The sequence below is a fragment of the Sodalis sp. RH24 genome, assembly GCF_047324145.1.
In the GTDB taxonomy this organism is placed as follows: Bacteria; Pseudomonadota; Gammaproteobacteria; order Enterobacterales; family Enterobacteriaceae; genus Acerihabitans.
In genome coordinates this window covers 286010-400840 of the sequence record NZ_CP178729.1, presented here as the reverse complement: position 1 = coordinate 400840, position 114831 = coordinate 286010, and the positions used below count along the sequence as shown (strand labels likewise).

Here is a 114831-nt window from a genome sequence, read left to right as displayed (position 1 = left end):
CTGGGGTCCCCATTTCATGGACGCGCCCCTGGTGCATAAACACGATGCGATCGGCGACCTTGCGCGCAAAGCCCATTTCGTGGGTGACCATGATGATGGTCATGCCGTCGGCGGCGAGCCCCTCGATCACCTGCAGCACTTCGCCCACCAGTTCGGGGTCGAGGGCGGAGGTGATTTCGTCGCACAGCAGCACTTCGGGGTTCATCGCCAGCGAGCGCGCAATCGCCACCCGCTGCTGCTGGCCGCCGGAAAGATTGCCGGGCCAGGTGGCGAATTTCTCTTCCAGGCCGACGCGTTTTAGCAAAACGCGCGCCGTGCGCTCCGCCTGTTCGCGCGGCATTTTTTTCACCAGCGTCGGCGCCAGCATGACGTTTTTACCCACCGTCAGGTGCGGAAACAGGTTAAAGCTCTGGAAAATCATGCCGACGTTTTGGCGCAGCTCGCGCATGGCGGCCGGGTCATGCTGCCGGATGGCCTGTCCATCCACCGTCAGCTCGCCCTCCTCAAAACTTTCCAGGCCGTTGATGCAGCGCAGCAGCGTGCTTTTACCCGAGCCGCTCTTGCCCAGGATGCAGACCACTTCCTGGCGTTTAATCTGTAAATCGATGCCCTTGAGCACCTCATTGTCGCCAAAGCGCTTGTGCAGGCCGCGAATATCGACCACCGCGAAGGCGGTGTCCGCAGGAGTACTATCAGTCATGTCCGTCGGCTCCCTGGATGAGTTGTTTTTCTAAATGCCGGCTCCACCAAGACAGCGGAAAGCACAGGATAAAATAAAGCGCCGCGACGCTGCCGTAGACCAGGAACGGGGCAAAGGTGGCGTTGGAAATAATTTGTCCCGAGCGGGTCAGCTCGACGAAGCCTATCACCGACGCCAGGGCGGTGGCCTTCACCGCCTGGACCAAAAACCCCACCGTCGGCGCCACCGCTACCCGCAGCGCCTGGGGCAGGATGACGTAGCGCAGCTGTTCGCCAAAGGTTAACGCCAGGCTGGCGGATGCCTCCCATTGCTGGCGGGGAATACTCTCCACGCTGCCGCGCCAGATTTCGGTAAGATAGGCGCTGGCATACAAGGTCAGGCACAGACTGGCGGCGAACAGCGGCGAGGTGTCGACGCCCAGCAGCGCCAGGCCGAAATAAGTCAAAAACAGTTGCAGCAGCAAAGGCGTGCCCTGGAACAGATTGACATAGAGGATCACCAGCACCTGCAGCCAGCGCCGGTGCGACAGCCTGAGCACCAACAGGATGGCGCCGACGATGCCGCCGCCGGCAAAGGCGATGGCCGACAGGCCGACGGTCCAGCGCAGCGCCAGCAGCAGGTTGCGGTATATGTCCCATAAAGAGAAATCACTCATGATTTTTTCCCAAGCGACGGTCCGAAGATAAACCGCGGCCCCAGCCAGCCGAGGAACTGGCGCACCATCACCGCCAGCGCCAGGTAAATCACCGCGGCGACGATAAAGGCTTCGAAATTGCGGAAAGAGCGACTGGCGATCAGGTTGGCGCTGAACGACAGTTCCTCGGTGGATATCTGGCTGCAAACCGCCGATCCCAGCATGATGATAATCACCTGGCTTATCAGTGACGGCCAGACGCGCGACAGCGCGGGCGGCAGCACCACGCGGGTAAAAATCTGCCAGCGGTCCAGCGCCAGGCTCTGGGCGGCTTCGACCTGGCTGCGCGCCGTGGCCTCAATGCCGGCGCGGGTGATCTCGGCCGCGTAGGCGCCGAGGTTCAGCACCAGCGACAGTACGCTTGCGGTCACGGCCGACATATGCAATCCCAGGGCGGGCAGGCCGAAAAAGATAAAAAACAGCTGCACGATATACGGCGTATTGCGCACCAGTTCGACATAGCACCCCACCGCGAAACGCAGCCAAACGCCGCCGTGGGCCCGCGCCCAGCCGCAGGCGATGCCAAGCAGCAGTCCAAGCAGCGTGGACACAAGCGTCATGGCCAGGGTGACCAGCGTACCGCCAAGCAATAGCGGCCATTGCTGCAGAATCGGGGAAAAATCAAAAACCATTACCCATGCTCCTTTGGTGTCGGTTCCGCCAGGGCCAGCGTCGCCACGTCAGTCATAACGGGCAGCCGCCACAGGCTCGCCAGCAGTTGTCCGGCCGCCTGCGGCGCCAGGCAGCGGGCGGCGCAGCGCAGAAATTTATCGCCCAGGGCCCGGTCTTCCAGCGGGCGGGCGGCGCTGCCGGCGGCCTTGGCGACAAAACACTGCAATTTAGCGCCGTCGCGCAGGGTTATCGTCACGTCCGCGCCTTCCGGGGCGTCGGTGAACAGCGCAGGGTCGGCCCAGCGCGCGCCGCTGGTCATGCTCACCCGGCTCATCAGGTCAATGAGGGTCTTATCCGTCATCAGTCCGTCGTCCAGATGGTCCAGGGTCAGTTCGCCGAACAGTAACGACGCCGCGATGGCGAAGGGCAGGCTAAACTGCGCTTGCTGGGCGGTGCGCGGCTGCGGGTAGATCAGGTTCGCCATGACTACCGGCGGCACATCGCAGGCGATGCCGGCTATCTGGTCCGGTTCCAGCCGGTGGCGCCTCGCCAGATCCAGCACGCCGTCCACCGCCGCGTGTGAGGAGAGGCAGACCGGGATGCGTTTAACATCCACTCCCGGCGCCAGCAGGCACCAGCGTCCGTCCCCCGGCGCCAGCCATCCGGCGTCAAGTTCGCCGTTGTTGCACAGGGCCGCCAGTCCGTAGCCATGGGACAGCGCGCCGGCGGGACCGTTCGCGCCCTGTTGCGCCAGCAGCGCCGCCGTCACGCCGCCCTCGGCGGCGCGCCCCGCCAACAGTGGTTTGGCGTCGCTGCCAAACGCGCATTTCATGCCGCCGGCGCCGGCAATCGCCAATCCTAACGCATGCGCGGTGGCGTCCACATCCAGCGCCAGCAGTTTGGCGGCCGCCGCGCACGCGCCGATGCCCCCAAGCAGGCCGGTGGTCCACCAGCCGCGATCGTAAAGGGTGCGGCCAAGGGCCATGCCGACGCGGTACTGGCACTCCGCCCCGGCCACCAGCGCGGTCAGCAACGCCGCGCCGTCGGCATGGCGCGCCTGCGCCACCGCCAGCGCCGCCGGCGCGATCACCGCCGAGCCATGGACAAATCCGGCATAACAGTTATCGTCAAAATCGAGGGCGTGGGCGGCGACGCCATTGGCAAACGCCGCCGCCGGCGCCGCAAGACGCCGGGAGGCGCCCGCCACCGCCGCGTGGCCGTCGGCCGAGGTCTGCGCCGTTAACCGCCGGGCGCGGCCGGCGACGGGGGTAACCGAACCCGCCAGCATCACGCCCAGGGTGTCTACCAGGCAGCGCAGCGCCACCCGGCTCACCGCTTGCGGAATCTCCCCGGGAACCAGGGCCGCCACCCACTGCGCCAGCGGCCGGGTGTCGCCCGGCGCGGCAACTTCTACGGCCGCCCCGCCGGGTTTATCACCCCGCTCTGGCCAAACCGGATTACCTGTCGTTGTCATAATGTCCGCTCCTGCCGTGGCCTGTTGGCGTCGTCAACCAGCCGGGCCCGCCAGGGTCCGCTGGTGTTCATCAGACCCTGCGCCGGTGCGCGCTCCGTGGTCATCGTCATGCCGCGCGCCGGCATCCCGGTTTATTCCGGCAGGTCGCCCGCCGGGGCGCCCAGCCATTTTTGCGAAATCTTATCCAGGGTGCCGTCGGCCTTGGCGGCGCGCAGGATTTCGTTGACCTTGGCCAGCAGGGCGGGTTGGTCTTTTGGCAACCCGACGTAACAAGGCGAATTGGATAAAATTACCTTCAGGTGCAGGTCCAACTGCGGATGCTTTTGCTTCATCGCGGCGGCAACCGTGGTGCCGATGGCCACCAGCTGCGTCTGGCCCGACAGGAAAGCGGAGATGGTGCTGTTATTATCCTCAAAGCGTTTTACCTGCGCGTCCGGCGCCAGCCGGCTTAGCTCTTCGTCCTGCATTGAACCGCGGGTCACGGCGACGGTTTTGCCGGCCAGTTCGCCGAAATTGGCCGCCTGGGTCTTGTCGGCGCCGAAGACCGCGTCAAAAAACGGCGCGTAGGCGATGCTGTAGTCGATAACCTTGGCCCGCTCGGCGGTTTTGCCCAGCGACGAGATGGTCATGTCCGCTTTACCGGTTTGCAGGTAGGGCACCCGGTTCGGTCCGGTAACCGGCACCAGGATCACCTTGGCGCCCAGCTTTTGCCCGAGCAGATTGGCCACGTCGATATCCAGCCCCTGCGGCGCCATATCGCCGCCTACGTACCCATAGGGCGGGTAATCCACCGGCACCGCCACGCGCAGCGTTTTCTGGCTCATGATGTTATCGAGCACATCAGCGGCGTTGGCCGCCGTCAGTGTAAAAGCGGCCAGCGCGCCCATCAGCAGCGCTATCACGAAGTGTCTTTTCATAACGATTATCCTGTGTAGACGAAAAAAGGAACCAGGTCCGGCGCCGCACCCGCGCCGGCGCCGGCAGTAATGGCTTAGATGTTATTTCCTGAAATACCCCGCTCTCACCGCCATGCCGATCAGGTTGACAAAAAAACGGCAGGCGGTAATGGCGGTAATGCCGTTCAGGTCTTTTTTCGGCGTGATCTCAACGATATCCATGCCCACCACCCGGCCCTTTTTCACCAGGCCGTGGATGATTTTCCGCGCCTCGCAATAGGTGACGCCGCCCAGGGCCGGGCCGTTGACGGCAGGCATAATAGTAGGATCGATACCGTCCGCATCGAGGGTAATGTAGTAGTTTCCGCCGTCGGGTATACGATCGAGCACCGACTGCGCGCCCTCATCGTGCAGTTCGTGGGCGGTAATAAGATGCGCGCCATACGCCAGCGCGGCGTCCACTTCCTCCTGGCGGGCCGAGCCGTTGGCGCGCAGGCCGATCTGGAAAATTTCGCCGATATGCGCCATTTCCGAGGCGCGGCGTATCGGGCTGGAGTAACCGTCGGTCACGCCGTTAACCTCCTGGCGCCAGTCCAGATGCGCATCAATATGGACCAGGGTAATGGGGCCCAGGGTGTCAAGCGCGCGCAATACCGGAATGGGTATGCCATGGTCGCCGCCTATCACCAGCGGCATGCCGCCCAGGGAAATGATTTTGCGCACCACCGCTTCGGCGGCGTCATAATGGCCGCCCAGTTCACGCGCGTCGCCGGCGATATCGCCGCAGTCCACCATCCGGATTGGCTGGTTGTCCATCAGCGGGCCGCCGATGTCGAAATCATAGCGCTCGATGCTGCGCACGGCGCGATCGGTGGCCTGGCGCACGGCGGTGGGCGCATTGGTCTGGTCGTTGGTCACCTCATCGATGGAGTAAGGCGAACCGTAGGGGATACCCAGCACGGCGATATCCACCGACTCCAGGGTATTGAGGTCGGTAACCACTTCCGAATACAGCAGGCTTTTATGGCCGTGTTTCGGCGCGGTGGTCAGTTCCGGTTTATAGCGGGTCATAGTCATGTCCTGTACTGGTTGTCTAAAAACGTGGGTAGCGGCGGCGGGTCAATCCACGCTCCACCACTCCCCCATTGCCCATAGCGTTTCCTCGGTCTCGCTGACCAGGGCGCGTACATCCACTTTCGAGGTGGCGGCCATCAGCGCCACCAGTAATTCGCTCACCATAAAGGCAGGCGTTATGGTGTCGAAAAAAGAGGCGGTCTTTTTTTTCACCAGGATGGTCTCACCGGCCAGACGCGCCACCGGCGAGCTGGCGTTATCGCTGATGGCGACGATTTTCACCTTTTGCTGGGACAGGTAGCGGGTCAGGGCCACCGTGCGCCGCGAATAAGGCGACAGGCAGGAGACCAGCAGGGCGTCTTTTGGTCCGAGAGTGCGCATCAGCGCCATGACGCCGCTCTCCCCGGCCCCTTCCACCAAATGGACGTTATCCTTGAAATAGGACGCCACATGGCAAAAATGAAACGCCACCGGGAAAGACGAGCGCAGGCCAAGACAATAAATATCCCGCGCCTGCGCTAGGATGGCGGCGGCGCGCACCATGGCGGCAAGGTTGTCGTCCCGGCAGGATGCCTGGATATGCCCGGCAGTGGTGTTGGCCAGCTCCAGCAGCAGGGAAGACTCGCCCACCTTCTGTTTCATTTCCACCAGCGCCGGCACCCTTGAGCCGTATTCATAGCCTTTCGCGCGCACCGCGTTGACAAAAACAGCGCGGATATCGTCATACCCTTTGAGTCCAAGGCGCTTGGCCAGCCGTGTCATGGTGGAGGGCGGGATCCCCGCCAGCCGCGCCTGTTCACGCATGGACATCACCGCCACTTCCTGCGGGTGATCCAGGACAAATCTGGCCGCCAGCCGCACCTGTTTCGGCAGGGACTCGTACTGGGCATTAATGGCCTGAGTGAGCGTGAGCTGATCCATAAAAGGGGTCCCTAATGCATATCGTCATAAGCATGATTGCAACAGGTATGCCAAAAATGATTACTAATGATTCAATTGATTCATTTTCGCGGCGGCAGGTACGGCTGGCGAAGGGCGCCGTCGGGAAGACGATGCGACAAAATGATTCCTTTGATTCATTTCCGCGCCAAATTAATTTTTGCCGCGGATGGCGCGACGGCGGCATCGCTTGGGCACGCCGCATCGATGCCCGGCTTAGCGGGGAGCCGGCGCCTCATCATGGTGCAAAAGCACTCATTTAGTGCGCACCCTTTTACATGGGATATCGCCAAGAAGCAGGCTTCTAAAAAATATCCAACATTTATCAATTAGATATAATTACAACGCTACTGGCACGTCCTTTGCTTATCTTATATAACGGGACCGAGTTCCATTTTATGAGATAAGCATGAGCATACTGAACAGTACCGCCGCGATTTTGCGCCTGATGAGCACCCTGAAACGCGGCGTGACGGTGACCGATTTGGTCGAACATTTGCAATTTCCCAAAAGCACCGCCTCCCGCGTGCTCAAGCAACTGGCCGAAGCGGGCTTTTTGGACCGGGACGCCAGCTCGCTCGCCTACCAGCCCGGACTGATGCTGCTGGAAGTGACCCATCTGGTGCGGCGCAATTCCTCATTAACGGATCTTATCGAACAGGCGCTGCGCGAACTGTGCGGATTAACCGGGCATACCGGTTACCTGTCGGTGCTTGACGGCAACGATGTGCTGGTACTGCGCGTTATCCCAGGCGTGCACGCGCTGCGGGTGATCCGCAACGCGGGATCCCGCTCGCCGGCCTGGGGCACCTCCACCGGCCGCGCGCTGCTGGCCCGGCTGCCGGATACCCAGTTGAACGCCCAGTTCCGCGCCGTGCTGTCGCCCGCCAACGACCTGCCGATGCATTTCACCCAGCTGATGGATCGGCTGGCCGTCGTGCGCCGCTGCCATTGGGCGTCGGCGGTTAACGAAGCGGTGGCCGGCGCGGCGTCGGTCAGCTGCGCGGTGGGCGACCCCCACAGCGGCGAAACCGTGGCGTTTTGCCTGACCTTTCCGGCCTCGATGGCGGATGACACGGAAATCCAGCGTCTTTCCCGGCTGTTGTGCGCGGCGGCGATGCAAATCGGCAAAAAGGTCGGCGACCCCTACTGGTTTCGCTAACCGCCGGACGCAGGATCCCGTGGCCGCATTTCGCCGTTATTTTGCTTTATTTTTCAGGAGTGGTTTATGTCACATCGTCAGCATCCCAGCAGCTTTAACCCGGGCACCTTGCTGTTTCTCACGGTGCTCAGCATCTTTGGCGCGGTCATCGGCATCCAGCTGCTGACTACGCTTGGCGTCACGCCCAATACCTCGATTATCGGCGCGCTGGTGGCGATGATCATCGCCCGGGTGCCGCTCCAGCTGTTCAAACGTTTCCGCTCCATACATATCCAGAACCTGGCGCAAAGCGCCATTTCATCCGCCACGTTCGGCGCGGCCAACAGCTTGCTGCTGCCCATCGGCATTCCTTATATTTTCGGCCGGCCGGATCTCGTGCTGCCGATGTTTATCGGCGTTTCGCTGGCCATGCTGCTGGACGGTTATCTGCTCTACCGCATGTTCAACACCACGGTATTTCCGGCCGCCGGCGCCTGGCCGCCGGGCGTCGCCGCGGCGGAATCCATCAAGGCCGGCGATCAGGGTGGGCAACAGGCGGGCATTCTCGGCGCCGGCTTGCTGATAGGCGCCGTCGGTTCCTGGTTTAAGTTCCCCATGGCGGCGCTGGGCACGGCGTTTATCGGTAATATCTGGGCGTTGTCGATGTTCGGCGTCGGCCTGCTGATCCGCGGCTACAGCCTGCCGTTAACCGGGTTCGATATTAATAAAAACTATATTCCCCACGGCATGATGATCGGCGCCGGATTGGTGGCGCTGTGCCAGGTGATCGCCATGATCCGCGGTAAGAAACTCGATCGCGCCACCGCCACCGCCGATGCGCTGAGCGCGGCGGACGCCGACCGCCGCCATATTCTCGGCTCCCTCGGGCTTGGCGCGGCAGGGTATATCCTTATTGCCGCGCTGATTGCGCTGGGCGGCGGGCTGTATACCGCAATGCCGATGGGCATGTTATTGGCCTTTATCGTCTATGCCGCTTTCGCCGCGTTTATCCATGAACTGATCGTCGGCCTGGCGGCCATGCATTCCGGCTGGTTCCCGGCTTTTGCCGTGGCGCTTATTACCCTGATTATCGGCATCATGATTGGGTTTCCGCCGGTGGCGCTGGTCATGCTGTGCGGTTTCTCGGTGGCCACCGGGCCGGCGTTCGCCGATATGGGATACGATCTGAAAGCCGGGTTTATCCTGCGCGGCAATAACGCCGATATCGCTTTTGAGCTGGAAGGACGCCGCCAGCAGCTGTTCGCCGCCCTGATCGCCTTTGTTATCGCCATGCCGGTGGTCTACCTCAGCTACCAGGGCTACTTCGCCAAGGGGCTGGTGCCGCCGGTGGCTAAAGTGTATGCCGCCACCATCCAGGCCGGCGTGTCCACGGACATTGCCAAATCACTGCTGATCTGGGCGGTGCCGGGCGCCCTGATCCAATGGATAGGCGGGTCTTCGCGCCAGTTGGGCGTACTGCTGGCCACCGGCCTGCTGATTGCCAATCCGCTGGCCGGGTGGGCGGTATTGATCGGTATCGCCATACGCCTGGTGGTGCTGCGCCTTGGCGGTGAGCAGCGCCGTCATCAGCTGGAGGTCTTTGCCGCCGGACTGATTGCCGGCGATGCCCTGTTCAGCTTCTTTAATTCGGTTTTTGCCGGCAAGAGCGGTAAATAACGCGGTATCCGCGGGCCATGGCGTTTTTGCAACCCGGGCTATCCTGACCCTTCGTTGAGAGATATTTATGACTTTATTACAGACCCTGCACGTATTTGAAGCATTCGACTCCGCCTTTGCCAGCGGGCAGACAGTGGCGCAACTGCTGGCCGGCTATCCCGCGGCCCAGGTCAGCATTACCGAAATCAGCGGCCCCAAGGGCAAAACCGATTTCGTCAAAGTCGTTATCCCCGGCACCCAGGGGAAACGCGGCGGCGGCGCGGCTCCCACGCTGGGTATTGTCGGGCGTTTGGGCGGCATCGGCGCGCGCCCTACCCGCATCGGCCTGGTATCCGACGCCGACGGCGCCGTAGCCGCCATCGCCGCCGCCGTTAAGCTTGCGCATATGCAAACCCAGGGCGATAGCCTGCCCGGCGATGTGATCATCACCACCCATATTTGCCCCGACGCGCCGACCCGGCCGCATGAGCCGGTGGATTTTATGGATTCGCCGGTGGAAACCGAAGAGATGAACGCGCAGGAAGTGCTGCCGGAAATGGACGCGGTGCTGTCCATCGACACCACCAAGGGTAATCGTATCATCAACCATAATGGGTTTGCCCTGTCGCCCACGGTGAAACAGGGCTACATCCTGCGCGTGGCGGAAGATCTGCTGCGCATTATGGAAATGACCAGCGGACGGCTGCCGGTGACCTTTCCCATTACCACGCAGGATATTACTCCCTACGGCAACGGCGTTTTCCATCTCAACAGTATCCTGCAGCCGTCCATCGCTACGGCGGCGCCGGTGGTGGGCGTGGCCATTTGCGCGCAAAGCGCGGTACCCGGCTGCGGCACCGGCGCCAGCCAGGAAACCGATATCGCCGCCGCCGCCAAATTCGTGGTGGAAGTCGCCAAGGAGTTTACCCGCGGCACCTGCAGTTTTTACGATAGCGCCGAATACGCCCGCCTGTTGGAACTGTATGGTTCCCTGGCCCATTTACAGCAACGTCGATAAGCGAGGTCGTTATGTCCGCAACCTTACTGGGTACCCTGACCATCGGCCAGGCGCCGCGCGCCGATATTACCCCTATCCTGACCGAGCACCTGCCCGCGGGGGTGGAATGCATCCATCTGGGCGTGCTCGACGGCCTGGATCACGCCACTATCGCCCGGCGCTTTCCCGTCCGGCCCGGCGAGGCGGTGCTGACGACCCGGCTGCTGGACGGCAGCGCCGTGATCCTGGGTAAAAGCGCGGTTCGCGAGGCGGTCCAGGCAAAACTCAATGAACTTGAACATGTGGGCTGCCGCACCATCGCGCTGTTATGCACCGGTGAATTCCACGGTCTGGGCTGTGGGCAGGCCTGGCTGCTGGAACCCGATTTGCTGGTGCCGCCGGTGGTAACGGCGCTGACGAACGGGCGCCAGGCCGGCATCCTGGTGCCGTTGCCCGAGCAGATGGCGAGCGAAGGCGCAAAATGGCGCGCCCTGGCGCGTCCGCCGGTGTATGCCGCCGCGTCGCCGTACAACAGTACGCCGCAGCAGTTGACCGCCGCCGCCCTGGCGCTGAAGACCCAGGCCGCGGACGTGATTGTCATGGACTGCATGGGCTATACCGAACAGCATCGCCGGATAGTGCGTGAAGCCACCGGCCTGCCGGTGATATTATCGAACGCCCTGTTGGCCCGCCTGCTGGCCGCCCTGCTGTAGCCATGGAAGCCATGGCGCCGCGACCGGCAAAGCCGCCATGGTAATTCATTAAGGAGTGGATGTATGGAACTGCTGTTACTGAGTAATTCGGTGCTGCCCGGCCACGGCTATCTGGCCCATGCCGTCGATCCGATGCGCGCGCTGTTAAAGAACCGCCGCAAGGCGCTGTTTGTACCCTTTGCCGGCGTCACCGTCGCATGGGACGATTATACCGCCAAGGTACGCCAGGCCATGGCGCCGCTGGGCATCGAGCTGACAAGCGTACACACGCTGGATGACGCGGCGGCGGCGGTGGCCCGCGCCGAGGCGATTATCGTCGGCGGCGGCAATACCTTTCATCTGCTGAAATGCTGCCGCGAGCGCGGGCTGCTGGGGGCCATCACCGAGCGCGTGCGCCAGGGCGCGGCCTATATCGGCTGGAGCGCCGGGGCCAACCTGGCCTGCCCCACGCTGTGCACCACCAATGATATGCCGATCGTCGATCCGGGCGGTTTTGCGTCCCTGGGACTGGTGGACTACCAGATCAATCCCCACTATACCAATCAGTTGCCCGCCGGACATCAGGGGGAAACGCGCAACCAGCGCCTGGCCGAGCTGCTGCGTGCCCGGCCGGAGATGACCGTGATCGGCCTGCCGGAGGGCGACTGGCTGACGGTCGCCGACGGCGAGACGCGGCTGGCGGGGCCTTACGACGCGGTGTTGTTCCGGGCCGGCCGGGAACCGCAGACGCTGAAACCCGGCGCCGCCCCGCTTGACCTTGCCATAACGCGGTAGTCGCCGGTGCGGTTGTCCATTACCAGCCGGGCGGGCTGGAGCCGGGCAGGGTTGCCCCTGCCGGCTGGACACCCTCCGGACCGGCTTAACGCTTATCCTGTGGTCAGGGAATATTCGCCATGAATAGTGCGGAATTATCCGTTAAGACGTTAAGCGACTTATGACCTGCAAACGCTGAGAAATATTCATTATATATTTAATATTAATAAGAAATTATTTTCCAATAAATTACAATAACATGTTCGCAAAATAAATACTCTTATCATTATTATACCCGCGCCGCCGATCTGATGAAACATACGCAACAATAAGCGGATACCGCAGGAAAAAATAACTCAACGATAAAAGATATAGAGTGCTGGAAATAGAATTATCCCGCCAATACTTTGAACCAGCCCCCATTTTTGGTCAAATATCCCATCGCCGGCGTTAAATCCGGCTAAAATTGCTAAATCTTGTCTATTCAAAGGCATAACAATGCCCTCCCCGCGCCGCGGCCGGTTCAATGGCGGGCGGCGCCCTATCCAAAAGGAGATACCCATGCTGGCGCCTTATTCAGTTGGATTAAGGAACATACTGTTGGCGATAGTTCTGGCGGCCGGTGCCGGCCCCGCTGTTACCGCCATGGCCGCGCCCCAGCCGGTCGAGTCCGGTCCCCTGGCCCCCGCGGCGGCGGTGCTGCCGCCCGATATTCTTTTTGGGCCGTTGTTCGAGGCGGTGCAGCAGGCCAGAATTTTCCCCGATCAGAAAACCTTTGCCGACGCGGTGCCGCGGGAGAACCCCGCCGCCATCCTGGCGCAGTATCAGGATCAGCACGCCCAGGCCGGGTTCGATCTCAAGCGTTTTGTCGCGACCCATTTTATCCTGCCCGGCGAAGGCAAACCCTACCAGCCGCCTGCGGGACAGACCCTGCGGGCGCATATCGACGGGCTTTGGCCGGTGCTGACCCGTAAAACCGATAGCGTGCCGCCCTTTGATTCACTGCTGCCGCTGCCGGAAAGCTATGTGGTGCCCGGCGGCCGCTTTCGGGAAGTGTATTATTGGGACAGTTATTTTACCATGCTGGGCCTGGCCGAAAGCGGCAACTGGGAACGGGTCAAAAACATGACCGATAATTTCGCGCATGAAATCGATACCTACGGTCATATCCCCAACGGCAACCGCAGTTATTACCTGAGCCGCTCCCAGCCGCCGTTTTTCTCGTTTATGGTGGAACTGCTCGCCGCGCAGGAAGGCGACGCGGTGTATGCGCGCTACCTGCCGCAGCTGAAAAAAGAATACGACTACTGGATGCGCGGCGCCGACGGCCTCGCCAAGGGCGCCGCCGCCGAACGCGTGGTGCGCCTGGACGACGGCGGCCTGCTTAACCGGTATTGGGACGATCGCGACGTGCCGCGCACCGAGTCCTGGATGGAGGATATCGCCACCGCCGCCAGGGCGAAAAACCGGCCGGCGGCGGAAGTCTACCGCGACCTGCGCGCCGGCGCCGCCTCCGGCTGGGACTTCAGCTCGCGCTGGCTGACCGATCCCCATGATCTCGCCACTATCCATACCACCGACATTATCCCGGTGGATCTGAACGCCCTGCTGTTCCATCTGGAGCAGACGCTGTCCCGCGCCAGCAAGGCCGCCGGCGCGTCCGGGGACGAACTGCGCTATACCCGGCTGGCCGACGCGCGCAGCCACGCCATCAACCGCGTGCTGTGGAACCAGCAGGACGGTTATTACACCGATTATGACTGGCGGCAGAAAAAAATCACCCGCCCGATCACCGCCGCCACGGTATTCCCGCTGTTTGTGCGTATCGCGCCGCGCGAGCGTGCGGTCAGTACCGCGCAGGCGGTGCGCGACCAGTTGCTGAAAGAAGGCGGATTAACCACCACCACCGTCAATAACGGCCAGCAATGGGATGCGCCCAACGGCTGGGCGCCCTTGCAGTGGGTCGCGGTACAAGGGCTGCAAAATTACGGCCAGGACGCCCTGGCGCAGTCCATCGGCACCCGTTTTCTTAAAAATGTGCAAAATCTGTATGACGCGCAGCACAAGCTGGTGGAAAAATATGTGGTCGAAGGCAAAGGACTGGGCGGCGGCGGCGGCGGCGGCGAATATGCGCTGCAGGACGGCTTCGGCTGGACCAACGGCGTCACGCTGAAACTGCTGGATGCCTATTGCGGCGCGCTCACGGACTGCAAAAAACACGATCCGGCAGCGGCGGCGCAGCCGGCGCATTAACTGCCGGGAGCACGCCGGAAGGCGTGCTTCAACCACCAGCACCACGCTATCTCTGATGCAGGGCGAAGGGGTAAAAGGGAGGATTACCTTGCAGCCAACAGCGCGCCCAAATGGCCCGCCGGATGGTTTTTGGAAAAATCCTGCGCGGAAAATCCTCTCAATTCCATAAGCGCAATGGCCATGGCGTCCCCGATAGCAAGCGTGGCGCTCGCGCTCACCGTGGGCACGATATCATAGGAACAGGCCTCGCCCTTGATATCAAAGGCAATGGTAATATCCACACTTTCCGCCAGGGGTGAAAGTCTATTCCCCGTTATCGCTATTATCGGTACGCCGCGTTCATGTAAAATAGGGACAAGCTGCATGATTTCTTCGGTTCTGCCGCTATATGAAATTAAGAGAATAATGTCATCAGCGGTAATCATGCCCAAGTCACCATGTTTCGCTTCAACCGGATGGATAAAAAAACTTGGGGTGCCTATGGATGACAGGCTGGAACAAATTTTACGCCCGACATGCCCGCTCTTCCCCACGCCCAGGATAATGACATGGCCGGTGGACGCATGAATTAAATTAACCGCCTCATAAAAGCCGGAGTTGCCGAGTGACGAGGCTATCGCATATAACGCATCGGCTTCTTTAACCATAACCCTGCCGCCAATATGCAGTATCGCTTGCTTATCCATATATTTCTCCTCCTGATAACATGATGGCGCGGGCTCAGACCAGGAGACTGCGCGCTATATTAAGGTCATCCAGGGTGTCAACGCCCAGGGGATTGACATCCACAATGGAAATATCAATGCGCATGCCGTGCTCCAATGCCCGCAGTTGCTCCAGTTTTTCCCGCTGTTCCAGCGGACTGGGCGGCAGTTGGGAAAAGCGGGTCAAAGCATCGCGCCTGTACGCATACAGACCTATATGGTGATAATGCTCGCCGCCGCCCCAGGGAATAGTGTTGCGGCTAAAATAGATGGCCCGTCCGGCCTTGCTTCCCGGCGGCATAGAGACGGCCACCTTAACCACGCTATCGGAAAGCCGCTCGTTCGGGGCGGCGATAACCGATGCGAGCGTCGCCACTTCGGCGCCGGGGCGGCGCAGCGGCGCCACCAGGGTTGTCAGCATCGCGGGATTGGCCGTGGGCATATCTCCCTGCAGGTTCACGATCACCTCATATTTGCCTGCCGGGTCGACAGCTTCCAGTGCGGCAAATACCCGGTCAGACCCGCTGTTAAGCCGTGGATCGGTCATGACCGCCTCACCTCCCACGTCGCGGATGGCCCCGGCAATCGCTTTATCGCCGCAGGCGACAATGACCGGCCCAAGATCGGCTTCTATGCCGCGCCGCCAAACGTGAACAATCATAGGGAGGCCGTTAATATCGGCCAGCGCCTTGTTAGGTAGCCGGGTTGAGGCCAACCGGCTGGGAATAATCGTGACGATATTCATATTATCCTCGGTTGAATCGCGCTTTAAAGCTGCTCATGCGTGATGATTTTTTTATTGGATTTTATTTTCCCATAATTAGCAAAAACATTATTAATATCCTCAAACGAATGAAAACTCAGTAAATTATCATGCTGCGTACTCCAATTATCCGCCAGCAGCGCCGCGGCGTCGGCCATATGGATACTATCGCCATTCAGATGACACAATATGATTTCAGGCTGTTTCCAGGGTAATCGTTCTGGAATAAACGGCTCATCGGCATGGTATCTGCTGAGCACCACCAGCCTGGAACATTTATCCAGTAGATCACAAGCCTGGCGAAAGCCACGGGAAGCGCCGGTCGCTTCGAATATAAGTTGAAAGCGCTGCCCGGCCATGGGGGCCTTGATTCGGTCCGGATACAGGCTTCGTAATTGGTCGACTTTATAATCATTATGATCATGGATATAAACATCGGCCCCGGTGATTTCGAGCAGCGCGAAAATAAGCAAGCTCCCCAACCCGCCGCAGCCCAGCACCAATATTTCGCCTTTACGGCCCGATACATTGCTTAACGCCACGGCATGAAGCGCCACCGAGAGGGGCTCTACAAGCGCGCCGATATGATCTTTCCGGTAAGCGGGTAATTTATGGACGTACGAATAATGGATGTCTATGTACCCGGCATACCCACGGTTGGTATAATGTTGCTCACCGCCCCTGACGCAAAGATGGCCTTTTTTTTGCCGGCAATAATGGCATTGACCGCAGCGAAAGTTGGGGTCGATAACCACCTGGCTGCCTGGCTGCAAGTTGATTACGCCGGCGCCGGCGGCTTTGATCACACCGCAATGTTCATGCCCTAACGATACGGGATAGCCTTCGTTCCTGTGGCCCAGATAAAATGATTTATCCGTACCGCAAACGCCGCAATAATTTATTTTTATCCTGACATAACCAGGGGCGACCTCTTCCTCAAGCTGACGGCTGGCAAAAGAAAACCGCCCCGGCTCCAGTAGTATCGCTACGGTATTTACGCACGCTCCGCTCATGCGAGTCCCCCCGTCTGTTCCAGCGCCGCAACCGCGGCGGCGGCTTGCTCAAGGGTGTAGTCGATATCAGCGGCGCAATGGGCCGTGGAGACATACCATAGTCCCTCGGGGGTAATCCTGACGCCCCTCGCCTGCAATGCCGCATGCCACATGACGAGCAGCGGATGGCTGAGTTCACGCCGAGCTGTACGATAATCGCGGGCAACCGCCGGCGCTGCCCGAAAAGTGGTGGTCACCGCGCCGGGACTTGCCCTGACTTGCAGGGGCAACGCCGTGCCGGCGGCAATGTCTTGTAATCCCGCCCGCAGCGACTCACTCAGTAGATGAATTCTAGCCAGCTCCGCGCCGCCGTTATCGGCGAGTATTTCCAGGTTAGTTATTGCGCCGGCAAGGAAAGGCGGGAACGCATTATAGGTACCGGTATGCAAGGTTTGGGCGCCGGCAAGCAATCGCATATACTGTTCTTTACCGCCGACAGCCGCCAGGCAAACCGGACCGCCCAGCGCCTTGGCGAAGGTGGCGATATCGGGGATTACGCCATACCTGGCCTGGGCGCCGCCTATAGCTGTCCTGAAACCCGTTTGGATTTCGTCGAATATCAGCGGAATACGGTAGTGGTCGCACAGCTCCCGCATTCTGGCGAGATAGTTTTTTTCCGGCAGGATATTGCTCCAGAAGCTGTTAAACATGATGGGCTCGGTCACTACCGCGGCGATATCCCCGGCCTGACTGGCTAACACGCGCTCCAGCGCGTCGGTATCGTTCCAGCGTAACGCGAGGATATTACCGGCGTCGCCGGCGGGTTGCCCACGCGACATGGCTAACAGGGCGCCGGTATCTTGGGCGGTGTCTTCCGGGGTACTGAATCCCCAGGCGATATTGTCTAGCCAGCCGTGGTAATGCCCCTCGAAACGGATGATTTTTTCACGGCCGGTGGCGGATCTGGCCAGGCGCAGCGCGACATGCACCGCCTCCGAGCCGGAATTGCAAAAGCGGACCATCTCCGCGCCGGGCACCAGGGCTTTTATTTTTTCCGCCAGGACAATCTCCAGTTCGGTTTGCCCGGCGAAAAATTGGCCCGCCTGATATTGCTGCGCAATGGCGTCAAGGATACGGGGATGGGAATGACCGGTAATTAACGGCCCCCGGCCCAGGACATAATCTATGTATTTATTTTCATCGACATCCCATACATATGCCCCTCGCGCTTTTTGATAGAACAGGGGGTGCGGTTGCCAGTTGGCCCGATTATTACTGGACACGCCTCCGGGAATAACATTCGACGCTTTTTTATACAGTGCGTCGGAAATGGCATAATTCATGCTCATTCATCCTCCTTTTGCTAAATCACCAGTGACCGAAAGTCTTTGATAATGTGAAATGTGATTAGGTTGGTATATTGCCCATTTTTTGCAAAGCAATCGCCGGACCGCGCCACCAAAAATATGTCCTGTCCTGAAATGACAAAAGAGGGGTAATTCCTGGCGTGATATTCTGTTTCACCTTTGCTGATAACGCTCGCCTGCACCCAATCAATGCAATTGGATGAATAATAAAGCCCTAAAATATTTCTTTGGTTCGACGGTAAATTATACCTTCCCTGCGGCGTGGCGGATAATTTACACATTGAGTCTGTGATTATTGAAGATGCCATCCAATACAAGTGGGTGAGGGTGTCGTATGTGATAAAAAATTTCAGGCTGCCGCCGGGAAACGGGATAAACGATAATAACTTGCCCGACGGCGCGGTAACGACCTGCAGGGCGATACCGCCGTCCCGCTGCTCCACCGCTTTAAGCACCGCGGCATAACCGCTGCCGTTGGTATTGGTGCGCATGATGATGTAAAGCGTTGCATTCGCGGGATCGTGCCAGATATGTTTAGGATCCGTTATTCGGACCACATTCCCCTCAAGCCAGCCTGGCGGGGAGGCGTTGATGGCCGGCATCAGGGATCGTGGACCGGCGGTTTCGGAAGGATAAAAGGGAATACCAAAATTCTCCCCGAAGCTCGCCGCGCAATAGTTGAATTTTTCGTTAAAGGAAAAACCGGTGGAAAATGTCCAGGCCGACCTGTCCAGCAGATTATCACGCCCATTGCCCCGCAGTACGACCGGCGTCAGCCCCGCGACGTTCCAGCCGGATATGCCCAAATCGGTTCTTAAATCCATGCACATATAGATAGCGCCGTTTTCCTGCAATATATTCGTCGCAGAACCATGCCACAATTGATTGCGGGTCAGTGCCGCCGGCGCCGACCACGTCAAGCCGTCGTCCTGCGATCTGATGATATAGAGATCGCCAGCGTTGCCGATAATGTAAAGGCAGCCCTGGCATTCGAACAGCCGCGCGTGCCAGAAGGGAAAGGATCCCTGCTCAGCCCAGTGCCGGCCCTGATCGTTGGAAATAAATATTTTACCTATGCCGCGGCGTTTTGTACGGCTTCCATTGCTGGCTTCCTGGTTATCCAGGCCGGGGCCACCGAGATCCATGGTCACAACCAGCCTGCCGTTGGTCGTTTTTACTATTGAAGGGGTATAGCACCAAAGCCGGGTTGGATTGTTAGAGCGATAAATAATACGCCCATTAGAGTCAGTGTTATCCATAGGTCTGCCCCATGCCATAATCGCATCCTTTAGCGCACTTGTTATTACATTCTTATTGCATTATTTGATACATTCTTATTACGCTCGTTGCTGCGCATCAAAGAACGCTTAATAGTTTTATTTATTATTATTGGAAACTATGTTCAAATTAAACACATGTGGAATAATTCATGTGGAATATTTTAATGACGCATCTAAAAGCATTAAATAATATATCTATAACAGCCTACGCGGCGCGCTGATAAAAAATCATCAGCGTCAGCCACTCCACTCTGGTACATTTTCCTGGTTAATGTCAATATGTATTGATGAAATATATAAACAGTTACTCAACCCGATTAATTTGATAAGGACATAGCGCCCCGCTCATCCTCATTTTATGATATTGGCGCCATATCTCATTGCCAAAAAAGCGCTCGCGGTAAAGATGCGCAGCGGCTTCGCATACCTTAGCCGTAAAGCAAACGTTGGCACTTCCGTCGATAACGGCGCCCAGCACAGGCACCCATAATAAGCAGCATATTCCCCAACGGCCCGCAGATTGAGCAGAATAAGGGCGGGGAACGCAGTCAGCAGTCCGGTAACACCGGTGGCGCCGGCCCGTCTCAACCATGGCGATGCTTTTATCTTTAAGCGGCAGGCCGCCGACGGTGCTTCAGCGCGCTATTCCAAAATGATTCCAGGGAATGCAAGAGGCTGATATTCTTCAGAAGCAAGCCGCATAAATAGCCCCCGCCGCTGATACTCCCATGGCAATGTGTTACTCTTTTACCGGTAATGTCCAAGACGCCTTTTATTGCCCAATGATGGCATTGCCATGGCGGCATGCCGGATTCAGGGGTTGGGTAAAGACAGTATTTTGGCGGAAACTGCAGTTAAACAAGACGGTAATTATGGTAAAAAAATCCACTAAAAACGCCGCCAGCGCGTCGGCGCAAAGCCCTACGCTTATCGATGTCGCCAGGATAGCCGGCGTTTCCCCCATCACCGTGTCGCGCGCCCTGAACCGCCCGGAGCTGGTCTCTCCCGCGGCCCAGGAAAAAGTCTTCGCCGCGGTGCGCGCCACCGGCTATGTGCCGAATATGCTGGCGGGAGGGCTTGCCACCCGCAAAAGCCGGCTGATTGCCATTTTTGTCCCCACCATCGCCAACTCCATTTTCGCCGATACCGTGCAGGCGCTGATGGACAGCCTGACCGCCGAGGGTTATCAAACCCTGCTGGGCCTGACGGGCTATTCCAGCGAACGGGAGGAGCAACTGCTCGACGCCATTCTGGGCCGCCGCCCCGACGGTATCGTGCTGGCGGGCACGCTGCATACCGATGAAAGCCGCGAGAAGCTGCGCAAAGCGGGCATACCGGTGGTGGAGATTTGGGACTTAAGCGACGCGCCCATCGATATGCAGATCGGTTTTTCCCATGAGCAGGTGGGTATCGAGGTGGCGAATCATTTATTCCAGCGCGGCTACCGGCGCTTCTCGCTGCTCACTCTTGAGGACGCCCGCGGCTTGCGCCGCAGCCGCAGCGTGATAGCCGAACTGGCGTCCTGCGGCGTGCATGACGTTTCCATCGAGATTATGCCGGCGCCCGCCACGCTGGCCTCCGGGCGCGAAGGGTTAACGCGCATTCTGGCGCAGCACGGCTTACCCGAAGTTATCGTCTGCAGCTCGGACACCATCGCCGAGGGAGTGCTCGCCGAGGCGGCCAGCCGGGGGATCCGGGTGCCGGATGAGCTGGCGGTGATGGGTTTTGGCGATCTGTCCAGCGCCGCGCAGGTATTCCCCGCCCTTTCCACCGTCAGGGTGGACGGCGCCAGGATCGGCCTGCTGGTCGCCCAGGCGCTGCTGGTGCGTTTTAACGCTAAAAACCAGGAGCCCGCCCCGCTGCGCATCGACACCGGTTTTAGCCTGATCGAACGCGGCACCACAAAATTAATATGAATTGGCTCACAAATAACAGGTCTTTTTATTGAATGATTGCGCAATCATATTAGCATGATCGGTGTCAGTCATCGGACCTGGTGTTCCTGCGATCGTAAATGATTGCGCAATCATATCGAACCCCATCTCCTTTTTATCTACCCAGCGCCGCCTGGTACCCTACAAAAAGGAAATAACGTGAACAATAACACCGTCCCGGCGAAGACGAATGTTCGCTATTTGATACTCGCGATGATTTTTCTCGTGACCATCTTTAATTATGTTGATCGTGCCACCCTGTCCATCGCCGCGCCCATGTTGCGCAAAGATCTGGGGTTCGACGCCGTGTCGATGGGCATCGCCTTCTCCGCCTTTGGCTGGGCTTACACCGGCATGCAGATTCCAGGCGGCATCATCCTCGATCGTTTCGGCTCGCGCCTGGTGCTCGGCATCAGCCTGATCGCCTGGTCGGTGCTGACCTTTCTGCAGGGTTTTGTCGATATGTTCAGCTCCGCGCTGCTGGCGTTGTTTGTCCTGCGCTTTTTGATGGGCATTGCGGAATCACCGGCCTTCCCCGCCAACAACCGGCTGACGGTGATGTGGTTCCCCGGGCACGAGCGCGGCATGGCCACCGCGGTATTCCAGTCCGCGCAGTACGCCGCGCTGGCGATTTTTACCCCTGTCATGCTATGGCTGCTCAGTACCTGGGGCTGGCAGCATGTGTTTTTCTTTACCGGCGGTACCGGCATCCTGATCGGCCTGCTGTGGTTTTATGTGGTGCGGGACCCGGCCAGGCATAAACGGGTTAATCAGGCGGAGCTGGATTATATCGAAGCCGGCGGCGGCCTGGCGTCCATCGGCGAGGCGCCGACGCCGTTCAGCTGGCGCCAGATCAGGACCATCGGCGCTAATCGCATGATGCTCGGCATCTACCTGGGGCAGTTTTGCCTGACCTCCATCACCTGGTTCTTCCTGACCTGGTTTCCCACCTATCTTATCGAGGCCAAGGGCATGACCATCCTCAAGGTGGGGCTGGCGGCGGCCATCCCGGCGGTGGCCGGCTGTCTTGGCGGTATCGTCGGCGGCGCCTGGTCCGACTGGATGCTGCGCCGCGGTTTCAGCCTGACCGCGGCACGGAAAACCCCCATTATCTGCGGCCTGTTATTATCCAGCAGCATCGTTATCGCCAACTATGTGCAATCCGTTCCGCTGATCATCGCCGTGATGTCGCTGGCGTTTTTCGCCAAAGGCGTGGGCAACCTCGGCTGGTGCATCGTCGGCGATGTCTCCCCCCGGCACGCCCTGGGCATCAGCGGCGGCATGTTTAACCTGTGCGGCAACCTGGCCAGCATCGTTACCCCCATCGCCATCGGCGTGATAATCAAGCAATTCGGTTCATTTGATTGGGCGCTGGTGTATGTCGCCGCCATGGGCCTGCTCGGCGCCTTCGCCTATCTGGTTATCGTCGGCCGACTGCGCCGCCTCGACAGCGAGGACGCGGCGACGCCCGGCGCCGGACATTTCGCCGCCGGTGCAAAACAATCCTAACTTTTATCCCTTTCACAGGAGAATGTATGATGTCCATTACCCCATCCACTGCTCAATGCGCGGATAACGATACCATCAGCTGGGTACGCGTTTCCTCGGTATTCCTGCCTCTGGCCAATCCGATAAGCGATGCCAAGGTGCTTACCGGCCGGCAAAAACCCATGACCGAAATCGCCATTTTATTTGCCGAAATCGAAACCCGCGACGGCCATCAAGGACTGGGTTTCAGTTATTCAAAACGGGCCGGCGGACCCGGCCAGTTCGCCCACGCCGGCGAAATTGCGCCGGTGCTTATCGGCGAGAACCCCAGCGATATCGCCAAACTGTGGGACAAGCTGTGCTGGGCCGGCGCGTCGGTCGGGCGCAGCGGGCTGGCCACCCAGGCCATCGGCGCCTTTGACGTGGCGCTATGGGACCTGAAGGCCAAACGGGCCAACCTGTCGCTGGCGCGTCTGCTGGGCGCGCAGCGCGATTCGGTGCGCTGCTATAACACCTCGGGCGGCTTCTTGCACACGCCCCTCGATCAACTGATGAAAAACACCGATATTTCGCGGGAAAAGGGCATCGGCGGCATCAAGCTGAAAGTCGGCCAGCCCGATTGCGCGCTGGATATTCAGCGGGTCAGCGCCATCCGCAAGCATCTTGGCGACAGCTTCCCGCTGATGGTGGACGCCAACCAGCAGTGGGACCGCCCCACCGCGCAGCGTATGTGCCGCCATTTCGAAGCGCTGAACCTTATCTGGATCGAGGAGCCGCTTGATTGTTACGACGCGGAAGGCCACGCGGCCCTGGCGGCGCAGTTTGACACGCCCATCGCCACCGGCGAGATGCTGACCAGCGTCGCCGAGCATTGGGAATTTATCAAAAACCGCGCGGCGGATTACCTGATGCCTGATGCCCCGAGAGTCGGCGGCATCACGCCATACCTGAAGGTGGCCGCGCTGGCCGAGCATGCCGGCCTGATGATTGCCCCGCATTTCGCCATGGAGCTGCATGTGCACCTCGCGGCGGCTTATCCGACCGAACCCTGGGTGGAGCATTTTGAATGGCTGGAACCGCTGTTTAATGAACGCCTGGCGATCAAGGACGGCCGCATGCTGGTGCCCACCCGTCCCGGCCTTGGCCTGACGCTGAGTGAACAGGTGGCGGCCTGGACCGCGCAGACCCTGGAAGCCGGCCGGCGCGCCTGACGCACGCCATGATGGTCAACGCTCCCCGCCGGCCGCCGGCGGGGTAAAGCAAAAGCGCCGGCCAGGACCCGGGCAGGCTGAAAAACCTTGTTCAGGGATAACGGCATCGCGCGCGCCGCTGTTTAACCGGCGCGGTGATATTGCTTTCGCCGCCGGCGCTGCTGCATGATGGCGGGGCGGCGGGAACGCTGCGCATAATAAGGCATGCGCGGTACGGCACCCAAGGCGATACCGCGCTGGTCGCGACGGAGGCGGGATGATTTATTGCAAACGCGTTTATGAACCGGTTGAACCCGGCGACGGCTACCGGGTATTGGTTGATCGATTGTGGCCGCGCGGGGTGAAAAAAAACGCCCTGCCGATGGATTTATGGTGCAAAGAGGTCGCGCCGTCGCAGGCGTTGCGGCAGGCGTTTCATGCCTCTTTGCTGGACTATGACGGTTTCCGCGCCGCTTACCGCCAGGAGCTGCGGGACAATGAGGCGGCGTGGCGCCCCCTGGCTACGCGCGCCGCCACGGGGGATGTCACGTTACTTTATGCCTCGCGGGATACGCTGCGCAACCACGCCATGGTGCTGGCGGAATTTTTACTCACCGCCGGTTGACGGCGTCACGCGCTTAAAATATCGGGCACCGTTTTATTGATAAACGTACGGGTATCGGTATCGGCCCGGATGACGTTAATGGTTTTCAGTTCATCCACGTAGGCCGCCAGCTCGGCGCGCAGATGATGGCCGGTGGTGTGGTGGCCGTGGGTATGCTCGGCGAGGATGGCCTTGACCTGCGCCGCGCTGATGGTGCTGGGCAGAAAAGGCGCGAAGATCTCGGCGGTTTCTTCAGGATTATCCACCGCCCACTGCTGGGCGTCGACCACCGCCTGGGTTATCGCCCGGGCGGTCCCGGGGTCGTTGCGCACCAGCGCGCCGCTTAGCGCCAGTACACAGCAGGTGCGATCATGGTAAGCGCCGCTGAGGTTGGTGGCCACCTCGAACAGATCGTCGCGTTCACGGATCAGCCAGCCCTGCGGGTCGGTGGCGGCAATCGCCTGTACCTCGCCCTTGCGCAGCGCCTCGCCGGACAACTGTTCGGGATATTGTACCCAATTGACATCGCTGTCGGGATGGAATCCCTGTTTAGCCAGCTGGATGGCGAAAAAGTTTTTTACCGGGCTTGCCTGGTCGCTTACCGCCACCGCCTTCCCCACCAGATCCCGCACCTGGGTAATGCCGCTGTTTTTGGCGGTGATAAGCCGCATGCAGCCGCCGTGGGTACCCACGGTCAGGGCGACGTCAAACCCCTGCTCCAGGGGTTTTAGCCAGCGCAGCGCCATGCCGATGCCGGCCTCGGCCTGGCCGGTTGACAGCGCGACCAGCGGGGTATCGCCGTCGGTAAAGTTGACCGTTTCCACCTGCAAGCCGTACTTGGTGAAAAACCCCTTTTTATAGGCCACTGAAATCGGCGCCTGGCAAATGCCGGCCTGATGCCAGGCGATGCGCACGGTTTTCAGCGGCGCGGCGGCGGGTGCGCCCACGGCCCGGGCCAGGGGTAAGCCGGAGAATAGCCCTCCGCCCAGGGCCACGCCGCCCAATACGCCCGCCGATTGCAAAAAATGCCGTCTTGTAACCTTAATATTCGCCATCATGACTCCCGAAAGAAAATATAAAAAATACGATTTGCGGCGTTATTTATGGGTGCCGAAACCCGCAATAATTACCATTTCACCGCCCCGCTCTGCCAGGCCAGCAAACGATCGCGCACGGCGAACAGCACCGTTATCAAGGTGGAAAATAATAACGCCATCACAATCAGCGCGCCGTACATATTGGAATAAGCGGCCCAACCCTGCGCCCATTGCAAATACCAGCCCAGGCCTGATTTCACTCCCATCATTTCGGCGGCCACCAGTACCGAAAAAGAGGCGCCCAGCCCCATGAACAGGCCGACAAATACATGCGGCAGCGCCGCTGGAATAACCACCCGGGTAATCAGAAACAGGGGTTTGGCGCCCAGGGTGCGTGCCACGTCATAATAACTTTTATCGACGCTCGCCACGCCGGACCAGGTTAATACCGTCACCGGAAACCAGGTGGCCAGGGCAATCAGGAATATCGCCGCCGAAAAGCTGGAAGGAAAGAAATAAAGCGTCAGCGGTAATAATGCCGTTGACGGCACCGGCCCGAGAAACCGTAATATCGGGTGCAGCCAATATCCCAGACTTTTTGAACAGCCGATGGCGACGCCGGTTAAAAATCCGCTCAGGCTGCCGAATAAAAAACCGAAGAACAGCAGACGCAGGGAGTGCAGCAGACTGTCGCCCAGCCGGAGCCAGTCGGTGGCGTAGGCTTCCACCAGCGCATGCGGCGGCGCGAAAAACGGCGCCGCCAGCCACGCCAGCTTGGCGGTCGACACCTCCCAGGCCGCGACAAACAGCGCCAGGGCAAAAAACCATTTACCACCGGACCGGACATGGCGCGTTAGCGGGGCGATAATCAAGCGTAGCAGCGGCAGGCGTTCTCCCAGGGAAAACAATAATAATAACAGGGCGATGCCCGCCGCCAGGGCGTGCGTTTGCGCAATATAAAGCGGGCGGGCAAAACCGACCGGTTTATCCGGCCAGAGGATCATCAGCGCCGCCACCGCGCCCCAGGCGACGGCGGCGCAAAAGCCCATGGTCCAGAACCCCAAGTCCTGCCCTTGCCCTCGCGCAGAGACTGCCGCGGCGGACGAGGCCGCCGGCTCCCATGCCTCGGATGTCATATAACCTCCCGGTAATTTTTGGCGATATAGCCTGGCCGATAAAGAAGCCAAAAAATGACGGCGACATTATCCGCTGCGGGTATATGCGTTTTTATTCTTTATAAATGCGTTCCCAATGAATATACTCAAATGTGTGTAGCCATAAAGTATATTAATCAAACCCATTCTCATTTAAGCTGCCTGACAGGGGATAAATGTTATTATCAATTAACATTGTTTGGCGATATTTAGCATATTATTAACGTTTACCTTTGCCGGCTAAAACGTTTAATTCAGCAGATGAAGTGACAATATAACTACGCCGCAATTCTCAATAAGTAAATATCATTCTGGAATTAAATATAATTAATTAGACCATAGGTGCGCTTGTGATGGAATTTTTACTGCGTTACGTTAGGGGAAGAAAAAAGTGCCGGATATATATGCATAAAGTAATTATCGTTATGCGGCAATAAGCTTTCGCTATTTATTTAAGGAAACAGCATATGACCCTGATCATCAATAAGCCCGACGCTCCGTCCACCTTTACGCCGTCAGGCGCCGGCGCCGGTCTGCGACTGGATATAAACCGGGTCAGCCATGGTTTTGATCTTGGCGGCGGGCTATTGCCGGTATTGGAGCAGGTCTCAATCAGCGTGGCGCCCGGCGAGTTTATCGCGCTGCTGGGACCGTCGGGCTGCGGCAAATCCACCCTGCTCAGGCTGGTGGCCGGCCTGGAAAATCCGCTTTCCGGCCAACTGCTGGAAGACGGCGAGCCTATTCGGCGGCCCGATCCGGCGCGGGTGGTGGTATTCCAGGATCCCACGCTGTTTCCCTGGCGCACCGTCTGGCAAAACGTGGCGCTGGGCCTGCAGGCGCAGGGATTACTTAACGAACGGGGCCGGCGGCGGGTCGATGGGGTGCTGGAACGCGTGGGGCTGGCGCAGTTTGCCCAGGCCTATCCCCGGCAGCTTTCGGGCGGCATGGCGCAGCGCGCGGCGTTGGCCCGCGCGCTGGTCAACGACCCGCGTCTGTTGATCCTGGACGAACCGCTGGGCAAGCTGGACTCGCTGACGCGCATCCGTATGCAGGGGGAACTGGTCGGCCTGTGGCGGGAAAAGCGCTACAGCGTGCTGATGGTCACCCACGACGTGGAGGAAGCGCTGCTGATGGCCAACCGGGTCGTGGTGTTCGGACCGCGTCCCGCGCGTATCCTGGAAACCATCCCGGTCGCACTGCCCTATCCGCGCAGGCGTAATCATCCCACGCTTATCGCCTTGCGCACCCGGGCCTTGGCGCTGCTGGGGGCCGAAGCCGGCGCCTGACCCGGGCTGCGCGCGGGTTTATTCGAACGCTTTCGCAATGCCCAGCGTATGCGCGTATACCGCTCCGGCCCGGATCACCAACGCCACCGCATACCCCTCCTCCAGCGCCTGCGGCAGCGCCCCGGCCCGCAGCGCCGCCTGGTGAAACGCCAGCCGCAGCCCTTCCCGCTCTTTGGCCAGGGCCACCGCGGCGGCGGCCACATAACGCAGCGTCAACGGCAGCGTCGGTTCCCGCAGCAGGGTATTAACGAAAATAGTGCGGTCGTTCTCTACCGGCAGTCCACTCAACGGCGATGATCGCACAACTATCTCGCCGTCCGCGCTAATATCGATATCGACGCCCGGCAGTGTTTCCAGCGCCGCGGTGATATAGGCGGCGGCCAAGACGTCGTTCCTGACGGCGCCCAGCCGGCGCGCCAACCGCGCATGGTGTTCAATACAATAAGCACAGCGCGTCACCTGCGCGACCGCCACCGCCACCAGATGTTTATCCCGGCTGCTTAGCGCCCCATTGTTCCAATGGCTGCGGGACAGGTTTCTGAACGCCGCGGCATGCGGACTGGCGGCCTCAAGCGTCGCCAAAATATCGGCATCATGTTGATGACTCATGCGAGATCCTCGGCATCTAACGAGACGGCGCCGGCCGGCGCGGCGCGTGCCGCGTTACGGCCATCCCGCACCGGATCTTGCGCGGCAAAGGCGGCAACCAGGCTTAATAAAGCATAAAACGAGATATAGGCGCTGATAAGCCAGGGCGAGCCGTCACCCACCGAAAACAGATAGGTGGCGATAAATGGCGTCAGGCCGCCGGAGATCAGCGTCCCTACCTGATAACCGATGGAGACGCCGCTGTAGCGCACCTCGATGGGAAATTGCTCCGAAAACCAGGCCGCGCCCGGTCCATATATCGCGGCGTCGAACACCGCCAGCGCCACGGCCACCACCAGCGGCAGAAACGTCAGATTGCCGTGGTCCAAAAACCAAAAGAACGGCCAGACCAGAATGCCGATGCCCAGGATGCCGAAGACCGCCGGCGCGCGGCGGCCGATTTTGTCGGAGAGCAGCGCCCAGAAAGGCGTGGCGATAATCGCCGCCGCGGAACCGACCAGAACGGCGGTCAGCGCCATGGTGGCGTCGCCGCGTTTTAATACCAGGTAGCTCAGCGCGTACGTGGTTAGGATGGCATACATCGCCGGCTGCGCCAGGCGTAATCCGATGGTGACCAGCAACCCGCGCGGATGCCGGCGGATCGCCTGCGCCACGGGAAAGCGCTGTATTTTCCCGGCGGCCTTGGCGCGCAAAAAAGCCTCGGGTTCGTCAATACGCAGGCGGACGAAAATACCGATGCCGATAAGCACGATGCTGAACAAAAAAGGCAGCCGCCAACCCCAGGCGGCAAAGGCGTCCGCGCTGATCGACGCCCTGACGATAAGAAACGTGCCCGACGCCAGCAGCATGCCGGCCGCCGAGCCGATTTGCGTGAAAGAGCCTAAAAATCCCCGGTTTTTCGGCGTGGCGTGCTCGACCGACAGCAGCGAGGCGCCGCCCCATTCCGCCCCCGTCGCGATACCCTGCAGCAACCGCAGCAAGACCAGCAGGACGGTGGCCCACAGTCCGGCGACGGCATAAGTAGGCAATAACCCGGTCAGCAGCGTCGCGACGCCCATTAAAACCAGGGAGGAGACCAGCACCCGTTTGCGCCCGACCCGATCGCCGAAATGGCCGGCAATGATACCGCCCAGCGGGCGCGCAAAAAAGCCCACGCCATAAGCGGCGAACGATCCCAACAAACCGGACAGTGGATTGGATGAAGGCGGAAAAAAGGTATGGCTGAAAATCAGCGCCGCGGCGGTACTGTAAATATAAAAATCATACCATTCCACGGTGGTGCCGATAAACGCGGCAAACGCCACTTTACGGCTTCGGCTTCGGTTCCGGCCGGCGCCGGGCAGGTCAACATAATGCGTCATTTTAATACCCCTTTAGCTTGCGTCTTAATACTAAAGCGGCAGGCGGCCCGGGACGTCAAATAACATTCATCGCTGACGATAGCCGATATTTATCTTAAGTCCCGCCATGGGTCGGCGCGATATTGTGAGCTGCTCAGATTAGCTTATTTTCGGCATAAGATATCACTTTTTCATATTGGATCACCGCGCTTAACTCATCCTACACTGCGGTTTATTAAGCGCCCCAGAGTTAATCAGTGAGCAGCTCACAAGCAGAGGAAGAGACGGTCACATGCCATTATTAAGCAAGACAGCGGATTTACCCCTGGGTGATGTCGCCTATAACCGCATCAGGCACGACATTCTTTGCTGCCGCCTGCTGCCGGGCTCCATGATTACCGAACCGGAGCTGATGGAAAATTATGCCATCGGCAAAAGCAGTTGCCGCGTGGCGCTGGCGAGGCTGTGCCATGAGCATCTGGTTGAATCGCGTCCGCGCAAAGGGTACCGCATCGCGCCGATTACCGTGCAGGACGTCGAGGAGATTTTCACCCTGCGCGTCCAGCTGGAACCGCTGGCGGCGCGGCTGGCGGTAGGCCGTGTCGATATCCAGGAACTGCGCGAGCTGGAGGCGGCCTGCCGTGTGGAGCTGCATGCGCCGTTGCCGGAACAGATCGATGTTTTTATGAACGCCAACAAGCGCTTTCACCTGGCCATCGCCCGGGCGTCGGGCAATAACCACCTGATCCGCACCCTGTCGAGCCTTATGGACGAAATGTCGCGGCTGGTGGCGCTGGGCTTTAACGTGCAGAAAACCAAACCCGAGATCAAGCACGATCATAACGCCATGATTCAGGCGTTTATCGATGGCGATGCCCGGCGGGTGGAGACCATCGCACGCCGCCATATCGAGACCTTCCAGGTGATGACGATGGAAAAGGTCTACGCCACGCTCAGCAAAGGCGGCGCGATCCTGCCGATCCTCGAGCGGAGCATGTCCTTATGAACCCGCCATTGATGACGTTGGCGGCGCGGTCCCAGGATGCCGCGGCGGGGGAAATTATCCGCGCCGAAGGCATCGGCAAGCGTTTCGGCCAGCTGCGGGTATTGGACAATATTTCCCTGGCGGTACGCGAGGGGGAAATCCTCGCCCTGCTCGGCGCCTCGGGATGCGGCAAAAGCACCCTGCTCAATATCCTCTCCGGATTGCTGACCCCCGACGAGGGCGATGTTTTTATCCAGGGCCAGTCCGCCGCCCGCTTCGACCATTGGGAGAAAGTGGCCTATTTGTTCCAGGAGGACCGCTTGCTGCCCTGGCGCAGCGTGCAGCAAAACGTTAATTTCGGGCTGGAGAATACCCGGCTGACGCGCGCCGAGCGCGCGGCAAAGGTCGACGACGCGCTGCGGCTGGTGGGGCTGCATGATTTTCGCCACGCCTGGCCGCATCAGCTCTCCGGCGGCATGCGCAGCCGGGTGGCCCTGGCGCGCAGCCTGGTGGTGGAGCCGGAAATTTTATTGATGGACGAGCCCTTTTCCAAGCTCGATCCGCAAACCCGCGGCGTGATGCATAACGAACTGCTGCGTATCCAGCAGTTGAAAGGCGTTACCGTGGTGATGGTCACCCATGACGTGGAAGAGGCGGTGGTGCTGGCCGATCGGGTAGTGCTGCTCAAACCCAACCCCGGCCGTATTCATAAAATCATCGAGATGTCGCTGCCCCATCCCCGCGTGCCCACCGAGCGCGCGGTTGCGGAACAGTCGCGCCTGTTAAGGCTGGAGGTGTGAACATGAAATCATCCGCATCCTGGATTACGCTTATCGGCCAGCGCCTGGTGCTGCTTGCCCTGTTCCTGGTTATCTGGTGGCTGGCGTCCCAGCGCATGCCGTCGTTCGTGCTGCCGGGACCGCTGAAGACCTGGCAGGCGCTGGAAGCCTTGTGGCATGGCGATTCCCTGCTGCACGATATCGGCATCACCTTCTCCCGCGTCTTGTCCGGGTTTCTGCTGGCGACGCTAGTGGGCACGGTATTCGGCCTGGCGCTCGGCGCCAGCCGGCTGCTGGCGCAGTTCTTCGAACCCCTGCTGGCGGTGTTCAATACCGTCTCGTCGGCCATTTGGGCGATATTCGCCATTATCTGGTTCGGCATTTCCGGCGCCACCACCATCTTTGTGGTGTTCATGACCGCCATGCCGCTGATCCTGACCAACGTCTGGCAGGGCGCGCAAACCGTGGATGCGCAGTATGTGGAGCTGGCGCGCAGTTTTCGCATGGGCCGCTGGCAAACGCTCTTCAAGATCTACCTGCCGACCATCCTGCCCTATTTTTTCTCCGGCGCCCGGCTGGCCTTCGGCTTTGGCTGGCGGGTGTCGCTGGTGGCCGAAACCCTCGGCGCCTCGGACGGTATCGGCTACCGTCTGCGCCAGGCCGGGGATCTGGTGCAAACCGATCAGGTGTTCGCCTGGACCTTACTGCTGGTGGCCATGATGCTGTTGCTCGAAGGAGGGCTGCTCAAGCCGCTGGAACGTCATCTTTTCCGCTGGAAACAACGCACACAGGAATAATCGTTATGAAAAAGATATTGATGGCGGCTGCGCTGGCCGCCGGCACGCTGCTGGCCATGGGTTCCCAGGCGGCGGAAAAAGTCCGCATCGGCTACTGGACCAGCGGCGTCAGCCTGGGGTACGGCGCGGTGCTGGAAAGCCGGGATTTCCTGGCTAAACGCGGTATCGACGCCGAATTTATCCATTTTCCCGATGTCAACGCCCCCATCAAGGCGCTGGCCTCGGGATCGATAGACCTGGCCTTCGGCGCGCCGCTGGCGGGCGTGTTCAGTACCGCGTCAGAAGGCGTGCCGATCAAAATCTTCGCCGCCACCCAGCCGGCCGACGTGCAGTTTGTGGTGCCGGCCGGTTCGCCGATAACCAGCCTGGCGCAGCTACAGGGTAAAAAAGTCGGCATGTCGCCGGCCGGATCGTCGGTGGCGGTTATCGCCAGCACCATTTTGCAGCAGAACTACGCTATCAAGCCGGCGGATTTCTCGCTGATTGGCGGCAATGAATCGCGCCTGGCGCAGTTCCTGGCGCAAAAGCAGGTGGACGCCGCGGCCCTGCGCTCGCTGACCATCAGCCAGCTTGACGAACTGAAGGTGACCTCCATCGGCAGCTTTGCCGGCGAATGGAAAAAGCTGACCCATACCGATGCCCTGCCCTATATCGGCGTCGGCGCGGTGCGCGCCGATCTGATTAACCAGCATCCCGACACCGTGGCGCGGGTCATTGCCGCGCTGCGCGATACCCTGGCCTGGGGCAAGGCGAATCCCGACGCCGTGGTGGCCATTTTGCAAAAACAGGCCAACCTGCCGCAAAAAGACGCGCAGGTCTACATGAGCCGCTGGGACAGCATGAACCGTATCGAGTTCGAGCCGGCGGATATCGACACCCTGAAGCGCGAACATCAGGTCTTTGTCGCCAGCGGCGCCATCAAGGGCGACCTGGACGACAGCCTGTTCGATAACCGCCCTTACCTGGCCGCCAAATCCATCAAGTAATCAGGAGCAATCTGTGAGTAACGTTATGAAAGCCTTAATTCTGGAGCAGCACGGCGACCTCGACCAACTGCGGGTGGTGAACGACAAGCCGCGTCCCGTCGCCGCGGCCGGCCATGTGGTGGTGCGCGTCGGCGCGTCGTCCTTTAATTACCACGATGTGTTTACCGTCAAGGGCATGCCCGGCATCAAGGTGCCGCTGCCGGTGGTGATCGGCTTGGATCTGGCGGGCACCATTACCGAACTGGGCGCGGGCGTCGAGGGCTGGTCCGTTGGCGATCGGGTGCTGGTCAATCCGTTAAAGCCCGGCGTCGGCCTGATGGGTGAAATGACCGACGGCGGCATGGCCGAATATGCCGCGGTGGACGCGCTGCAGCTTATCAGGCTTCCGGCCGGCGTCGACTTTGCACAGGCCGCCGCGCTGCCGGTGGCCTACGGCACCGCCCACCGCATGCTGATAACCCATAATACCGTCAAAAAGGGCGACCGGGTGCTGATCCTGGGCGCCAGCGGCGGCGTGGGCACCGCCTGCGTGATCCTGGCCAAGCATCTGGGCGCCGAGGTCATCGCCTGTGCCGGCAGCGAGGAAAAAGCCCAGGCGCTGAAAGCCCTCGGCGCCGATCATGTGGTCAATTACCGTGAAACGGATTTTTCAAAATGGGCCATCGGCCAGTACGGCAAGCCACAGCGCCGCACCACGGAAGGCGGCGTCGATGTGGTGATCAACTTTACCGGCGGCGATACCTGGCGCCCCTCCCTGAAGTGTCTGAAACGCGGGGGCATCCTGCTGGTGTGCGGCGCCACCGCCGGCTACGACCCGCAGGAAGACCTGCGTTATGTCTGGAGCTTCGAGCTGACCATCAAGGGTTCCAACAGCTTCTATCGCGACAACCTCGAAGACCTGCTGTCGATGATCGCCGACGGCCGTATCGATCCGGTTATCGACCGGGTCTTGCCCCTGGAACAGGCGGCGGAAGGCCTGCGCCTGATTCGCGATCGCGAGGTGCTGGGCAAAGTGATTGTCGCGCCGTAACGCCGCGCGCGACCCGGCCGGCCGGCCGGGGTAAGTTTATGGCCCCGCGCCATCCGGCTGTTTTGTTTGCAGACTGCATGCTATTAAGGAACAGATTATGACCGATATTACCGTCCCCACCGCCGCCGAAGTCCAGGAGCGGTTGTTAAAAGGCCCGTATCATCAATGGCTCGGGCTGGAAGTCCTGACCGTCGGCGAGGGCGAAATTACCCTGAAGGCGCGCTGGCGCGAGGAGTGGGTGGTTAACCCCGCCGGCGGCTATACCCACGGCGGCATCCTGGCCGCCCTGGTGGATTTGACCGCCGACTGGGCGCTGGTGGCGTTTACCGGCAAAGGCGTGCCGACCCTGGATTTGCGTGTCGACTACCACCGTCCGGCAAAAGGGGATTTAACCGCCGTCGGCACCGTGATCAAAGTGGGCAAGCAGTTTTCCAGCGCCGAGGCGCGGGTGTTCGACAGCGAGGGCCGGCTGGTGGCCAGCGGGCGCGGACTGTACGCCACGGCAACCGCCTAGGAAACCATCATGACCCTCCCGTTGGACCATCTGGTTATCAATACCCACTTCGCCACCGAGCGGGCGGCGCAGTGGTTCCGGGCGCTGGGTTTTACCCTGACGCCGCGCGGCTACCATTCATTGGGGTCGATTAATTACCTGATGATGTTTGCCGATCGCTATCTTGAAATCGTCGGCCTGCCCACCGACGGCGGGCGCCTGCGCCAGGAGCTGCTGGACAGTCCGGCGGGTATCGACGGCCTGGTGTTCGCCACCCGGGATGCCGGGGGCACCGCGCGCGCGCTGGCGGACGCCGGTTTTGCCCTGCAGCCGATCCAGGATTTTTCCCGCGAGGTGGCCAGCGGCGATGAGCATGGGCTGGCCAGGTTCACCACGGTGCGCCTTGCCGCCGGAACCTTTCCCGCCGGGCGGGTGTACTTTTGCCAGCACCACACCCCCGAATGGGTCTGGCGTCCCGAATGGCTTAGCCATGAAAACCAGGTCCAAAGCATTACCGGCCTGACCGTGATCAGCGGCGATGTGGAGAACTGCGGGCGTCAATACCGGCGCCTGGGCGATACCGGGCGTGATTTTGCCTTGCATATCGCCGATTACGCGGCCTTTGCCCGCCGGTTCGATGGACTGCCGTTGCCCGCCGCGGGCCGGGAGATGTTTGCCGCCGTGCATTTTCTGGGCGGCGATCTGGCGCGCATCGCCCGGGGCGCCGAGGCGCAGGGACTGCCGCTATGCTGGCGCGCGGGACGGTTACAGGTGGCGCTGCCCGAATTATCCACCCTACTCGAGTTTTTACCATGATGCAGACAACCAACCTGGGCGCCATGATCGATACCCGGCAGCCGGGCGGGCAGATTGCTTTTATCGCCCCGCTGGCGGACGACACCGCGCAGGAAATCACCTTTGACGAACTCGGCGCGCGCGCCGACGGCATCGGACGCGCGCTGCTGGCCCGGGGCTACCGCGCCGGGGAACGCGTCGCCATCCTGGGGCGCAACTCCATAGATTATATTGCCAGCCTGTTGGGCATCCTGCGCGCCGGGCTGGTGGCCGTCCCGATTAATTTCAAATTTCCGGTCGAGACGCTGGAGAATATCCTGCGCGATAGCGGCGCCCGTGTGCTGCTGGGCGATGCCGATCAGCTGTCCCGGCCGGCGATCGACCTGCCGCGCGTGGTGTTTGACGGCGCGGGCGCGGACGGGCTGGCGGCCTTTATCGACCCCGGAGAGCTGACGCCCTTCCCCGCCGGGCCGGACGACCTGGCGCTGCTGCTGTATACCTCGGGTTCCACCGGCATGCCCAAAGGCGTGCGCTTAACCCATGCCAGCCATGCCTGGGTGGTGCGTACCCGCCTTGAGAACCATGAGCTGGAGGGCGAGCGGGTGCTGATCGCCGCCCCGCTTTACCATATGAACGCGCTGGCGCTGGCGCTGTTAACGCTTGCCAGCCATGTCACCACCGTGCTGCTGCCGCAGTTCAGCGCCCGCGACTATATCAACGCCATTAGCCGCTACCGCTGCAGCTGGCTGACGGCGGTGCCGCCGATGATCGCCATGATGCTGCAGGAAAAGGATTTACTGGCGCGCAGTGATTTAACCAGCGTCAGGGTGGTGCGCATGGGATCGGCGCCGGTAACCGACAGCCTGTTCCAGCAAATCGGCCAGCTGTTGCCGCAGGCGCGCATCATTAACGCCTACGGCACCACCGAAGGCGGACCGGTGGTATTCGGCCCGCATCCGCGGGGCATCCCCACACCGCGGCTGAGCGCCGGCGCCGCCCATCCCCAGGTTAGCCTGCGTTTGCGCGATCCCCAGGGCCGGGAGGCCGCGCGCGGCATTCTGGAGCTGAAAAGCCCGGGCCTGATGCAGGGCTATCACCAGCGTCCGGACCTGCGGCCGCCGTTTACCGATGACGGTTATTATATCACCGGCGATGTGTTCGCCCGCGACGACCAGGGGTTTTATACCTTTATCGGCCGGCTGGACGATATGTTCGTCAGCGGCGCCGAGAATATCTACCCGAGCGAAGTGGAGCACCTTATCGAACGGCATCCCGCGGTACAACAGGCCTGCGTGGTGCCGGTGGCGGACGAGATAAAAGGCACCAAGCCGGTGGCCTGGGTGATCCTGCGCCCCGGCCGGCAGGCCAGCGCCGGGGAACTGAAGGCGTTTACCCTGCGCCACGGCGCGGCCTACCTGCATCCGCGCCATATCTGGCTGGTGGACAGTTTTCCCCTGGCCGGCACCAATAAGATCGACCGCCGCGCGCTGCTGCTCGAGGCGGAGCGGCGCCTTCACCAGGATGACCCATCCCCCCAGGCCACGCCGGGAGCACAGCATGACATTTAATTGGCATAACCCCTATCCCACCGTACGCGCGCCGTTATTTGCCCGCAATGTGGTGGCGACGTCCCACCCCATCGCCGCCCAGGCCGGCAACAGCGTCCTGCTGGAAGGCGGCAACGCGGTGGATGCAGCCATTGCCGCCGCCGCGACGCTCACGGTGGTGGAACCCTGCTCCAACGGCCTGGGCAGCGACGCCTTCGCCATGGTCTGGGACGGCGCGCGGCTGCACGGCCTTAACGCTTCCGGTCCGGCGCCGGCCAGTTGGGATCTGGCCCACTTTCGCCGCCGTCATGGCGAGGACGGCAACGGCATGGCCAAACGCCCGGAACGGGGCTGGGACTCGGTCACCGTACCGGGCGCCGTCGCGGGCTGGACGGCGCTGCACCAGCGCTTCGGCCGGCTGCCGTTCGAACGGCTGATGCAGACCGCCATCGACGTGGCCGAGCGCGGCGTGACCATTGCGCCGATTGTCGCGGCGAAATGGCGGGCGGCGGTGACCATACTGGCCGGGCAGCCCGGTTTTGCCGACGCCTTTATGCCCGGGGGGCGCGCCCCCGAGATCGGCGAAAAGTTTGTCTTTCCAGCCGCCGCGCGCAGCTTGCGGCTGCTGGCGCGGCAGGGCGGCCGCGCTTTTTATGAAGGCGAAATCGCCGAAAAAATCGTCGCCTGGTCACAGACCAGCGGCGGCAGCCTGACGCGCGGCGATCTGGCCGCCTACCAGCCGGAATGGGTAACGCCCATCAGCCAGGACTACCGCGGTTATACCCTGCATGAAATGCCGCCCAACGGCCAGGGCATCGCCGCGCTTATCGCCCTCGGCATCCTGGAACACTTTGATCTGGCCGGGCTCGCCCTTGACGGCGCCGCGGCCCAGCATCTGCAAATCGAGGCCATGAAGCTGGCCTTCGCCGATGTCTACCGCTACGTTGCCGATCCGGCCAGCATGGATGTGACGCCGTCACAAATGCTGGATAAAAGCTATCTGGCCGGCCGGGCGCGCCTGATCGACCCGGCGCGGGCGGCGGATCCGCAGCCCGGCCTGCCCGCCAGCGGCGGCACCGTTTACCTGGCCACCGCCGATGAAAGCGGCATGATGGTGTCGTTTATCCAATCCAATTATATGGGCTTCGGTTCGGGGGTGGTGGTGCCGGATTACGGCATCAGCCTGCAAAACCGGGGCGCCGGGTTCTCCAGCGACCCGCGTTCGGTTAACGTGGTGGCGCCCGGCAAGCGCCCGTTCCAGACCATTATCCCGGCCTTTTTGACCAAAGACGGCCAGGCGCAGATGAGCTTTGGCGTCATGGGCGGCGATATGCAGCCGCAGGGCCATATGCAGACGCTGGTGCGCATGCTGGATTTCCACCAGCAGCCCCAAGCCGCCTGCGACGCGCCGCGCTGGAAGGTCAACCGTGATTTTACCCTGGACCTGGAGGCCACCGTCAATCCCCTGGTGGCGGAACAGCTGCGCGCCATGGGCCACCGGTTGAAATCGGTCAACGATCCTTATATGGATTTCGGCTCGGGCCAGTTTATCTGGCGGCTGTCGGCGGATCGCGACCACGGTTATGTCGCCGCCAGCGACAGCCGGCGCGACGGCCAGGCGGTCGGATTTTAGCATCAAAATGGCTTTATTTATGAACCGCATACTGATAAGAATGAGGCTTGTGCTTTTGGCGGACAGCCATTATTCGGGGATATGATATGAAGCCGGGATTAGATCACCTATCAGGTAAAGGAACAAAGACCAATACGGGACGTCCGTCGCCGGCAATAGTGACGCTGGCGGCATTGGCGCTGGCCGTCAGCGGCGCGGCGTCGGCCAAAACGCTGGTGTTCTGCTCGGAAGGCTCGCCGGAAAACTTTAACCCGCAGCTGTATACCTCGGGCACCAGCGTGGATGCCAGCGCGGTGCCGGTTTATAACCGGCTGGTGGATTTCAAGACCGGCACCACCGAGCTGCAGCCCAGCCTGGCCGAAAGCTGGGATATCAGCGCCGACGGCAAGATCTATACCTTCCATCTGCGCCAGGGCGTAAAATTCCAGGGTAACAAATACTTTAAGCCCACCCGTGATTTCAACGCCGACGACGTGATTTTTTCGTTTATGCGGCAAAAGGATAAGCAGCATCCTTACCACAATGTGTCCAACGGCACCTATGCCAATTTTGACAGCCTGGAGTTCGGCACGCTGCTGACCGCCATCGACAAGGTGGACGATCACACCGTGCGCTTTACCCTTGCCCATGCCGAGGCGCCGTTCCTGGCCGATCTGGCCTGGTATTTCGCTTCGATACTGTCAAGCGAATACGCCGACGCCATGTTAAAGGCCGGCACGCCGGAACGGGTGGATAGGGATCCCGTCGGCACGGGACCGTTCCAGCTGACCCAGTATCAAAAGGATTCGCGCATTCTGTTCAGCGCCTTCCCCGACTATTGGCAGGGCAAGGCCAAGCTTGACCGTCTGGTCTACGCCATTACCCCCGACGCCTCGGTGCGCTTCGCCAAGCTGGAAAAAGGCGAGTGCCAGGTCATGCCGTTTCCCAATCCGGCCGATCTGCCGCGCATGCGCGACAATAAAGATATTACGCTTATGCAAAAAGCCGGGCTTAACACCGGTTTTCTGGCCTTTAATACGCAAAAGCCGCCGCTTGACAACGTGAAGGTACGCCAGGCGCTGGCCATGGCCATTAACAAACCGGCGATTATCGCGGCCATCTTCCAGGGCACCGGCACCGCCGCGAAAAATATCCTGCCGCCGGGGGTCTGGAGCGCCAAAGAAGATCTGCGCGATTATGATTTTAACCCGGACCAGGCCCGCGCCCTGCTCAAGGACGCGGGGTTCCCCGACGGCCTGACCATCGATCTGTGGGCGATGCCGGTACAGCGGCCGTATAACCCCAACGCCCGGCGCATGGCGGAAATGATCCAATCCGATTGGGCGAAAATCGGCGTCAAGGCCAATATCGTCACCTATGAGTGGGGCGAGTACCTGAAGCGGGTCAGGAGCGGCGAGCATCAGGCGGCGCTGATGGGCTGGACCACCGCCACCGGCGATCCGGATAACTTTTTCGGCCCGCTGTTTTCCTGCACTTCGGCCAACGGCGGTTCCAATTCGGCCAGATGGTGTTACGCGCCGTTTGATAAATTGATTACCGAAGCGCGCGCCAGCAGCGACCATAACCGGCGCATCGCGCTTTACCAGCAGGCGCAGGACATGATGCACGAGCAGATGCCGGCGGTGATGATTGCCCATTCAACCATTTTTGAACCGGTGCGCAAGGACGTCACCGGCTACGAAATCGACCCCTTCGGCAAGCATATTTTTTATCAGGTGGACGTCAAGCAATAGCCCCTTCACTCCGCCAGTTCCATAGCCGCCTCCAGGAGCGGCCGCGCCCAAGCCGGAGTGGCGCTCAACGCCCGGGCATCATCGGCCGGGGGAAATACCATTTTCCCCCGCACCGTTTCAAGCACCAGAGTCGGGTCCGGAATTGCGTCGCCGGGCCTGGCATCCAGACTGTTATCGAAAACCTGCACATGGGCAAGCAACGGCAGCAGCTTTATCAGATTAGCCCGCGACGTGACCCACCGTTCCCGTATTTTCTGGGAGGGTATGGCATGGCCGCCATGACTCACGCGCAGCTGTACGCGCCTGATATGCTGCTCCGGTGATGATAGCCCGCAGAACAGCATGATCACCTCATGCGTTTCGCAGGCCTGGCTCAGCAGCCGTGGCATGGTATTGCCGCCCAGCGTGGTTTCAAAGGCATAGTTGGCGCCCCCGGCGATGGCGGCTTCCAGCCGCGAACGTCCAAAGGTCCATGCCCGGCCGTTCGCCTCGTCAGGCTCCAGCCCCAGTTGGGTCATAAGCTCACGGGCATAGGCATCCGGATTAAACCATGCCAGGCCGTGCTCTGCCAGCAGGCTGCCGCCCACCGAACTTTTGCCGCCGCCGTTAACGCCCGCCAGAACAAAAATAAACGGCCGCGCCATTAGAAGCCCTCGCCCGCCTTGGGCCGCCGTTTCAGCGCCCCCCGCCGCGCCAGCACAGAAGCTACATTCACGGCGGCGTCCGGATTTTCTAGCACCGCCAGCCGTGCATTGAACCTGTCGGTCAGGTCATCCAGTACCGATTGCTCGCGTGCTTTAAGCAGCAGCAAAGAGTGAGTCAATTCACGATAGGTGGCGACATCCAGCAGCACCATTTCCACGGTGGAATGATTGGTAATGGCCAGGGTTCCGCCCTGATGCACCCTCCGCACCACCTCCCCCCATTTGTTTTTCACTTGCGAGGCGTTTGCCTGGGGCAATTCATCGAAATTAAGCAGTTCCGTGATCATGGTGTAATCTCCGCGAGCGGTATGATTTAGCCATTATGGCAAAAACAGCCTTATATAGCCATTCGAGATTGCTCAGGTGATGAAGAGGTGTTTGGGGAACAAACCGGCATAATGGGCAAGACGTCAACCTCGCCATAAGTTCTGCTTGCCCATCATACCCGCCGCACGTTCCCGCGCGGGCTTGCCGGTGGGTTATTTTATCACCGCGCAGGCGACACGGTCGCCGGCGCCGCCGATGGGCTGGCTTTGGTAATCATCAGGATTGGCGTGGATAACCACCGAGGAACCGTCGCCGTCCAGCAGCGCGGGGCGCGGGGTGCCGGGCGTCACCGACACCAGCGTCGAATAGATTTCCGCAAAGGCCTTGCCGTCGGCGCCGGCGTAGATATTGGTCAGGTCGCCCTGATCGTTGGCATTGGCGTTCAACAAACCATGCACCACCGGCATCGCGGAGTGGACATGCCCGCCGGCGTCCTTGAACTTATCTTTGGCATCGCAAACCCCCTTTTCATGGAAATGAATACCGTGCCAGCCGGGAGCAAGCCCCGTGGCCTCCACGCGCATAATCACCCCTTTAGGCGCGTCCGAAAGGGTAATCTTACCCATATCCTTGCCGTCGGCGCCCACCAGGCTTGCGGTATGCACCGCCGGCTGGGGCTGGGCCAACGCCATATTGGCGGTTAAGGCCGTGGCGATGAAAAACACAATACGCCGCATAATAAACTCCTGTAGCAGAACCTGCCGACTGCGGAAGTGCAATGTCGGTCAATGTAGATAAGCGTAGACAGTGAGACGCATATTGTCCTGATTAGCGGCGCTATTCTTGATGTCGGTCATGCCATGCGCACCGCCCGGCATCGCGCCATGCCCCGGCCCGGCACCGGCGGCGGCGTATTTATCCGGCGTTAAGCGCCACGGGGACCAGGCCTGGACGGCGCGCCATGTTGATGGTAGGAATGGTGGAGACTGCCGGACAGACATTATTTATCCGCGACAATAAGGAGGGGGAGGCATGAAGACAACCAGACTGCCGGGCATTACACTGGCGGGATTTACCCTGGGCGCGATGGCCGCGCTGTTGCCGGCCGCCACGGCCCTGGGCGCCGAGGTGCCCGCCGGAGTCGAACTGGCGGCCCGGCAGGACATCGTGCGCAATAACGGCAGCGAGCCGGCTTCCCTCGATCCCCACCGGGTCGAGAGCGATGTGGAATTTAATATCATCAGCGACTTCTTCGACGGACTGGTCAGCCTCGACAGCCACGGCGCCGTGGCGCCGCGCCTTGCCGCCGGCTGGGATAATCCCCGGCCCAGGGTGTGGATTTTTCACCTGCGCCCCGGCATTACCTGGTCGAACGGCCAGCCGATTACCGCCGGCGATCTGGTCTACAGCTGGCGACGCTTAATCGATCCCGCCACCGCCTCGCCTTACGAAAGTTATCTGGTAAGCATGCATGTGCTGAACGCCGCCGAGATCGCCGCGGGCCAAAAGCCGGCGGACAGCCTGGGCGTGCGGGCGCTGGACGACGCCACGCTGCAAATCGACCTCACCCAGCCGGTAAGCGCCTTTCTCAGCATGCTGGCGCATCCGTCCCTGGTGGCGATTAATCCCCGGGCCGTCGCGCAGTTCGGCGATAAATGGACCCAGCCGCAGAATTTTGTCGGCAGCGGCGCCTTCACCCTGGCGCAATGGGTAGTGAATGAAAAAGTGGTGGGTGTCAGGAACAGCCGCTACTGGGATAACCGGCATACCGTGATCAACCGCATCACCTATTTGCCCATCGCGTCGGAAACCGCCGATATCAATCGTTATAAGGCGGGTGAAATTGATATTACCGCGAGCGTACCGCAAACGTTATTCCGGTCGCTGCAAACGGACCTGGGCGCGCAGGTGCATATTTCGCCCAAGCTGGCGGTCTATTATTATGAATTTAATACGCAAAAGCCGCCGTTTAACGATCCGCGGGTGCGGCTGGCGCTTAACCTGGGGCTGGATAAAACCATTATCGCCGAAAAAGTGCTGGGGCAAGGCCAGCGACCGGCCTATCTGTTCAGCCCGGACAACACCGGCGGCTTTGCGCTCACCCCCCCTGTTTACGCCGGCTGGACCCAGCAGCAGCGGGTGGCCGAGGCCAGGGCATTGCTGGCGCAGGCCGGATTTACCCCGGCGCGGCCGCTGAAGTTCTCGCTGTTGTATAACACCTCCGAATCGCACCAGCGCATCGCCATCGCCGCCAGCTCCATGTGGAAAAAAAACCTGGGGGTGGAGGCCACGCTTAACAGCCAGGAATGGAAGAGCATGCTTGACACCCTACACGGGCCTAATTTCGACGTGGTGCGCTACGCCTGGATAGCCGACTATAACGAACCGTCCACCTTCCTCAATAACTACGTCACCAACGACAGCAATAATACGGCAAAATACAGTAACGCGGATTACGACCGGGCGGTAAATAATGCCGCCGCCGCGTCGACAAAAGAGGATCGGGCGCGGTATTACCAGCAGGCCGAGGATATTTTGACCAGAGAATCACCGGCCATTCCCGTTTATCAATATGTCTCGGTAAAACTGGTCAAACCCTATATCGGCGGCTTCCATGAAAGCCCACTGGGATATGTCTACGCCCGGGACCTGTACGTGGTTAAACACTAGCTCCCGCCTCCCCTGCCCCGCGCAAATAAAACGGGGACCTGCGCAAAGCAGGTCCCCGTATACATCCGATAATGATTAAAGCATCGGATTAATTGTTAAATCCTGCCCAATAAGACCAAGATCAGCAGAATGACGACCACCACGCCGAGCAGGCCGCTTGGGTAATAACCCCAGCTGCGGCTGTGGGGCCAACTCGGGAAAGCACCAATTAGCAGAAGTATTAATACGATTAAGACGATTGTTCCGATGCCCATGGAAAACTCCTTTGTTTATTGACTTGCTGTTTCCAGCGCATTTGCCTCGTTCTAAACAGAGTTTACGTCTTATGAAAGAAATGAGCTCAGTCAGAGATAACGTAATGAGTATAGACATCTTTTCGCGTTTGCCCCGGCTAAATTTCAACGGGTGGCGATTGCTGCATGGACTGAATGGCTGTCAGGGCGATGGTATAGACGATATCGTCCACCAGCGCCCCGCGCGAAAGGTCGTTGACCGGCTTGCGCAGGCCTTGCAGCATGGGCCCGATGGAAACCAGCGCCGCTGAGCGCTGAACCGCTTTGTAGGTGGTATTGCCGGTATTCAGGTCCGGGAAAATAAACACCGTGGCCTGGCCGGCCACCGGCGAATCGGGCGCTTTGGTTTTGGCCACATCGGCCATAATGGCGGCGTCGTATTGCAAAGGACCGTCGATCGCCAGATCGGGGCGTTTTTCGCGCGCCAGCCGGGTGGCTTCGCGCACTTTATCCACGTCGCTGCCGGTGCCTGACGTGCCGGTGGAGTAGGAGATCATGGCCACGCGCGGTTCGATGCCGAAGGCCGCGGCCGAGTCGGCCGACTGGATGGCGATGTCGGCCAATTGCCCGGCGTCGGGATCGGGATTGATGGCGCAATCGCCATACACCAGCACCTGTTCAGGCAACAGCATAAAGAACACCGATGACACCAGCGAACTGCCCGGCGCGGTTTTGATCAGCTGCAGCGCCGGGCGGATGGTATTGGCGGTGGTATGCACCGCGCCGGAGACCAGGCCGTCCACGTGCCCCTGTTCCAGCATCAGGGTACCCAGCACGACGTTATCCTCCAGCTGTTCCCGCGCAATCAGCTCCGTCATGCCCTTGCCCTGGCGCAGCGCCACCAGCCGCGCCAGGTAATGTCCCCGCGCGGCGGCCGGATCGATCAAATCGATTCCCGCGCCCAGCGTCACGCCCTGCGCCGCGGCGATACGGCGTATTTCATCGGGGTTGCCCAGCAGCACGCAGCGCGCGATACCACGCTCGGCGCATATCGCCGCGGCCTTGATGGTGCGGGGTTCATCGCCTTCAGGCAAGACGATGCGTTTGGCGGCCCGCCGGGCCATTTCGGTCAGTTGATAACGGAAGGCCGGCGGCGACTGGCGGCGCGGGCGTTCAGAGACGGCGGTCAGGGAGGCTACCCACCCGGCATCGATATAGCCGGCGATATAGTCCTGCAGATTTTCAACGCGCTGATGATCTTCGGCCGGCACCTCCAGGTTGAAGTTTTGCAGGTTAAGCGAGGTTTGCCAGGTATTGGTGTCCACCATCAATACCGGCAGGCCGGTCTGGAACGCGCGCGCACACAGCCGGCCTATCGACGGCGCGATATCATAGCCGCCGGTCAGCAGGATGGCGCCGATGTCCACGCCGTTCATGGCCGCCAGGCAGGCCGACACCAGCACTTCCGGGCGGTCCGCGCAGGTCACCAGCAGCGAGCCGGGACGAAACAGGTCGACCATGCCGGTGAGCCCGCGCGCGCAAAAGGTCACCGAACGCACCCGCCGGGTCTGGATATCGCCGGCGTTGACGATACGGGCGTTAAGGTGATGCGCCATATCGATGACGCGCGTGGCGATAAGCGCCATGCTCCAGGGGATAGCGCCCAGGATCGGCATGGGAAAATGACTGAACGGCGGCAACGCCGCATCGGCGGCGCCGTCCTGGCTGGCCTGGTCGAAGATTTCCGACAGGTCGGGACGGGTGCGGCCCTGTTCGTCCAGCGGCGCGTTGATTTTATTGATGATGACGCCCGCCACGCCGCTGTGTTTGCCTATGCCCGCGCACGCCAGCTCCAGCCGCTCCCGCAGCTGCGCGGTTGTACCGGTTCCCAGCGCGGTGACCAGCACGATTTCCGCGCCCAGCGCCTTGGCGATGTCGTGGTTCAGTTGGTTGGCGAACTGGTGGCGCCGCGTCAGCATCAGCCCCTCGATCAGCACCACGTCCGCCTGTCCCAGGGCGCTGTGATAACGCGCGACGATATCTTCCATCAGGACGTCGCGCGCATTGGATCCCAACAGCATCTCGACATAGCCCATCTCAAGGGGCGGCGCGACGGCAATCGCGGAGTTGGCCCGGATGATGGCGGTGGTCTGGTCCGGCCGGCTGCTGCCGTCGCGCGGCTGGGCAACCGGCTTGAATACGCTCAGGCGTATGCCTTTGCGCTCAATGGCCCGGATCACGCCCAGGGTGACGCTGGTTAATCCGACGCTCAGGTCGGTTGGGATCAACATAATAGTACGTGGCACGGCGCAACCCCCGGCAATATTCTGGAACGCTATTTTCTCCTATTTTGTGTGAGTTATGCCGTGAGGCCGCCGACAGTTGTCGGCATAAGCCGTCTCATGTCACCGATTGCCCCGCCCCGCCGCGGACCGGCCATTGACCGTCATCACAAAACCGCAACCGGTTTCTGAAACCGGTTGCAGAAAAAAAGTCCATCAGGTATTACTCCCTACACCATGTCATAAGAGGGCCGCTGTATGCCAAAGATCCTATTGTGTTGCGCCGCCGGAATGTCCACCAGCATGGTGGTGAAAAAAATGCTGAAAGCCGCTGAAATAAAAGGACTGGACGTCGAAATAAAAGCGGTGGGGCTGGAAGAGTTTGCCGAGCAATTACCCCATTACGATTGCTGCCTGCTGGGGCCGCAGATCAAATATAAGCTCGGCGATTTCAAAATCATCGCCGATGAGCAGCATAAACCCATCGTGGTTATTAACAGTATGGATTACGGCATGATGAACGGCGAAAAGATATTAAACGACACGCTGGCGCTGCTTAACGCCTAGGAGAAACTATGTCCGGAATTAGCGCATCGGTATTTGGCGTCATTGAAAACACCATCAGTCCCATTGCGGGCAGATTATCCAGCCAGCGCCACGTAATGGCGATCAGGGATGGTTTTATTTCCGCCATGCCGTTTCTGATCGTCGGCTCCTTTATGCTGGTGTTCGCGCACCCGCCTTTTTCCGCCACCAGCGATTGGGCATTTGCGCAATGGTGGCTGCGCATGGCGGCGCAATATGAGTCGGTTATCCTCATGCCGTACAATATGACCATGGGCATTATGTCGCTGTTTATTGCCGCCGCCATCGCTTATAACCTGGCCCTCAGTTATAAAATGAACGGGTTTATGGCCGCCATGTTATCGCTGATGGCGTTCATGGTGGTGGCCGCCCCGCAAACCGATAAAATGCTGCCGGTCTCCTCGCTGGGCGGCACCGGGATATTTACCGCCCTGCTGGTGGCGATTTTCGCCACCGAATTAATGCATTTCCTGCAGGTCAGGAATATTGGCTTCCATCTGCCGGAGCAGGTGCCGCCGAAAATACAGCAATCCTTTGATTTACTGATTCCGGTGCTGGCCATATTTTTTACCCTCTATCCCCTGAGCCTGTTTATCCAATCGCAGTTCGGCATGTTGCTGCCTCAAGCCATCATGGCGCTGTTCGGCCCGATTATTTCCGCCGCCGATACGCTGCCGGCGATTTTGATCGCGGTCTTGATCTGCCATTTATTATGGTTTGCCGGCATCCACGGCGCGGTCATCGTCGGCGGCATGCTGCAGGCCTTCTGGCTGACTAATCTTGGCATCAACCAGCAGGAACTGACCGCCGGCCAGCCGCTGACCCATATCTTTATCGAACCCTTCTGGCAGTTTTTTATCGTCATCGGCGGCTCCGGCTCCACCATGGGACTAGTGTTGCTTTATCTGCGCAGCCGTTCCGCCCACCTGCGGTCCATCGGCAAACTCAGCCTGGTGCCCTGCCTGTTCAATATCAACGAGCCGGTGATTTTCGGCTCGCCGGTGGTGATGAATCCGACGCTGTTTATTCCCTTTATCACCGCGCCGCTGATTAACGCCACGCTTGCGTATATCGCCACCCGTACCGAACTGGTTGGCCGGGTGATTTCCATGGCGCCCTGGACGACCCCGGCCCCCATCGGCGCGGCCTGGTCCACCGGCTGGGATCTCCGCGCGGCGCTGCTGGTGGTGGTGCTGCTGGCCGTGTCGACCCTGGTGTATTACCCCTTTTTCAAAATCTATGAACGCCAGCTGCTGGCGCAGGATCGCCCGCTGCCGCAGACCCGGCCGCAGGCGGCATAAGCCGCGCAAAGGTCATCACAATACTCACTGAGGAAGATGGATATGCATTATCAGACGTTGCCCCCTTTTCCAGCGGACTTTCTCTGGGGCGCCTCCACCTCGGCGTATCAGGTGGAGGGCGCCTGGAACGAGGACGGCAAAGGCCCGACGGTGATCGATCGGGCGCAATTCCCGCCGGCGCTGAGCGATTTCACCGTCGCAAGCGATCACTATCACCGCTTTGCCGGGGACATCGCCCTGTTCGCCGAACTGGGGCTGAAGACCTACCGCTTTTCCATTGCCTGGAGCCGGCTGTATCCCGAGGGCGACGGCGAGCTCAATCCGCTGGGTGTGGCCTTTTACCAGCGGCTGATTGATGACATTCGCCGCCACGGCATCGAACCGCTGGTGACGCTGTACCATTTCGATTTGCCCTGGGCGCTGCAGCTTCAGGGCGGCTGGTCGAACCCGCGCACCATCGCGGCCTTTGAACGCTTTGCCCGCACCGCCTTTGCCCTCTTCGGCGATCGTGTCCACTACTGGCTGACGATCAACGAACAGAACATGATGATCCTGAAAGGCGACGTCATCGGTACCCTGCCCCCCGGCACCCCCGATCCGCAAAAGACCCTCTACCAGCAAAACCACCATATGATGCTGGCGCAGGCCAGGGCGATGATCGCCTGCCATGAGCTGCTGCCGGCCGCCAAAATCGGCCCGGCGCCGAATATTTCCTGCGTCTATCCGGCCAGCCCGCGCCCGGAGGATGCGATCGCCGCCAATAATTATTCGTCCATCCGCAACTGGCTTTACCTGGATCTGGCCTGCCACGGCCGGTATAACGCGCTGGCCTGGCGTTTTATGGCGGAAAAAGGCTATCTGCCGCGCATCGCCGACGAGGACATGAACCTGCTTGCGCAGGGGCGTCCCGATTTTATCGCCTTTAATTATTATGCCTCCACCACGGTGGCGGCGGACGTGCCGCGGGAAAACGCCGCCCCGGACAACGCACGCGACATCGAGGATCAACAATTGCCCGGCATGGATCGCGCGGTGTATATCGGCGCCGATAATCCGCATCTGGAACATAATCAGTTCGGCTGGTATATCGACCCGGTGGGATTGCGCGTGACCTGCCGGGAAATTTATGAGCGTTACCACCTGCCGCTGATCGTGACCGAAAACGGCCTGGGCGCGTTTGATACGCTGGCGGCGGGCAACAAGGTGTATGACGATGACCGTATCCGGTATCTCAGCGACCATATACGCCAGCTGCGGTTAGCCCTTGCCGACGGCGTGGCGCTGTTCGGGTATTGCCCCTGGTCGGCGATTGACTTGGTCAGCACCCATCAGGGCATCGGCAAACGCTACGGCTTCGTGTATGTCAATCGCGACGAGCACGACCTGAAGGATTTGGCCCGCTTGCGGAAAAAGAGTTTTTTCTGGTACCAGCGGGTGATTAAAAGCAACGGACAGCGCCTGGAGACGGATATCGGGTATTAAGCCAGCACCCCTTCGCCGGGCGGGCATTTACCGCCCGGCGAAGGGACCGGGAATAACGGAGTCGCGCACCATCAGCCGGCCGCTAAAGGGCTTGAGCGGCGATACCCCCTTGCCGTCAAGTACGTTGACCACCTGCTCCAGCGCGCTTTTAATCATCTGCGCCACCGGCACATGCACGGTGGTCAGCGGCGGATTAAGATACGACGCCACGGGAATATCGTCAAAACTGAGCAACGAGATCTCGCCGGGCACCGCCCGGCCGCGCTCACGCAGCGCCCTGGCGGCGCCGATGGCCATATCGTCGTTGGCGCACACCAGCGCGCTGAAGGCGGCCGCGCCGTCCAGCAGCGCCAGGCAGGCGTTAAACCCGCTGTTTAACGACCATTGACCGGCGGCGAGCAGCGATTCATTCACAGGTATGCCCGCGGCGTCCAGGGCCTGGCGGTATCCCGCCGCGCGCGCGGCGGCGGTGGGCGACCCGGCCGCGCCGGTGATAAAGGCGATGTCCCGGTGTCCCTGCGCGATGAGATACGCCACCGCCTCGCAGGCGTCGCGCTGATGATCGGCGAATACGCAATGCTCGCGGGCATGCGGCAAATCGCGGTTAATCACCAGGAACGGGATATCGTGCCGGGCGATCAGGCCCATCAACTCCGCTTCACCCAGGAAGCTCGGATAGATAATAATGGCGTCGCAGCGGCGATCCAGCAGGAACTGGATCGCTTCAAGCTCGCTGTCGACGCTGTGTTTCCCGTCCACCAGGATAAGCTGCCGGCCGTAGTTTTCGGTCATTTTGGCGGTCTGGTACAACAGTTCGCTGAAATAAGGACCGTTAAACAGGGTGTTGGTGACGATCAGGCCGATACTTTGCGAATTTTTGGTCGCCAGGCTCCTGGCCAGCAGGTTGGGACGGTAGCCGGATTCTTCAATAGCCTTGAATACCCGTTGGCGCGTTGTTTCCTTGACATAATTATCGCCCGACAGGACACGGGACACCGTGGATTTGGAGACGCCCGCCTTGATCGCAACATCCTGCATGGTAATCATTGCAAAACCCTATTCATCCCATGACTGGGGAGAAAATCGCCTGGCGCTGATTTTAGCATACCGGCCTTGCCGGGATAAGATATCCGCGCTGTTTACGGCGCTTTTGCCGCGGCGGTGGGATGAGAGGAATAGCGCCCCGGATTAAGCGCCGGCGCCGGCCCCGCCCGCGCCAGTCCGGGCCGCAGGGGGGGTTAGCCGAGCGCGGCGTCGATGGCGCGCAGCAGCCGCGGATCGTCAGCGGTGACATCGGGCGCAAACCGCGCGATAACCTTGCCCTGCCGGTTGATAAGGAACTTTTCAAAATTCCATAATACGTCCTGGCGATTGGTGGGGTCGACCCCATAGCCCTTCAGGCGCTCGCGAAACGGGCCGTCGCCGGTAGCCACCGGTTGCGCCGCGGTCAGCTGGGCGTATAAAGGATGCTGATCCTCGCCAAGCACCGATAATTTGGAAAACATCGGGAAGTGCACGTCATAGTTGACGGCGCAGAAGTCGCTGATTTCCGCGTCGCTGCCCGGTTCCTGGCCCTTGAAGTTATTGGCGGGAAAACCCAGCACTTCCAGCCCGCCGGCGCGCCGTTCCTGGTAAAGTTTTTCCAGCCCTTCATACTGCGGCGTCAGCCCACATTTGGACGCCACGTTGACCACCAGCAGCACCTTGCCGCGGTACGCCGCCAGGCTGCCGGGAGTACCGTCAATGTGTTTAAGCGGTATGTCGTAAAGAGACTCGGTCATGTTTTATCCTTTTCAAATGATAGAGGGCCAGGTTTCATCGGCGGCACGCCCCGCCCCGCCAGGGGAACGCCGGGCGCCGCCGGTCATGCCGCGCAAACGACCTATGACAATAGCGCGCCCGGGCCGCAGGCGCAAGGCAAGGCGCGCCGGCGGTCAACCGGGGATCGCCGGGGCCCGCGCCGGCCGTCAGGGCGCAAGCCGGCCGTTTTCAATGCAAACGGTATCGAAGGCATACAGCACCTCCGGGTCCGGCAGAGCCAGATTTTTATCCTTGCCCTGGTATGGTAGGCGCCCAAGCAAGTCGCGCAGGATATTGACGCGCGCCGTATGTTTATCGTCGGTATGCACCACTATCCACGGCGTGGTCGGGGTATGGGTGCGGGTCAGCATGAGGTTGCGCGCCTCGCTGTACGGCTTCCACAGCTTGGTGGCCTGCTGGTCGATGGGGCTGATTTTCCACTGTTTCAGGGGATCGGTGAGACGGGATTCCAGCCGCTCCTTTTGTTCGCGCTTGCTGATATCCAGATAATATTTGATAAGCTTAATGCCCGAGCGCACCAGCAGCTGTTCAAAATCCGTCACGGTGTTCATAAATTCTTCGTACTGCTCGTCGGTGCAAAACTTCATCACGCGCTCGACGCCGGCGCGGTTGTACCAGCTGCGGTTGAACAGCACCATTTCCTGCGCCGCCGGCAGCTGCGCCACGTAGCGTTGGAAATACCATTCGGCCTGATCCCGCTCCGAGGGTTTGCCAAGGGCGACTACCCGGATTTCACGCGCGCTCAGGTGTTCGGAAATGGTTTTGATAATGCCGTCTTTGCCCGCCGCGTCGCGGCCCTCGAAGATCACCACGATTTTATCGTTGGCGCTGATGATTTCGCGCTGCAGCTTGACCAGCTCTACCTGCAGTAAATGCAGGACCTGATCGTACTCCTTGCCGGACGGGATCTGCGCGGAGGGTGATTCCTGGTCGTCGTTATGGTGCTTTTTTTTGCTCATTGTTACTCCCGATGGATGAGATTCCTGATTTCAGCCCTGAGTATGGCATTCAATTGGCCGTTGCGTGAGGATGGCGGGTTTTAATGTTTTTTATACAGAACTATCAAGCGCAAGCGTTATGATGGCGTTACTGCTGGAACAATAACCGGGGGATGCCATTGGAACTGTACACCGAGAGAATGCATTTGCGCCCCGTACGGGTAAGCGACGGCGACAGCCTGTACCGCATCTACGGCGACCCGGAAACCCAGACCTTTAATCCCGCCGGTCCCTATCCCGATCTTGCCTATGCCAAGCGGGTGCTGGCCGGCTGGCTGACCCATTGGCAGGCTTTCGGTTTCGGCACCTGGGCGATTAAGCTCAACCGCGGGCCGGAGGCGATTATCGGCTTTGGCGGCCTGAGCGTGCGCCCCTTGGGCGACCGGGTCATCAATAACCTGGGTTACCGGTTCGCGGCCGATGCCTGGGGAATGGGCCTTGCCACCGAATTTGCGCGGGCGGCGGTCGCCGCCGGCTTCGGCGCGCTCGGGCTCGCGGAGATCTCCGCCACCGTCCGGGAAAACCATCTGTCGTCGCAGCGGGTGCTGATTAAAGCGGGACTCGTACGGGCCGGCAGCATTGACGATGTGCCGGGCCACGTACCCAGCCTGCTGTTCACGCTGCGCGCTGGCGACTATGATCCCGGCAAAAACGCGGCAGACGACCCTCCCGGGCGATAGCGCGGCCAGTACGATGTTGTCCTTGACAGCCGCTGGAATTCCCGATAATTTGCCACTTTATAAAACACTTTTATAAAGTCGTCCTGCCCGCCGCCCCGGCACACAATAGCGCGGCGACAGACTCTGGAGCGCGGATGAGCATCAAAATGATTGCGGTGGATATGGACGGCACGTTCCTGGACGACGGCAAAAATTATGACCGGCAGCGATTCAGCCGGCAATACGACAGCCTGCGCCGGCGGGGCATAAAGTTTGTGGTGGCCAGCGGTAATCAGTACTACCAGCTGATCTCCTTTTTCCCCGACATTGCCGGTGAAATCGCCTTTGTCGCCGAGAATGGCGCCTACGTCGTCAACGGCGGCCAGGAAGTGTTCTGCGGCGAGTTCAGCCGGGAACACTATGAAAGGATCTTGGCCGTGCTGGCGGAGATACCTTATCTGCACACCGTCGTCTGCGCCAGGGAAAGCGCCTATCTGCTTAACAGCGTCGCACCGCACCTCTACCGGCGGATCAACCGTTATTATCATCGCCTGGCGGGGGTAGATAATTTTTCCGCCGTCACCGGCACGATATTTAAATTTGCGCTCTCGCTGCCCGATGAAAAATTACCCGGGTTTATCCGTTTTATCGCCGCTGAACTGGAGGGCATCGTCACCCCGGTATCCAGCGGCCATGGGTCGGTCGATCTGATTATTCCCGGCCTGCATAAGGCCAACGGGCTGCGGATACTTCAGCGGCTATGGCATATCTTGGATGATGAGGTGGCGGCCTTCGGCGACGGCGGCAACGACCTCGAAATGCTGCAACAGGCGGGCTACGGCTACGCCATGGCCAACGCGCCGGACACGATCAAAGCGGCGGCCCGTTACCTCGCCGCCTCGAATAATGAGGCCGGCGTATTAGGCATTATCGACGACATTTTGCTGCCCGCCCCGCCCTTCGCCTGAGAACCGCCGTTTTTCGTGTTCGATCAGCCACTGCTTGCGCCATAAGCCGCCGCCGTAGCCGGTCAGGGTGCCGTCGGCGCCGATGACCCGGTGGCAGGGTATCAAAATGGCAATCTGGTTGGCGCCGTTGGCCCGGGCCACCGCCCTGGTCGCGGTGGGACGCGCGATGGCGGCGGCCACCGCCGAATAGCTTCTTACCTGGCCCGCGGGGATGGCGCGCAAGGCATCCCAGACCCGGCGGGTAAATAGCGATCCATGCTCGGCCAGCGGCGTGGCGAAGCGGCAGGATGCGCCGGCGAAATAGTCGTTCAGCTCGCGCTCCAACTGGTCGGTGACCGGCGTGCTATCCATAACGATCTCCGAGGCGGTGAGGTTCCTGAGCCGGGTGAGTTCCGCGGGCAACGCCGGGCGATCGGCAAACTCCAGCAGGTGCAGCGCCTGCTGGTCCGCCACCGCCAGCATGGAGCCGAGCGGGGTGTCCAGCCAGCGGCTTTTCAGAAACCGATGCCGCCGGGCCTGGCTGGGATTCATGCCCAGGTGCCGGGTAATGGCGGCGCGAAAACCGCTGCCCGATTCAAAGCTGGCCTCCAGCTGGGCCTCTATGACGTCCGCCCCCATCGTCAGTTGGTGAATGCCCTTGCCCAGCCGGCGCAGCCGCGCCATCTCAAGAAAGGTGACGCCAAACTGGCGTTTAAACGCCCGCCTTACGGTGGAGGGATCCAAACCCGCCGCGGTCAGGTCGTCTTCCGACCATTTTTTTTCCGGGTCGCTTTCCAGGCGGGTCAGCAGCATGCCCAGGGTTTTATCCCGCGCGCCGAACAACGACAGGGGCTGGCACCGTTTGCACGGCCTGAAACCCGCCTCCATGGCCTCGACCACGGTGGCGTAAAAAACGGCATGTTCTTTTTTGGGCTTGCGCGCCGGGCAGGTCAGGCGGCAAAACACGCCGGTGCTTTTGACCCCCACGAACGCAAAACCATCATAGACCGGGTCGCGCGCCAGCAGCGCGGCGTATAGCGTATCCACATCAGGCAGTTCAAAAAACATCGCGATCGGCACCCTGTAACCCAACATAAGCGCCATCTTAAAGGAATGTATTTTTGCCGACGACATTTTTCGGGCGTTGATTTTTTTGCCCGATCCGCGCGGCGACGCCCCTAGTATCGCGCCGCCAGCCGGCGGGCGAACCGGGCCACGCAATCCAGGCCGTGCGGCCAGGCGCCAAAACCGGACTGGGCGTTGATATGGCCGGCCTCCCCCACATCCACCAGTTCGCTGCCCCAGGCGTCGGCCCAGTATTGCGCGCGCGGGAACGCCAGCAGTGGATCGTTATGGCTGGCGAACATCAGGCTGGGCACCGGCAGCCGTACCGGCAGGATGCGATCCTCGATTTCAAAGCGCACCGGCTCGGCGGGCGCCACCAGGACGACCCCGGCTATTTGGCCGGCGCAGCGGCTGGCATAATACCAGGACGACAACGCGCCAAAGCTATGGCCTATCAGCAATGCCGGCGCCGCCGGCGCGTCCAGCGCGCGCCTGATGGCCGTTTGCCAGCCGTCGAGATCCGGCTGCAGCCAGTCGCGCTGGGCAATACGCCGCCAGGCGGGAAACGCCCGCTGCCAGCAGGTTTGCCAATGCTCGGGGCCGCTGTCGTTGATGCCTGGCACCAGTATCACGCGCAGCGGCGCATAAACGTCGGCGGCGGGCGATTGGCCGTCGGCGGGCCGCGGCGGATAAACGCCCGGCCCAGAGCGCGCCGTATCGCCGGGCGCGGCGCGTTCTGGCCCAGGCTGCCCGTTCACGGCCCGTTGCTGTGCCGGCCGGCGAAGGTTCATGCCGGGAACCGCGCCAGCACGGACATGACCGCCAGCAGATCGGCGCTGCCCCCGGGGCTGAGATTGCGCCGCGTCAGCGCGCGATCCATGACCTCCAGATCCTGCTCGCGCCAGCCGTCCGCCAGCAGCCGCCGGGCATAGCCGCGCACAAACCGCAGCCCGCCGAGGCCGCCGCGCGCCACCAGATTGGTATCGGGATTATGGGCCATCAGCACCAGCAGGCAGTGCAGCAGCGCGCTTTCTCTTTTCGTCCCCACCGCCAGCAGCCGATCCCAGGCCGGCAGGGCATGATCGCGCACGGTGGCGAATCCGCGGGCGGCCTCGCCCCGCGCGCCGGTCAGGCCATGGCGCAGGTAAATATGCTCGCCCACGGTAGCCGCCCGGCGGCAGCCGGCCAGTTCCGTCGCCACCAGCCGGGCGCAGATCGCCGCCACGTCGGCGCATAACGCGCTACGGGTCAACGCCTGCCCCCGCCCGCTCAGGCGCCCGGCGGCGACGCACAGCAAGCCCAGGGAAAAAATCCCCCCTTTATGGGTATTGACGCCGCCGGTAGCGGCAAACATGGCGTGCTCGCAGGCCAGGCCGGTGGGGCGGATTTCAGCCAGTACCCGCTGCGCCGGCATTCCGGCGCACCGCTCGCCCAACGCGATAAACCGGCCGAACCAGGGCGCGATGGCCGTTATGCTTTGCATAAACAGCGGCAAATCCATATCGCGGTGCGCGCCGTTGTTGCGGCCGTCCACCAGCCCGGGTTTTGGCGTCAGCATCACTTCCTCGCGCAGCGCGGCGGCGGCCAGCAGATCAAGCGCTGGCGGCGGCGCGGCCTGACGGCCGGCGTCATCCCGTATCATTGGCGACGCGGATGGCGCGGCCCATGCCGGGTAGCCGGCGCCGGCCGTCCGGGCGCCGTTATCAGCGGGCAAAATAGGCATCCAGCAGCCCCTCTATTTTAGCAATAACCTCTTCCTGCGGATGGCGGCGCGACCGCGCGCAGGCATGGGCGGGCTGGTCGCACAGCAAACACGGCCGTCCCGCCTGGTCAAGGGAGCGGCGGCCGATAACGCCGCCGGCCGGGAAAAGCACATCAATATCCCACAGCCGCCCCAGGGGATGCTCCTTCTCCAGCGCCACCGTGGCGGCCTTGATTTCCACGGCGGCATGATCAACCGCCCAAAATGCCTCCGGCCCGGTGTCCGGCCACCACACCGCGCGCGCCAGCACCGGCCAGCCGCGCTGCGCCAGCAGCGCGTCGCAGGCTGCCAGCGCGGCGCGCATCGAGCGCCGGTAGCGGGCCGAATCCTTCACCGGGCCAGGTGATACCAGGGTTAATGAAATAAGCGGGCGCCGGTGGCGCGCAAGCCATTCCGTTTGCCGCGCGGCGCGCAGATCCCGGGCCGTCAGCAATTCCTCCAGCGAAACGGCGAACTGCAGTGAATCGGCGATAGTCATTTAGCTGTCCTCTTGAACCTGGCGCACCACGTCGATGACGCTGCCGTCGCGATAGCGGATAACGCCGACAATGCGCCGGGTAAACGCGATGGCCTTCGGCTCGCCGGTCAACCCCACCGCCCGTTGATAAAGCTGTTCGATATCCACGACCTCCAGACCGGCATCCACCAGACGCTGGCGCACTTCCGGCCGCGCCGGATTGACGGCAATTCCCTGATCGGTCACCAGAACGTCGATGCTCTCGCCGGGCGTCACCAGGGTGGTGACCCGGCGCACTACGGTTGGGATCCGGCTGCGCGTCAGCGGCGCCACCACGATGGTCAGGTTGGCGGCGGCGGCCACGTCGCAGTGCCCGCCGGACGCGCCGCGCATCACCCCGTCGGAGCCGGTTATCACATTGACGTTAAACGCCAGGTCGATTTCCAGGGCGCTTAAAATCACGATATCCAGCTGGTCGCAGCAGGCGGCCTTGGCGCCGGGATTGGCATAGACGTTGGTGGAGATCTCGATATGATTGGCGTTGTGCTCAAGGGAGGCCGCCGCCTGGCCGTCGAAGGATTGCGTATCCAGCAGCCTGGCGATCAGGCCCTGCTCAAACAGATCGACGATGCTGCCGGTAATGCCGCCCAGCGCAAAGCGCGCCGCGATGCCCAGGCGTTCCATTTTCTGCGCCAGGAAGCGGGTGCAGGCGGTGGAGGATGCGCCTGAGCCGGTCTGGAGGGAAAAACCCTCGACAAAATAGCCGGAGTGCTCGATGACATCGGCGGCGGTGCGGGCAATCATCAGCTCGCGCGGATTACTGGTCACGCGCGCCGCGCCCACGCTTATCTTGGCCGGGTCGCCCACCTGATCCACCGTCACGATATAATCCACCTGATCCTGCCCCAGGCTGGCCGGCATATTGGGAAAGGGCACCAGCGCCTCGGTAAGCAGCACCACTTTGCGGGCAAACTGCGCGTCCACCATGGCGTATCCCAGCGAACCGCAGCGGGATTTGCCTTGGGTGCCGTTGGCATTGCCGAACTCGTCGCTGCAGGGCACGCCCAGAAAGGCCACATCTATCTTCAGCTCACCGTCCTGCAGCAGTTTCACCCGGCCGCCGTGGGAATGGATTTGCACCGGTTCTTCCATCAGGCCGTGGGAAATGGCGTCCGCCAGCTTGCCGCGCATGCCGGAGGTATAAATTTTGCTGATGACGCCGGCGCGGATCGGCTCGATCAGCGCATCGTTGCAGGTCATCAGCGAGCTGGAGGCCAGCGTCAGGTTTTTAAATCCCAGCCGGGCCAGCGTCTCCACCACCCGGTTGATCACCATATCGCCCTCGCGGAAGGCATGGTGAAAAGAGATGGTCATGCCGTCCCGCAGGCCGCTGCGCTCGATGGCCTGCTCCAGGCTGGCGCACAGTTTACGCTGGTGTTTGGCCTGGCCGTCGGCCAGCCACGGCGTAAGGCGGTTGGCATGGCTGAACGGCGCCAGCGGCGGCAAATGGCGGTACTGCGCCTGTAAATCGTCTGTTACGTCACTCATTAGGTATTCCTGTCATTCTGTTAACGTGAAAACACTTACCGCCGCACACCGGAAGCCCGGGCGCGCTCCAATACCACCTGGGCATGGTTGATAATGGGGCCGTCAATCATCTTGCCGTTAAGTGAAATCACCCCCAGCCCGTTGCGTTCGCCTTCTTCGGCCGCCTGGATGACGCGCTCGGCGTAATCCACCGCTTCCTGGGTGGGCGCGTAGGCGTTGTGCAGCAGTTCAATCTGGCGCGGGTTAATCAGCGATTTGCCGTTAAAACCCATTTTGCGCACCAGATCGACCTCGCGCAGGAAACCGGCATCGTCGTTGATATCGGCATAGACCACGTCAAAGGCGTCGATCCCGGCGGCGCGGGCGGCGTGCAGCACCGCGCAGCGGGCATAGAACAGTTCCGTGCCGTCGCCGCGCTCCGTTTGCATATCCATGACATAATCGAACGCCGCCAGCGCGATGCCGATAAGCCGGGGCGAGCAGCGGGCAATCGCCACCGCATTAATAACGCCGATGGCGGATTCGATAGCCGCCATAATGCGGGTGGATCCAACCTCGCGCCCGCATTCGCGCTCGATGCGCTCGATATGGGTTTCCAGCTCGTGGATATCCTCCGGACTGTCGGTTTTAGGCAGTCGCACCACGTCGGCGCCGGCGCGAACCACCGCCGCCAGATCCTTCAGGCCGAAGGGCGTATTCAGCGGATTGATGCGCACCACGGTTTCGATATCGCGGTACATCGGGTGCTGCAGCGCATGGAATACCAAAATGCGCGCACTGTCCTTCTCGCGCAGGGACACCGCGTCCTCCAGATCGAACATGATGGAGTCAGGACGGTAGATAAAGGCGGTGGACAACATGGCGGCGTTGGCGCCGGGGATAAACAGCATACTGCGGCGAAGCTTTTTCATGACAGGTGTTCCCATTGGATGCGATCGGCCCCGGCGGCGCGGAGCACCGCCGTCTGCACGCGGGCGCGGATCACGCAGTCCAGCGCCCCTTTATCGTCGATAATGATCAGTCCTTCTTTGACATCCATGGCCGCCAGCGTCGCGTCGATCACCCGGCGGATCTGCGCGCCGAACTGCTTTATCACCTCGCTGTTGATCACCACGCTTAATTCGCCGCTGTTAGGCGCGACCTTGACCAGCAAATCGCTGGACTCAAAGGTGCCCGCCAGGGCCTCTTGTATGATTTTCATAATGCGTTCCTGATTAAAAAAACACGGCTAAATAAAGGGTCCCGGGCCACATTACGCGCCCGTTGCGCAGATCCCGGCCAGCGGCCTCGTCTCGCGCCGGCAAAGATAAGCAAAGGTGCTCGGCGGGACGAGGTCGCGGATGCGCGCCATTTGCCGTTGCGAAAGCAGCGCCCGCACCTCGGAAGCTGATATCGCCCGGCCCGGCGCATGGCATGCGCGCGCGATCTCCACTACCCGCAACGGCGGCTGCGCCGCGCGATCCGGGTCTTCGAGCCACTCGTGCATATCGTGGTTATATTGATGGGTCACCGGGCAATAGGGCTCGGTGCCGACATAACGGTGGGTAATGCCCAGCGGCGGCGCGATATAATGACGGAAAATCAGTAAATCCATGGCGCTGTAGGTTTTGCCCACCAGCCCGGCGTCACGCAGGAAGTAGCCGGGAAAGGTGGCGCGCGAGATCAGGTAGTCGGACCCGTCATGCACCGTCACGTTGGCCAGATGCGCCACGCCCTGGCGCACCATGTCCAGGCGCGCGGCATACGGAAACAGCGACACGTCTTCGCGCACCACAAAGATATGCACCCAGGCGCAGGCGGCGGCGGCCTGTTCCGCCAGATAGCGGTGGCCGAGGGTGAAGGGGTTGGCGTTCATCACCACCGCGCCGATGGGCGCGCCCGGCCGGTAATATTGCGCAAGCGAACGGCTGTAGCGCCGCACGCCCACCGGCGTATTTTCCATCAGCACCGCCACCTGGCCCGTCTGCGCCAGGGGGTAAAAACCGCAGCCGCGAAATACGCCGATGTTCGCCGGCCGGGTATACAGGAACAGATGGAAATGGCCCTGGCGTATGGCCAGTTGCTCCACCTCGCCCACCAGCCGTGCGCTCAGGTTATCGCCCCGGTAATCCGCCGCCACCGCGACACATTTGATCACGTTTCCCGCGATGCCGGCGCATCCCACCAGCCGCCCGCCGCTGCGGGCCACCACGAATCTGGCGATATCCGCGTCCATGCCCAGAAGACTTGCCTCCAGCAACGCGCGCACGTCCGCCAGGTTATCGCGCGGGTGGTTAACGGTCAGCACGGAAAAGTCCAGGGGGTCCCGATCGTACATACAGTTTTTCCTATCATGGAGTAAAAAGCCGGCGGCGCAGGCGCGGCGCTACGCGGCGATATGGGACGCCGCGGCGGCCGTGGGCCGCTGCGCGTCGATGACCATATTGCGCAAATGGCCGATATTTTCTATTTCGACCTCGATGCAGTCGCCGGCCTTCATAAACAGCGGCGGCGTGCGTTTTTTACCGACGCCGCCCGGCGACCCGGTAATAATCACATCGCCGGCATTCAGCCGGGTAAAGGTGCTGATATATTCAATCAGCTCGGCGATGCTATGGATCATGCTGCGGGTATTGTCGTCCTGCACCATCAGGCCGTTAAGCCAGGTCCGGATGCTGAGCGCATGGGGATCGGGGATTTCGTCGGCGGTGGTCAGGTAGGGTCCGAACGCGCCGGTCCGCCGCCAGTTCTTGCCGGCGGTGAACCAGGTGTGCTGCCAGTCGCGGGCGGAGCCGTCCATATAACAGCTGTAGCCGGCGACATGGGATAAGGCGCGATCGGCGGGGATATCCTCGCCGCCCCGGCCGATAATCACCGCCAGTTCCCCCTCGTAATCAAACTCCGCCGAATGGCTGGGTTTTTCGACCGGCGTGCCGTGCCCGGTCTGTGAATCGGCAAAACGCACGAAGAGGGTGGGCGCCGGATTCATTTCATTGAACTCCCGGCGTTTGGCGGCATAGTTCATGCCGACGCATAAAATTTTGTCCGGATGTTCGATTACCGGCAGGAACGTCAGCCCGGCGAGGGCAATATCCGCCGGCGCGCCGGTCAGTTCGCGGGCCAGGGGCAGCGCGTTGCCCGCCAGCAGGGCCTTTAAATCCGGATAACGCTGGCCGAAACGACGGCCCAGGTCCACGATGCCGCCGGGCGTGACGATGCCGTAGCTTTTGGTGCCCTGATGAAGATAACTTGCGAGTTTCATAAACATTCCTGTGTTAACTACCGGCGCCGGCGCCGGTTCAGAGAATAAAATTGCCCAAGACCAGCAACGCGACCGAGACATTGATGGCACCGCCGATGCGGGTGGCAATCTGGGCGAACGGCATCAGCGCCATGCGGTTGCCGGCGGTGAGGATGGCCACGTCACCGGTGCCGCCCTGCCCGCTCTGGCAACAGGAGACGATGGCCACGTCGATGGGGTGCATGCCGATTTTTTTGCCCACCAGGAAACCGGTGCCGACCAGGGTGCCGACGGTGCTGACTATCACCAGCAGGTTGGTCAGGGTGAAGGCGTTAACCAGCTCTTGCCAGGGGGTGATGGCCACGCCCACGGCAAACAGGATCGGATAGGTCACCGATGTCTGGAAGAATTTATATACCACCTGCGAGCCTTCCAGCATGCGCGGCGATACGCCGTGGGCCAGTTTGATCAGCACCGCGATAAACAGCATGCCCACCGGCGCCGGCAGGCCGATAAGCTTATAGCCCAGCATGCCCACCATATAGAGCAGCACGGCCAGCAGCGCGCCGGCGGCAATGGTGGTCACGTCGGTTTTACCGGCGGCGGCCTGGGCCGGTTCCGCGTCGGCGGCGTCTTGCGCGCCGGGCCTGGTGGGCATCAGGTTGCCTTCGCCGGTGAGGTGGGGATAACGCTTGCCCACGCGGTTAAGGCAGCCGGCAATCACAATGGCGGTCAGGCCGCCGAGCATCACAATCGGCAGGATGCGGCCAAGCGCCACTCCCTGCTCCATGTGCAACAGCGCGGCGTAGCCGATGGAGAGCGGAATGGCGCCCTCGCCGACGCCGCCGGCCATGATGGGCAGGATCAGGAAAAAGAAAATCTGGAACGGCGGCAGGCCGAGCATCAGCCCGACGCCCATGCCCACCAGCATGCCTGCCACTTCGCCGCACAGCATCGGGAAAAAAATGCGCAGGAATCCCTGGATCAGCGTGCGCCGGTTCATGCTCATGATGCTGCCGACAATAATGCAGCAAATATAGAGATAAAGAATATTGGTGGTTTTAAAAAACGCGGTGGTGGAAGCGACCACGACATCGGGTAATAACCCGTAATGCACCAGCGCCGAAGGAATAAAGGTGGCACAGATGGCGGCGGCCCCCATTTTACCGATAATCGGCAGTCGTTTACCGAATTCACCGCAGGCGAAGCCAAAAAATGCCAGCGTGGCCACCATTACCACGATATCGCTGGGTAATTTCCCGCTCAGGCAATCAATGCCGATCAGCGCCCCGGCCAATAAAAATAGCGGCAGGGGAATAATACCTACTTTCCAGGTGTCCAGGATATGCCACCATTTTTCCTTTGCGGAAATTTTTTTTGCGTGTGTTGTATCCGCGACAACAATATATGAATCATCTGTCGTGCTCATTATCTGCCCCTTTATCAATTAGTGCAGGCATAATAAAGACCAGTACGCATGAAATATGTGATTGCATTCAAATTAAAACCGCTATTTTAAAGGCATTTAAGATTTTAATGGTTTTAATTATTTCATGTACAATCAATAGATTCAATTTAACGCCATGAAGTTTTAATGGCGTCTATGGCGTTAATGGTTTTTAGTGTTTTAATGGTTTTAATTCCCGGCAAGGGTATATGTTAATGAAAGGTGATGAAAATGTATTATATTTACCCGATGCTATTTTTAATCGCGGGACGAGGAAGGGTAAAGCATTGCCAGGCTGTGTTTGCGATCACATTTTGCGGGGCAGCCCCTTACAGCCTTTTTTAATCATGATAAGCTGAATTATCAGGTAATCATTCTCCCTATGGCCGAAGTATATTATGCGCGCGAGAATCTCATTCCATATAAAGCTTTTTATAAGCCTTATCGTTTTTTTTTCGCTGCTGCTTACGCTGATAGGTATTTATTATTACTACGATCTCGATAAACAACTGTATGCGGAAATCGGTGCGCGGGCTCAGGTGCAGGCGCGGGAAATCGCCATGATCCCATCGCTGATAGATGCGGTCAAAATCAAGGATATAGCCGCAATCGCCGCCCTGATGGACACCTTGGCCCAGCGCAGCGACGCCAGTTATATCGTTATCGGCGACCAGCAGGGGCTGCATTTGTATCATTCGCGTTATCCGGAGCAGGTGGGCAAGTCGATGATCGGCGGGGATAATAGCGAAGTGCTGGCGGGGAAAAATATTATCTCCATTCGTAAAGGCGGTCTGGGCATATCCCTGCGCAGCAAAGCGCCTATTTTCGACAAGCATAATAATATTATCGGCATCGTCTCCATTGGCTATTTGAAAACGCATATCGACACCCTCAGCACCGGAAAATTGGTTAACATACTGCTGGTGGCATTACTGTTGCTGCTGGCGTTGTTTATCTTTTCATGGTGGTTTTCCAATACCATGAAAAAGCAAATGTTCTCACTGGAGCCGCGGGAAATCGGTTTATTGGTGCGCCAGCAAAAGGCGCTGCTGGAATCGATCTTCGAAGGGGTGATAGCCATTGATAAAGAATACAGGATTGCGCAAATTAACCGGGCGGCAAAATTATTATTATCCCTGTCGGCCACCTCGCGCGAACTGCGCGGCCGCCCTTTGTCGGCGGTAATTAAACCCATCGCTTTCCTCGCTGAACACACCATGCTGGCCGGCGACACCCATGACGAAATATGCCTGTTCAACGACGTCACGGTTATCGCCAGCCGGGTAAGGATCATGCTGGAAGGCAAGTTGCAGGGGTGGGTGATCAGTTTCCGCGACCAAAAGGATATCGATAGCCTGAGCATTCAACTCAGCCAGGTGAAACGTTATGCCGACAACCTGCGCATCCTGCGGCATGAACAGCTGAACTGGACCGCCACGCTTGCCGGTTTGCTGCATATGAAACGTTACGACGAAGCCATCCATTATATTGAAGCACAATCGGAAAGCGCCCAGGAAATACTCGATTTCATCTCCGCGCGGTTCTGCTCGCCGGCGCTGTGCGGCCTGCTGCTGGGAAAATATGCCGGCGCCCGCGAAAAAGGCGTGCAGTTGCTGTTCGACCCGGCCTGTCATTTAACCCGCATTCCTCCCCGCCTGCGCGACACCGAATTAATGTCGGTGGTCGGCAATATCCTCGACAACGCCATTGAAGCGACCCTGCAGCGCGAGGGCGAGCATTACCCGATCGAAGTCTATATCGTTGGCGGCGACCGGGAACTGGTGATTGAAATCGCCGATCAGGGTATCGGCATCGCGCAGGACAACGTCGAACGCATCTTTACGTTCGGCGTGACCACCAAACTTCATGGCGACCATGGCCTGGGCCTGCATCTGGTCGCCAGCTACGTCCACCACGCCGGCGGCGCGATAGAAGTCTCCGCCAACCACCCCTACGGGACGGTATTTTCCGTATTTATACCCGTAACCAGCCTTGCGACCACGGTGGGCCCCCTCACCCCGGATGAACCTTATTATGCAACCTGAAATTTTTGACGTGCTTATTGTTGAAGATGAAAGCTCACTGGCGCGGCTGCATGCCGATTTTATCGATAACCACGACAAGCTCCGGCTGGTGGGCGTTGCCGGTACGTTGAAAGAAGCGCGCGAACAGCTGCTGCAAAAACGTCCCCGGCTGATATTGCTGGATAATTATCTCCCCGACGGCCAGGGTATCTCGCTTATCGACAGCGAACTGCTGCGCGGGCTTGAGTGCTCGGTGATTTTCATTACCGCCGCCAGCGACATGAACACCTGCAGCCAGGCCATCCGCTGCGGCGCGTTCGACTATATTCTGAAACCGGTATCCTGGAAGCGCCTGCGTCATTCCCTGGAGCGTTTTATCCAGTTTGCCTTGACTCAGCGGGCGTTCAAGGTGGTGGATCAGCAAAATGTCGATATCCTCTACCAGCTCCAGTCGAAAACCTTCAATCAGGAGGCCGGCAGCAAAGGCATCGAGGAAAATACCCTCGGTCTGGTAAAGCAGATATTCAGCGCCGGTGACAGCGATTTGCTTTCGGTTGACGATATCGTCGGCCGCACCGGGCTGAGCAAAACCACCGCCCGCCGCTATCTGGAATATTGCGTTGACACCGGGTTCCTCGGCGTGGAAATGCGCTATGGCAATATCGGTCATCCGCGGCGCTTGTATCGCCGCGCGCCGCCGGACGCGCAACCCGGCGCGCAATAGCATAGCCATGGCGCGCCGGGCCCGTCGATACCGCGGGGTTACAGCGGTTCCGTCTGCGCCTCCACCACCGCCAGCGCCACCATATTGACGATACGCCGCACCGAGGCCACCGGCGTGAGGATATGCACCGGTTTCGCCACCCCCATCAGCACCGGCCCGACGGTGACGCCTTCGGAAGAGGACACCCGCAGCAGGTTATAGCTGATGCGCGCGGCCTCCATATTGGGCATGATCAGGATATTGGCCGCGCCCTTGAGCGGGCTGTCCGGCATCAGATCGCGGCGAATGCTTTCCACCAGCGCCGCGTCGCCATGCATCTCGCCGTCAATTTCCAAATCGGGCGCCATCTGGTTGACCAATTGCAGGGTCTTGCGCATCTTGCGCGCCGCCGGGCAATCCGAACTGCCGAAACTGGAGTGCGACAGCAACGCCACCTTGGGCTCGATGCCGAACCGCCGCACCGTCTCGGCCGCCATCAGGGTAATTTCCGCCAGCTGCTCCGGCGTCGGGTCGTCATTGACATAGGTATCGGCGATAAAGGTATTGCCGCTGGGCAGCAGCAGCGCGTTCATCGCGCCGGCCACATGCACGCCCTCGCGATAGCCGAAGACCGATTCCACCACCGCAAAGTGCTCTTGATAACTGCCGACGGTGCCGCAGATCATCGCGTCGGCCTCGCCGCGCCGCACCATAATGGCGGCTATCAGCGACGGATTGCCGATCAGCGCCCGCTGCGCCTGCTCGGGCGAGACGCCCTGGCGTTTCATGATCTGGTAATATTCGCCCCAGTACTCCTTAAAACGCGGGTCGGATTCATTGTTCACCACTTCAAAATCCTTGCCGGCGATAATCTGCAGGCCCAGCTTTTGCAAGCGCATCTCGATAACGCTCGGGCGGCCGATCAGGATCGGCAGCGCCAGCTTCATGGTGACCATTTCCTGGGTGGCGCGCAGTACGCGTTCCTCCTCCCCTTCCGCCAGCACCACGCGTTTCAGCTGTTTGCGCGCCTGGGCGAAAATCGGCCGCATAAACAGATTGGTTTTATAGACGAATTCGGTCAGTTTTTCGGTATAAGCGTCGAAATCCTTGATGGGACGGGTCGCCACGCCGGAGTCCATCGCCGCGCGCGCCACCGCCGGCGCAATCTTGACAATCAGCCGCGGGTCGAAGGGTTTGGGAATGATGTATTCCGGCCCGAACGACACGTCCTGGTCGCCGTAAGCGGAAGCCACCACATCGCTTTGCTCGGCCAGCGCCAGATCGGCGATGGCGCGCACGCAGGCCAGCTTCATTTCCTCATTGATGGTGGTGGCGCCCACGTCCAGCGCGCCGCGAAAAATAAACGGGAAGCAAAGTACGTTATTGACCTGATTGGGATAGTCGGAGCGGCCGGTACAGATAATGGCATCGGGGCGCACCGCCTTCGCCAGCGGCGGCAGAATTTCCGGCTCGGGATTGGCCAGCGCCAGAATCAGCGGCCGCGGCCCCATGGTCTTCACCATAGCCTGGGTCAGCACGCCGGGGCCTGAGCAGCCCAAAAAGATATCGGCGCCGGGGATGGCGTCCGCCAGGCTGCGCATGCCGTTATCCTTGATGGCGTAGGCGGCCTTGGTTTCCGCCATGTTCTCTTCCCGGCCCTCGAAGATCACGCCGCGCGAATCGCAAACGACGATATTATGACGCTGCAGCCCCAGCGCCACCAGCAGGTTCAGGCAGGCGATGGAGGCGGCGCCGGCGCCGGAGACCACCAGCTTGACGTCGCTCATATTCTTTTCCACCACCCGCAGGCCGTTCAATACCGCGGCGGTGCAGATGATGGCGGTGCCATGCTGATCGTCGTGGAATACCGGGATTTTCATGCGTTCACGCAGTTTTTTCTCGATATAAAAACATTCCGGCGCCTTGATATCCTCCAGGTTGATGCCGCCGAAGGTCGGCTCCAGGGCGGCGATCACCTCGATAAGCTTATCGGGATCCAGCTCATCCACCTCGATATCAAACACATCGATGCCGGAAAACTTCTTAAACAAAACGCCCTTGCCTTCCATCACCGGTTTGCCCGCCAGGGCGCCGATATTCCCCAAGCCCAGCACCGCGGTGCCGTTGGAGATAACCGCCACCAGGTTGCCGCGCGCGGTATATTTAAACGCGGCCAGCGGATCCCGGGCGATCTCCAGGCATGGCGCCGCGACGCCCGGCGAATAGGCCAGCGCCAGATCGTGCTGGGTGGCCAAGGGTTTGGTCGGGGAAACCTGGATCTTGCCGGGCTGCGGGAACTGATGAAAATCCAAAGCGCTTTGTTTTAGCTGTTCGTCCATTGTAGGATCCCTTGTATTCTCTTAAGACTTGTAAAGGAATGGTTCGACGTTAGATCCCCTCTAGTATAAAGAGCGCGCACAGTCAAACTATGAAGCAAGGCATAGTCTGCATAACATTATGAGACACGTATCACGTCCAGAAAATAAAACACTTTTTCATTATCTATTTCCCTTCAGGGTAGCATAACCAAAACATATTGGCGGAAAGGCATGATCAACACCCCGGCGCGCAATTCCACCTGTCCGCCGGGTCCCCTAACCCGTCCGGCGATATCCCGTTGCCGTACTGTTTTACCCGGGACAACTAATATGTATACCTCTTCGTGTTTCGCTTTGAGGAATACACCCATGCAAAAAGGACTTCCGCTCACTTCACCTCCCTGTTCTGGTCCTTATCAGTCCGTTCCCCAAGCGGATCAGGCACAGAAAAGCCCTGTGCCTGGGAAAACGGCATTTTCACACCGTCTTGACGTTGCCTCCTGTTCCTCTGAACAGGTTGCCCTGAAATTACCGTCGGATACCCGCCGGCCGGCCGGCCAAACCAGGTCTTACTGGAAGATCTGGCTCGCGGGCGTTGCCGTTCTGGGCGGCGCGACCTGTGCTTACGGCTCTTTTCTTCGCTGGCGGTCGGGAAATATCGACGGCGGCCTGGCAGGCGCCGGCGTGCGGGACAATCTTCTTCCTTACCCGTTAGCGTTGGGTGCGCTAAACAGTACAGACCTGAATAGGCTTATGCCGCTTGCAACGTTGCCGGAGGATACAGCATCGTCATCCCGCGGACTTAACCCCTATCGCGGCCATGTTACGACGCGCGGGGACGGGGCGTTCGCAGCCGAATTGCACAATAAGAACAAACAAATTATTCGATTTCTCAAGAAAACCCATTATCTGGATAAAGGTAAGAAACCGCATGAATTCAGTAAGGTGGAGATAACCGCCGCGGTTGCCAAATACCTATCTTTCGCGGAGCCGAAGGATAAAAAATCTATCGCCCGGCTGCTGCTGAACGCCGCCAATTTTTATGACGCCCATAAGAACGACACATTATCATCGGAACAAGCCGGCTCAGTCATCGGGCAGTGGCTTTTCGACAATATACTGGGAACATCACCCGATATGGCAATGGCGATAAGTGTCGCTAACGCCAGCTACCCTTTTATGTTTACCATCGACAGCATAAGGTACTTGCTTTCCTCTGAGGGCTTACAAGCGGAAGGGAAAGTGGATTTTAATATCTTGACTGAAACGGACCAGGCGATATTAAAAAACAAATGGGACAGCGAGGTATGCAAACACATCCCCCTATTGACTTATTATGGTCGTGACCCACAGGTAAAACACTTATCCCTGGATGATTTTGAATTCGCCTCGCTGTTCTCCGGCTCATTATTTTTATATGAAAACGGCATAAACCTGGGGGAAACCCATTGGCGCGAGGTGGTAAAAACCGGCGCGCTATTATGGGATATTGCGCTGCGCGACGGCGTCAGCGCGGATATGCTTAAATACTACTCGCTGCCCGCCCTGCTCTTCCAGGCCGTTAACCATCCTGGGAAATTCATTGCCGAGGAGGAGTCAAATTCGTTGCTACTGCGGGCCAGGGCGCTGGACGAATACCGGGCGCACAGAGTCCAGGTAAGGAACGCGCTCGAGGACCTCGACAACAAAATCAACCGCTTTAAGAAAGCCGTAGAACAATGGCTAACACGGGGGCAGCTTGCCGACAGTATCATTGACCGTTGCCCGCGCGACACTATTTTTCCTTTGACCATCATGGTCAATCCGGCGATGACCCTTGAACAGAGAAACAGTGAAGGCAAAAAGCACGCCAAAGAAGCCTATTTAAACAACGTCTTTGTTCCCTGTAAAACAGCGCCGGAAAGCATTGATAATGAGTATGAAAAGCACACCAATATTGTCGCAGACCGTTATTCCGAGTGGGATGAAATCCTGATCAAAAATGCGCTTGGTTCAGTAGAAAAAACCGACCGTGACTTTATTTTAGCAGACCACGCCATCATTCATCGCCTGCGGATAATACCCTTCTTAAAGGCTAACGCACTTATTCCCGCCATGCGGGATAATGGCGCTGGCCACTATGATTTTGATAATATCAAAGAAGCGGATGTTTTTTCAGTGAGCCTCAGCGGTGAAAAACGCTATTATGCCATGAAGGGGAAAATCGGCATTGGTTATCACATTATGCGGTTTGACCAGCATCTGCCTCATGATGGCAGAAAAGAATACAGTAATTTACATCCGCTTATTGCCTATTTTAACGGAGAGGCTGAAAAAAGCGTCATCAAAAATGAGGACCAAACCAACGACGGCTTGACTGTTTTTATGACAAACAGCCACCGGGAGACATTCTATAATGCCCTTTATCAGTCGGGATATACGCTCTCTGACCTGCAAAAAATATGGGCTGTGGCAAAAAATATCATCCCCTTTTATGACTGTGTTGATGGTGCTTTGAAGCACGATCTTGAAAAAGCCGTTCCCGCCTGTTTGCTGGACGCTGTGGCGTTTTTTACCGTGACTGCGAAAATAGCCGATGTGAGCCAACGATTTGGCGCCAGTATTATCAAAGGGTTGAGTAAAAGCCAAATGGTGTTTGCTGGTAATGCGCTGACTAAAAACACCCTGAAGTCGGCGGGCGCTCAAGTTATCCATCACATCAGGCTGCCAACCGGTAAAGAAAGCACTTCTCTGCTAATAGGCACCCTCAAGGCCGCTGATCCTGGCGTTGACATATTGTCCGCCATAAGCAGCCATTCCCTAAGAAAATTAATTAAACATTTTGAACAATATGGCAAAAAAAACCAGTTTGATAAACTCGTTGATAAACTGAAATTCGCGGAAATGAAAAAGAGCATACCACCACCTGTCAGGCTCAATGAGGGAAAACCGCTATCGTCGCCGGTAAGAGAGCACACCGCGCAATCTAAATCGGGAATCCTGGCTGGCGGGGGACAAGAACAGCAAAAGCTTCAATTTATGTTTAATAATAACCACGGGCACCCACCTCAGCCCGCATGGGCCGACAACCCATTGGTTGATCTGGCTGGCATACCCGACCGTTCCACGTTTATGGCGCCGATGAACCGATTCTATGCTGAACTTTATCCGTATAAATTCGACCATACCCGCGATATTGCCGATGCTATTAAGCAGCATTATGCTTCGCCGACAACTTACCAGTTTGGTTATGGAGAAGATATCTTAAAAATTCCAGCGGAATTTTCTTTGCTGAGAAACCATATCAATCAATTTATTCAGGAAGTGGATCGAGCCCATAGCCATGCGGCGTTTGTTAAGGACAAGTTCCATAGGACAACGATGACACTGCCGGAAGGCATTATGCAATATCCTGAAAAAAATCCAATAAAATGTTATTTATCAAAGGTTTTGAAAACCGATGATCCGTCCATTATTTTCCAGGCCATGACCAGGCTGAGATATCACACCGAACAGATTGTAAAGTACTTCGAAACCACCAAACAAAGCATCATTTTCGCCACTTGCTCCACATCGGCGCGCCCCTACGCATATCGCGCCCAAAGTCCCATGGGATTTACTTATGCGGACGATATAAAAAGCAGGGTAATCATTATGGTTGATAATTTTTATGCCGCGCAGCCCCTGAGCACCCTACCCCGCCACACCGTGCTGCATGAAGTTTCACACCATTCCGGTTCATTAGATTTCTTGATATCACCCTCTACCAGCAGAGTGGGAGATGCCAGTGAGTTTATGGAGAGTTTTGATGATGCGCTAAACAACCGCTGTACAAACTACGTTAATATTGAGGATGATTTTGCCAGGGCATTCAATTACGATCGCGGCAACATGGCCCTGGGTAAGCAGCAGATTCGTGAACTGCTGCTTAGGGATCCGATGTTGAAAGCAAATGCTGTCATGGATAATGCCGATTTTATAGCAAGATTTCTTACTGATATAGCTGAGAATAAGCCTTTTGATTATGATTATATCAAGCCAAAAAACAAAAGAGCGGCTGCGCAGATGCCAGATAATATAAGGTTAGACGCTATGGTTTCTTTTATTTACAGAATGGCCATGAATAGCATATATAATAGCGATCCAGATGCTACATAAAGCAAGCCTATTAATGGGAAAACCATGTCACCATTGATTGTATTGGCCGCCGGCAGTCTGCGCCCGGCGCTAACGCCGCTGCTGGCCCGTTACCGTACCGTTGCCGGCCAACAGGTGACGGTGGAGTTCGGCCCCGCCGGCCTGCTGTCCCGGCGCATCGAGGCGGGCGAGCACTGCGATCTGTTCGCCTCGGCCAATACCGGCCATCCCGCCCGGCTGCGGGAAAAGGGGTTGGCGCTGGAGGTCCGGCCCTTTGCCCGCAACCGGTTGTGCCTGACGGTAAAACGCGGACCGCGCACCGACGGCGCCGACTGGCTGGCGCTGTTGAGCGATCCCGGGTTGGTTATCGGCACCTCCACGCCAGGCTGCGATCCTTCCGGCGACTACGCCTGGCAATTGTTCGATACCGCCGCCGCCCTGTTGCATACCGGCGCGGACCCTCTGAAACAGCGCGCCCGGCCGCTGGTGGGCGGCGCGGATACCGCGCCCATTCCCGCGGGCGAGCTGGCCGCCGGGTGGATTATCCGCCGTGGGCTGGCCGATATCTTTATCGGCTACGCGCATTACGCGCCAAGGCTTGAACAGGATCCGACGCTGCGGGTGGTCGTTATCCCGGACTGCCATAATGTCTTCGCCACCTATGCCCTGGCGCTGCGTTCGGCGCCGGCCCGCGCGCTCGCGGACTTTATTCTTTCGGCGCCGGGGCAGTTTTTTTTGCGCCAAGCCGGATTCCTGTCCCCCTGCGCCCCCTTGTCCTGAGCGCGACGCAGGCGAGACAATCGCCATAGCGCCCGCTTGGCGCAATCTTATGACGCCGCATCCGGCCCGCGCAGGTCAAACAGCGGAGCCAGGACCCGATGTTGCCGGCCCCGGTCATCAATATCTATCCCCTTGACCACGATATCGTAGGCGCGTTTCAGGTTTTCTTCGCTTAATACCGTACGCGAGGCGCCGTGCAGCCACTCCCGCTCCGGCAACAGCAGCACGGTATTATCGGCCAGCAGCGACGCATGGCAGGGATCGTGGGTGGTAAACAGCACGCTGACGCCATGGCGGCGGGCCAGCCGGCGGATCAGGCGCATCACCGCCTGCTGGTTAAACAAATCCAGCGCCGCCATGGGTTCATCCAGCACCAGCAAATCGCTGTGGGTCGCCAACGCCCTGGCGATCAGCACCAGTTGCTGCTGTCCGCCCGACAGCGACAGGTAGGCGCGCGGCGCCAGCGCCGCGATTCCCAGCATCTCCAGCGCCTCACGGGCCATGGCTTCGTCCCGGCGCGAGGGCATCTGCAACAGCCCGACGTGGCCCGCCCGTCCCATCAGCACGATATCAAACACCCGGTAGGAAAAGGCCGGCGTAAAACGCTGCGGGACAAAACCAATACCGCCGTGGCAGCGGATATCGCCGCTCAGCGCGGGCAGAATACCGACCAGGGTATGCAGCAACGTGCTCTTGCCGCGCCCGTTGGCGCCAAGGACGGCGCAGATCTCGCCGGGCGCGCAGGCGAAGTCCAGCGGCCGGAATAACGGCTCCCCATGACCGAATGCCAGGCCCCGGGCATTGAGCGTAGCGCCGATCATTGCGTTCTCCCGCGGCTGTCGCGGATCAGCAGCCAGGCAAACAGCGGCGCGCCGAGCAGCGCGGTAATAATGCCCAGAGGGATTTCGGCCTGGCTTAGCGTACGCGCCACATCGTCCACCAGCACCATAAAGGCGCCGCCGAGCCAGAACGCCGTGGGCAACAGGCGCCGGTGATCGGCGCCCACCAGCATGCGCGCAAGGTGCGGGATCACCAGCCCAATCCAGCCTATACTGCCGCTGACCGCCACCTGCGCCGCCGTCAGCAGCGCGCACAGCACCAAGACCAGGCGCCGCAGGTTAACCACCGCCATGCCCAGCGCGCGCGCATCGTCGTCGCCCAGGGAAAGAATATTGATGCGCCAGCGCAGGCGATACAGCAGCGTACCCGCGCCCAGTACCGGCGCGAACAGCATCAGCAACTTATGCCAGCTGGCGGTGGCGAAGCTGCCCAACAGCCAAAATACGATACTCGGCAGCTTTTCCTCGGTATCGGCCAGATATTGCAGCAGGCTGACCAGCGCGGCAAAAAAGCCGCCCAGGATAATGCCCGCCAGGATCAGCATCAGCCGGTTTTCGCGCCCCAGGGTGGCGGCAATCATATACACCAGCAGCAGCGCCAGCAGGCCGAAGAAAAAGGTGGAGGCCATCAGCAGCAGCGGCGCGAGGCCAAGCAGGATAGCCAGGGTGCCGCCAAACGCGGCGCCCGCGCTGACGCCGATAATATGGGGATCCACCAGCGGATTATGGAATACCCCCTGCAACGCGGCGCCGCACAGCGCCAGCGCCCCGCCCGCCAGGCAGGCGGTAAGGATGCGCGGCATACGGATGGTCCAGATAACCTGGTAGTCCAATGTTCCCGGCTGCAGGGGATGGGCCAGTTGCTGCATGACGCGCAGGGGCGACAGGCTGAACTGCCCGATGCCCAGGGACAGGAAAACCATGGCGATCGTCAGCACCGCCAGCAGCCAGGGGGCCGCGGCGCTAAGCTCTGGCTTCGCCCTAGCCGGCATCGGGACGCGGCCGCCACGCCATGCGGTAAAAATGGCGATAATAGGCATCGGCCTGCTTATCGATATCCACATCGGCAAAACGCTGCGGATAGAGCTTTTTCGCCATCCAGAGCTCGCCGACGGCCAGCGCCTCCGGCATCGGATATCCCCAGGCCTTGGCATATTCCGGCATCAGATAGACCCGGTGATGTTTAACCGCGTCGACGGATTGCCAGGCCGGATCGCCGTTAATCTGTTGCACCACCTCAGGATAGCGGTCCTGGACAAAAATCACCTGCGGATCCCAGGCCAGCACCTGTTCCATCGACACCTGCTTAAAGCCGCTGATGCTGGCGGCGGCCACGTTCAGCGCGCCGGCGTGGCGCATCATCAGGCCGGTATACTTGCCCGCGCCGTAAGTGGTTAACTCCGGGTTGGCCATATAAACGCGGATACGCTTATCGGCGGGAATGTCCTTGAGCCGGTCGTCGGTACGCGCCCGCGCGCTGAAGGTATAGTTAATCAGCGCCTCGCCCTGATCCCGGCGGTTTACCACCTCGGCTATCAGCCGGATACCCTGGCGCAAGCCCTGGTTGTATGCCTCTTCCTCATCCGTCATGGCGGGATTGAGCTTGCCCTGTTCCCCCGGCTGATCCTGGCGTAACGACACCGCGATCACCGGGATCCCGGCGGATTCTATTTGCCTGATCATTTCCGGCGGCGCGTAATTGGCGACAAACACCACCTGGGGATGCAGCGCCAGCAGGCTTTCGATATTCACCTGGTTAAGATCGCCGGGCATCGGCAGGGTCGCCAGGCGCGGAGCGAAGCGGGCAAAATCCGGTCCAAGCTGCTTTTTCCAGCTCGACAGCACGCCGACCACGTCGTCCGCCGCGTCCAGTTCCACCAGCAGGTTCAGGGTTTGATGTTGCAATACCACCACCCGGTCCACGCGGTCGGGTAGCGTAACGCTGCGCCCCAGCTGATCGGTGAGGGTCCGCGCCGCGGCAGCGCCGGCGCTGGCCGTCATCGCCAGGGAAAGGAGGACAAACGTGAGGAAAACGCGTAAACGTGCTGCAAAGTGAGACATAATAATCGCTATGGGAGGAGGAATTCGGTGTGTAATGAAATATATAACGAGTGCCCCGGTTGCACAAGGACCTAAGAGCGGCGCCACGCCGGAAACTTATGCTCCCGGCGTGCCATCGGAGACGATATCAAGCGCGTCAACGCGGCGCCCCTGATGGCGGGAAACAACGCTTTCCCGCCCTGCCGGACGGGAAAGCGACGCAATCATTCCCAGCGTTTTAGCAGGATGCTGGCGTTCACGCCGCCAAAACCAAAACCATTGGACAGCGCATAGGTCATGGCCACCGGTTCCGGCTCGCCGCGCACCAGATGCAAACCCGCCGCCGCCGGATCGGGATTGTCCAGGTTAAGGGTGGCGGGCACGATTTGGTCGCGCAGCGCCAGCACGGTAAAGATGGCTTCCAGGCCGCCTGCGGCGCCCAGCAGATGCCCGGTGGCCGATTTGGTGGAGGTAATGGCCAGTTCGCTGTGGTCGCCGAACAGATGTTTTACCGCGTTGATCTCGCCCAGATCCCCCACCGGCGTCGAGGTGGCATGAGCATTCAGATGCCGTACCTGCGCGGGGGTGATACCGCCCTGGCGCAGGGCGATCTTCATCGCCCGGTAGGCGCCGTCGCCGTCTTCCGCACCCGACGTCATATGGTAGGCATCGGCGCTGGTGCCGTAGCCGATGATTTCCGCCAGCGGCGTGGCGCCGCGCGCCAGCGCGTGCTCGAGTTCTTCAACCACCAGCAGTCCGGCGCCTTCCCCCATGACAAAACCATCGCGGTCGCGATCGAACGGACGCGAGGCGGTGGCGGGAGCGGCGTTGAAATGCGTGGAAATGGCCCTGGCGGCGGCAAACCCTCCCAGGCTGACGGTATCGATGGCGGCCTCGGCGCCGCCGCACAAGGCAATATCCGCCTCGTCGTTGCGGATCAGGCGCACCGCGTCGCCAATAGCCTGCACACCCGCCGCGCAGGCGGTAACCGGCGCGCCGATCGGCCCTTTGAACTGGTGTTTAATGGAAACATGGCCGGCGGCCAGGTTGGCGAGAAACGACGGCACCGTAAAGGGCGACAGCCGGCCCGGACCGCGATTATCCGAGGTGCGCACCGCGTTGGCGATGGCCGGGAAACCGCCGATGCCGGTGGCGATAATGGTCGCGGTGCGTTCTTTCTGCTCATCCGTGCTTGCCGTCCAGCCCGCCTGGCGCAGCGCTTCATCGGCAGCCGCCATGGCGAACAGGATAAACCGGTCCATTTTCTTCTGGTCTTTCGGCGGCACAAAACGGTCCGGATACAGGCCGCCTTCCGGGTCTTGTTCCGGGTCGGGAACCTGGCCGCCGATTTTCACCGGCAGTTGTGCAACCATCGCCTCCGGCAAGGGGCGGATGCCGGACTGGCCCGCCAGCAGGCGCCGCCATACGGTTTCTGTACCGCAGCCTAAAGGCGATACCGCGCCCATACCGGTAATAACGATTCGACGGTTACTCATAAAAATTCCTTGTGCGGATATGCATCATGATGGTTTTGCTTTTCCTGTCTTGTTTCCAGCCGCCGCTTTATGCTTTCACCAGCACGCGGCCCGGCGGCAATTGTGACGTTTAGATGGGTGAGCGTCTCGCCGGTATCCCGGTCGACGAGCACCGGCGCGACTTTCCCGGCATGCCGGCGGTTAACAGGCACGATGGCGATATCCTCCTGCGCCAGGGCCTGGTTGCCCCATTGCAGCAGGGTCAGCAGTACCGGAAAAAACGCCTCGCCCCGTTCGGTCAGTAAATATTCAAACCGCGCCGGACGCGTGCTGTAGGCCTGTTTGTATAAAATGCCGTTGCGCACCAGGGTTTTCAGCCGGCGGGTAAGCATGGTCGGCGACAGACCCAGGCTGCGCTGAAATTCATCAAACTTGCTGAGTCCCTGGAAGGCGTCGCGTAAAATCAACATGCTCCACCATTCCCCCACCAGCTCAAGCGATTGCGCGATGGGGCAATCCATCGCGCCGATATTGGTTTTTTGCATGGCTGAACGCTCCTGGTGCCCCAAGCCGGCCCGTTTTGCGCAGGTGACTACCATAATTGTAGCCTTCGGGGAAGTCACTCTAGCGTACAAGTGTACGCTGAACAAGTCCGATCAGTGCGGGTCATTGGTTTGCGCCGCCGCGTCGCGCCGCCGGCAGCTTTTTATGCGCATGTTTACGCCATTTTTGGCGATTAACCCTGTTTGTGTTGTTTTCCAGCGGTATTAACCTTTCCTTTTATCGCAATAGCTATAATTCCGCACAGATAGCCACCATGATTAAATTAATTTGCCGCAGGGAATATATAAGTTTTTTTTATCGACCCGGCCTATTACTGGCTGCGCTTTTATTTATTTTATTTCAGTGCATATATTGATAGCGGCTATAAGTATTGGCGCACTGTCCATCGGCATGGAGAAGGCAATGAAGTATCTGATCAACGATCGCATTGTATTTAATACGCTGGAATATCGTTTATCCTTATTAGCGGATGATGAAACGGCGGTCAATCTCTCCAATACAGCCGGGCGCGTATTAGAAGCGCTTATTATTTCCCATGGCAACGGAGATACCGTCAGCCGGGAAGATTTATTTGCCAACGTCTGGGAAAAACATGGCTTATCTCCCTCCAACGGTAATTTAAATCAACAGGTCAGCCTGATCAGGAAAGCGCTGATCGCGCTTGGGCTGGAGGCCTCGGCCATCGTCACCCTGCCTAAACGCGGACTTAAGCTAAACGATCGTTTGGCTATCGCCGTATATGATCAATCGCCGGATCCCGCATTGGACACACCCATTGCCGATGATAACGGCGGCGGTATGGAGACCGTAGCCCCGAAGACAGATCATTTCACTAAAGAACTTATGATAAATTTATTTTTAGCACTGTCGATTATTATCACCGCGTCGACTACCTATGTCTATTTCAGGCAAGACGACAGGCAGCCTCTCTATTTCTTTAAGAATATTGATTCATGCAATATTTATACCTTGCGTCCGATAAACGACCGCGAGCGCCCGGATCTGGCCGCGCATATCCAGCGGGCCATGGCGGGAAATATTGCACGCTGCGACGCCCATGACAAGGTGCTGTTCTCCCGTACCGCCGCCACGATAAAGGACGGCATCAACCGCCGTACTTTCCTGGCGAAATGTGAACAGGAGGCTGGCGGTAAACTCACCGGTTGCCTGAATTTCTACTTTTATAACTGGGACGTCTGATGAAAAGAATCTGGCTTATCCTGGCGTTGCTCCTGTTATCGCTTACGCTGTTTTACCGCAGTCATTACCGCGGCGGTATTTCCGGCTACCAGTGTTCCGCCCTGATGGTTTATCGTTCAGCCATTCCCGCCGGATCGTTAACCTACACGGTGGAAGCCAAAATGTTTTTTACCAGTCCGAGCCAGGGTTTTTATGCCCTTAACGGCACCCTGGCCCATGACGATCGCCTCTATAACCTGCACCGGACCCGCTTTTTTAGTTACCGGCAGCAAAACCAGCAGGGTTTATATGAAATAACCATTACCCGCGAAATTGTCTCCACGCTGGATAACGCCCCCAACGGTATCGCCAGCCCGGTGCTCCTGCCGGTAGGCGCATCCCTGTTGCCCAGCTTTAGGCGTATCGATAAAAACGCCATCCTGGTCAGCCTGCTGTATTCGCCATTTTTTATCTGTGCGAGTGATTAAGCATCATTATCAATTTACCCGGCCTGGATTGCCGCCTGCGGCGCCACAATCCGCCCGCGCCGCGGCGGCGGCGAATTAACGCCGCCCTATCTTTGACTAACCGGCCCGGAAGATAAATACTTCTAATGCAATCCGGCCGCGTGACGCGCCATTGCCGCGGCGGCCGGTTGTCCCGTCCCGTTACCGAGAGTCCAGGTATGCCATTGATATAACCTTATGAGAAAAAGCAGATATTTCGGTTTTCCCCGGCCAGATAAACAGACGGCGCCATCGCCTGAACGCCCCCGCTTTACCCTGCTGTTTGAATTGGGCGCATCCGCCGCGCTGCTGATCGTCGCCCTGATAGCCATTAACGTCTGGCATCTCTGGCAAACCTACCAGTCGGCGCTGGCCAAATCCCAGACCGCCACCATGAACCTGACCCAGGCGCTGTCGCAGCATGCCAGCGACACCTTCGCCCAGGCCGAAGCCACGCTTGATGAACTGGCGCAACAGATCGCCGCCCTGGGCAGCGGCGCGGCGCAGTTGCCCAGGCTGCATCAGCTTTTCCAGCAAAAAACCGCCGGGTTAAAGCAAATCAGCGCGCTGTCGCTGTTTGACGCCACGGGCCAGATGATCGTCACGGCGGCTGAGCGGTTGCCCGCCGTCAACGGCTACGCCGACCGGGATTATTTTATCTATCACCGCGACCATCCCGAACTGACCCCTCGCATCGGCAAGGTTATCCGCAGCCGCATGACCAATGCGCTGATCGTGCCCATTTCACGCCGGCTCAACCATCCCGACGGCAGTTTTGCCGGCGTACTGCTGGAAAGCATTATGATCGATCATTTTCGCAGCTTTTATACCCGGTTTATGATAAGCGATGATTCAACGTTAATGATGCTGCTCGACAACGGTACCGTGCTTTACCGTCACCCGTATAATGAAAAAGTCATCGGCACCACCATCGCCGGTTCGCCGCTATACCGGGATAATATCCGCCAGCACAGCTCGGGTATCGTCAACAGCGCCCTGGGAGCCGATCCGGCGCAAAAACTCTATAGCTATACGCATCTCAAGCAGTTCCCGGTGATCGTCACTACCGGCCTGTCGCTGGATCAGACCATGGCGGACTGGCGCCAGGACGCGTTCAACCATGTGGTGATGACGCTTATTTTTATCGCGATGATTACCGTGGTCTGCCTGGTGCTGATGCGTCAGGCGCGCGCGCGGATGCGCGCCGAGCAACAGCTCATCCACGCCCAGCAGGAGCTGCGCAAGTTAAACCGGTCGCTGGAGCGGCTGGCGCGTTCGGACGGACTGACCGGGCTTTACAACCGGCGGCATTTTGATCTGTCGCTGGACAATGAATTCCAGCGCGCGCTGCGCACGCAGCAGGTATTGGGCATCATTCTGCTGGACGTGGATTATTTTAAACAATTTAACGATCTGTACGGCCATGTGGCCGGTGATAATTGCCTCAAGCGTATCGGGCACACCCTGAAAAACCTGCCGCTGCGCCACCGCGACGTGGTGGCGCGCTACGGCGGGGAAGAATTTATCGTCCTGCTGCCCGCCACCGACCGGGACGGCGCCCTGGCGGTGGCGCGGCGCATCCAGCAAGGGATCGTGGCGTTGAATATTCCCCACCAGGGCAGCCCGGCCGGTATCCTGACGTCCAGCCTGGGCGTTTTTGTCGGCCTGCCGGAGGCTGGGCAGGACACGCCCAGCCGGCTGGTGGTCAAGGCGGATTCGGCCCTGTACCAGGCAAAACGCCAGGGACGCAACCAGATTTGCCAGGCCTGATGATCCAGGCGTCAGATGCCGCTGAACCAGTTATACCCCTGATCTTCCCAATAACCGCCGGGGTTGGTGTTGTCCACCGACAGGGAAACGATATGCTTGGCGTTTTTAAAGCCCAGCTTGGTCGGTACCCTGAGCCTGAGCGGGAATCCATAGGCGTCCGGGAGTGCCTTGCCGGCAAAATCCAGCGCCAGGGTGGTTTGCGGATGCAAGGCGGTGGCCATGTCGATACTGGAATAATAGCGATCGGCGCAGCGGAAGCCGACGAAGCCGGCGCGCAGGTCCGCCCCGACCCGTTCAAGAAAGGTACGAAGCGGCACCCCGCTCCACTGGCCGATGGCGCTCCATCCCTCAATGCAGATAAGCCGGGTAATCTGGCTTTGCCGCGGCAGCGCCCGCAGTGTATCCAGCGTCCAGGGCCGCTTATCGGCCACCCGCCCCGACACCTCCAGCCGATAAGTGGAGAGATCGATTTCCGGCACATTATATTCGGGATAAAAAGCATTGAAGGGGAACGGGTTGGCAACCTGATCCGCGCGATAGGTTTGCGCCAGGCGCTGCCCGCTGAACAGCCAGCCCTGGACCCGGTCGTTCCAGCGCGACATGGCCCAAAGCACCTTATCCACCTCGTCGCCGTCCTGCAGGTTACAGCCGGTAAGCAGGGTCAGCGCGCCCAGGGTCAGGCCGGAGCGCAGCAACAGACGCCGCTGCAAACGATAAAGCGCCTTCTGCTGCGCCGGTTCGAGCTTTAATCCGCTGTTTGATCTGTTATTCATCCTGCGCATCCCGGGGTGAACGGCGTATAACGCCGGTGATCATGGGCCAAAAGGTGGACGGCACGGCGATCACCATCGCGACATGAACCACGGCGAATAACACTATGCCGCTCATGGCGAAAAAATGCACATACCGCGCCCGGTCGAAGCCGCCAAACAGCGCCGCCAGCCGGTAAAGCTGTACCGGCTTCCACATGGACAGCCCGGAAAGGACCAGCAGCAGCCCGCATGCCAGGGCAAACCAGTAAAAGGCCTTCTGAATGGCGTTATAACGCCCAAGCCGGTGCGCCAGGCGCAAGGTCAGCGCCAGCTTAACGTCGCGCGCCAGCGTGCGCGGCGTCAGCGGCAGGAAGTCGCGGCGAAAATGCCCGCTGCCGATACCCCACAGAATATACAGCAGGCCGTTTGCCGCCAGCGCCCACATCACCGCCAAATGCCAGGCGATGGCGCCGCCCAGCCACCCGCCCAGGGTGAGGACGCTGGGAAAGGTAAAGGCGGGAAAAATCGGCGAGGCATTGTAAATGCCCCAGCCGCTCATCAGCATGGCGCACAGTATCGGCACATTCAGCCAGTGCATGATGCGCACCGGGGCGCGGTGCCGGCGTATTTTGGTTAACGACGGGGAAGAAGATGGGTTCACTGGCGCTCCAGGATCGGCCGGTTAACAGGCCGGGCGGCCACGCCGCCCGGCCTGAAACACGCATCGGATATTACATGGGAGGCACGGTGCCGTTAACACCGGCCACAATACGCGCCGCCACGACATGATCCGCGCTGCCCGGCGCCGGGAACAGGATAATATGCGCGCCGGGTTTCAACAGCGAGCGATCACCGGGTGACAGTGTCACAACAGGCACGTCATCCGGCACCACAACCTTTTTTTCGCCGTTCTGGTACTTCACCGTCATGGTGCGTCCGTTGGCATTTACCAGCGTGCCCACGGTGCCGTTGGTCATGGTGCCGACCTGGCCGTCGGATCCCTGCCAGGGCCGGAACCCTTCGCCGGAACCGCGCAGCGACGGGTCGAACACATGGACTTCAAGGGCTTTTAAGGTGCCGTCCGGCTGCGGCGCCGCGGCGGTGCCGATAAAGCTATTCGGTTTAATATCGCTGATTTTACCCTGCGCCACCGCGGAAATGGTGGTTTTGTCATTCAGGGTGGCGGTGACCGCCGCGCCCTTGCGATCGGTGAACTGCAGCTGGTCGCCGCTGAACTGCGTCACCGTGCCCCGCACCGCCATCGGTCTGGCGGGGGCGTCCGCCGCCATGACGGCGGGGGCGCACAGCGTAAGCATGCCCAGCAGCATGCCGGATAAAAGGGTATAACGAGCCATGAACGTCTCCTGTTCCAGTTTTGCGGCCTGTGGCGCGCCGGATATAACATTTTTTATACGACTTTATAACATTACGCGCGTTTTTGACATTTGGCTTGGGCAAAAAACGCTTTCGCGGCGGGAAGATGTTGAAAGATATTTCAGCATGAACGGCATCAAGGCCTGGCGCAGACAGAATAAAGCGGCGGCAGGGCATGGCGGCAAGACGATTAAAAGCGCGTGACCAGGGCGCGATGCATGGCTCACATCCTGTGGGCCATCCCGCGGGCCAACGCCTGCGGCGTTGTGCTAAAGCGCTCCCGGGTGTCGTGGTATGGCTCACCTCCCTGTGGGCCAACGCCGTATCATTCAGGGTTTGAGGATGACTTTGGTCCAGCCCTCGTCGCGATCGTCAAAATGCTGGTATGCCTCCGGCGCCTGCGCCAATTGCAGGCGATGGGAAATAATTTGTGACGGTTTCGCCTTGCCCTGGTGAATCAGGCGCGCCAGCTGACGGTTATAGGCCTTGACGTTGGCCTGGCCGGTGCGGATTTGCTGGCCTTTAAACCAAAAGCTGCCGAAATCGAACGGCATTTTACCCTCTTTGGCTAGCTCCTGGCGCGCACCCGGATCCTGCGGAACAAATACCCCCACCACGCCGATGCCGCCGGTGGCTTTGGTGGAGGCCACCAGGCTGTTCATGGTAACGGAGATATCCTCATGGCCGTGTTTATCGCAACACTGGTAGCCGACGCATTCGCAGCCGCAGTCGGTGCCGCGCCCGTCGGTCAGGTTTAAAATTTTCTCCACCGCCGCGTCGCCGACGCCGTTAATGGCCGTGGCGCCGAGTTTCTCGGCCAAGGCCAGACGGCTTGGGTGGGTATCCACCACAAACACCTGCGACGCGCCCTTGATGATGGCCGAATGGGCGGCCATCAGCCCCACCGGGCCGGCGCCGTAGATGGCGACGCTATCACCCGGACGCAATCCCGCCAGTTCCGTGGCATGCCAGCCGGTGGGGAAAATATCGGATAGCATCACGTAATCGTCCTCTTTCTCCTGCGCGTCGCGCGGCAGCACCAGACAGTTGAAATCGCCGAAGGGCACGCGCAGCAACTCCGCCTGACCGCCCTCATAAGGTCCCATTTCGGCAAAGCCGTAGGCGGCCCCCGCCGAACCGGGGTTGGCGGTCAGGCAGAACCCGGTCAGCCCGCGTTCGCAGTTTTCACAAAACCCGCAGCCGATGTTAAACGGCAGGCAAACATAATCCCCGACCTTGATGCGCTCCACCCCCGCCCCGGTTTCAATAACCCGGCCCAGGTTTTCATGTCCGAAAATACGGCCCGTTTCAAAGCTGGTGCGGCCTTCATACATATGCAAATCCGAACCGCAGATATTGGTGGTGGTGATGCGCACCAGTACGTCGGTTGGCTTGATGATTTTCGCGTCCGGCATATCCTTCACCGCCACATCGCGTGGACCGTTATAAACGACTGCTTTCATGATTTCCTCCGGAACATGTCACTGTGATTGGGGGCAAAATGGTTTCTATCCGCATGCTTAACGGATAGACCAAAAGCCGCCGGGGCGCTATTAATGATGAGTTTTTTTACACAAAATATCGCGGCGGATAAGGATAACAATCGAGGCGGGACGTGCGTTAGAGTGAGATGACCTGTGGCATAAGGCGCTGAATAAAGGCTAATTAATCAGTATTGATGAACAGTGACCGGCGCAATACGACCTTGCGGGTACAACATCATGCCCCGCTCGGCGGCGGGGCATGATGCCTGGCGGTTAACGATTAACGTCGACGACAATCCGGCCACGGACTTTGCCGTCCAGCAGCGCGCCCGCGGTGGCGATGACCTCGCCCAGGCCGATTTCCCGGCTGATGCTGTTTAACAGGCCGTCGTCCACCAGGGCGGCGATTCGCTGCCAGGCGATCAGGCGATCGGCCACCGGGCGCATCACGCTATCCACCCCGGCCAGGGTCACGCCGCGCAGGATAAACGGCGCCACGCTTGCCGGCAAATCCATGCCCTGGGCCAGGCCGCAGGCGGCCACGGTACCCTGGTAGCGTAAACCGGCGCAGACATTGGCCAGCGTATGGCTGCCGACGCTGTCGATGGCGGCGGCCCATTGTTCCTTACCCAGCGGACGCCCCGGCGCGGAAAGCTGCGCCCGGTCGATAACCTCGGCTGCGCCCAGTTGCCGCAGATGTTCCGCCTCCTCCTGACGCCCGGTGGACGCCGTTACCTCATAGCCCAGGCGGGAGAGGAACGCGATGGCAAAGCTGCCGACGCCGCCGTTGGCGCCGGTAACCAGTACCTTGCCCCCCGCCGGCGTCACGCCGTTTTTCTCCAGCGCCAGCAACGCCAGCATGGCGGTATAACCGGCGGTGCCTATCGCCATGGCCTGCCGGGCGGTCAGCCCCGCGGGCAGCGGGATCAGCCAGTCGCCGTTCAGCCGCGCTTTTTGCGCCAGCCCGCCCCAGTGTTTTTCCCCCACGCCCCAGCCGTTAAGCAGCACCGCGTCGCCCGCTTTAAAAGCGCTATGATCGCTATGCGTGACGATACCGGCCAGATCAATGCCCGGCACCAGGGGGAACGTGCGTACCACCGGGCCTTTACCGGTAATGGCCAGCCCGTCTTTATAGTTGAGCGTGGAATACGCAACATCTATCTGCACATCGCCCGCGGGCAGCTGCGCCTCGTCCAGGCGGGTATGGCGGGCACGATAGCCTTGTTCGTCTTTCTCAACCAAGATTGCGTTAAACATGCTGATTCCTCAAATGGTCTTTAAATATCGTGAGCCCGGCAAGGGTTCAGCGCGGCAGACCGGCGAAAAACCCGTCGGCGAACCGCTGTAAAGGTTGGGGGCCGCCGGCCAGCCGGGCGCGCATTACCGCCCCTTCCCAGCCGATCCAGAAAAATTCCGCCAGGCCTTCGCAGTCCGCGTCCGGCGGTAATTGCCCGGCGGCGCGCGCCAGCCGCAGGCAGCAGGCGACCCGCTGTTGCCATTGCTGCAAAATGTCGCTGAGCTGGCGGCGGTAGCTTGCCGGCAGCACGTTGATTTCCTGCCCGAGATTGCCCACCAGGCAACCGCGTCTGAAATCGTATTTCGCCATGCCCAGGCTGAGGTCGGACACCAGCGCCCGCAGGCGCTCCAGCGGCGGCAGGGTTTCGTCCAGCAGCCAATGGTCCAGCTTGCGCAGAAAATAGCGGCCGTAGTAGTCGATAATCGCCTGCCCGAACGCTTCCTTGCTCTCGAAGTAGTAGTAAAACGAGCCTTTCGGCACGCCCACCTGCTTCAGGATGCCGTCGATACCCGAGGCGCTGAACCCCTGCTCGGTCAGGATAGCGGTACCGCAGCGAATCAGATTTTCACGGGTATCCGGCTGGTCCCGGGCGATTTTCGGCGGACGCCCGCGCCGCGCGGCAACAGTTTTTTCATTCATGGTAATAATATAGACCGATCGTCTATAAAAATCGAGTGTAACCTGTTCCACCGCGCGGTTTATTGCGCCGGATCATGATCCGGCAAACGCCAGGCCAACCGGCCTGGCGAACGTCGCGGGCAGCGTTACCCGGAGGAATCAGTCATGCGCGGTGACCGCGGCAGGCGCCGGCTCCGCCTGCAATTGCGTCGCCGGCCGGTTCCGGCCGCGCATAAACCACGCCGGGATAATCGCCAGGAAGAAAAACACCGCCACGATATAAAACCCGTCCTGATAGGCGAACAGCTGCGCCTTCGGCACCAGCATGGTTTCCAGGTAGGCCATTGAGCCGGGATTCACGCCTTGCGGTAAGCGGCTGCCGAACGGATTGCCCCAGTGGGAATAGAGCAGCGCCAGGCGGGAGATGGATTCCGCCGCCGTGGCGTTGGCGGCCGTCAGCGCCTGCGCCAGGGCGTCGCCGTGAAAAATGGTACGCCGGTCGATAATCACCGACAGCAGGTTAACGCCAAAGGCGCCGCCCAGCTGGCGGACAAAATTAAGGCTGCCGGATCCCTGGGCCAGCTTATCCGCCGGCAGCGCCCGCAGCGCCCCGGCGTTCAGCGCCGGCAGCATAACGCCCAACCCGATACGACCCAGCACGACCCACAGGGCCATGGTCCAGAAAGGGGTATCGACATCGACGCCGCCGGACAGCCAGCAGGACAGGCCGAAAATCGCCAGCCCGGCCATCACCGGCAGATGCGGCGGCAGGCGATCGCTCAGTTGTCCGGCAATGGGAAATATCAATCCCAGCACCAGCCCGGAGGGCATCAGCAATAATCCGGAGCGGGTGGGCGTATACCCCTGCACGGTTTGGACAAACAGCGGGATGATATAGGTGGAACCGTAAATGCCGGCCCCCAGCGCGAAGGCCACCACGCACCCGGCGGAAAAACGCAGGTTATTGAATACCCGCAGGCTAAGCAACGGCTGCGGCGCCACCAGTTCCCACAGGATAAACGCGGCGGCGGTTATCAGGGCGGCGGCAAACATGCCGATAATAAAAAAAGAATCCCATCCCTCGCGCTGGCCGTTGGACAAACCGGTGAGCAGCGTGATCAGCGCGCAGACCAACAGCAAAAACCCGAGGCCGTCGAACCTGCGGCGCGGCGCGGCGGCCTGCTTATCCAGCCCCGGCAGGATAACCATCGCCGCCGCCATGCCGGCAACGCAGAATGGCACCACCACCAGAAAGACAAAACGCCAGTCGTACTGATCGACCATCAGGCCGCCGACCGTCGGCCCCAGCGCCGGGGCCAGCACCACGCCCACCCCATAGATGCCCATGGCCTTGCCGCGCTGCGCGGGAGGAAATACCTGCGAGAGCACCACCATCGCCATCGGCTGGATAATGCCCGACGCGCAACCCTGCAGCACCCGGGCCAAAATCACTTCGGCGCCGCTGGCGCTGGCAAAGCCCAGCAGGCTGCCGGCGATAAACACCGCCAGCGCGCCGACAAACGCCCGCCGGTAGCCGAACCGCTCCAATACCCAGGCGGTCATCAGCATGGTGGCGGTCATCGAGGCTAAAAAAGCGGTGGAGAGCCATTGCACCTGATCCTGCCCCAGGCCAAACGCCCCCATGATATCGCGCATGGCCACGTTAACGATGGTGGCGGTGGCGGTGGTGGCGATGGTGCCCAGCATCACCGTGCCGGTGGCCAGCCAGCGATACGCGGGACCAAAACGCTGCGCCTGGGTCTCAATGGGCGACATTGATGGCCACCTCAACCATCAGGCCGGGTTTCAGCCGCGCGTCGGCCTGGTCAAAGGCAATACGCACCGGCACCCGCTGGGTGATTTTGGTAAAGTTGCCGGACGGATTGGGACTGGGCAGCAGGGCGAATTGATTGGTGGCGGTATTGCCGACCCGGATCACGTGCCCATGGGAAACCAGATCGGGATAGGCGTCGATGCCGATATCCACCGGCTGGCCCACCGCCACCTTATTCAGCGCCGTTTCCTTAATGTTCGCCTCCACCCAGACGTTGTGCGGATCGTGGACCATCATCACCCACTGTCCTGCCTGCACATAATCCCCCACATCGCCCAGCGTACGATCCACCACCCCGTCCACCGGCGAGCGCAGGGTACGATCGGCGATTTCCTGGGTAATCTGCTGCGCCTGCGCCGTCAGCGCCACCAACTGCTGGCGCTGCATATCGATCTGCCGGTCCAGCACCTGCAGCTGCCCGCGCTGCGCCCGGGCATTGGCCAGCGCCGCCCGCTGCGACAGCAGCTGCGCCTCGGCCTCCCGCTGCTGATCCTGACGCTGCAGCAGGGCGGTATGGCTTTCATCCCAGGTCTTGCGCGGCGTCAGTCCGCTTTTCACCAAACTATCGTCACGCTGGAAATTGGCTTGCGCCAGCGCCAGCTGATGCCCGGCGTCGGACAGCGTCGACTCCGCCACGGTCAGCTGCGCCTGCGCCTGCTCAAGGGTGGCCTGGGTGGTTAAATCGGCGGTCTGGCGCTGCGCCTCGGTATAGCGGATTTGCGCATTGGCGGATGCCAGGTCGCCTTGCACCGCCGCCAGCCGCAGCCGGGCGTCGCGGTCGTCGATCTGCGCCAGGACCTGGCCTTTTTTAACATGATCGCCATCCATCACCGGACGCGCCACCAGCCAGCCGTCCACCCGGCTGGCCAGGGTCACCACCTCGCCGCTAATATGGGCATCATTCTCGGCCACATGGGCAAAACGCCAGTCAAGCCAGGTGATAAACCAGATAGCCAGCGCTATCACCACCACCAGCCCGGCGATAACCCAGGTTTTCTGCCGATTGTTAAGACGTTTAAACCGGGTGAGGGACAGAAATCGCCGCTCGTGTACACCACTATTCATACGGGTTCCCTGTCGACGACGGCCAAACTGACCAGCACCTGTTCCAGCAAACGGTTCATTTGTTCGATATCGTTATCGTCCACGCCGGCCAGCGCCCGATCGCGCACCTGCTGGGCCATCCCCTCCACCTGCTGGACCCGCTGCATGCCGGATTCGGTCAGATGGATCTCTTTGGCGCGGCGATCGCTGCCTTCGCGCCGCTCGATAAACCCCTGGTTTTGCAGGTTATCCAACAGGCGCACCACCGAGGACGCATCCAGATAAATGGCTTCGGCCAGGTCTTTTTGCAGCATCGGCTTGTCCGCGCGCGCCAGGTATAACAGCGGCACCCAGGTGGCTTCCGTCAGGCCATAGGGCTGGAGCTTGCGATCGATGACCCGCCGCCATTGCCGCGCGGTCTGGGCAATCAGGTTGGCGAAATGGCGCTTGGGCGACGGAGCGGGCAGCGTTGAATCGGTTAAAGACGAGGTAGGAGTTGATGACATAAGGAATAGATTCCAACACATTAGTTGATATATAAATAATAACTCCCTGTACCTATATATTGTCAAGACTTTACCGGCGCGACACGCCATTCCCCCTGCCCCATTGACCTTACTGGCGATTACGAGGCATTATCATTTGGTCAACATATTCATAATCATCGTAAAAGTGATCCCGCACTGCGATTTTGTCAGAGGACGCATTGATGCTCCGCCGTTTTTTTAGCTACTACCTTCCTTATAAGCGCTTGTTTGCGCTCGATTTCGGCTGCGCCATTCTCGCCGGCCTGCTTGAGCTGGGTTTTCCCATGGCGGTAAAACTCTTTATCGACAAATTACTGCCCGCCCAGGACTGGGTGCTGGTATGCGTCTCCGCCGCCGGCCTGCTGCTGATTTATTTGCTCAATACCGGGCTGATGGCGGTGGTTAACTATTGGGGCCACGCCCTGGGCGTGGGCATAGAAACCGATATGCGCCGCGAGGCGTTTAATCATCTGCAGAAGCTCTCGTTCCGTTATTACGACAATACCAAGACCGGCCACATCATCACCCACGTCACCAAGGATCTGGAGGAGGTCGGCGAAATCGCCCATCACGGCCCGGAAGATCTGTTTATCGCCCTGATGACGTTTATCGGCGCGTTTATCCTGATGGCCACCGTCCATGTGCCGCTGGCGATGCTGACCGTTATCATTGTCCCCGCCATGACCTGGCTGGTCAGCAGCCAGGGCGCGCAGATGACGGACACCTGGCGCAAGCTGTTCCGCCAGGTGGGTAATTTCAACGCCCGCATCGAGGAGAGCATCGGCGGCATCCGCGTGGTCAAGGCCTTTGCCAACGAACGCCAGGAAGAAGCCCTGTTTGCCCGTGATAACGACAGCTACCGCGCCACCAAGCTGCGCGCCTACCGCATCATGACCGCCAGCCTGACCCTAAGTTATCTCAGCACCCGCCTGGTCCAGCTGATCGTGATGGTTGCCGGCACCTGGTATGTGATCAAGGGCGAGCTAAGCTACGGCGGTTTTGTCGGTTTCCTGCTGCTGGTGGAAGTCTTTTTCCGCCCGGTTGCCAAGATTTCGGCGGTGCTGGAGAGCTATCCCAAGGGCATTGCCGGCTTTAAGCGTTTTACCGGGCTGATGGATACCGTGGCCGATATCACCGACCGCCCCGCCGCCCTGGCGGTGGACAGCCTGCGCGGCGATATCGTCTATCGCGACGTCAGCTTCGGCTACCGGGCCGATAAACCGATCTTCAGCCATCTGAACCTGACCATCCGCGCCGGCGAAACCGTAGCCTTTGTCGGCCCGTCCGGCGCGGGTAAAACCACGCTGTGCTCTTTGCTGCCGCGCTTTTATGACGTGGATGCCGGAAGCATCAGCGTGGACGGCATCGATATCCGCGATATGACCCAGGCTTCGCTGCGCGGCAATATCGGCATTGTGCAACAGGACGTATTCCTGTTCGGCGGATCGATCCGCGAAAATATCGCCTATGGCAAACTGGACGCCACTGATGAGGAAATCTGGCAGGCGGCGCGGCGGGCGCGCCTTGACGAGCTGATCGCCGCCCTGCCGGAAGGACTGGATACCCTGGTGGGCGAGCGCGGGGTAAAGTTGTCCGGCGGCCAGAAGCAGCGTCTGTCCATTGCGCGTATTTTCCTGAAGAACCCGCCAATCCTGATCCTCGACGAAGCCACCTCGGCGCTGGATACCGCCACCGAGCAGGCCATCCAGCACTCGCTGTCCGACCTGTCACGGGGACGTACCACGCTGGTGATAGCCCATCGCCTGGCCACTATCCAGCATGCCGATCGCATCGTGGTGGTGGATACGCAGGGCATTATTGAACAAGGCAGCCATAAGGAACTGCTGTTGCGGCACGGCACTTATGCCCGCCTGCATCAGGCCCAATTCGGCGCGGCCTGATTGCCGCGCGAATTAACCGAATAGCGTTGAAGTTATGTTAATGAAATAACCTCAACGGCTATTCTTTTTGACCAAAAACAATAATCATCCATTAATTACAAGACAATGCAATTATAACTCAGGGTATTATATCTTGTGACTCATCTCGCCTATTAATCAATTTTCTCGTAATAACACCCCTATCTTAGATTTGACGCAACGAATTGTGTGGTCAACAGGCCGATATTAGCGGTTAACAAAAAACGTTAACTTTCTTTGAGGAATGTATGGACTTCTTTATTCAACTGGCCGTTATTCTGGCCTGTCTGTTATACGGCGCCAGAAAGGGCGGTATCGCCCTCGGCCTCCTGGGCGGTATCGGGCTGGTTATCCTGGTCTTCGTCTTCCATCTCGAACCCGGTAAACCCCCGGTCGACGTCATGCTGGTGATTATCGCCGTGGTCGCCGCCTCCGCCACCCTGCAAGCCTCCGGCGGCCTGGACGTCATGCTGCAAATCGCCGAGCGACTCCTGCGGCGCAACCCCAAATACGTCTCCATCGTCGCCCCCTTCGTCACCTGCTGCCTGACCATCCTCTGCGGCACCGGCCATGTGGTCTACACCATTTTGCCCATCATCTACGACGTGGCGATTAAAAATAATATCCGCCCCGAACGTCCCATGGCCGCCAGCTCCGTCGGCGCCCAGATGGGCATTATCGCCAGCCCCGTGTCGGTCGCGGTGGTCTCCCTGGTGGCCATGCTCGGCAATGTGTCTTTTAACGGCCGCCACCTCGATTTCCTCGACCTGCTGGCCATCACCGTTCCCTCCACCCTGTGCGGCATCCTGGCCATCGGTATCTTCAGCTGGTTCCGCGGCAAGGACCTGGATAAGGACGAGGTGTTCCAGAAATTTATCGCCGACCCCGAAAACCGCCACTATGTCTACGGCGATACCGCCACCCTGCTCAACCAGAAGCTGCCGCGCAGCAACTGGGTGGCGATGTGGATTTTCCTCGCCACCATCGCCGTCGTTGCGCTGCTGGGCGCGATGCCTCAGCTGCTGCCGGTGTTCGGCGGCAAACGGCTGTCGATGGTATTGGTTATCCAGATGTGCATGCTGTTTTCCGGCGCCCTGATTATCATCGCCACCAAGACCAACCCGGCGGCCATCTCGAAAAACGAAGTCTTCCGCTCCGGCATGATTGCCATCGTGGCGGTCTACGGCATCGCCTGGATGGCGGAAACCATCTTCGGCGCGCACCTGGCCGAAATCGAAGCCAGCCTCGGCGCCATTATCAAGGTCCATCCCTGGGCCTACGCGCTGGCGCTGCTGGTGGTCTCGAAGTTCGTCAACTCCCAGGCCGCGGCGCTGGCGGCGATTGTGCCCCTGGCCCTGGCCATCGGCGTCGACCCGGCCTATATCGTCGCCTCGGCGCCCGCCTGCTACGGCTATTATATCCTGCCGACCTATCCCAGCGACCTGGCGGCTATCCAGTTTGACCGTTCCGGCACCACCCATATCGGCAAGTATGTCATCAACCACAGCTTTATCCTGGTGGGCCTGCTTGGCGTGGGCGTCTCCAGCCTTGTCGGCTGGATCCTGGCCGCCGCCTACGGCTTTTTATAATAATCCGCTAGAAAATCCCGCCGCATTGCGGCGGGATGCGGGCGAATGCGCAATCTCTGAGCAAACAGACCCTTTACGTCCCTTCCCCCTTTGACATCGCCCACCACCATCGCTATTATGCGAACCCAGCGATTCCTCTGTAGTTCAGTCGGTAGAACGGCGGACTGTTAATCCGTATGTCACTGGTTCGAGTCCAGTCAGAGGAGCCAAATTCTTGTTTTCATGCCGCTCCGCGAATCCTTATCTGAACTAGATTCAAAAAGTTAGCGTGAAAAACCTTCCCGATGCATTTTTGTTTTTCCCTCCGCATCGGGAGAATTTGGTGGTCAGATTTGGGGTCAAGTTGGTTCGATGACGGAGTGACCCCCAAATGTCTCTTAACGACACAAAAATCCGCAGCTCAAAACCATCCGCTAAACCCTTCAAAGTTTCCGATTCTCATGGCCTGTACCTTTTGATCAATCCCGGCGGTTCACGTCTCTGCTATATCAAATATCGCATCAATGGTAAGGAATCCCGGCTTGGCTTAGGGGCTTATCCCGATGTTTCTCTGGCTTACACCCGGCAGCAACGTGATGGCATACGCAAGCCGCTGGCGCAGAATATCAATCCAGCACAGCAACGTATCGCAGAGATAGCTGCCAGCTCCCCTGAAAAATCCTTTAAACACGTTGCATTAACCTGGCATAAAAGCAATCGAACCTGGTCACAGAACCACTCCGTACGTCTGCTTGCCAGCATGAACAATCACATCTTCCCGAAATGTGCCAACCCTACCGCGCGCAGACAAAGGGCAAGGTCGAGCGCTTCAACGGTTACTTGTGGCGTTCGTTTTATGTGCCGCCGGCAAGTCGTCTGAGCCAGAGCGGCTTGCAGCTCGATGTCGTCACCGCCAATGCCGAAGTGGCGCGTTGGCTGCGAGAAGTTGCCAACGACCGGGTGCACGGCACGACACAGGAAAGGCCGGCGGCACGGCTGGCAAAGGAAGTGCCCTGTCTACAGGCGCTGGCTGTGCCCTGGCGCGGGAATATCGCTGCTGCGCGGCCACAAGTGCAAGCCGCAAAGGAGCCCGCCCCGCCACGTCGGCCGGCAATCGTGCCTGAGCGGCTGGCAGAAACGACGCCTGAGCAGCACCCCTGGCCGTCTATGAGCAACTGCTGTTCAACGTCCGGCAAGGGATGGCGGTATGAACTTACAACATGAACGGATAGCCCGGTTGTGCGAGACTCTGAAGCTCTCCTTCATGGCACAAGGCTACGGCGCGGCGGCTCAGCAGGCGGCCAAGGATGAGACGGCTTACAGCGACTTCCTGGAGGCGTTGCTGCGCAAAGAGGTCGCGGGACGGAACGTGCGAAAACAAAGCATGATGACACGCATGGCGGGCTTCCCGGCGATCAAGACGCTGGAACAGTTCAACTATGACTTCGCCAAAGGCGTTAAGCGCAGCCAGATTGAAGAACTGGCCGGACTGGGATTTATCGAACGCAACGAGAACGTGGTGTTGGTCGGCCCCAGCGGCGTGGGCAAAACCCATTTGGCGATGGCGCTGGGTTACAAGGCAACGCAGGCCGGCATCAAAACGCGTTTTACGACAGCATCGGACTTGCTGCTGGCGTTGAGCACGGCACACGCGCAAAACGGTGATGCGCCGGGCCATCAAGGCTTACCGCCTGCTTATCATCGATGAAATAGGCTATCTACCGATGAACCGCGAGCAGGCCAACCTGTTCTTCCAGGTGATCGCGGCGCTCTACGAAAAGGGCAGTTTAATCGTGACCAGTAACCTGCCGTTCGGGCAGTGGGATGCAACGTTCGCGCATGACGCCACCCTGACGGCGGCACTACTGGATCGGCTGCTGCATCATGCCCATATCGTGCCGATTGCCGGCGAAAACTACCGACTCAAGCACCAACGGCAGGCCGGAATGGTTCATGGAAACAAAGTAGCCTGATCCAGCAGTGAAATCAGTGAAAAACCAGGACTTGCTGGTATTGATACAACCCCGGCTAAATTATCCGTTTCGCAACCAGTCAATAAATGCCCTCATCGCTGGCGATATAGCTTTACCCACGATCCAGCAAAGGTAATATCCATCAAACTGACTCTCCCATGCCTCGAGAACGCGATGAAGCGCGCCAGAGTCGAGATGAACACTCACTCTTTCCGCTGTGACCTGAGCAACGCCGATCCCCGCGATGGCAGCCCGATATTGACGTTCCCGGTCATCCACTACCAGATTTCCTGTAACGGAAATATTTTTTAACTGTCCATTAAAAGAAAACTGCCAGGGCTCTGGGGTCACCTTGCCCGGCCAACGCCAGCCAATGCAATTATGCTGGCTTAAATCTTCCGGCTGTTTAATGTTTCCACGTGCTTCAAGATAGGATGGCGCGGCCACCACTATTTGATGTAACCGCTCACCAATGGGAACCGCAACTAATCCTGGGTCAAGTACTTCACCAAGCCGTAGAGAGAGATCGAATCGTCCCGCCATAAGATCCGCGGGGCAGTCATTTATCGTGAGATCAATATGCACATCGGGGAAAGAGGCAAGAAAACCCGCTACCTTACAATCCAGAAACATTTCAGCAGCCGAACGAAAGGCATGAATTCGAATATTTCCTTTAACGATACTGCTTCGCGAATGCGCTTGCATGAACGCATCGGCAAGATTTTCCAGTAATGGCGCAGTTTGAAGATACAGCACTCGCCCCTCCTCAGTGAGACACACTGAGCGTGTGGTGCGATTTAAAAGTCTCAATCCCAAGCGCTCTTCAAGTCCCTGGATTTGTTGGCTGACCGCAGAGGCGGATATACCGAGTTTGTCCGCCACAGCCCTGAAGTTCAGTTTCTCCGCCACCATGATAAAAGTCTTAAGCGCCAAAAAATCCGAACGGCTAATCATTTCTACCTCTCTATTATTAAATTGCTCTAATAACTGCATCCAGTTATGGCTGTATTAATTAATTAAAAAGAACAATTATAATAGCGGCAATCCAGACAAACCAGCAAACTAGGAGAAGGGGCTAATGGTTGACAGAAACCGACTTACCTTAGAACAACGACTGCAGATAACGGAAGATAAGCTGGCCATTTATGAGCTTATTGCCTCTCATCCCCCCAGTGCCGACAGCGGGCTCGCTGAATATACGGCCTCTGTTTATATGGAGGATGGTGTGTTTAATCGAGGTGAAGGGTTAGATGGTGCTAAAGGCGTGAACGCGATCGCAGCATTTATACTCAGACCAGCACATGAAAAGGCAATTAAAAGCGGACTGGCACATTTTGCCGGGCTGCCGCTTATCGACTTACGAGGCGATACGGCTATTGTCACCTCCTATTTACAGCTATTACAGTTGGATCAACAGGGAGAACCACGTGAGATGGCCAACCATGGATATTCTACCGGGTATCGTATCCATCGGGTAGTGGTTAATCGTTGGGAGCTGGAACGTCACGATAATCGCTGGAAAATACGCAGCAGAACGCTTCTTCCTGTCGACGGAACCGATGCGCCGCGTCAACTGTTAGCCCGCGGTCTCTCTGATATTCTTAAAAGCACACGTCAGAATTCATAAACAGCCAGGAGATACATAATGAGTGAAGAAAATCGCCAGTTCTTATCGTCGCTTTTCCAGTCGGTAGCCAACCAAGGATGGGGAGAGAATTTTATGGCCGCATTACACGAGGATCTGGAATTTAATGCACTGGGAACTTCGCCAGTTTCAGGATGCTATCGGGGGAAGATAAACTACAGGAATAATCTTCTTAACCGCCTTGATGACAAACTGGAATCATGGCCTGTGCCGATCATCGATGCAATGATAGTTGACGGAGATTATGCCTGCCTGCGTTTCCATGCTACAGGCGGTAAAGGTAAAAACGGAGTGAACTTCAATATGCAATACTGCTGGGTACTGCGCATAAAGGATAAACAAATTGTAAAAATCTGGGGGTATTATGATTCGATCATCATGAATGCACTTTTTGAAAAGTCGTAACTAAAATTGAGTGACAGTTGTTTGATAAAAAATAAATTACCGCAAAAACATAGCTTTATACTAAAAAACAGTAGGGCTAATAATCAACTTCTATAAAAGAAGTATTGCTGAAATATAGTTATATTAAGATATTCATAAACCAGTGACGTATGCCATACTATGACCAACTCCCCTCTGGTTAATCCATCGCCAGGCTAGTAATGTTTAATGGGAAGAGATCACTGATATAAAGCCCCCGAGAGCACAGTCAGAGGAATCCATCAGCACTTCCCCGATGGAACTCAGTCTTTGAACCGCCCACGGACAGCATTAAGTTCGCGGATAAACGTGGGGGGTTCCTTGGCGAGGGGTAAACTGTCCCGGTCCCGAATGGCGTCGTAGCCGTCGATAGGATCGACCGGCAGTGCCGAGAAAAGCGGCTCCAGATCGGACTGGGCAGCGCCTTGTTCGGCGACCAGCTCAAAGGTTTTGCGATTCGCGGCAGGCGAGGTCAGCGAAGCGACGAGGACCTGGGCGATCTGGGCACGGGCAACCACACCGTCGGAAGGCGATCCGGCCCAGTGCGTGTCTCCTTGTCGCATCACGAGACGGTGCTGTTCGGGTGTATTGTAGTCAAACCATCCGGGACGAACGATGGTGTAAGGCAGACCACTGGCGCGCACAAGCCGCTCCCCACGCCGCTTCCAGTCGTGTCCGATAGTGGGTTTCGTGACACCGACCGTGGTCATCAGAGCGATCCGCGCCGGGGCTTGCAAAACGCTCAAGATGTTGCGCACCGCGCCGTAGTTCACCTGCTCGGCTCCTTGCGGATCGTTCCCGCTGATGCCATGTGTGAAGATGATGCCTGTGACGCCTGCGACCGCGTCGTGCAGTGTCTCGGCCCGGGTCAGGTCACCCACGACGACCTGGACGCCAGCGGGGAACAATTTCGCCTGGCCCGGATCACGCACCAGAGCCCTGGTCTCATATCCCTTCCTGAATGCTTCCGCGACGACCGGTCTGCCGATGCTACCGCTTGCACCGACAACCAGGACAACAGGTTTATTTGTACTCATTAGCTTCTCCGGTCCGGGATCACTTTCAGTTGATTGTAAAGCCGCCTGCGGCTGCTTCGAAGCGGCGATGGCAGTGCCGGCTAACAGTAAATGAGCAAGCATGAGCGTCAGAAATATTTTGCAGGCGAAACAATTCATGTCGCACACTCCCTGAGTGATATCAATAAGATTTTATATCGCACGGCTCCGCCATCGAGTGAATTGCTGCATTGCTTTGCCTCTTTGTCGAGACAAACCATCACCCCAGGGATCGGCGTGAGCGGGCGGTGCGGCAGTCGGTGACGCCCGAATAAGAAGCACATTGAGAACCCGAACGGAAGCGGCATTGCCAGTGGTCTGTGTTTGTCTAAATCCAGCATCGATGAATTCAAATGCGACAAACGGTCCTCATTAAAGCTATAAGGTGCAAACAGGGCATAGCGCCAAGCCGGGATGACATTTATGTCCTCACATTGAATTCTTTTTCAGCACGACCCATCTTACGTAGGAAGCTGACTTTAATTAAGAGGGTTATAACGCATTCAATGTTGAATGAAATTAATAAATAACTTCACGTCAGCGCCGGATTAACGGCTCTGGCGGTAAGCAATGTTCTGTGCAACCGTTAGCGTTTCGCAAACCTCAGAAATAGAGTTCACCTTTAAAATTCCCGGAAGCTTCTGCGTGTCCATCGGCAAACATCCTTACAAATTCGAAATCGAAATAATCCACCAGTTGTTCCAGTCCGACAAAAAACAGCGCCGTCGCCAGGCCATCCGCGGTGGCGGCATCGTCGGCAACAGCCCAGGTTGCAACGACATCTCGAACCGGTAGTCCTGTGCGGGCATCAAGCACATGATGGAGTCCATCACCCCATGCCCGTCGGTTAACTGCGGATGCACACAGCGCGCGTCCCTGTAAAGCGGCAACCCCGATCGCCATTGTGGGATTGAACGGATGCTCCAGCCCAATCCGGAGGGTGGATCTCCCAAAGTGACGGATATCACCACTGCCATCGACGACAAACTGGTCAAAACCTGCATCTCGGAGAATTTCAGAAACCATGTCCACCAGGTAACCTTTTCCCACAGCGCCAACATCGATCACAACAGCCCTGCGTGTGTTAAGCGAAGTTCCCTGACGCATAATGTCCTTCGACCAGACCGCTGTGTCACTCTCTATTACTGCGTTCCTGACCAGGTCAGGCGCGGGTTTAAGCGTATAATTTCTGTCATAACCGAGCAATTCGAGGGCACGCCCCACCAAGGGATCCACGGCACCGCCGGTTATGGCGTGCAGCCGGTCATAGAGAGAGAATAATGCGTGCGCATCCTCAGGAAAATCAAAACATCCTCCATTGGGCGCCGCGGCGATTCGAGACACCAGAGAATCTGCTCGAAAGCGCGAATAAACCGCCTCAAATAGCGCGATCCTATCAAGGATGGATTGACGCACACCGGTCCCCAATGGGATAAGCGTCTCGATTTCCCATCGGGTTCCAATGGCCTCAAATGAAAATTTTCCCATATACCGCCTTTTCAATACCCTCAAACTCCCTTATGCGCCGCGGTATGCCTTTCACCTTACCGCATGGTTTATTTCCGCGGCATAACCATGAATCAATCACACGCAGCCGAGGTCAAGGGCCGAAGCGTCCCGATGGCTATTTCCACGCCGTGACACCCTATCCATCTTGAAATTAACAATAGTTACATCAGATCACTTGTGCATCAGGCATGGGCGGCAGGTCGATATCGGTAATCACCCCGCTATCGTTAACATCTATTAGCAAGGGGGGATACCTTCTCAGCACCTCTTTTGCCCCACAATCGCCCCGCAATTGCAAAAGCACATCAATTGCCTGCGCGGAAAAACCTACCGGATGCCCTGGTTGATGACGATATACCGGCCTGACAGTCACATGCTGGTCAAGCGCAAGTGCAACTTGCTGATAAATAGCGTGGCTGACAAAAGGCATATCAGCTAATTGTACCAACCACCCTTTCCAGCCCCGACACGTATTTACCCCCGCGGCAATCGTTTCTCCAAGCCCATCGGTATCAGCACAGCTAAAAGTCACGTGGAAAGTCCGGCATATCTGATGAATTGACGTGTAAGACGAACGAGTCACAACGTGAATCGGTAGTCCAGAACGACTCGCATTGAGCAAGGTCTGCTGGAACACAGTGACGCCATTATCAAGCAGATGCTCGAGTTTGAGTCCTATACCGCCGGCTGTTCTATATCGAAGCCCGTGACCGGCGGCGGCAATCAGTATACCAACAGGAAGCATTGCCCTTGCCCTCTCGCAACACATTCGATGAATCGCCCCATAACGTACAACCGTCGATATCATGATTAACCATTATAATTATACATCTCACATCTGGAAGGTTAACTTTATTGTGGTTTAGGCATTTTGTGACTGATAATCAAGATCTTGTTAACCTTATGCTATACCTGATCAATGAACCCATGACACATTGCATCCTCTCGCCAAAACGCGGCTATCTTCATTAGGTATGAAATATTGTGTTGCCAAAGATCGGGTGGCGAATCGAGGCGTGTTTTCCAAACTCGGAATGACACAGGTATAAATTTATGTATTAAATGCTATTAATCAATGCGTTAAAGAGATTTAATCACTAAATCTATCGCCTTTTATTCATGATTTAATGGCGACACAACCAGATCATATGATGAACAGTTATGAATAATTTTCACTAAGCCTAGCAAGTTTCAACAATAATCAATTGCTGCCCACCTGTTAAACTTACACGGTGAAAATGTTTACTGAATGTCAGCGTTTTGAATTTTACGGCATAGGATAGAGACAACATGACCCTACGTTATATATGACGCTATCGCGGTTTCATGCTGTCATGATTTAAGTTAAAAAACGTTCATATCATTAGAAAATAAAGCGTTTTTAGCGATGATAATAGAAGGGATTTTAAATATTAAAAAAGTAGATGCGCGATTAGAAATCTGCACCGGTGGCTGAGATATAGCAGTTAATCGTTATTATAATAAATACTGATTACGACTCTCTATTCAGATGGGTATTTTTAGACTCAAAATTGGGTTATGTCCATGCCAAGAGTAAACGATCCGATATTTATCATTTAATGCTTACATAGCTAAATCTTATAGTAACACCTTGTCAAAGGGATATTTGCATTCGCCATTATAACGAGAGCGCAACCTTGTTGCATTCAAGATGAATCCTACTTATTACTGGAATACAAATATGGCTGAAAACATACCGTTAAACATCATTGTCAATGGTGAGCCTCATGAGCTTTCTGTTGATCCCCGGGTTACCCTTCTGGACGTGCTGCGCGAGCACCTGGCGCTGACAGGCACTAAAAAAGGCTGTGACCAAGGCCAATGTGGTGCCTGTACCGTACATATTGATGGGAAACGCGTGCTGAGTTGCCTGACCCTGGCGGCGCAAGCAGACGAAAAACAGATAACAACCATCGAGGGATTGGTCAAACGCGATGGTACTTTACATCCTGTACAGGTGTGTTTTTTGCAACATGACGCTTTTCAGTGCGGTTATTGCACACCGGGACAAATTATGTCGGCGGTGGCGTGCATCAGGGAGGGACATGCCGGATCCGAACAAGAGATCCGCGAATACATGAGTGGCAATATCTGCCGCTGCGGCGCCTATCCGCATATCGTCGATGCCATCAAACAGGCGGCCCTTGCGCTGAATAAGGAGTCGGCATGAATGAATTCTCTTACCATCGGGCACAAACTTTAGATGATGCATTGTCGCAGGTCACCCCTGAAGGCGGGCGTATTCTGGCCGGCGGCACAACCCAACTGGATTTGATGAAGTGCAATGTTGAAAAACCGCAGCGGCTTATCGATATCACCCGCCTGCCCGGTTTGAGCGACATTTTTTTCTCGGCGCAGTCCATCCGGTTCGGGGCGCTGGTACGGATGAGTGAATTGGCAGCTCATCCGGATTGCCGCAATCTCGCTCCGGTTGTTTACGGCAGTCTTTGGCAGGCCGCCTCTCCCCAGATCAGAAATATGGCGACTATTGGCGGCAACCTGCGCCAGCGTACCCGCTGCGTTTATTTTCGCGATCCGGAAACATTTTCCGCGTGCAATAAGCGTCACCCCGGATCCGGGTGCGCCGCACTTAAGGGCATTAACCGTAATCACGCGATACTTGGCGCAAGCGCCAGCTGTGTCGCGGTGTATCCGGGAGATTTGGCGGTCGCGCTCACGGCCTTCGACGCCAGGGTGATATTACGCAATACCGCCCAGCGTGAACGCAGTGTCCCTATTGGACAATTTTATCAATTACCTGGAACAACGCCTGACAAGGAACACGACATTGCGCCAGATGAGATCATTATCGCTGTCGAAATACCACGTGTTCCCGCGTTGGAACACTCCTATTATTTGAAAGTGCGCGATCGCGCGTCCTATGAGTTCGCCGCGGCCAGCGCGGCGGTGGGTATCGAACTGGATGGTCGAATGATCCGTGATGTGCATATTGCGCTCGGCGGCGTGGCCACCAAACCCTGGCGTGCAGTCCAGGTTGAAAACGCCTTGCGCGGCAAGACATTCAGTGAAGAAAACATCAGTGAAGCGGCACAGTTGGTCATCGCGGATGCCCGTCCATTGGAGCACAATCATTTTAAAATGGTGCTCGCGCCGAAGGTTATTACCCGCGCATTGCTCACCGCAGGAGGATTATCATGAAGCAAGAAACCGATAAGGTACGCCGCGGCTTGCTTAAGGCGACAGCCATTGCTTCCGTCGTCAATGGAAGCGGTATTGGTTTTGGTTCGGCGCAGGCGGCGCAACAAACCGGGACCGCCACGCCACCCGAAACCGGGAAATATGAGGCCCTGGGGGCAGCCCGCCCGAGGGGCGACGGCGCGGTGAAAGTCAGCGGAGCAGCCACCTATGCTGTTGAACACCAGGTAGCCAATGTACTTTATGGCGTCGTCATTCAATCCACCATTTCCAGCGGCCGAATTATCGGTATGCAGACGGACGCCGCCCTGAGTGCGCAAGGGGTCGTCGCCGTTTACACCCATTTAAACACGTTGAAGATACACAGACCCACGCCGATATCCCAGGGGGGAGCGGCGCAATCAACCTATACTCCGCTTCAGGATGACCGGATTATCCACAATGGGCAAAATATCGGTATTGTGATTGCCGAGACCTTTGAGCAAGCCACCTATGCGGCCTCGCTGGTCAAAGTTGAGTATCAGGAGACGCAGGCCCTGATCGCGGCGACCGATCCCAACGCCAAGCCTAAAAACATGGATGCGCTTAGCATCAATATCGGCAATGCACAGCAGGCTATGGCCACCGCCGACGTCAGAATAAGCGGCCATTACATCACGCCACGCGAATACAATATGCCGATGGAACCCCATGCCTGTATCGCCCAATGGCAAGATAACAAGCTGACGGTATGGGAGCCAAGCCAGTGGGTGGCGGGCGCCCAGGTGGAGATCGCCGAATGGATGGGCATCGACAGGAGCGATGTCCACATTATTTCTCCTTATGTCGGCGGGGGATTTGGCTCCAAACCGGTGCCCTACAGTCATGTTGCGCTGGCCTGTGCCGCGGCACGGGAGTTAAAACGTCCGGTGAAAGTGTCGTTAACCCGGCCGCAGACGTTCACCGGTTTTGGCGGACGAGCGGCGACCTCACAACATTTAGAGATGGGCGCGACGCGTGACGGCAAGATAACGGCCATTATTCACGACAGTTTTAGTGAAACATCCTTAGACGACGTTTACGCTGAGAACTGCAATCGTGTGACGGCGCGGCTGTATGGCATTCCCAATGTGCAGTCCCGCCATCGTGTCGTGCCTATCAATACCGTGACTCCGGGCTGGATGCGCGCGCCGGGAGAAAACCCCAGCGCCTTCGGTTTGGAAGTGGCGATGGATGAAATGGCTTATGCGCTTAATATCGATCCGCTTGAACTCAGGTTGCGTAATTGGGCTGATCATGACTATCAGCTCAACAAACCCTGGAGCCTGCGCCGGTTGCGCGAAGCTTACCTTGAAGGCGCGAAAGCCTTTGGCTGGGATAAGCGCAGCATGGCGCCGCGGTCAATGCGCGAAGGTCGTGAGCTCATCGGCTGGGGTATGGCCTCGGGAACCTATCCGGTAAACCTTCAGCCCGCTGAAGCAAAACTCATTTTGCAACCCGACGGCAGGTTTATTTTGCAGAGCGCCGGGGCGGATATAGGGACCGGGACCTATACCATACTGGCGCAAACGGCCGCGGAAATACTGCAAATCCCCTCAGAAAAGATAACCGTGCAGCTTGGCGATACCTTTTTGCCCAGGGCTGGTGTTGCCGGTGGCTCCCAGCTCGCTGGCAATCTGGCGGCCGCAGTGAATAAAACCTCTTCTTTGATGAAGGAGCGTTTGTTGACCTTGGCTGTCGAGACGCCGGATTCGCCGCTGCATGGGGTTGACCGCGGGCGTTTAGTGCTGGCTAATGGCGAAATCCGTATGGCGCTGCGCCCCAGTAAAACCATCACCCTATCACGATTGCTTCAGGTGGCGAATATGGACCGTCTGGAGGTGACAGGCGGCACATTTTCGCAGGATGCATCGTCTGAGGAGCGGGATAAAATTGTGGGAGCACTGAATACCATGACCCGGCCGCAGGATGTTTCCGCCCACAGCTGGAGCGCTCAATTCGTCGAAGTCAGGGTTGATCAGGATTTTGGCACCGTACGCGTCAAACGCATGGTAGGCGCCTTTGATAGTGGCCGTATTTTTAATCCCACGCTCGCACGGAGCCAATGGATTGGCGGTATGATTATGGGGCTGGGCCAATCATTGCTCGAGGAAGGCATTATCGACCCTAATAACGGTCGGGTGATCAATAATAATTTGGCTGACTATCTGGTGCCGGTCAATGCCGACGTTCCTGAGATTGTCACCATTGATGTGGGCCAGCCTGACTACAAGGCGACAACCATGGGCGGTAAAGCCGTGGGAGAATTGGGTATTGTCGGGGTTGCCGCGGCGATAAGCAATGCGGTGTTTCACGCGACCGGCAAGCGTATCAGGGAACTGCCTATCACCATGGATAAATTGATTTAATAAGGAAGGGGCTTATCACCAATAAGCCCCTATAATCCTTGCTACGGGATATGATTTTTTTCTTTAACAATATGGCACATAACCGACAAGGCAATTTCCGCCGGGGTTTTACTGCCAATATTGATGCCGATAGGTGCATGCACCCGTTCCAGTTGCTGAGAGGTTAACCCCCCTATTTCAGCCAGCCGGCGTAACCGGGTATTGCTATTACGCTCCGACCCCATCACACCCAGATAAAACGCCGGGGTATTGACCGCTTCCATTAAGGTCAAATCATCAATACGCGGATCATGCGTCAATGCCACTATTGCAGTATTGGCATGGCAACCATTGAGCTCCAGGTACTTGGCGGGAAATACATTTTTCAGGATGGCCTGGCGGTGAATGCGATGTCTGAAGTTATCAAGGATATCGTCCCGAGTCTCACATATGATGGTTTCGAAACCCAGCCCAACGGCAAATTCCATGCAACAAATGGCCACTTCTGACAAGCCGGCGATGATGACGCGCGGCGCTACCGCAATAGTCAGAACGATTTTTTCATCATGACGTTCTACCACCGTACTGCTACGCCATTCCGCTTTTTCAAGAGATTCGCAACTAAACGGCGGCGCAACGACTTTTCGCAAAGAAAATCGCCCGAGGAGCGCCTGGTGCAATTCCACAAGACGGTTTGTATAGTGCGATGCCACGGGTAAATACTCAATAAGAATATCAAGCACACCGCCGCAGGGCAATGTGCGATCAGGGGGCAACCCGCCCTCGCCATAACGGACAACCTGGCTTGCATGCCGGAACTCACCTTCCTGTATCCTGCGGATAAAATCTTCTTCGATACACCCTCCTGACAATGAACCGCAGAATTGACCTGCCATATTGATAGACATCATGGTGCCGGGTGGGCGGGGGGAAGAGCCAAACGTGTTCAATACGGTGCAAAGCCACACCGGTTGTGTTTTAATCCAATTAATTGCGTGTTCAATGACCATGATATCGAGATTTTGCATTCTTAGAGTCCCTGAAAATTTAGGTATTAAATTTTCGCGCAAGCTCAGTTAAAATATAGAAAAGCATGAACTTAGCTTCAACAAACGAAATATCAATTTGCCGTATCGCGAAACCCTTAAAGAATCCAAACACCCTATTCTTTTAGAAACATTGATTGCTAATAGAGTGACACCGCAGTAAATATAACTTTCTTTAATAAAATCAGCGAAGAACAAGAATACTTTAGTATAGCTAATAAAATAAAATTGACTATACCGATATATTGATAAGGCCTGTGAGTTTTTTTCATTAATTCAACTGGCTATTTTAGTAAAATTACATGAAATAAATATTCATCTATTATTTTTCATCGGCCATTCGGTATCTATTTCAGTGAGCATCTGAATGCCCTAGGGATATAATTGCGAATCAATCTGAAACAATTTAGCATATGACTTTTCCGCCAAATATCGGGCGACCACAGCCGTATGGCGCGAAAGCTTCATCTCAGTCAACCTCTCTATTAACAGTCCTGGATAGCGTTAGCTGGCTGCGGGTCCCAAGCCAGACACTTAAGCCGAGCCAAAGCGCGGAAAGCGGCACGGCGACGATGGAAATACCCGTCATGCTCAACCCCAGCCCCACCAGCCCGGCATAGGTCCACCCTGCGACCTGATCGCCGACGCGGTACACCACGGTATCGATGAAATTTTTTGCTTTATAGCGATCCTCGCGTGCCACCGAGGTGAACAGGACCTCGCGCGTGGGCCTTGCCAGGCTGAAATTCGTCACCCGGCGCATCACCTGTACCACGACGAATAAACCGATCGCCGGATAAGCGGCAATGCCGGCAAATCCCACCAGGCTAAACAGCGGCAGCGCGCACAGAGTAACCACCACACCCAGCCAGCCGATAAGACGTCCGGTCAGGAAAAGCTGTAAAACCAGGGTGATGGCATTCACCCAGAAATCTATACGGGCAAAAAATACCGTCCTGGCCGCGCTGTTCACAAAATTACCCTCGGCAATACTGGCCTGCTGAAAATACAAAAAGGTGGAGGTGACGCTATAAAACAACATGAAAAACGCAATGCCCAATAAATAGGGGGAGCGAAAGGTATGCGTCATGCCGGCGAACAGTCCCCCGCCCAGGGCCTTATTGGATTCGTCGCCCCGCAGGGGGCGTTGGAAGACATCGCTGACCCTGGACAGCCGGCGCGAAGCAAACACGGCCATCTCAAGCAGGATCATGGCAATGATGAGCAATCCGTTCTGCCCCACCTTGTCAACAAAACCCGCCGTCAGGCTTGAGCCCACCAAACCGCCGAGCGTCGCCCCGGCGGCCAGGAAACCAAACAGCCGCTTGCCTTGTTCACGGTCGAACACATCGACGATAAACGACCAGAATACCGACACCACAAACAGATTAAAGACGGAAACCCAAATAAAGAACGCCCTGCCGACCCACACCGATTGGCCGGGTGTGGCCACCGTCATCAGCAGCATGAAGATAAGCAGATTGACGATAAAAAAACGATAGGTTACTGCAATAAAACGCTCGCGCGGCCATCGCCGCACCGCGGCGGCAAACAGGGGATTCACCGCCAGCATCGCCAGCAGCGTGCCGGTAAAAAGCCAGGGCAAATTGCGCACGCCGCCCGCCACGCCCAACTCATCCCGAATCGGCCGCAACACATAATAAGCCAGGAAAAGGGCAAACACATACAGCCAGGACCATGCCAGCGCCGGGATCTCTTCAGGTTGGATATTAACGATCCGTCGTAACGAACCGGTGAGTGTGGTGATAACTCTTTTTTTGCCATTGATCAATTTTGTGGGCATGGCATGACTATTCCGTCGTTTTTGGGTCTATTAAGCGTTAATGGGCCGTATCCAGAGTTTCCAGAACCAACGCAGCGATTATTCCAACATTAAACTTAACAGGCGCACACTGTATAAAACAGTCCGCAAATCCGCATAGACTTATGAAAATGGTGCATTAATGGTAATTTTCTCCTCCTCGGCGATGTCGCCTTTTCCACGCTATATCACCTATAACTGTTCCTAATGAATATGAAGGGATGGTCCTGGCTCTCGGAAAGTAAAGTAATCCCAGCACGAAGACTCATGAATATCACTCATAACGGCAAGTAAAACATAAGAGTAATTTTTCATCACTATTTCTTCTATAGTCCCTTATATAAGCAATTGATTATTCTTTTGCGGAAATGAATGGATTTTGGTCAGGTGCTTGTGAGTAAAAATGATATTCCCCCTTTCAGTACTGATGAGGAATATTTATCAGCTATCACTCAAGAATCTGCTTATCGGATGCTTCATCATTGTTAAAAACTGTAGCTTATGCGAAAGAAAACGCTTTCGTCCCAAACGATAACACATTTATCTGAGGTACTTTCTCTATGTCTACATGGTTAATTACCGGTTGTTCTACCGGACTTGGTCGCCATCTTGCGCAGGCGGTTCTGGCGCGCGGATGGAACGCGGTGGTTACCGCGCGGGATCCGGCAAAGGTTCAGGATATCGTAACATCCTATCCCGACACCGCGCTGGCCGTCGCGCTGGATGTGACCGACAATACCCTGATTGCCGAGGTGGTGCGCCAGGCTGAAGCTCGCTTCGGCGGGGTGGACGTGCTGGTGAACAACGCCGGCCACGGCTACCGCGCTGCGGTGGAGGAAGGCGACGAGGCAGATGTCGACGAACTGTTCGCCACCAATTTTTTTGGCCCAATAAAGATGATCAAGGCGATACTCCCCGGCATGCGGTCCCGGCGCAGCGGCGCCATCGTCAACGTTTCATCCATCGCCGGTCGCGGCGCCGAGCCAGGGTCCGGATATTACGCGGCGACCAAATTCGCACTAGAGGGTATGTCGGACGCGCTGCGAAAAGAGATCAGTCCGCTTGGTATCAAGGTGCTGGTGGTGGAACCCGGTGCGTTTCGTACCGATTTTGCCGGCCGTTCATTGCAGCAATCAAAGACTGTTATCGCTGATTACGCCAATACCGCCGGACTGCGCCGGAAAGAAAAGGATAATAGCCATGGTAAGCAGCCCGGCGATTGCGCGCGCGGTGCCCAGGTAATCATCAAGGCCGTCGCGGCGGCTGACGCGCCCTTCAGGCTGCTATTGGGCAGCGATGCCGTTAAGTATGTCCGCTCCCAATTGGAAACCCAGCTAACAGAAGTGAATGCCTGGGAAAAAATCAGTGTCACCACCGATTTCCCCAGTTGAGATCTCCGCCGCCGCGGCTTACTTATTTCCCCAGTCAGGGCGGCGATAATGGCATTGTTAATATTCTGGCAGTGGCTTGCGGGTATCAACCAAGAGGATAAGGCAAGAATCATCCATGAATACGCCTATTGTTTAGCCGCCAAAGTATTACTCTTTTTACAGCACAACGCGATATATTCACAATGCCGGATACGACTGCTTTAATAAATAGCAGACAATTCAGGACCTTCAAGAGTTCTGTTCCTGAATTATCATTATCCAGAACAAGGGAGTCAACAGATGAAAACCACCGGCTATGCCGCCTTCAGTACCACTACCCCATTGGCGCCGTTTGTATTCGAACGGCGCGCGCTGCGCCCTAACGATGTCGCCATGGAGATACTCTTTTGTGGAGTCTGCCATTCGGATCTCCATACGGCGCATAACGACTGGGGCTGGACAACCTACCCTATTGTCCCCGGTCATGAAATTGTCGGCCGCGTCACCGACGTCGGCCCCGACGTCACCCGCTATAAGGTGGGTGATGCGGTGGCCGTAGGCTGCATGGTGGACAGTTGTATGGAATGTGACCAGTGCCATAACGGAGAGGAGCAGCTGTGCCGGGAAGGCAATACCGGCACCTACTGTGGTCTGGACCGCATTACCCATGAACCGACACAAGGCGGTTACTCCAAGCATTTAGTGGTGCGCGAAGAGTTTGTGCTGCGCGTGCCGGACGGGCTGGATCTTTCACGGACCGCACCGCTACTGTGCGCCGGCATCACCACCTATTCACCGCTGCGCACCTGGAACGTCGGTCCGGGCAGCCGGGTCGGCGTGATTGGCCTTGGCGGGTTGGGCCATATGGCGGTCAAGCTGGCGGTTGGCCTGGGCGCGGACGTGACTGTCCTGAGCCGCACCGCCAACAAGGAAGCCGATGCCCTTGCCCTGGGCGCCGACTGCCTGCTGATTTCCACGGATGAGGAGGCCATGGCGAAAGCCGCCTCCGGGTTCGATTTGATTATCGACACCGTGCCGGTCAAGCACGATCTCAATCCTTATATGCCGCTGCTGGATATCGACGGCACATTAGTACTGGTGGGCCAGGTCGGTCCCCTTGCCGAACCGAGCACCGTGCCTCTGATCCTGGGCCGTCGCCGGATCGCCGGCTCGCCCATCGGGGGCATTCGCGAAACCCAGGAAATGCTCGACTTCTGCGCAAAGAAAAACATCCTGCCCGACTGCGAGATGATCCGTATGGATCAGATAAACGAGGCTTTTACGCGGATGGAACAGGCGGACGTACACTATCGTTTTGTGATAGACATGGCCTCTCTACCGGCTTGATACTGTATGGATTTTAGGTAATTAGCTACTTTTATCATTACAATACAGGTTGAGTCACGGTGATTTTTTGTGCAAAACAGGAGATAATTAGGAGTGAAAATTCTAGCAGTCGATAAATACTAATCATCAGTTGAAAAAATTATTTGAAAAAGGCGACGTACTGTCGCCTTTTCATCTTTTTAATCATGCAGTTAAAGAAGAAATATCTATAACAAAGCGATATTTCACATCACTTTTCAGCATGCGTTTCCAGGCATCATTGATATCCTGGATATTAATCATTTCAACATCAGCAGTGATGCCGTGCTCACCACAAAAATCCAGCATTTCCTGGGTTTCTGCAATGCCGCCAATCACCGAACCGGCGACTGATTTACGTCCCAGGACCAGCGGTGCGGAGTTCAGCACCGGGTCCAGTTCGCCCAAATAGCCCACCAGCACCAAGGTACCGTTAAGGGCGAGCGTCGTGACATAAGGCTTAAGATCGTGAACATAAGGCACCGTATCGACGATAAGGTCAAATTCTCCTTTTACTGCCGCCATTTGGTCGTCATCGGTGGAGATCACTATGTGATCGGCACCAAGCCGGCGCGCATCCTGCTCTTTACCGGGAGAACGGCTAAAGAGTGTGACCTCGGCGCCTAACGCTTTGGCGAATTTCAGCCCCATATGGCCCAAGCCGCCAAGGCCGACCACCGCCACTTTGGTCCCTTTGCCTACTTTCCAGTGGCGCAATGGCGACCAGGTAGTGATACCGGCGCACAATAGCGGCGCCGCGCCCTTCAGATCCAGGCCATCCGGCACTTTGACCACGAACTTATCCGATACCACGATGGTTTCGGAGTAGCCGCCATAGGTCGGCATTTTATCGTGACGATCGATATCGTTGTAGGTCAGCGTATTGCCTTCTTCGCAATACTGCTCAAGCCCCTGCTTACAAGGATCGCAGTGCTGGCAGGAATCCACCATGCAACCGACGCCAACATGATCACCGGCTTTAAAACGCGTAACTTCCGCCCCCACCCGGGTGACGCGGCCAATGATTTCATGCCCGGGCACCATTGGGAAGGTCGCATTGCCCCAATCATTGTAAGCATTATGAATATCTGAATGGCACACGCCACTGTACAAAATTTCAATCACCACATCATTAGCCCGGGGATCGCGGCGCACAAAATTGTGCGGCACCAAATCTTCTTTCACGGCCAGTGCGGCGTAACCACGTACATTCATCGTCATACTTTTCTCCGGAATCGCCTGTTTTGCGTTACGAATTATAGAGATTAGGCTCTAAAAGCGAATTAATGAGATATTAAATAATTAACCTTTATAAGGTTATCAAGGATTGCAATTCACGATTAGAGGTGAATTTCAGATTGCACCAATGAATCTTATTCACCAATAACCCTGTACAGATGGCGCCACCACGCATTAACACCGCTTGAGGCGACAATAGGGTCCCTCAGTCCCGGACCAATCACCTTTTCGGGCGCATTCAACACCCGGGCGCGATGCCGTGATACAGGGCGGCCAAGCTTGTGCAGGAACACACCGTCCGGCCAACGCGACCGCTCTTCCAAAGCCTGGCGGGCGTCAGCGTATGATATCTGCGTATGAAAATTGCAGCTTGAAATAAGAATATTGCGGTGTAATAAAGTGAGATTAAAACGCATAAACAACCCGCTTAAGGTTCCTTAAGCGGGTTGCGGGTTGATCTTCAACGGGATAGAGCAATGGCGGCTCAGCTTTCGCTGCCGACGGCATCATGCGGCAAATCGCCATAAGGACATTGCGCCACGCCGATGGTGCCGCGGGTGATGCGCTCCACGTTTTCCTGCGCTTTTTTCGCATCCAGCACCCAGGTCCGGTAGAAATCAAACGGACATTCGGCAATGCCCTTTTCACCATCGCCCGAATGATAGACGCCGGTATAGCCTCGATGGAGCAATTTAAAAAGATGGTTCTGTGACTGATCGTATTTACGCGCATCGCGAATTTCAGGTATCGACAACTGGGCATACTGAATACCCATCTCCTCTTCCCCGCATTCACCCAGCGTATGGCCGTCAAACCCGATAATGGCGGAATGGCCGAAATAGGTATAAACGCCATCAAAGCCGGTGCAGTTCGCCACCGCGACATAGCAGTTATTGGCCCAGGCCATGGCTTTGGAAATAAGCACCTGCTGGTCTTTCGCCGGATACATATACCCCTGGCACCTGACAATCAACTCGGCGCCCTTCATGGCGCAATCGCGCCATATTTCCGGGTAATTACCATCATCACAGATGATAAGACTAATATTGATCCCTTTCGGTCCCGCGACCACATGAGTGGTATCGCCAGGATACCACCCCTCCACCGGGACCCACGGCAGGATTTTGCGATATTTTTGAATAATATCGCCTTGATTGTCAATCAGGATCAGGGTGTTATACGGGACTTTGGCCGGATGTTCCTCATGCCGTTCGCCGGTAATGGAAAACACGCC

102 protein-coding genes, 1 tRNA gene and 4 pseudogenes (2 of these 107 only partly in view) are annotated in these 114831 nt (G+C 58.4%); 48 read left to right on the top strand and 59 right to left on the bottom strand.

Annotated features, from left to right (window positions below; all coding sequences use genetic code 11):
- The 7 genes from ACL2XG_RS01810 to ACL2XG_RS01780 all read right to left on the bottom strand — a co-directional run.
- On the bottom strand, nt 1-700 hold the 5' portion of the coding sequence (locus ACL2XG_RS01810) for an amino acid ABC transporter ATP-binding protein (protein ID WP_413723029.1). 53 nt of this gene lie to the left of the window's left edge; 700 of the gene's 753 nt are visible here — the first part of the coding sequence; it begins with the start codon at nt 698-700; the stop codon falls past the left edge of the window.
- The gene (locus ACL2XG_RS01805) at nt 693-1355 is read right to left on the bottom strand and encodes an amino acid ABC transporter permease (RefSeq protein ID WP_410014702.1); all 663 of its coding nucleotides are present in this window, start codon (nt 1353-1355) and stop codon (nt 693-695) included. Before ACL2XG_RS01805 ends, ACL2XG_RS01810 begins: the two co-directional genes overlap by 8 nt.
- Nucleotides 1352-2026, bottom strand: a complete 675-nt coding sequence (locus ACL2XG_RS01800; RefSeq protein ID WP_410014701.1) for an amino acid ABC transporter permease — start codon at nt 2024-2026, stop codon at nt 1352-1354. Before ACL2XG_RS01800 ends, ACL2XG_RS01805 begins: the two co-directional genes overlap by 4 nt.
- Complete coding sequence (locus tag ACL2XG_RS01795; protein ID WP_413723030.1) at nt 2026-3480, bottom strand: MmgE/PrpD family protein; 1455 nt, start codon at nt 3478-3480, stop codon at nt 2026-2028. Before ACL2XG_RS01795 ends, ACL2XG_RS01800 begins: the two co-directional genes overlap by 1 nt.
- A gap of 131 nt (nt 3481-3611) precedes the next feature.
- The gene (locus tag ACL2XG_RS01790) at nt 3612-4397 is read right to left on the bottom strand and encodes a transporter substrate-binding domain-containing protein (protein WP_410014699.1); all 786 of its coding nucleotides are present in this window, start codon (nt 4395-4397) and stop codon (nt 3612-3614) included.
- A gap of 81 nt (nt 4398-4478) precedes the next feature.
- The gene (locus ACL2XG_RS01785; protein ID WP_410014698.1) at nt 4479-5447 is read right to left on the bottom strand and encodes an agmatinase; all 969 of its coding nucleotides are present in this window, start codon (nt 5445-5447) and stop codon (nt 4479-4481) included.
- A gap of 48 nt (nt 5448-5495) precedes the next feature.
- Nucleotides 5496-6371: a MurR/RpiR family transcriptional regulator gene (locus tag ACL2XG_RS01780; RefSeq protein ID WP_410014697.1), complete on the bottom strand. Its 876-nt coding sequence runs from the start codon at nt 6369-6371 to the stop codon at nt 5496-5498.
- Nucleotides 6372-6385: 14 nt separating this feature from the next.
- Here ACL2XG_RS01780 and ACL2XG_RS01775 point away from each other — a divergent pair, with 14 nt between their 5' ends.
- The 7 genes from ACL2XG_RS01775 (at nt 6386) to treA (ending at nt 13902) form a co-directional block, all read left to right on the top strand.
- Nucleotides 6386-6652 (top strand): hypothetical protein, encoded by a 267-nt coding sequence (locus tag ACL2XG_RS01775; protein ID WP_413723031.1) that lies wholly within the window; start codon nt 6386-6388, stop codon nt 6650-6652.
- A gap of 146 nt (nt 6653-6798) precedes the next feature.
- On the top strand, nt 6799-7551 hold the full coding sequence (locus ACL2XG_RS01770; RefSeq protein WP_410014695.1) for an IclR family transcriptional regulator: 753 nt from the start codon (nt 6799-6801) through the stop codon (nt 7549-7551).
- Between the two features lie 66 nt (nt 7552-7617).
- Nucleotides 7618-9207 carry an OPT/YSL family transporter gene (locus ACL2XG_RS01765; protein WP_413723032.1) on the top strand — a complete coding sequence of 530 codons (1590 nt, stop codon included), beginning with the start codon at nt 7618-7620 and terminating at the stop codon, nt 9205-9207.
- 67 nt (nt 9208-9274) lie between these two features.
- Nucleotides 9275-10204 carry a DUF1177 domain-containing protein gene (locus ACL2XG_RS01760; RefSeq protein ID WP_413723033.1) on the top strand — a complete coding sequence of 310 codons (930 nt, stop codon included), beginning with the start codon at nt 9275-9277 and terminating at the stop codon, nt 10202-10204.
- An 11-nt stretch (nt 10205-10215) separates the two neighbouring features.
- Nucleotides 10216-10896: an AroM family protein gene (locus tag ACL2XG_RS01755; protein WP_413723034.1), complete on the top strand. Its 681-nt coding sequence runs from the start codon at nt 10216-10218 to the stop codon at nt 10894-10896.
- Between the two features lie 63 nt (nt 10897-10959).
- Nucleotides 10960-11670: a dipeptidase PepE gene (gene pepE, locus ACL2XG_RS01750; RefSeq protein ID WP_410014691.1), complete on the top strand. Its 711-nt coding sequence runs from the start codon at nt 10960-10962 to the stop codon at nt 11668-11670.
- 540 nt (nt 11671-12210) lie between these two features.
- Entirely contained in the window at nt 12211-13902 is a 1692-nt protein-coding gene (treA, locus tag ACL2XG_RS01745; RefSeq protein ID WP_413723035.1) for an alpha,alpha-trehalase TreA, read from the top strand.
- Between the two features lie 83 nt (nt 13903-13985).
- On the opposite strand, the gene ACL2XG_RS01740 is transcribed toward treA, so the two are convergent.
- From ACL2XG_RS01740 to ACL2XG_RS01715, 6 genes and pseudogenes are all read right to left on the bottom strand, one after another.
- Nucleotides 13986-14588, bottom strand: a complete 603-nt coding sequence (locus tag ACL2XG_RS01740) for a KpsF/GutQ family sugar-phosphate isomerase (protein ID WP_413723036.1) — start codon at nt 14586-14588, stop codon at nt 13986-13988.
- Between the two features lie 34 nt (nt 14589-14622).
- Nucleotides 14623-15351, bottom strand: a complete 729-nt coding sequence (locus ACL2XG_RS01735) for a 3-deoxy-manno-octulosonate cytidylyltransferase (RefSeq protein ID WP_413723037.1) — start codon at nt 15349-15351, stop codon at nt 14623-14625.
- 23 nt (nt 15352-15374) lie between these two features.
- The gene (locus tag ACL2XG_RS01730) at nt 15375-15926 is read right to left on the bottom strand and encodes a hypothetical protein (RefSeq protein WP_413723552.1); all 552 of its coding nucleotides are present in this window, start codon (nt 15924-15926) and stop codon (nt 15375-15377) included.
- 105 nt (nt 15927-16031) lie between these two features.
- Nucleotides 16032-16382, bottom strand: a pseudogene (locus ACL2XG_RS01725) (alcohol dehydrogenase catalytic domain-containing protein); the annotation flags it as partial.
- The gene (locus ACL2XG_RS01720; protein WP_413723038.1) at nt 16379-17710 is read right to left on the bottom strand and encodes an aspartate aminotransferase family protein; all 1332 of its coding nucleotides are present in this window, start codon (nt 17708-17710) and stop codon (nt 16379-16381) included. The gene ACL2XG_RS01720 and the pseudogene ACL2XG_RS01725, both read right to left, overlap by 4 nt.
- A 14-nt stretch (nt 17711-17724) precedes the next feature.
- Nucleotides 17725-18873: a sialidase family protein gene (locus tag ACL2XG_RS01715; RefSeq protein WP_413723039.1), complete on the bottom strand. Its 1149-nt coding sequence runs from the start codon at nt 18871-18873 to the stop codon at nt 17725-17727.
- Between the two features lie 1007 nt (nt 18874-19880).
- Here ACL2XG_RS01715 and ACL2XG_RS01710 point away from each other — a divergent pair.
- The 4 genes from ACL2XG_RS01710 (at nt 19881) to ACL2XG_RS01695 (ending at nt 24245) form a co-directional block, all read left to right on the top strand.
- Nucleotides 19881-20924: a LacI family DNA-binding transcriptional regulator gene (locus tag ACL2XG_RS01710; RefSeq protein ID WP_413723040.1), complete on the top strand. Its 1044-nt coding sequence runs from the start codon at nt 19881-19883 to the stop codon at nt 20922-20924.
- A gap of 231 nt (nt 20925-21155) precedes the next feature.
- Complete coding sequence (locus ACL2XG_RS01705) at nt 21156-22451, top strand: MFS transporter (protein ID WP_413723452.1); 1296 nt, start codon at nt 21156-21158, stop codon at nt 22449-22451.
- Nucleotides 22452-22477: 26 nt separating this feature from the next.
- Nucleotides 22478-23641, top strand: a complete 1164-nt coding sequence (locus ACL2XG_RS01700; protein WP_410014682.1) for an L-talarate/galactarate dehydratase — start codon at nt 22478-22480, stop codon at nt 23639-23641.
- Between the two features lie 256 nt (nt 23642-23897).
- Nucleotides 23898-24245: a DUF488 domain-containing protein gene (locus ACL2XG_RS01695; protein ID WP_410014681.1), complete on the top strand. Its 348-nt coding sequence runs from the start codon at nt 23898-23900 to the stop codon at nt 24243-24245.
- A 5-nt stretch (nt 24246-24250) separates the two neighbouring features.
- On the opposite strand, the gene ACL2XG_RS01690 is transcribed toward ACL2XG_RS01695, so the two are convergent.
- Together ACL2XG_RS01690 and ACL2XG_RS01685 are read right to left on the bottom strand one after the other, a co-directional pair.
- The gene (locus tag ACL2XG_RS01690) at nt 24251-25282 is read right to left on the bottom strand and encodes an ABC transporter substrate-binding protein (protein ID WP_413723041.1); all 1032 of its coding nucleotides are present in this window, start codon (nt 25280-25282) and stop codon (nt 24251-24253) included.
- Between the two features lie 68 nt (nt 25283-25350).
- The gene (locus tag ACL2XG_RS01685; RefSeq protein ID WP_413723042.1) at nt 25351-26397 is read right to left on the bottom strand and encodes an ABC transporter permease; all 1047 of its coding nucleotides are present in this window, start codon (nt 26395-26397) and stop codon (nt 25351-25353) included.
- 491 nt (nt 26398-26888) lie between these two features.
- On the opposite strand from ACL2XG_RS01685, the gene ACL2XG_RS01680 reads away from it, so the two are divergent.
- Nucleotides 26889-27701, top strand: coding sequence for an ABC transporter ATP-binding protein (locus ACL2XG_RS01680; RefSeq protein WP_410016799.1), 813 nt, complete (start codon nt 26889-26891; stop codon nt 27699-27701).
- An 18-nt stretch (nt 27702-27719) separates the two neighbouring features.
- Here ACL2XG_RS01680 and ACL2XG_RS01675 read toward each other — a convergent pair whose 3' ends face one another.
- Nucleotides 27720-28310 carry a carboxymuconolactone decarboxylase family protein gene (locus tag ACL2XG_RS01675; RefSeq protein WP_413723043.1) on the bottom strand — a complete coding sequence of 197 codons (591 nt, stop codon included), beginning with the start codon at nt 28308-28310 and terminating at the stop codon, nt 27720-27722.
- The gene (locus tag ACL2XG_RS01670) at nt 28307-29671 is read right to left on the bottom strand and encodes an MFS transporter (protein WP_413723044.1); all 1365 of its coding nucleotides are present in this window, start codon (nt 29669-29671) and stop codon (nt 28307-28309) included. The genes ACL2XG_RS01675 and ACL2XG_RS01670 overlap by 4 nt, the downstream gene beginning before the upstream one ends.
- A 271-nt stretch (nt 29672-29942) precedes the next feature.
- On the opposite strand from ACL2XG_RS01670, the gene ACL2XG_RS01665 reads away from it, so the two are divergent.
- The 10 genes from ACL2XG_RS01665 to ACL2XG_RS01620 all read left to right on the top strand — a co-directional run bounded on the left by ACL2XG_RS01665 (nt 29943) and on the right by ACL2XG_RS01620 (nt 40428).
- A complete protein-coding gene (locus ACL2XG_RS01665) occupies nt 29943-30656 on the top strand; it encodes a GntR family transcriptional regulator (protein WP_410014676.1) in 714 nt (237 codons plus the stop codon).
- Entirely contained in the window at nt 30653-31435 is a 783-nt protein-coding gene (locus ACL2XG_RS01660) for an ABC transporter ATP-binding protein (RefSeq protein ID WP_413723045.1), read from the top strand. Before ACL2XG_RS01665 ends, ACL2XG_RS01660 begins: the two co-directional genes overlap by 4 nt.
- Nucleotides 31436-31437: 2 nt before the next feature.
- A complete protein-coding gene (locus ACL2XG_RS01655) occupies nt 31438-32211 on the top strand; it encodes an ABC transporter permease (RefSeq protein WP_410014674.1) in 774 nt (257 codons plus the stop codon).
- A gap of 5 nt (nt 32212-32216) precedes the next feature.
- Nucleotides 32217-33197 carry an ABC transporter substrate-binding protein gene (locus ACL2XG_RS01650; RefSeq protein ID WP_410014673.1) on the top strand — a complete coding sequence of 327 codons (981 nt, stop codon included), beginning with the start codon at nt 32217-32219 and terminating at the stop codon, nt 33195-33197.
- 13 nt (nt 33198-33210) lie between these two features.
- Nucleotides 33211-34227, top strand: a complete 1017-nt coding sequence (locus ACL2XG_RS01645) for a zinc-binding alcohol dehydrogenase family protein (RefSeq protein ID WP_410014672.1) — start codon at nt 33211-33213, stop codon at nt 34225-34227.
- 97 nt (nt 34228-34324) lie between these two features.
- The gene (locus tag ACL2XG_RS01640; RefSeq protein ID WP_331122548.1) at nt 34325-34741 is read left to right on the top strand and encodes a PaaI family thioesterase; all 417 of its coding nucleotides are present in this window, start codon (nt 34325-34327) and stop codon (nt 34739-34741) included.
- Nucleotides 34742-34750: 9 nt separating this feature from the next.
- Nucleotides 34751-35536: a VOC family protein gene (locus ACL2XG_RS01635; protein ID WP_410014671.1), complete on the top strand. Its 786-nt coding sequence runs from the start codon at nt 34751-34753 to the stop codon at nt 35534-35536.
- A complete protein-coding gene (locus ACL2XG_RS01630; RefSeq protein ID WP_410014670.1) occupies nt 35533-37083 on the top strand; it encodes a class I adenylate-forming enzyme family protein in 1551 nt (516 codons plus the stop codon). Before ACL2XG_RS01635 ends, ACL2XG_RS01630 begins: the two co-directional genes overlap by 4 nt.
- Nucleotides 37073-38695: a gamma-glutamyltransferase family protein gene (locus ACL2XG_RS01625; protein ID WP_413723046.1), complete on the top strand. Its 1623-nt coding sequence runs from the start codon at nt 37073-37075 to the stop codon at nt 38693-38695. The genes ACL2XG_RS01630 and ACL2XG_RS01625 overlap by 11 nt, the downstream gene beginning before the upstream one ends.
- Nucleotides 38696-38781: 86 nt before the next feature.
- Entirely contained in the window at nt 38782-40428 is a 1647-nt protein-coding gene (locus tag ACL2XG_RS01620) for an ABC transporter substrate-binding protein (protein ID WP_413723047.1), read from the top strand.
- Nucleotides 40429-40433: 5 nt separating this feature from the next.
- Here the strand turns inward: ACL2XG_RS01620 and ACL2XG_RS01615 are convergent, their stop codons facing one another.
- From ACL2XG_RS01615 to sodC, 3 genes are all read right to left on the bottom strand, one after another.
- Nucleotides 40434-41072: a hypothetical protein gene (locus tag ACL2XG_RS01615; protein ID WP_413723048.1), complete on the bottom strand. Its 639-nt coding sequence runs from the start codon at nt 41070-41072 to the stop codon at nt 40434-40436.
- Nucleotides 41072-41419: a type II toxin-antitoxin system prevent-host-death family antitoxin gene (locus ACL2XG_RS01610; RefSeq protein ID WP_413723049.1), complete on the bottom strand. Its 348-nt coding sequence runs from the start codon at nt 41417-41419 to the stop codon at nt 41072-41074. The genes ACL2XG_RS01615 and ACL2XG_RS01610 overlap by 1 nt, the downstream gene beginning before the upstream one ends.
- Nucleotides 41420-41611: 192 nt before the next feature.
- A complete protein-coding gene (sodC, locus tag ACL2XG_RS01605) occupies nt 41612-42136 on the bottom strand; it encodes a superoxide dismutase[Cu-Zn] (protein WP_410014665.1) in 525 nt (174 codons plus the stop codon).
- 295 nt (nt 42137-42431) lie between these two features.
- On the opposite strand from sodC, the gene ACL2XG_RS01600 reads away from it, so the two are divergent.
- Nucleotides 42432-44069 carry an ABC transporter substrate-binding protein gene (locus tag ACL2XG_RS01600; protein WP_413723050.1) on the top strand — a complete coding sequence of 546 codons (1638 nt, stop codon included), beginning with the start codon at nt 42432-42434 and terminating at the stop codon, nt 44067-44069.
- Between the two features lie 95 nt (nt 44070-44164).
- On the opposite strand, the gene ACL2XG_RS01595 is transcribed toward ACL2XG_RS01600, so the two are convergent.
- Nucleotides 44165-44323, bottom strand: a complete 159-nt coding sequence (locus ACL2XG_RS01595) for a DUF3309 family protein (RefSeq protein WP_410014663.1) — start codon at nt 44321-44323, stop codon at nt 44165-44167.
- A 137-nt stretch (nt 44324-44460) separates the two neighbouring features.
- Nucleotides 44461-46593 carry a phosphate acetyltransferase gene (pta, locus tag ACL2XG_RS01590; protein ID WP_413723453.1) on the bottom strand — a complete coding sequence of 711 codons (2133 nt, stop codon included), beginning with the start codon at nt 46591-46593 and terminating at the stop codon, nt 44461-44463.
- A gap of 249 nt (nt 46594-46842) precedes the next feature.
- Between pta and ACL2XG_RS01585 the strand changes: the two genes are divergently transcribed.
- The 3 genes from ACL2XG_RS01585 to ACL2XG_RS01575 are packed head-to-tail and all read left to right on the top strand — an operon-like array spanning nt 46843 to nt 49952.
- The gene (locus ACL2XG_RS01585) at nt 46843-47151 is read left to right on the top strand and encodes a PTS sugar transporter subunit IIB (protein ID WP_410014662.1); all 309 of its coding nucleotides are present in this window, start codon (nt 46843-46845) and stop codon (nt 47149-47151) included.
- Between the two features lie 8 nt (nt 47152-47159).
- Nucleotides 47160-48470 carry a PTS sugar transporter subunit IIC gene (locus ACL2XG_RS01580; protein WP_413723051.1) on the top strand — a complete coding sequence of 437 codons (1311 nt, stop codon included), beginning with the start codon at nt 47160-47162 and terminating at the stop codon, nt 48468-48470.
- 42 nt (nt 48471-48512) lie between these two features.
- Nucleotides 48513-49952: a glycoside hydrolase family 1 protein gene (locus tag ACL2XG_RS01575; protein WP_410014660.1), complete on the top strand. Its 1440-nt coding sequence runs from the start codon at nt 48513-48515 to the stop codon at nt 49950-49952.
- 27 nt (nt 49953-49979) lie between these two features.
- On the opposite strand, the gene ACL2XG_RS01570 is transcribed toward ACL2XG_RS01575, so the two are convergent.
- The 3 genes from ACL2XG_RS01570 to ppk2 form a co-directional block, all read right to left on the bottom strand.
- Nucleotides 49980-50999: a LacI family DNA-binding transcriptional regulator gene (locus ACL2XG_RS01570; RefSeq protein WP_413723052.1), complete on the bottom strand. Its 1020-nt coding sequence runs from the start codon at nt 50997-50999 to the stop codon at nt 49980-49982.
- Nucleotides 51000-51190: 191 nt separating this feature from the next.
- Entirely contained in the window at nt 51191-51733 is a 543-nt protein-coding gene (locus tag ACL2XG_RS01565) for a glutathione peroxidase (protein ID WP_410014658.1), read from the bottom strand.
- 186 nt (nt 51734-51919) lie between these two features.
- The gene (ppk2, locus tag ACL2XG_RS01560) at nt 51920-52732 is read right to left on the bottom strand and encodes a polyphosphate kinase 2 (protein WP_413723053.1); all 813 of its coding nucleotides are present in this window, start codon (nt 52730-52732) and stop codon (nt 51920-51922) included.
- Between the two features lie 158 nt (nt 52733-52890).
- On the opposite strand from ppk2, the gene ACL2XG_RS01555 reads away from it, so the two are divergent.
- Both ACL2XG_RS01555 and ACL2XG_RS01550 read left to right on the top strand, forming a co-directional pair.
- Nucleotides 52891-53451 carry a GNAT family N-acetyltransferase gene (locus ACL2XG_RS01555; RefSeq protein WP_413723054.1) on the top strand — a complete coding sequence of 187 codons (561 nt, stop codon included), beginning with the start codon at nt 52891-52893 and terminating at the stop codon, nt 53449-53451.
- A gap of 134 nt (nt 53452-53585) precedes the next feature.
- On the top strand, nt 53586-54398 hold the full coding sequence (locus ACL2XG_RS01550; RefSeq protein WP_413723055.1) for a Cof-type HAD-IIB family hydrolase: 813 nt from the start codon (nt 53586-53588) through the stop codon (nt 54396-54398).
- On the opposite strand, the gene ACL2XG_RS01545 is transcribed toward ACL2XG_RS01550, so the two are convergent.
- From ACL2XG_RS01545 to ACL2XG_RS01500, 10 genes are all read right to left on the bottom strand, one after another.
- Nucleotides 54351-55472, bottom strand: a complete 1122-nt coding sequence (locus tag ACL2XG_RS01545; RefSeq protein WP_413723056.1) for a bifunctional transcriptional activator/DNA repair enzyme AdaA — start codon at nt 55470-55472, stop codon at nt 54351-54353. The genes ACL2XG_RS01550 and ACL2XG_RS01545 overlap by 48 nt on opposite strands.
- 83 nt (nt 55473-55555) lie before the next feature.
- Nucleotides 55556-56233 (bottom strand): RBBP9/YdeN family alpha/beta hydrolase, encoded by a 678-nt coding sequence (locus tag ACL2XG_RS01540; protein ID WP_413723057.1) that lies wholly within the window; start codon nt 56231-56233, stop codon nt 55556-55558.
- Nucleotides 56230-57084, bottom strand: coding sequence for a triphosphoribosyl-dephospho-CoA synthase CitG (gene citG / locus ACL2XG_RS01535; RefSeq protein WP_413723454.1), 855 nt, complete (start codon nt 57082-57084; stop codon nt 56230-56232). The genes ACL2XG_RS01540 and citG overlap by 4 nt, the downstream gene beginning before the upstream one ends.
- 61 nt (nt 57085-57145) lie before the next feature.
- Nucleotides 57146-57682 (bottom strand): citrate lyase holo-[acyl-carrier protein] synthase, encoded by a 537-nt coding sequence (gene citX, locus ACL2XG_RS01530; protein ID WP_413723058.1) that lies wholly within the window; start codon nt 57680-57682, stop codon nt 57146-57148.
- Nucleotides 57683-59209, bottom strand: a complete 1527-nt coding sequence (gene citF / locus ACL2XG_RS01525; RefSeq protein WP_413723059.1) for a citrate lyase subunit alpha — start codon at nt 59207-59209, stop codon at nt 57683-57685.
- A 35-nt stretch (nt 59210-59244) separates the two neighbouring features.
- On the bottom strand, nt 59245-60120 hold the full coding sequence (citE, locus tag ACL2XG_RS01520) for a citrate (pro-3S)-lyase subunit beta (protein ID WP_410014649.1): 876 nt from the start codon (nt 60118-60120) through the stop codon (nt 59245-59247).
- Nucleotides 60117-60410 (bottom strand): citrate lyase acyl carrier protein, encoded by a 294-nt coding sequence (citD, locus tag ACL2XG_RS01515; RefSeq protein ID WP_413723060.1) that lies wholly within the window; start codon nt 60408-60410, stop codon nt 60117-60119. Before citD ends, citE begins: the two co-directional genes overlap by 4 nt.
- A gap of 51 nt (nt 60411-60461) precedes the next feature.
- Nucleotides 60462-61526: a [citrate (pro-3S)-lyase] ligase gene (gene citC / locus ACL2XG_RS01510; protein WP_410014647.1), complete on the bottom strand. Its 1065-nt coding sequence runs from the start codon at nt 61524-61526 to the stop codon at nt 60462-60464.
- A gap of 48 nt (nt 61527-61574) precedes the next feature.
- Nucleotides 61575-62450 carry a fumarylacetoacetate hydrolase family protein gene (locus ACL2XG_RS01505; protein ID WP_413723061.1) on the bottom strand — a complete coding sequence of 292 codons (876 nt, stop codon included), beginning with the start codon at nt 62448-62450 and terminating at the stop codon, nt 61575-61577.
- A gap of 37 nt (nt 62451-62487) precedes the next feature.
- Nucleotides 62488-63858, bottom strand: coding sequence for a 2-hydroxycarboxylate transporter family protein (locus tag ACL2XG_RS01500; protein WP_410014645.1), 1371 nt, complete (start codon nt 63856-63858; stop codon nt 62488-62490).
- A 416-nt stretch (nt 63859-64274) separates the two neighbouring features.
- On the opposite strand from ACL2XG_RS01500, the gene ACL2XG_RS01495 reads away from it, so the two are divergent.
- Complete coding sequence (locus ACL2XG_RS01495; RefSeq protein WP_413723062.1) at nt 64275-65921, top strand: ATP-binding protein; 1647 nt, start codon at nt 64275-64277, stop codon at nt 65919-65921.
- Nucleotides 65911-66624, top strand: coding sequence for a response regulator (locus ACL2XG_RS01490; RefSeq protein ID WP_413723063.1), 714 nt, complete (start codon nt 65911-65913; stop codon nt 66622-66624). Before ACL2XG_RS01495 ends, ACL2XG_RS01490 begins: the two co-directional genes overlap by 11 nt.
- Before the next feature lie 38 nt (nt 66625-66662).
- Here ACL2XG_RS01490 and maeB read toward each other — a convergent pair whose 3' ends face one another.
- On the bottom strand, nt 66663-68942 hold the full coding sequence (gene maeB, locus ACL2XG_RS01485; RefSeq protein ID WP_410014642.1) for an NADP-dependent oxaloacetate-decarboxylating malate dehydrogenase: 2280 nt from the start codon (nt 68940-68942) through the stop codon (nt 66663-66665).
- 348 nt (nt 68943-69290) lie between these two features.
- Between maeB and ACL2XG_RS01480 the strand changes: the two genes are divergently transcribed.
- Both ACL2XG_RS01480 and ACL2XG_RS01475 read left to right on the top strand, forming a co-directional pair.
- Nucleotides 69291-73058 carry a hypothetical protein gene (locus tag ACL2XG_RS01480; RefSeq protein WP_413723064.1) on the top strand — a complete coding sequence of 1256 codons (3768 nt, stop codon included), beginning with the start codon at nt 69291-69293 and terminating at the stop codon, nt 73056-73058.
- A 24-nt stretch (nt 73059-73082) separates the two neighbouring features.
- The gene (locus ACL2XG_RS01475) at nt 73083-73817 is read left to right on the top strand and encodes a substrate-binding domain-containing protein (protein ID WP_413723065.1); all 735 of its coding nucleotides are present in this window, start codon (nt 73083-73085) and stop codon (nt 73815-73817) included.
- A gap of 47 nt (nt 73818-73864) precedes the next feature.
- On the opposite strand, the gene ACL2XG_RS01470 is transcribed toward ACL2XG_RS01475, so the two are convergent.
- From ACL2XG_RS01470 to ACL2XG_RS01450, 5 genes are all read right to left on the bottom strand, one after another.
- Nucleotides 73865-74635, bottom strand: coding sequence for an ABC transporter ATP-binding protein (locus ACL2XG_RS01470; RefSeq protein WP_410016796.1), 771 nt, complete (start codon nt 74633-74635; stop codon nt 73865-73867).
- A complete protein-coding gene (locus ACL2XG_RS01465; protein ID WP_410016795.1) occupies nt 74635-75579 on the bottom strand; it encodes a FecCD family ABC transporter permease in 945 nt (314 codons plus the stop codon). The genes ACL2XG_RS01470 and ACL2XG_RS01465 overlap by 1 nt, the downstream gene beginning before the upstream one ends.
- A gap of 58 nt (nt 75580-75637) precedes the next feature.
- Nucleotides 75638-76657, bottom strand: a complete 1020-nt coding sequence (locus ACL2XG_RS01460; protein WP_413723455.1) for an ABC transporter substrate-binding protein — start codon at nt 76655-76657, stop codon at nt 75638-75640.
- A gap of 263 nt (nt 76658-76920) precedes the next feature.
- Nucleotides 76921-78192, bottom strand: a complete 1272-nt coding sequence (gene fabF / locus ACL2XG_RS01455) for a beta-ketoacyl-ACP synthase II (RefSeq protein WP_410014639.1) — start codon at nt 78190-78192, stop codon at nt 76921-76923.
- Nucleotides 78189-78716 carry a winged helix-turn-helix transcriptional regulator gene (locus ACL2XG_RS01450; RefSeq protein WP_410014638.1) on the bottom strand — a complete coding sequence of 176 codons (528 nt, stop codon included), beginning with the start codon at nt 78714-78716 and terminating at the stop codon, nt 78189-78191. The genes fabF and ACL2XG_RS01450 overlap by 4 nt, the downstream gene beginning before the upstream one ends.
- A gap of 286 nt (nt 78717-79002) precedes the next feature.
- Here ACL2XG_RS01450 and ACL2XG_RS01445 point away from each other — a divergent pair, with 286 nt between their 5' ends.
- The 3 genes from ACL2XG_RS01445 (at nt 79003) to ACL2XG_RS01435 (ending at nt 82190) form a co-directional block, all read left to right on the top strand.
- Nucleotides 79003-79935 carry a winged helix-turn-helix domain-containing protein gene (locus tag ACL2XG_RS01445; RefSeq protein WP_413723066.1) on the top strand — a complete coding sequence of 311 codons (933 nt, stop codon included), beginning with the start codon at nt 79003-79005 and terminating at the stop codon, nt 79933-79935.
- Nucleotides 79935-80402 carry a FidL-like protein gene (locus ACL2XG_RS01440; protein WP_413723067.1) on the top strand — a complete coding sequence of 156 codons (468 nt, stop codon included), beginning with the start codon at nt 79935-79937 and terminating at the stop codon, nt 80400-80402. Before ACL2XG_RS01445 ends, ACL2XG_RS01440 begins: the two co-directional genes overlap by 1 nt.
- A 216-nt stretch (nt 80403-80618) precedes the next feature.
- A complete protein-coding gene (locus ACL2XG_RS01435; protein WP_413723068.1) occupies nt 80619-82190 on the top strand; it encodes a diguanylate cyclase in 1572 nt (523 codons plus the stop codon).
- Between the two features lie 11 nt (nt 82191-82201).
- On the opposite strand, the gene ACL2XG_RS01430 is transcribed toward ACL2XG_RS01435, so the two are convergent.
- The 9 genes from ACL2XG_RS01430 to ACL2XG_RS01390 form a co-directional block, all read right to left on the bottom strand.
- Complete coding sequence (locus ACL2XG_RS01430; protein ID WP_413723069.1) at nt 82202-82963, bottom strand: molybdopterin-dependent oxidoreductase; 762 nt, start codon at nt 82961-82963, stop codon at nt 82202-82204.
- Complete coding sequence (locus tag ACL2XG_RS01425; RefSeq protein ID WP_410014633.1) at nt 82956-83603, bottom strand: cytochrome b/b6 domain-containing protein; 648 nt, start codon at nt 83601-83603, stop codon at nt 82956-82958. Before ACL2XG_RS01425 ends, ACL2XG_RS01430 begins: the two co-directional genes overlap by 8 nt.
- A gap of 70 nt (nt 83604-83673) precedes the next feature.
- A complete protein-coding gene (locus ACL2XG_RS01420; RefSeq protein ID WP_413723070.1) occupies nt 83674-84297 on the bottom strand; it encodes a hypothetical protein in 624 nt (207 codons plus the stop codon).
- A 348-nt stretch (nt 84298-84645) separates the two neighbouring features.
- Nucleotides 84646-85779, bottom strand: coding sequence for a glutathione-independent formaldehyde dehydrogenase (locus ACL2XG_RS01415; protein ID WP_413723071.1), 1134 nt, complete (start codon nt 85777-85779; stop codon nt 84646-84648).
- Nucleotides 85780-86073: 294 nt separating this feature from the next.
- Nucleotides 86074-87057, bottom strand: coding sequence for an MDR family oxidoreductase (locus ACL2XG_RS01410; RefSeq protein WP_410014630.1), 984 nt, complete (start codon nt 87055-87057; stop codon nt 86074-86076).
- Nucleotides 87058-87103: 46 nt separating this feature from the next.
- Complete coding sequence (locus ACL2XG_RS01405) at nt 87104-87736, bottom strand: TetR/AcrR family transcriptional regulator (protein ID WP_410014629.1); 633 nt, start codon at nt 87734-87736, stop codon at nt 87104-87106.
- A 138-nt stretch (nt 87737-87874) separates the two neighbouring features.
- Nucleotides 87875-89491, bottom strand: coding sequence for a DHA2 family efflux MFS transporter permease subunit (locus ACL2XG_RS01400; protein WP_413723072.1), 1617 nt, complete (start codon nt 89489-89491; stop codon nt 87875-87877).
- Nucleotides 89478-90614 carry an HlyD family secretion protein gene (locus ACL2XG_RS01395; protein ID WP_410014627.1) on the bottom strand — a complete coding sequence of 379 codons (1137 nt, stop codon included), beginning with the start codon at nt 90612-90614 and terminating at the stop codon, nt 89478-89480. The genes ACL2XG_RS01400 and ACL2XG_RS01395 overlap by 14 nt, the downstream gene beginning before the upstream one ends.
- The gene (locus tag ACL2XG_RS01390) at nt 90611-91099 is read right to left on the bottom strand and encodes a MarR family winged helix-turn-helix transcriptional regulator (protein WP_410014626.1); all 489 of its coding nucleotides are present in this window, start codon (nt 91097-91099) and stop codon (nt 90611-90613) included. Before ACL2XG_RS01390 ends, ACL2XG_RS01395 begins: the two co-directional genes overlap by 4 nt.
- 203 nt (nt 91100-91302) lie before the next feature.
- Here ACL2XG_RS01390 and ACL2XG_RS01385 point away from each other — a divergent pair, with 203 nt between their 5' ends.
- The 6 genes and pseudogenes from ACL2XG_RS01385 (at nt 91303) to istB (ending at nt 96580) form a co-directional block, all read left to right on the top strand.
- On the top strand, nt 91303-93021 hold the full coding sequence (locus ACL2XG_RS01385) for an ABC transporter ATP-binding protein (RefSeq protein ID WP_410014625.1): 1719 nt from the start codon (nt 91303-91305) through the stop codon (nt 93019-93021).
- Between the two features lie 266 nt (nt 93022-93287).
- The gene (locus ACL2XG_RS01380) at nt 93288-94628 is read left to right on the top strand and encodes an anaerobic C4-dicarboxylate transporter (RefSeq protein ID WP_413723073.1); all 1341 of its coding nucleotides are present in this window, start codon (nt 93288-93290) and stop codon (nt 94626-94628) included.
- 133 nt (nt 94629-94761) lie between these two features.
- Nucleotides 94762-94837, top strand: a tRNA-Asn gene (locus ACL2XG_RS01375).
- Between the two features lie 161 nt (nt 94838-94998).
- Nucleotides 94999-95388 (top strand): annotated as a pseudogene (locus tag ACL2XG_RS01370) (Arm DNA-binding domain-containing protein); the annotation flags it as partial.
- Nucleotides 95382-95818: pseudogene (locus tag ACL2XG_RS01365) on the top strand (IS21 family transposase); the annotation flags it as partial. The pseudogenes ACL2XG_RS01370 and ACL2XG_RS01365, both read left to right, overlap by 7 nt.
- A pseudogene (gene istB / locus ACL2XG_RS01360) lies at nt 95815-96580 on the top strand (IS21-like element helper ATPase IstB). The pseudogenes ACL2XG_RS01365 and istB, both read left to right, overlap by 4 nt.
- A 60-nt stretch (nt 96581-96640) precedes the next feature.
- Here istB and ACL2XG_RS01355 read toward each other — a convergent pair.
- A complete protein-coding gene (locus ACL2XG_RS01355; protein ID WP_413723074.1) occupies nt 96641-97573 on the bottom strand; it encodes a LysR family transcriptional regulator in 933 nt (310 codons plus the stop codon).
- 85 nt (nt 97574-97658) lie between these two features.
- Between ACL2XG_RS01355 and ACL2XG_RS01350 the strand changes: the two genes are divergently transcribed.
- Together ACL2XG_RS01350 and ACL2XG_RS01345 are read left to right on the top strand one after the other, a co-directional pair.
- Nucleotides 97659-98207, top strand: a complete 549-nt coding sequence (locus ACL2XG_RS01350; protein ID WP_413723075.1) for a nuclear transport factor 2 family protein — start codon at nt 97659-97661, stop codon at nt 98205-98207.
- Nucleotides 98208-98225: 18 nt separating this feature from the next.
- Nucleotides 98226-98630: a nuclear transport factor 2 family protein gene (locus ACL2XG_RS01345; protein ID WP_413723076.1), complete on the top strand. Its 405-nt coding sequence runs from the start codon at nt 98226-98228 to the stop codon at nt 98628-98630.
- A gap of 281 nt (nt 98631-98911) precedes the next feature.
- Here the strand turns inward: ACL2XG_RS01345 and ACL2XG_RS01340 are convergent, their stop codons facing one another.
- From ACL2XG_RS01340 to ACL2XG_RS01330, 3 genes are all read right to left on the bottom strand, one after another.
- A complete protein-coding gene (locus ACL2XG_RS01340) occupies nt 98912-99823 on the bottom strand; it encodes an SDR family oxidoreductase (protein WP_413723077.1) in 912 nt (303 codons plus the stop codon).
- Nucleotides 99824-100306: 483 nt separating this feature from the next.
- Nucleotides 100307-101191, bottom strand: coding sequence for an FAD:protein FMN transferase (locus ACL2XG_RS01335; RefSeq protein WP_413723078.1), 885 nt, complete (start codon nt 101189-101191; stop codon nt 100307-100309).
- Nucleotides 101192-101378: 187 nt separating this feature from the next.
- Entirely contained in the window at nt 101379-101957 is a 579-nt protein-coding gene (locus ACL2XG_RS01330) for a nucleotidyltransferase family protein (protein ID WP_413723079.1), read from the bottom strand.
- Nucleotides 101958-102914: 957 nt separating this feature from the next.
- Between ACL2XG_RS01330 and ACL2XG_RS01325 the strand changes: the two genes are divergently transcribed.
- Genes ACL2XG_RS01325 through ACL2XG_RS01315 form a run of 3 tightly spaced genes read left to right on the top strand, consistent with a single transcriptional unit; the run spans nt 102915 to nt 106776 of the window.
- The gene (locus ACL2XG_RS01325) at nt 102915-103403 is read left to right on the top strand and encodes a (2Fe-2S)-binding protein (RefSeq protein ID WP_413723080.1); all 489 of its coding nucleotides are present in this window, start codon (nt 102915-102917) and stop codon (nt 103401-103403) included.
- Nucleotides 103400-104392 carry an FAD binding domain-containing protein gene (locus ACL2XG_RS01320; protein WP_413723081.1) on the top strand — a complete coding sequence of 331 codons (993 nt, stop codon included), beginning with the start codon at nt 103400-103402 and terminating at the stop codon, nt 104390-104392. Before ACL2XG_RS01325 ends, ACL2XG_RS01320 begins: the two co-directional genes overlap by 4 nt.
- A complete protein-coding gene (locus ACL2XG_RS01315) occupies nt 104389-106776 on the top strand; it encodes a xanthine dehydrogenase family protein molybdopterin-binding subunit (protein WP_413723082.1) in 2388 nt (795 codons plus the stop codon). The genes ACL2XG_RS01320 and ACL2XG_RS01315 overlap by 4 nt, the downstream gene beginning before the upstream one ends.
- Before the next feature lie 41 nt (nt 106777-106817).
- Here the strand turns inward: ACL2XG_RS01315 and ACL2XG_RS01310 are convergent, their stop codons facing one another.
- Both ACL2XG_RS01310 and ACL2XG_RS01305 read right to left on the bottom strand, forming a co-directional pair.
- Nucleotides 106818-107783, bottom strand: coding sequence for an XdhC family protein (locus ACL2XG_RS01310; protein ID WP_413723083.1), 966 nt, complete (start codon nt 107781-107783; stop codon nt 106818-106820).
- A gap of 487 nt (nt 107784-108270) precedes the next feature.
- Nucleotides 108271-109605, bottom strand: coding sequence for an NTP/NDP exchange transporter (locus tag ACL2XG_RS01305; protein WP_413723084.1), 1335 nt, complete (start codon nt 109603-109605; stop codon nt 108271-108273).
- 578 nt (nt 109606-110183) lie between these two features.
- On the opposite strand from ACL2XG_RS01305, the gene ACL2XG_RS01300 reads away from it, so the two are divergent.
- The gene (locus tag ACL2XG_RS01300; protein WP_413723085.1) at nt 110184-111014 is read left to right on the top strand and encodes an oxidoreductase; all 831 of its coding nucleotides are present in this window, start codon (nt 110184-110186) and stop codon (nt 111012-111014) included.
- A 279-nt stretch (nt 111015-111293) separates the two neighbouring features.
- Nucleotides 111294-112340, top strand: a complete 1047-nt coding sequence (locus ACL2XG_RS01295; RefSeq protein ID WP_413723086.1) for an NAD(P)-dependent alcohol dehydrogenase — start codon at nt 111294-111296, stop codon at nt 112338-112340.
- 183 nt (nt 112341-112523) lie between these two features.
- On the opposite strand, the gene ACL2XG_RS01290 is transcribed toward ACL2XG_RS01295, so the two are convergent.
- The 3 genes from ACL2XG_RS01290 to ACL2XG_RS01280 all read right to left on the bottom strand — a co-directional run.
- Nucleotides 112524-113579 (bottom strand): NAD(P)-dependent alcohol dehydrogenase, encoded by a 1056-nt coding sequence (locus ACL2XG_RS01290; RefSeq protein WP_413723087.1) that lies wholly within the window; start codon nt 113577-113579, stop codon nt 112524-112526.
- Nucleotides 113580-113731: 152 nt separating this feature from the next.
- Nucleotides 113732-114013, bottom strand: a complete 282-nt coding sequence (locus tag ACL2XG_RS01285) for a hypothetical protein (protein WP_413723088.1) — start codon at nt 114011-114013, stop codon at nt 113732-113734.
- Between the two features lie 68 nt (nt 114014-114081).
- Nucleotides 114082-114831, bottom strand: partial view of an aliphatic amidase gene (locus tag ACL2XG_RS01280; RefSeq protein ID WP_413723089.1) — the 3' portion only. 291 nt of this gene lie beyond the right edge of the window; 750 of the gene's 1041 nt are visible here — the last part of the coding sequence; its start codon lies off the right edge, out of view; it ends in the stop codon at nt 114082-114084.

What these genes read in the sequence shown, in the direction of transcription:
- ACL2XG_RS01805 (WP_410014702.1), bottom strand. Translation starts at nt 1,355, where the DNA reads ATGAGTGATTTCTCTTTATGGGACATATACCGCAACCTGCTGCTGGCG.
- ACL2XG_RS01800 (WP_410014701.1), bottom strand. Translation starts at nt 2,026, where the DNA reads ATGGTTTTTGATTTTTCCCCGATTCTGCAGCAATGGCCGCTATTGCTT.
- ACL2XG_RS01795 (WP_413723030.1), bottom strand. Translation starts at nt 3,480, where the DNA reads ATGACAACGACAGGTAATCCGGTTTGGCCAGAGCGGGGTGATAAACCC.
- ACL2XG_RS01790 (WP_410014699.1), bottom strand. Translation starts at nt 4,397, where the DNA reads ATGAAAAGACACTTCGTGATAGCGCTGCTGATGGGCGCGCTGGCCGCT.
- ACL2XG_RS01785 (WP_410014698.1), bottom strand. Translation starts at nt 5,447, where the DNA reads ATGACCCGCTATAAACCGGAACTGACCACCGCGCCGAAACACGGCCAT.
- ACL2XG_RS01780 (WP_410014697.1), bottom strand. Translation starts at nt 6,371, where the DNA reads ATGGATCAGCTCACGCTCACTCAGGCCATTAATGCCCAGTACGAGTCC.
- ACL2XG_RS01775 (WP_413723031.1), top strand. Translation starts at nt 6,386, where the DNA reads ATGCATATCGTCATAAGCATGATTGCAACAGGTATGCCAAAAATGATT.
- ACL2XG_RS01770 (WP_410014695.1), top strand. Translation starts at nt 6,799, where the DNA reads ATGAGCATACTGAACAGTACCGCCGCGATTTTGCGCCTGATGAGCACC.
- ACL2XG_RS01765 (WP_413723032.1), top strand. Translation starts at nt 7,618, where the DNA reads ATGTCACATCGTCAGCATCCCAGCAGCTTTAACCCGGGCACCTTGCTG.
- ACL2XG_RS01760 (WP_413723033.1), top strand. Translation starts at nt 9,275, where the DNA reads ATGACTTTATTACAGACCCTGCACGTATTTGAAGCATTCGACTCCGCC.
- ACL2XG_RS01755 (WP_413723034.1), top strand. Translation starts at nt 10,216, where the DNA reads ATGTCCGCAACCTTACTGGGTACCCTGACCATCGGCCAGGCGCCGCGC.
- pepE (WP_410014691.1), top strand. Translation starts at nt 10,960, where the DNA reads ATGGAACTGCTGTTACTGAGTAATTCGGTGCTGCCCGGCCACGGCTAT.
- treA (WP_413723035.1), top strand. Translation starts at nt 12,211, where the DNA reads ATGCTGGCGCCTTATTCAGTTGGATTAAGGAACATACTGTTGGCGATA.
- ACL2XG_RS01740 (WP_413723036.1), bottom strand. Translation starts at nt 14,588, where the DNA reads ATGGATAAGCAAGCGATACTGCATATTGGCGGCAGGGTTATGGTTAAA.
- ACL2XG_RS01735 (WP_413723037.1), bottom strand. Translation starts at nt 15,351, where the DNA reads ATGAATATCGTCACGATTATTCCCAGCCGGTTGGCCTCAACCCGGCTA.
- ACL2XG_RS01720 (WP_413723038.1), bottom strand. Translation starts at nt 17,710, where the DNA reads ATGAGCATGAATTATGCCATTTCCGACGCACTGTATAAAAAAGCGTCG.
- ACL2XG_RS01715 (WP_413723039.1), bottom strand. Translation starts at nt 18,873, where the DNA reads ATGGATCTCGGTGGCCCCGGCCTGGATAACCAGGAAGCCAGCAATGGA.
- ACL2XG_RS01710 (WP_413723040.1), top strand. Translation starts at nt 19,881, where the DNA reads ATGGTAAAAAAATCCACTAAAAACGCCGCCAGCGCGTCGGCGCAAAGC.
- ACL2XG_RS01705 (WP_413723452.1), top strand. Translation starts at nt 21,156, where the DNA reads ATGATTTTTCTCGTGACCATCTTTAATTATGTTGATCGTGCCACCCTG.
- ACL2XG_RS01700 (WP_410014682.1), top strand. Translation starts at nt 22,478, where the DNA reads ATGATGTCCATTACCCCATCCACTGCTCAATGCGCGGATAACGATACC.
- ACL2XG_RS01695 (WP_410014681.1), top strand. Translation starts at nt 23,898, where the DNA reads ATGATTTATTGCAAACGCGTTTATGAACCGGTTGAACCCGGCGACGGC.
- ACL2XG_RS01690 (WP_413723041.1), bottom strand. Translation starts at nt 25,282, where the DNA reads ATGATGGCGAATATTAAGGTTACAAGACGGCATTTTTTGCAATCGGCG.
- ACL2XG_RS01685 (WP_413723042.1), bottom strand. Translation starts at nt 26,397, where the DNA reads ATGACATCCGAGGCATGGGAGCCGGCGGCCTCGTCCGCCGCGGCAGTC.
- ACL2XG_RS01675 (WP_413723043.1), bottom strand. Translation starts at nt 28,310, where the DNA reads ATGAGTCATCAACATGATGCCGATATTTTGGCGACGCTTGAGGCCGCC.
- ACL2XG_RS01670 (WP_413723044.1), bottom strand. Translation starts at nt 29,671, where the DNA reads ATGACGCATTATGTTGACCTGCCCGGCGCCGGCCGGAACCGAAGCCGA.
- ACL2XG_RS01665 (WP_410014676.1), top strand. Translation starts at nt 29,943, where the DNA reads ATGCCATTATTAAGCAAGACAGCGGATTTACCCCTGGGTGATGTCGCC.
- ACL2XG_RS01660 (WP_413723045.1), top strand. Translation starts at nt 30,653, where the DNA reads ATGAACCCGCCATTGATGACGTTGGCGGCGCGGTCCCAGGATGCCGCG.
- ACL2XG_RS01655 (WP_410014674.1), top strand. Translation starts at nt 31,438, where the DNA reads ATGAAATCATCCGCATCCTGGATTACGCTTATCGGCCAGCGCCTGGTG.
- ACL2XG_RS01650 (WP_410014673.1), top strand. Translation starts at nt 32,217, where the DNA reads ATGAAAAAGATATTGATGGCGGCTGCGCTGGCCGCCGGCACGCTGCTG.
- ACL2XG_RS01640 (WP_331122548.1), top strand. Translation starts at nt 34,325, where the DNA reads ATGACCGATATTACCGTCCCCACCGCCGCCGAAGTCCAGGAGCGGTTG.
- ACL2XG_RS01635 (WP_410014671.1), top strand. Translation starts at nt 34,751, where the DNA reads ATGACCCTCCCGTTGGACCATCTGGTTATCAATACCCACTTCGCCACC.
- ACL2XG_RS01630 (WP_410014670.1), top strand. Translation starts at nt 35,533, where the DNA reads ATGATGCAGACAACCAACCTGGGCGCCATGATCGATACCCGGCAGCCG.
- ACL2XG_RS01625 (WP_413723046.1), top strand. Translation starts at nt 37,073, where the DNA reads ATGACATTTAATTGGCATAACCCCTATCCCACCGTACGCGCGCCGTTA.
- ACL2XG_RS01620 (WP_413723047.1), top strand. Translation starts at nt 38,782, where the DNA reads ATGAAGCCGGGATTAGATCACCTATCAGGTAAAGGAACAAAGACCAAT.
- ACL2XG_RS01615 (WP_413723048.1), bottom strand. Translation starts at nt 41,072, where the DNA reads ATGGCGCGGCCGTTTATTTTTGTTCTGGCGGGCGTTAACGGCGGCGGC.
- ACL2XG_RS01610 (WP_413723049.1), bottom strand. Translation starts at nt 41,419, where the DNA reads ATGATCACGGAACTGCTTAATTTCGATGAATTGCCCCAGGCAAACGCC.
- sodC (WP_410014665.1), bottom strand. Translation starts at nt 42,136, where the DNA reads ATGCGGCGTATTGTGTTTTTCATCGCCACGGCCTTAACCGCCAATATG.
- ACL2XG_RS01600 (WP_413723050.1), top strand. Translation starts at nt 42,432, where the DNA reads ATGAAGACAACCAGACTGCCGGGCATTACACTGGCGGGATTTACCCTG.
- ACL2XG_RS01595 (WP_410014663.1), bottom strand. Translation starts at nt 44,323, where the DNA reads ATGGGCATCGGAACAATCGTCTTAATCGTATTAATACTTCTGCTAATT.
- pta (WP_413723453.1), bottom strand. Translation starts at nt 46,593, where the DNA reads ATGTTGATCCCAACCGACCTGAGCGTCGGATTAACCAGCGTCACCCTG.
- ACL2XG_RS01585 (WP_410014662.1), top strand. Translation starts at nt 46,843, where the DNA reads ATGCCAAAGATCCTATTGTGTTGCGCCGCCGGAATGTCCACCAGCATG.
- ACL2XG_RS01580 (WP_413723051.1), top strand. Translation starts at nt 47,160, where the DNA reads ATGTCCGGAATTAGCGCATCGGTATTTGGCGTCATTGAAAACACCATC.
- ACL2XG_RS01575 (WP_410014660.1), top strand. Translation starts at nt 48,513, where the DNA reads ATGCATTATCAGACGTTGCCCCCTTTTCCAGCGGACTTTCTCTGGGGC.
- ACL2XG_RS01570 (WP_413723052.1), bottom strand. Translation starts at nt 50,999, where the DNA reads ATGATTACCATGCAGGATGTTGCGATCAAGGCGGGCGTCTCCAAATCC.
- ACL2XG_RS01565 (WP_410014658.1), bottom strand. Translation starts at nt 51,733, where the DNA reads ATGACCGAGTCTCTTTACGACATACCGCTTAAACACATTGACGGTACT.
- ppk2 (WP_413723053.1), bottom strand. Translation starts at nt 52,732, where the DNA reads ATGAGCAAAAAAAAGCACCATAACGACGACCAGGAATCACCCTCCGCG.
- ACL2XG_RS01550 (WP_413723055.1), top strand. Translation starts at nt 53,586, where the DNA reads ATGAGCATCAAAATGATTGCGGTGGATATGGACGGCACGTTCCTGGAC.
- ACL2XG_RS01545 (WP_413723056.1), bottom strand. Translation starts at nt 55,472, where the DNA reads ATGTTGGGTTACAGGGTGCCGATCGCGATGTTTTTTGAACTGCCTGAT.
- ACL2XG_RS01540 (WP_413723057.1), bottom strand. Translation starts at nt 56,233, where the DNA reads ATGAACCTTCGCCGGCCGGCACAGCAACGGGCCGTGAACGGGCAGCCT.
- citG (WP_413723454.1), bottom strand. Translation starts at nt 57,084, where the DNA reads ATGATACGGGATGACGCCGGCCGTCAGGCCGCGCCGCCGCCAGCGCTT.
- citX (WP_413723058.1), bottom strand. Translation starts at nt 57,682, where the DNA reads ATGACTATCGCCGATTCACTGCAGTTCGCCGTTTCGCTGGAGGAATTG.
- citF (WP_413723059.1), bottom strand. Translation starts at nt 59,209, where the DNA reads ATGAGTGACGTAACAGACGATTTACAGGCGCAGTACCGCCATTTGCCG.
- citE (WP_410014649.1), bottom strand. Translation starts at nt 60,120, where the DNA reads ATGAAAAAGCTTCGCCGCAGTATGCTGTTTATCCCCGGCGCCAACGCC.
- citD (WP_413723060.1), bottom strand. Translation starts at nt 60,410, where the DNA reads ATGAAAATCATACAAGAGGCCCTGGCGGGCACCTTTGAGTCCAGCGAT.
- citC (WP_410014647.1), bottom strand. Translation starts at nt 61,526, where the DNA reads ATGTACGATCGGGACCCCCTGGACTTTTCCGTGCTGACCGTTAACCAC.
- ACL2XG_RS01505 (WP_413723061.1), bottom strand. Translation starts at nt 62,450, where the DNA reads ATGAAACTCGCAAGTTATCTTCATCAGGGCACCAAAAGCTACGGCATC.
- ACL2XG_RS01500 (WP_410014645.1), bottom strand. Translation starts at nt 63,858, where the DNA reads ATGAGCACGACAGATGATTCATATATTGTTGTCGCGGATACAACACAC.
- ACL2XG_RS01495 (WP_413723062.1), top strand. Translation starts at nt 64,275, where the DNA reads ATGCGCGCGAGAATCTCATTCCATATAAAGCTTTTTATAAGCCTTATC.
- ACL2XG_RS01490 (WP_413723063.1), top strand. Translation starts at nt 65,911, where the DNA reads ATGCAACCTGAAATTTTTGACGTGCTTATTGTTGAAGATGAAAGCTCA.
- maeB (WP_410014642.1), bottom strand. Translation starts at nt 68,942, where the DNA reads ATGGACGAACAGCTAAAACAAAGCGCTTTGGATTTTCATCAGTTCCCG.
- ACL2XG_RS01480 (WP_413723064.1), top strand. Translation starts at nt 69,291, where the DNA reads ATGCAAAAAGGACTTCCGCTCACTTCACCTCCCTGTTCTGGTCCTTAT.
- ACL2XG_RS01475 (WP_413723065.1), top strand. Translation starts at nt 73,083, where the DNA reads ATGTCACCATTGATTGTATTGGCCGCCGGCAGTCTGCGCCCGGCGCTA.
- ACL2XG_RS01465 (WP_410016795.1), bottom strand. Translation starts at nt 75,579, where the DNA reads ATGGTTTTCCTGTCCCTGGGCATCGGGCAGTTCAGCCTGTCGCCCCTG.
- ACL2XG_RS01460 (WP_413723455.1), bottom strand. Translation starts at nt 76,657, where the DNA reads ATGACGGCCAGCGCCGGCGCTGCCGCGGCGCGGACCCTCACCGATCAG.
- fabF (WP_410014639.1), bottom strand. Translation starts at nt 78,192, where the DNA reads ATGAGTAACCGTCGAATCGTTATTACCGGTATGGGCGCGGTATCGCCT.
- ACL2XG_RS01450 (WP_410014638.1), bottom strand. Translation starts at nt 78,716, where the DNA reads ATGCAAAAAACCAATATCGGCGCGATGGATTGCCCCATCGCGCAATCG.
- ACL2XG_RS01440 (WP_413723067.1), top strand. Translation starts at nt 79,935, where the DNA reads ATGAAAAGAATCTGGCTTATCCTGGCGTTGCTCCTGTTATCGCTTACG.
- ACL2XG_RS01435 (WP_413723068.1), top strand. Translation starts at nt 80,619, where the DNA reads ATGAGAAAAAGCAGATATTTCGGTTTTCCCCGGCCAGATAAACAGACG.
- ACL2XG_RS01430 (WP_413723069.1), bottom strand. Translation starts at nt 82,963, where the DNA reads ATGAATAACAGATCAAACAGCGGATTAAAGCTCGAACCGGCGCAGCAG.
- ACL2XG_RS01420 (WP_413723070.1), bottom strand. Translation starts at nt 84,297, where the DNA reads ATGGCTCGTTATACCCTTTTATCCGGCATGCTGCTGGGCATGCTTACG.
- ACL2XG_RS01415 (WP_413723071.1), bottom strand. Translation starts at nt 85,779, where the DNA reads ATGAAAGCAGTCGTTTATAACGGTCCACGCGATGTGGCGGTGAAGGAT.
- ACL2XG_RS01410 (WP_410014630.1), bottom strand. Translation starts at nt 87,057, where the DNA reads ATGTTTAACGCAATCTTGGTTGAGAAAGACGAACAAGGCTATCGTGCC.
- ACL2XG_RS01405 (WP_410014629.1), bottom strand. Translation starts at nt 87,736, where the DNA reads ATGAATGAAAAAACTGTTGCCGCGCGGCGCGGGCGTCCGCCGAAAATC.
- ACL2XG_RS01400 (WP_413723072.1), bottom strand. Translation starts at nt 89,491, where the DNA reads ATGTCGCCCATTGAGACCCAGGCGCAGCGTTTTGGTCCCGCGTATCGC.
- ACL2XG_RS01395 (WP_410014627.1), bottom strand. Translation starts at nt 90,614, where the DNA reads ATGAATAGTGGTGTACACGAGCGGCGATTTCTGTCCCTCACCCGGTTT.
- ACL2XG_RS01390 (WP_410014626.1), bottom strand. Translation starts at nt 91,099, where the DNA reads ATGTCATCAACTCCTACCTCGTCTTTAACCGATTCAACGCTGCCCGCT.
- ACL2XG_RS01385 (WP_410014625.1), top strand. Translation starts at nt 91,303, where the DNA reads ATGCTCCGCCGTTTTTTTAGCTACTACCTTCCTTATAAGCGCTTGTTT.
- ACL2XG_RS01380 (WP_413723073.1), top strand. Translation starts at nt 93,288, where the DNA reads ATGGACTTCTTTATTCAACTGGCCGTTATTCTGGCCTGTCTGTTATAC.
- ACL2XG_RS01355 (WP_413723074.1), bottom strand. Translation starts at nt 97,573, where the DNA reads ATGCAGTTATTAGAGCAATTTAATAATAGAGAGGTAGAAATGATTAGC.
- ACL2XG_RS01350 (WP_413723075.1), top strand. Translation starts at nt 97,659, where the DNA reads ATGGTTGACAGAAACCGACTTACCTTAGAACAACGACTGCAGATAACG.
- ACL2XG_RS01345 (WP_413723076.1), top strand. Translation starts at nt 98,226, where the DNA reads ATGAGTGAAGAAAATCGCCAGTTCTTATCGTCGCTTTTCCAGTCGGTA.
- ACL2XG_RS01340 (WP_413723077.1), bottom strand. Translation starts at nt 99,823, where the DNA reads ATGAATTGTTTCGCCTGCAAAATATTTCTGACGCTCATGCTTGCTCAT.
- ACL2XG_RS01335 (WP_413723078.1), bottom strand. Translation starts at nt 101,191, where the DNA reads ATGGGAAAATTTTCATTTGAGGCCATTGGAACCCGATGGGAAATCGAG.
- ACL2XG_RS01330 (WP_413723079.1), bottom strand. Translation starts at nt 101,957, where the DNA reads ATGCTTCCTGTTGGTATACTGATTGCCGCCGCCGGTCACGGGCTTCGA.
- ACL2XG_RS01325 (WP_413723080.1), top strand. Translation starts at nt 102,915, where the DNA reads ATGGCTGAAAACATACCGTTAAACATCATTGTCAATGGTGAGCCTCAT.
- ACL2XG_RS01320 (WP_413723081.1), top strand. Translation starts at nt 103,400, where the DNA reads ATGAATGAATTCTCTTACCATCGGGCACAAACTTTAGATGATGCATTG.
- ACL2XG_RS01315 (WP_413723082.1), top strand. Translation starts at nt 104,389, where the DNA reads ATGAAGCAAGAAACCGATAAGGTACGCCGCGGCTTGCTTAAGGCGACA.
- ACL2XG_RS01310 (WP_413723083.1), bottom strand. Translation starts at nt 107,783, where the DNA reads ATGCAAAATCTCGATATCATGGTCATTGAACACGCAATTAATTGGATT.
- ACL2XG_RS01305 (WP_413723084.1), bottom strand. Translation starts at nt 109,605, where the DNA reads ATGCCCACAAAATTGATCAATGGCAAAAAAAGAGTTATCACCACACTC.
- ACL2XG_RS01300 (WP_413723085.1), top strand. Translation starts at nt 110,184, where the DNA reads ATGTCTACATGGTTAATTACCGGTTGTTCTACCGGACTTGGTCGCCAT.
- ACL2XG_RS01295 (WP_413723086.1), top strand. Translation starts at nt 111,294, where the DNA reads ATGAAAACCACCGGCTATGCCGCCTTCAGTACCACTACCCCATTGGCG.
- ACL2XG_RS01290 (WP_413723087.1), bottom strand. Translation starts at nt 113,579, where the DNA reads ATGACGATGAATGTACGTGGTTACGCCGCACTGGCCGTGAAAGAAGAT.
- ACL2XG_RS01285 (WP_413723088.1), bottom strand. Translation starts at nt 114,013, where the DNA reads ATGCGTTTTAATCTCACTTTATTACACCGCAATATTCTTATTTCAAGC.